The organism is Siccirubricoccus deserti (assembly GCF_014283215.1).
Taxonomy (GTDB): domain Bacteria; phylum Pseudomonadota; class Alphaproteobacteria; order Acetobacterales; family Acetobacteraceae; genus Siccirubricoccus; species Siccirubricoccus deserti.
On record NZ_JACOMF010000017.1, the window covers coordinates 1 to 113,697 of the forward strand.

Genomic DNA, 113,697 nt, shown 5'->3' on the forward strand with positions numbered 1-113,697 from the left:
GCTACCCGCACCGTCGACGGCCTCTGGAACACCATCGGCCGCATCATCGGCACCTTCACGCCCGCCGAGTGCGCCAACTACTTCGCCGCCGCCGGCTATGACGCAGACTGATCGGAAAACGCTCTAGCTGCCGGCCGCCAGCTTGTCCTGCGTCCTGGTCTCGAAATCCGCGGCGTCGTGGCGCTCGTGCAGCTGGGATGCGGGATCGCCCTGCACGCGGTTGACCATGCGCCCGCGCCGGACGGCCGGCCGGGCGCCGATCGCATCGGCCCAGCGCTGCACGTTCCGGTACTCCTCCACCTTCAGGAACTCCGCCGCGCCGTAGAGCCAGCCTTTCGCCAGGCCGCCGTACCAGGGCCAGATGGCCATGTCGGCAATGGTGTAGTCGGCTCCGGCCACGTACTCGACCTCCGCCAGCCGGCGATCGAGGACGTCGAGCTGACGCTTCACCTCCATGGCGAAGCGATCGATCGGGTACTCCATCTTGGCCGGCGCATAGGCGTAGAAATGGCCGAAGCCCCCGCCCAGATAGGGCGCGCTGCCCATCTGCCAGAACAGCCAGGACAGGCATTCAGCGCGCGCCCCGGCCTCCTTCGGCAGGAAGGCGCCGAATTTCTCGGCCAGATGCATCAGGATCGCGCCGGATTCGAAGACCCGGATCGGCGTCGGGCCGCTGCGGTCCACCAGCGCCGGAATCTTGGAGTTGGGATTGACGGCGACGAAGCCGCTGCCGAACTGGTCGCCCTCGCCGATCCTGATCAGCCAGGCATCGTACTCGGCGCCGCGATGGCCGAGGGCCAGCAGCTCCTCGAGCATCACCGTCACCTTCACGCCGTTCGGCGTACCGAGGGAGTAGAGCTGGAGCGGATGGCGGCCGACCGGCAGCTCCTTGTCATGCGTGGCGCCGGCGATCGGCCGGTTGATGTTCGCGAACCGGCCGCCATTGGCCTTGTTCCAGGTCCAGACCTTGGGCGGTGTGTATTCCGACGCGTTGCTCATCTTCGACGCTCCCGATGCTTGGGCTGCATGCGCGATCGCCGAGCCTACAGGACAAGGCCGGGTGAGGCGATGGGCGGGGCCGGGCCGATGACGGGCCGGGACATTCAGCCCCGGCCGTTGCGATGAGCGACGCGCCATGGGGGCAAGGCCCCCGTCGCATGCCGCCGGGCCTTACCGCCCCTTGAAGTTGGGCTTCCGCTTCTCGTTGAAGGCCCGGATGCCCTCGTTGCGGTCCTCGGTCGGGATCAGCTGATAATAGGCCTCGATCTCGAACAGCATCCCGGAGGCGCGGTCCATCTGCAGGCCCTGGCTGATCGACTTCTTCGCCTGGCGGACCGAGAGCGGCGCGTTGGCGGCGATGGCCTGCGCCGTCTCCAGCACCGCGGCCAGCACCTCCTCCGCCGGGTAGAGCTTGTTCACCATGCCCCAGGCCAGCGCGTCCTGCGCCGAGAAGGGCTTGCCGGTGAGGATCACCTCCTTGGCGCGGCGCTCGCCGATGGTGCGCGGCAGGTTCTGGGTGCCGCCGGCGCCGGGCATGATGCCGAGTGTCACCTCGGTCAGGGCGAAGCGCGCGGTCTCGCTGGCGTAGAGGAAGTCGCAGCACAGCGCGAGTTCCAGCCCGCCGGCGAAGGCCGCGCCATTGACCGCGCCGAGCAGCGGCATCGGGCAGGCCAGCACGGCGCGGGCCATGCGCTCGAACAGGTAGTGCTGACGGGAGAATTGCTCATCCGTCATGCCGTTGCGCTCCTTCAGATCGGCACCGGCGCAGAAGGCACGGTTGCCGGCCCCGGTCAGCACCACGCAGCGGTATGCCGCAGGATCGGCCTCCAGCGCCTGGAACACCTGCAGAATCTCCTCGCCCATCGTTGAGGTGAAGGCATTGGCCCGCTCCGGCCGGTTCAGCGTGACCTGCAGGATCCCAGGGGCCGGCGCGTCCAGCAGCAGGGTTGAATAGGAACGGTCCAGCAACATGGCGCGATTCTCCTAGAAGCGGCCCATCATTAGAGCCTGATTGCTTCGAGCTGAAGCAATCAGGCCCCGGCTTTGCTGGTTGGTCGCGCGATTCAAGCTTTCGGCTGCCCAACCTCGGGCGATCACGCGCCGGCCACGGCTGGCCAGGGTTGGAAGCCGGGGCGGATCGGCCTAGGGTTGCGACCGTCCAAGGAAGGAAACGGCCATGGAAGCGGATCTTGTCATCCGAGGTGGAACAGTCGTCGACGGGACCGGCCGCGCCGGGTTCGAGGCCGATGTCGCCGTCAAGGACGGCCGCATCGCCGCGATCGGCCCCGGCCTGCCGCGCGGTCGGGAAGAGATCTCCGCCAAGGGAAGGCTGGTGACGCCGGGCTTCGTCGACATCCACACCCACTACGACGGCCAGGCGGTGTGGGACAGCCACCTCGCGCCATCCGCCATCCATGGCGTCACCACCGCGGTGATGGGCAATTGCGGCGTCGGCTTCGCGCCCGTGCACCCGGGCCAGGAGATGAAGCTGATCGAGCTGATGGAGGGTGTCGAGGACATCCCCGCGCCGGTGCTCTCCCAGGGCCTCGACTTCAAATGGCAGAGCTTCGCCGAATACCTTGCGGTGCTCGACGCCAAGCCGCGCGACATCGACATCTGCGCCCTGGTGCCGCATGCGGCGGTGCGCGTCTATGTCATGGGCGAGCGGGCGCTGGCGCTGGAGAATGCCAACCAGGGCGACATCGCCGAGATGCGCCGCATCGTCGCCGAGGCGGTGGACGCCGGCGCTTTCGGCTTCTCCACCAGCCGCACCATCAGCCACAAGACGCTGGCCGGCGACCCGACGCCGACCTTGCGGGCACAGGAGGAGGAGCTGTCCGGCATCGCCGAGGGTCTGCGGGCCGGCGGCAAGGGCTTCCTGGAATTCGTCTCCGACTTCAACCAGCCGGACCCGGCAACCGAGTTCGGCCTGATCCGCCGCATCGTCGAGCGGAGCGGCCGGCCGGCGGTGTTCTCGCTGACCGCGCGGCACGACCGCACCGAGGCGTGGAAGGAGCTGCTGGCGCTGTCGAACCAGGCGGCGGCCGAGGGCGTGCCCATCCGCCCGGTCTTCCCGCCGCGGCCGATCGGCATCCTCATGGGCCTGCTCGGCAGCCAGAACCCGTTCAGCGGCACGCCGAGCTACAAGGCGATCGCCCATCTGCCGCTGGCCGAGCGCGTCGCCGCCATGCGCGACCCGGCGATGCGCGCCCGCATCCTCGGCGAGGACCGCTTCAGCGGCAGCAATTTCCCGCTGCTCACCCGGCTCAGCTTCGAGCGCATGTTCCCCTTCGGTGATCCGCCCAACTACGCCCCGCCGAAGGAGACCAGCATCGCCGCTCAGGCCGCGCGCGAGCGTCGCACCCCGGAAGAGGTCGCCTACGACATGCTGCTGGCCGATGAGGGCAACAGCTTCATCTTCTGCGCCCTGGTGAACTACTTCAATTACGACCTGGAGCCGAGCCGCGAGCTGCTGCGCCACCCCAACACCATCGTCGGCCTGTCGGACGGCGGCGCGCATGTCGGCTTCATCTCCGACGGCAGCTTCCCGACGTTTGTCCTGGCTTACTGGGGCCGCGAGCGTGGCCTGCCCGTCGAAGAGCTGGTGCGGCGCCAGACCAGCGATACCGCCCGCGCCGCGGGGCTCGCCGACCGCGGCATGCTGCGCGTCGGGATGAAGGCGGACATCAACGTCATCGACTACGACAAGCTAGCGCTGGAACGCCCAGGCATGCTCTACGACCTGCCGGGCGGCGGGCGGCGGCTGATGCAGAAGGCGCGCGGCTACGACGCCACCATCGTCGCCGGCGCCATCACCTACCGCCATGGCGAGGCGACCGGGGCGCTGCCGGGCAAGCTGGTGCGCTGCGCCGGCTGAGCCTACACCCTAGAGCATGCGGCTTGATCGTTCACTGAAGCTATTGCTCCTCGCGCTGGGCGCGATGTTCGCCCAGCAGACCTTCGCCTCGCTCGGCCGCGGCCTGCCGGCGGTGGTGGCCCCCGCCGTCATCGCCGAGCTGCAATTCGATCCCGCCTGGTTCGGGATCTATGTCAGCCTCACAGCCGTGGCCGCGCTGATGTTCCAGCTCGGCTGCGGCAGCTTCATCCTGCGCTACGGCGCGCTGCGGATGAGCCAGCTGGCGCTGGTGATGCTGACCATCGGGCTGGCGGCGGGAGCCACCGGCCTCATCCTCATGTTCATCGTCTCGGCGGTCATCGGCGGCGGCGGCACCGCGGTCTCGACCCCGGCGAGTTCCCACCTGCTCGGTCGCTATTCGCCGCCGCGCTACGCACCACTGGTCTTTTCGCTGAAGCAGACGGCGGTGCCGGCGGGGCTGCTGCTGGGTGGGCTGCTTGGCCCGCCACTGATCGGCTGGATCGATTGGCAGGGCACGTTACTGGTTGCCGCCGCCGCTTGCCTCGCCTTCACTCTGACCCTGCAGCCCTTGCGCCGGGAGTTCGACTCCGACCGGATCCCGTCGCGCAGCTTCCACATCTCCGACTTCTGGACCACGCTGACCGGCGCGGTGCGGGCGCGGGAGCTGCGTGCCCTGTCGATGGCCTGCTTCGCCTTCAACGGGCTGCAGACCGTCTTCACCTACTATTTCATCATCTACCTGACCGACCACGGCCACAGCCTGACCGCGGCCGGGGTGGTCTTTTCCACCGCCATGATGGTGGCGGTGCCAGGGCGCATCCTGTGGGGCTGGATCGGCAGCGTGCTGGTGTCGCCGCGGGTGGTGATGTGCGGGCTGGCCTTCGGCATGGCGGCCAGCACGGCGCTGCTGGGGTTGTTCGGCGATAAACTGTCGGTGCTGCTGGTCGGGTTGCTCGCCGCCGGGCTCAGCGCCACGGCGATGTCCTGGCACGGCGTGCTGCTGGCGGAGGCGGCGCGGCTGGCGCCGCCCGGCGCGCGCGCCTCGGCGACCGGCGGAGTGCTGTCCTTCGGCCAGATCGGCGCCTTCCTGCTGCCGCTGGTCTATGCCGCCTGCCTGAGCCTGACCGGCAGCCATGGCGCCGGCTTCATCGTCTGCGGCCTGCCGGCGCTGCTGGTCGGCGTGGCGCTGCTGCGCCCCGGCAGCGCGGCACCGCAGAACAGGACGGAGACCGCCTCCGCCTGATTGCGGGCAGGCTGGGGACGCAGTCCCCGCCCCTTCTGCCGCGTAACCGGAGGCGACGCCCCCAGTTACGCATCCGATCCCACAAACGAAAATCCAGCTACTTCACGAAGGGCTCGGTCCGGGCCATCGCCGGCAGCTTCGAAACCTTGGCGTACCAGGCTTCCAGCTTCGGGTGGCCCGGCCGCCACGGCTCATGCGGATAGCGGAAGTCGAGGTAGCCAAGGGCACAGGCCACGGTGATCTCGCCGATCGTGGTCAGCGCTCCGAGCTGATCCGCCTCGGCCTCCAGCACGTCCAGCGCCCGCGCCACCTTGCCCTGCTGCAGCGCGATGTACTCGCGCCGGCCATCATCCTGCGGCAGCGCCACTTCGCGCCGGCGCGGCTGGGTGGCGTCGAGGATGCCATCGCCCAGCGCCTGCAGCTGCAGCGCCTTCCAGCGCGCCGGACCGGGGGCCGGAAACAGCTTCGGCGCATCGCCGATACTGTCGAGGTACTCGCAGATCACCGGGCTGTCGTAGAGCGCCATGCCATCGTCCGTGAGCAGCGAGGGCACCTTGGACAGCGGGTTCAGCGGCAGCAGCGCCGGGTCGGTGGTGCCGACCGTCCAGAGCTCGACCTGCTGGTCGATGCCGCGGGCGATGGCACAGGCCACCGCCTTCCGGACATAGGGGCTGGCGGGCGAGTGGGCGAGCTTCATGCGGTGTTTCGTCCCTTGCGTTCAGGCGTCGGTCAACGACGGCAGACCGTAGCCCGTCAGCATGCCCTGGTGATAGGGGCGGTGCTGCCGTGCCACCCCAGGCGCCAGCGCGCCGCGCATCGCCAGCCGGAGGATGAGTTCCACCGCCGCGGCGCATGTACTCCGTGATCGGCAGAGCGGTCAGCGCGCCCGGGTAGGGCAGCGCCCGGACCCGGGACCGGGTGGCGGCCGAGGCGGAAGACCTTCATGCGAACCATGCCCGCTCAATCCGCCCTGGCCGCCGGGCGACAAGCCGGTCACACTCGGCCGGCGAGAACAGGAGCCGCCACCATGGCCGATATCAAGCGCTTCGCGCCACCCGACGACGGCCGGGCCTTCCCGCCCCTGTCGCTAGCGGTGCGGCACGGCAACACGCTCCATGTCTCCGGTGTCGGGCCGGTCGCCCCGGGCGGTGCCATCGCCACCGGCGACTTCCCGGCGCAATTCGCCGAGGTGATGCGAGGCCTGCAGGCGGTGCTCGCCGAAGCCGGCACCGACCTCAGCCGGGTGCTGAAGACCACGGTGCTGCTGACCCGCAGCGAGGACATCCGCATGATGAACCACCTCTACGCCGCCGCCTTCCCCGCCGCGCACCTGCCCGCCCGCACCACCTGCGTGGTCGCGGCGCTGCCGGTGCCGGACTTCCTGCTGGAGATCGAATGCGTGGCGGCGCTCGATTGATGCGCGCGATCTGGTACACGCACACCGGCCCCGCCGCGGAGGTGCTGCAATCCGGCGAGCGCCCGCTGCCGGAGCCGGCCGCGGGCGAGGTGCGGGTGCGGCTCGCCGCTTCCGGCGTCAACCCGGCCGACACCTATCGCCGCGCCGGCACCTCCTATGCCAATGAATGGCCGCTGATCATCCCGAACAGCGATGGCGCAGGGGTGGTGGAGGCGCTCGGCGCGGGTGCCGACCCGGCGCTGCTCGGCCAACGCGTCTGGCTGTACAACGCGCAGCGCGGCCGGCCCTTCGGCACCGCGGCGGAGTTCACCTGCGTGCCGGTGGAGTATGTCCACGCCTTGCCGGACCACATCGGCTTCGAGATCGGCGCCTGCCTCGGCATCCCGGCGATGACGGCGCATCGCTGCCTCTTCGCCGATGGCCCGGTCGCGGGGTTACGGGTGCTGGTCTCCGGCGGCGGCGGCGCGGTGGGGAATTATGCGGTGCAGCTCGCCCGCTGGGGCGGCGCCGCCTGGGTCGGTGCGACCGCGAGCGGCGGCTGGAAGGCGGAGGATTCCCGCGCCGCCGGCGCCGAGGCGGTGTTCGACTACCGCGCGCCGGATTGCGCCCAGCGGATCATGGCGGCGACGGGCGGCGTGGACCGCATCATCGAGGTCGATGTCGGCGGCAATGTCGCGCTGTGGTCGGCGGTCGTGGCGCTGAACGGCAGTGTCATCGGATATGCCAGCCGCGGCGGCGCGACCCCGCCGGTCCCGGTCTCCGGCACCTTGATGCGGAAGAACGTGAACCTGCGCGGCGTGGTGCTGAACAGCGCGCCGGCGGCGGCGCGGCGGCAGGCGATGACGGAGATCACCCGCTGGCTGCGCGAGGGCGAGCGGCTGCACCGCATCGCCGCTACCTTCCCGCTCGCGCAAACGGCGGCCGCGCATGAGGCGGTGGAGGCCGGTACCAAGCGGGGCACGGTGGTGGTGTTGCCACAGGAGTGAGGCGGCGGGCCCACCACCCCTCGCCCGCCTAGGCCAGGCCAAGCCCGTGCATGATGGGGTCGGGCGGCGCCACCCGTCAGCCCAGCGTCAGGCCGCCATCCACCGTGATAGTCTGGCCGGTGACCATGGCGGCGCCGGCCAGCAGGAACAGCATCACCTCGGCAAGATCATCGGTGCTACAGCGCCGTTTGAGCAGCGCCTTGTCGATCGAGCCGCTGCGCTGCTCATTGGTCCATTCGATCATCCAGGAGCTGTCCACCGCGCCGGGCGCCACCGCATTGGCCCGTGCTTCCGGTGCCAGGGTGCGCGCCAGGTTCTTGGTCAGGCTGATCACGCCGGCCTTGGTCGCGCCATAGGCCATGGAGGAGCCGGGGGAGTCGAGGCCGGCGATGCTCGCCGTGCTGACCACTGCGCCCCGCGCCGCCTTCAGCGCCGGCGCCGCGGCCTTCACGCAGCGGAACACGCCGAGCAGATTCACCTGGATGACGGTGTTCCACAGCTCCTCCGTCAGCCGGTCGAGCGCCGAGGGCGGGACGGAGGTGCGAGTGCCCGGCGTGCCGGCATTGCAGGCGAGATAATCGAGTCGGCCGAGATCGCGGATCGCCGCCAGGACCATGCGCTCGCAATCCACGGCATCGCCGACGTTGCCCGGGGCACCGATGACATCGAAGCCCGCGGCGCGGAGCCGCTCCACCTGCTCCGGCCCGCGCGCGTCATCGGCCAGGTGGTTGATCGCCACCTTCGCGCCGTTGCGCGCCAGCTGCTCGACCAGCGCCAGGCCGATGCCGGAGGCGCCGCCGGTCACCAGCGCCGCCTTTCCGGCAAGCTCGTAGCGGATCACAGGTCGCGCTCCAGCCCGGCCATGGTGCCGATCTGCCGCATCGCCTGCTTCAGCGCGATCAACCGCTTGTCCCGCGCCTCGAAGAGCTTCGCCGGATCGCCCGGCCAGTCGTAGTAGCCGGCGCCGGCGAGCACGCCGGTACGGCCCTCGGCCACCAGCTTGTCGAGCGCCGGGCTGCCGCCGCGCACTGGCGGCGGGGTATAGCTGCGGTTGGCGGCGACCGCCTGCATCAAGGCGAGGCCGGTGAAATCCGCCTTGGCATAGAAGCCGAGGATCGGCAGGCGCAGCGCCAAGCCATGGATGATGGCGGCGTCGATCTCCGGCGCCGTCGCCACCCCTTCGTCCAGCAGGTGCTGCACCTCAAGGCCGATTGCGGCCTGGATGCGGTTGGCGACATAGCCGGGGACGAACTTCTTCAGCCCGATCGGCTGCTTGCCCATCGCCCGCAGCAGGTCGGAAACACCCTCGACCACGCCGGGCTCGCAGCCAGGCCCGGGGATCACATCCACCAGGTCGACGAGGTAGGGCGGCGTGTACCAATGGGCGATCATCGCCTTGCGTTGCCGGCCCTTGGGAATCAGCGGGAAGATGTCGAGGTGGCTGGTGTTGCTGGCGAAGATCGCCTCGGCCGGGGCCAGCGCATCAAGCTGTTCGTAGAGCGCCTTCTTGGCCTCCGGCGTCTCGATGATCGCCTCGACGATCAGCTCGGCGCCATCCACCGTCTCCTCCAGGGTTGGGTGGCGGGTGACGGCCTGGGAGAGATGCGCCGAGGTCCAGTCGGCCGGCGCCTCGCCCCCCGCCACCAGGGTCGCCAGCGCCGTCTCCATCAGCCCCTGGGCACGGGCCAAGGTCGCCTCGTTGCTGTCGGTCAGCCGCACCCGGTGGCCGCCGAGGGCGAAGACCAGCGCCAGCGCATGCCCCATGGTGCCGGCGCCGATGACTGCTACCCGTGCCATGCCTATGCTCCTTCCTGCGGCGTCCAGGGCTCCGGCGCCCGCGCCTCGATATCGGTGGCGACATCGACCACCACGGTCTCGTTGCTCGCCAGCGCCTCCGCCAGCGCCGCGGCGATCTCCTGCGGCCGCTCCACGCGGATGCCCTTCAGGCCGAACTGGCCAGCGATGGCGGCGAAATCGGTCGGGCCGAAACGCAGCACCTGCTCGGCGGCACGCGGTCGGTTGCCGGCCTGCTTCAGGTAGCCCGGCCAACCCTGGCCGAAGCCGGAGTTGTTGTTCACCACCAGCACCACGGCGATGCCGCGGCGTTTCGCCGTCTCCAGCTCCGGCAAGTGGTAGTAGAGCGCGCCATCGCCGCTCCAGGCGATGACCTTGCGATCAGGCGCGGCGCATTTGGCGCCGAGCGCGGCCGGGAAGGCCCAGCCGAGCGAGCCCGCCGCGCGCAGGTAGGTCTGGCTCGGCTCCAGCTCGATCAGCGTGCCGGTCCAGATGCCGGAATAGCCGGTGTCGGCGACCAGGATGCCATCCGCCGGCAGGGCCCGGGTGATCTCGGCACAGAGCCGGGCCGGGTCGATGGCGACGGCATCGCTGGCGAGCCGCGGCGCCACCTCCCGCCGCCACGCCGCCATCAGCGCCTGTGCCTCCGCCAGGAACCCGCCGTCGCGCGCCGGCGTGCCGACGGCGGCGACCAGCGCCGCCAGGGTTGCCCGCGGATCGCCCAGCAGGGTCACCTCGGCGGCGTAGCTGCGATGGAATTCCAGCGGATCGGCATCGAGTTGCACCACCCGCACGCCGGGCTTCGGCACCCGCCATGTATGGGTCACCTGGTCGCCGGTGTCGCAGCCGATGAAACACACCAGCTCCGCCGCATGCACCACCTGGTTCGCCGGCGGCGACGAGTAATTGCCGACCACGCCGACATGCAATGGATGCCGCGTCGGCACCATGCCGCGTGCCCCGAGCGAGGTGGCGATGGGCGCCCGCAGCGCCTCGGCCAGCGCCAGCACCTCCGCCCCACAGCCTGAGAGCGCCGCGCCATCGCCGGCGACGATCGCCAGCTTGGTGGCGGAGAGCAGCGCCCGCGCCGCCGCCTGCACCGAGGCCGCATCCGCCATCGGCCGATGCGCCGGCGCCACCCAGGCGCCAAGGGCGGCGGGCGGTTCATCCGTGGTGCTGCGCTCGACGAACTCGCCCATCAGCCCGTTGAGGTCGAGGTGCACCGGCCGCGGCGGTGCCGAGACCGCGGCCGACCAAGCCTGGCGGAACTGCCGCGGCAGGTCGGCCGCCTCATGCACCTGTGCGGCGTGCTTGGTCACCGGCGCGAACAGCGGCGCATGCGCCACTTCCTGATAGGCGTTGCGATGCTGGTGGCCGATGGGCTTGTGCCCGGTCAGCGCCAGCACCGGGCTGCGGCCGAGCCAGGCATCCTGCAGCCCGGCGGCGAGGTTGGCGGTGCCGACCGATTGCGCCGCCACCACTCCTGGCCGGCCGGAGATCCGGCCATAGGCATCGGCCATGTAGACCGCGGCCTTCTCGGTATGCGCCAGCACCGGCTGCACGCCGATCCGCTCCATCTCCAGCAGGGTCCGCCGCAGCACCGCATCGACGAAGAAGAAATGCGTCTGGCCCGAGTCCTTCAGGCTTCGGGCCAGCCATTCGGCGCCGTTCATGGCAGCGGATCCGTGCCGTTGATCTCGAAGGCCTCGATGACGCGGGAGACGCAGTTGTAGCCAGCGATGGTCACCACCAGCTCCACCAGCTCCCGCTCCGGAAGCACCGCCTTCGCCGCGGCGAAGACGTCCGGCGGCACATGCACATGCCTGGTCATGGCGTCGCAGAGCGCCAAAGTGGCGCGTTCCTGCGCGTCGAAGACATCGGCCTTCGACCAGTCGGGCAGCGCATCAAGCTGCGCCTGGGTCGCGCCTTCCCTCAGCGCGATCGGTGCATGCGCCGCCCATTCGTATTCGGCGCCATTGATGGCGGCGACCTGGCACATCACCAGTTCCCGCAACTTGCCGGAAAGCACGGTCTTCCAGCGCACCGCGTCATACATCTCGATCCAGCCCCGGGCCACCGGCGGACTGTGCAGCAGCATCCGGTGCAGGTGGCCGAGCCGCTTGCGGCTGGCGACGATATGCGCCGCCGCCTCCCGGTGTTCCGGCCGTCCCGGGTCGGCATAGGGAATTCGGGCCATGGTGGTTTCCCCCGCGCTTGTGCTTCGTGGCGTGGCGCGGATACTGCCGAAGGAATGGAGGAAACCCAATGGCCGATCTGCTGATCCAACCCGGGCGTGGCGCCGGAACCCGCTACCAGGACATCGAGAACCCCGCCGATGTCTGGCACTGGCTGGAGAACCCGCCGGCGGATGCCAAGGACGGCATCCCCTACGCCTTCATCGCCTCGCTCGGCGATGTTAGCCGGCCCGCTCCCTTCCTCTATACCGTCGAGCTCGACATTGCCGAGGCCGACCTGCCGGAGATCTTCCGCTGGTACGAGGAGGAGCACCTGCCGATGCTCACCTCCTGCCCCGGCTGCATCGGCGGCACCCGCTACCGCCGGCTGGACGGCGGCGCGCCAAACCTGCTCGCCGCCTACCGCTTCGAGCGGCCGGAGGTGAACGAGACGCCGGAATGGATCGCCGCCCGCAGCACGCCCTGGACCGACAAGGTGCGGCCGCTGTTCCGCCAGTCGCGGCGCTATGTCCGCCGACTGCTTCCGTAGAAGTTGCAGCGCCAGCGGCGATTTGGCTAGCCTCCTCCCACGGCACCCGCGGCAACAAGCGGGGCCAGGGGAGAAGAAACATGGTGAAGTGGAGGATTCCACGGCTGGCCGCGATCGCGGCCGGGCTGGCGTTGCTGGCAGGGCCGGCCTGGGCGCAGGTTCAGATGATCATCCCCTGGCCAGCCGGCGGGGGCACCGACATCATCGGCCGGTTGATCCAGCCGGTGCTGTCCGAGGAATTGGGCGGCCAGCTCGTCATCCGCAACGTCGGCGGCGCCACAGGGACCATCGGCACCTCCGAGGTGGTCCGGTCCAAGCCGGATGGCGCGACAATGCTGCTCACCTCCATGGCGGCGGTGGTCATCCAGCCGAGCTTCCTGGCCAAGCCACCCTACCGCGCCGACCAGCTCACGCCCATCTGCCTGATCGCCGAAGCGCCGGCGACCTTGATGACGCCGAAGACCTCCGGCATCCGGACCGTGGCGGATATCGTGGCGCGGGCGAAGGCCAATCCGGGCCAGTTGCCCTACGCCTCGGGCGGGGTCGGCGGTCTCGGCCATCTTTCGATGACCGGGCTGACCCGGGCGCTCGGCATCGAGATGAACCACATCCCCTTCCGCGGTTCCGGCGACAGCGTGCTGGCGATGCAATCCGGCACGGTGCTGATGCTGACGGCTGAGGCCAACCTCGTGTCGCAATACGGGCTGCATGCGGTGGCAATCTTCGCCGAGCGCCGCAACCCGGACATGCCGGATGCGCCGACCATGCGCGAGCTGGGCCACGATCTGGTCTTCCCGCTCTGGACCGGGCTGTTCGCCCCGGCCGGGACGCCGGAGGCGACCATCGCCCGGCTCGACACCGCTTGCGCCCGCACCCTGCGGACGCCTTCGGTCATCGAGGGCATGACCCGCGCCTCGCACCCGATCCGCTATCTCGACCGCCACGCCTTCGGCGATTACGTGCGCGCCGAGACGCAGAAATACGCCGAGCTGATCCAGGCTTCGGGGCTGCGCCAGGCGGATTGAGTGCCTGGCAGGCGGCCGGGCCAGGGTGACGCGCCCCCCTTCTCACGTCATGCGCGGGCTTGACCCGCGCATCCGTTGATCGCCTGCAACCCGGTGGCCGGATCAACTTTGGCCATCACGGGTGGTTGGGTCGACCCGCTACCCCGGCCGCATCCGCAGCAGGTAGCGGTGGCGGCCTTCCAGCACCAGCACCCCGCGCTGGTTGTGCACCGTCGCGCGCAGGCCCAGGATGCCGGTGCTGCGTTGCGGCGTCAGCTCATCCACCTCCAGCAGCGGGTAGAGCGTGTCGCCCAGCACCACCGGGTGCAGGAAACGGGTGGATTGCTCAAGGAAGCCCTTCAGCGACTCCTCGACCAGATGCGGGAAGAGTCCAGCACCGGCGCAGGTCTGGATCGCCACCTGATAGCCATGCGCCAGCATGTTCGGCAGGCCGTGGGCGCGGCAGTATTCCACATCGTAGTGGATCGGATGATTGTCGCCGGATGCCGCCTGGAAGGCAGCGAAGAGGCCACTGGTCATGGTGCGGCTCGGCAGCGGGAAGCGCTCGCCGAGGGTGAAGTCGCCGAACCAACGCTGCTCGGGCACCAGCCGGTGCTGCCGCGGATCGAAGCTCATGCCACGTAGCCCAGCGCCCTGTCGCGCGCGACCGCGGCCGCATCGCGTCGTGCCGGATCGCCGAAGCCGCCGCCGCCCGAGGTTTCCAGCCGCACCCGGTCGCCCCGCTGCAGCGGGACATTGTCGGATTTCGGCGGCAGCGGGCTCTCCACCCCGTCCCGCACCAGCACCAGCCGGCCGACCGCAGCGGGGCCGCCACCAGCCAGGCCGTAAGGGGCGTGTACGAAGCGGTCCATATTGGCGGTGAAGAAGCAGCGCGGGCTGTCGATGCGCCATTCCCGCGCCAGCCCCAGCCCGCCGCGCCGCATGCCGGCCCCACCGGAACCCGGCAGCAGCCCGTAGCGGGTGATGGTCAGCGGCGCCTGCGCCTCGATCATCTCGATGGGGATGTTGCTGTTGTTGTGCATGCCGCTGGACAGGGCATTGACGCCATCCTTCTTCGGATGCGCACCGGTGCCGCCGATCTCGATCTCCACCAGCACCTCGCGCCGCTGGTCCTCGGCCACGGTCTGGAAGGTGCAGACGTAGGAGTTGCCGTAATAGGCCGCCGGAATGCGGTCCGGCACCGCCTGGTGCAGCGCGCCGAACATGGCGTTCAGCAGCCGGTGCGTCACCGCGATGCGGTGCACCACCGGCGCCGGATGCCGCGCATTCACCACCAGCCCTTCCGGCGCGATGGTGCTGACCGGGCGGTAGCAGCCGGCATTGGCGGCGAAGGGCTCGTCGCAGGCGGACATCACCGCGAACATGATGGCGGCGTTGCTGCTGGCCAGGGTGGCATTGGTCGGCCCCTGTACCTGCGGAGAGCAGCCGGAGAGATCGACCGAGATGGCATCGCCTTTGATGGTCAGCGCCACATGCAGCTTGATCGGCTTGTCGAGATCGATGCCGTCGTCGTCCAGCCAATCGGTGAACTCATAGGTCCCGTCCGGCATGCGGCTGATGGCGGCGCGCATCGCCTGCTCGCTCATGTCGAGGATGCGCCGCCCGGCCTCGATCATGCCATCGGCGCCGTAGCGGGCGGCGAGGCGCCGCAGCGCGATCGCACCCACCTCCAGGCTGGCGATCTGGCTCTGCAGATCGCCCAGCAGCAGATCGGGCTTCCGGATGTTCTGCCGGATCATCGCCCAGACGCCCTCGTTGCGGCGCCCGTTCTCGATCAGCTTCACCGGCGGGATGCGCAGCCCCTCCTGGAAGATCTCGATCGCCTTCGCCGCATAGCTGCCGGCGACCAGTCCGCCGACATCGATGTGGTGGCAGAGCGCGCCGACGAAGGCGATGCGCCGCCCCTCATGGAACACCGGCTTGAAGGCGGTGATGTCCGGCAGGTGCTGGCCGCCGCAATAGGGGTCGTTGGAGATGACGACGTCATCCGGCCCCCAACTTTCGGGATCGACCCACTTGTCCAGCAACTCCCGGAGGAAATGCGACATGCTGTTGAGGTGGCTCGGGATGCGCGCCGATTGCGCGAGGTTGTTGCCCTCGGCATCGAAGACCGCGGTGGAATAGTCCAGCAGCTCGCGCACGATGGTGCTGCGGCTGGTGCGCCAGATGGTCACGTCCATCTCGGCGGCGGCGGCCGTCAGCGCGTTGCGGATGACCTCGATCTCGATGGGACCCAGCATCACGCATCCCTCCGGGCAATGAGCGCGCCGGCCTCGGCGCGGGTGGCGGCCCAGCCGCGGCCGATCCAATGGGTAGCGAAGGCTTCCTCGATGATGGCGGGGCCGATGATGCGGTCCTCCGCCGGCAGCGCGTCACGGTCCCAGACCGGGATGTCGCGCCAGGCGCCCTCCTCGAAGACCCGGCGGCTGCCCTTCAGCGCCGGGCGCGCGGCCGGCGGGGCTTCGGCGGCATCGGGCTTCGGCAGGCGGCCGATGGCGATGACGCGAAGGGTGACGAGTTCCACCGCCTCCGCTTCATCGGCGTAGCTGAAGCGCTGGCGGTGAATGGTGTGGAAACGCTGCACCAGTGTCGCCAGCGCCGCCGCGTCCGGCGCCGCGACATCGCCCCAGGGCACCAGCAGCTCGAAGGCCTGGCCGTGGTAGCGCATGTCCACCGCCACCTCCAGCAGCCGCGCCGCGGCGGCGACACCATCCTGCGCCAGCCGCGCATCCGCCTCGGCACGCAGCGCGCCGAGCAGCGCGCCGATCTCGCCAAGGCTCGCCGGTACCGCCGGCAGCACGCGGGACCGGGCGATGTCCTGCACCAGGTCGCTGTAGAGGATGCCATAGGCGGAAAGCGTGCCCGGCTCGCGCGGGAAGATCACCTCGCGGATGCCCATCTCCGTCGCCACGTCGGTGGCATGCAGCCCGCCGGCGCCGCCGAAGCTGAGCAGCGAGAAATCGCGCGGGTCCAGCCCCTTCTCGAACAGCGAGAGCCGCACCGCGGCACCGAGGCTGGCATTGGTGACGGTCAGCACGCCCTGCGCCGCCGCCTCCACCGCAAGCCCGAGCGGCGTGCCGACCTTTTCCGCAATGGCGGCGCGGGTCGCCGGCATGTCGAGCCGCATCGCGCCGCCGAGGAAATACTCCGGGTCGATCCGGCCGAGCGCGAGGTTGGCGTCGGTGACGGTCGGTTCGGTGCCGCCGCGGCCATAGGCGACCGGGCCGGGCCGTGCGCCCGCGCTGCGCGGCCCGACGGTCAGCCGCCCGCCATGATCGACGCTGGCGATGGAGCCGCCGCCGGCGCCGATGGTGCGCATCTCGACCATCGGCAGGCGCACCGGCAGCCGGTCGATCTCGCCTTGGGTCACGACGCTGACGCGGCCGCCCTGCACCACGGAGACATCGAAGCTTGTCCCCCCCATGTCCACGGCGACGAGATTCGGCCGCGCCAGCAATTGCGCGATCCGCCCCGCCGCCAGCGCACCGCCGGAAGGCCCGGAGAGCAGCAGCCGCGCCGGCTGTTCCGCCGCGGTCCGCAGGCTGCAGACGCCGCCGTTCGACTGCACCAGGAAGACCAGCGGCCGGAAGCCGCCCTCGCCCAGCCGCGCCTCCAGCCGGCCGAGATAGGCCTTCACCACCGGCACCAGCAGCGCGTTCAGCACGGTGGTGCTGCTGCGTTCGTATTCGCGGATCTCCGGGCTGACCTCGCTCGACAGCGAAACCGGCAGCTCCGGCCGCGCCGCGCCGATCAGCGCCTTCAGCCGCTGCTCATGCGCCGGGTTGCGGTAGCTGTGCAGCAGGCAGACGGCGACGGTCTCGGTCTCCAGCGCATCCAGCCTCGCCAGCAGCGTCGGCAGCGATGCCTCGTCCAGCGGGGTCTCGACGCTGCCATCAGCGCGCAGCCGTTCCGCCACGCCCAGCCGCCGGTCGCGCTCGATCAGGCAGGGGAAGGGGTCGGGATCGACGGCGTAGAGCTCCCGCCGGACGTGACGGTTGATCTCCAGCACATCCTCGAACCCCGCCGTGGTCAGCAGCACACCGCGGGCGAGCTTGCGTTCCAGCACCGCGTTGGTGGCGATGGTGGTGCCGTGCAGCAGCAACCCGACCTCCTCCAGTGCGAAGCCGAAGCGCGCCGCGGCCTCGGTCACCCCGCGCAGCAGGCCGATGGAGGGATCCTCCGGCGTGGTCGGGGTCTTCCAGGCCTGGACGGCGCCACTGCGGCCGTCCAGCACCTGCAGGTCGGTGAAGGTGCCGCCGATGTCGACGGCGATGCGGATTGGGCGCTCGATCATCTCTCTCCCCTACCCCATCACCCGCGGCAGCCACAATGCGATCTCCGGCCAGATCATCATCAGCACCACCGCCAGCAGATAGGCGGCGAGGAAGGGCACCACCCCGACGAAGACATCGGTGATCGGCCCCGCCCGCGGCCGCATGCCCTGCAGCACATACATCACCGTGCCATCGGGCGGGCTGACCTGGGCGATCTCCACCAGCATCGTCACCATCACCCCGAACCAGATCGGGTCGTAGCCGAGGGCGGTGACGATGGGGAAGACCACCGGCACGGTGGTGATGATCATGGAGAACCCCTCCATGAAGGTGCCGAGGGCGAGATACAGCGCCAGGATGCAGGCCATGATCGCCCAGGGCGGCAGCGGCAGGCCGCCGATGAAGCCAGCCAGGGTCTGCGGCACGTTGATCGCGGTCAGCAGGTAGTTCAGCAGATAGGCACCGAAGATGATCAGCCCGAGCAGCGCGGTGTTGCGCGCCGTCGCCTCGGCGCTGGCATTCAGCAGGCGGAGGGTGAGCCTGCCTTCGGCGGCGGCGAAGAATGCGGCGCCGACCACGCCGAGCGCCGCCGCCTCGGTCGGGGTGGCGAAGCCGGCGTAGATGCTGCCCAGCACCAGCGCCATCAGCAGCAGGGTCGGCACCAGATCAAGCAACGCCCGCAGCTTCACCGCCAGCGGCAAACGCTCCGGCCGCGGCAGCGGGTGGGTCAGCCCATGCGCCAGGATCACCAGGATGAAAAGGCCGGTGACCAGGATGCTCGGCAGCAGCGCGGCGATATAGAGCGCGCCAACCGAGGTCTCGGTGATCAGCCCGTAGATGATGAAGGTGATCCCAGGCGGGATCAGGTTGCCGAGCGCCCCGCCGGCCGCGAGCGACCCCAGCACCATGCGCTGGCTGTAGGCGCTGTTGTTGAAATAGGGCAGCGCCACCGATCCCATCGTCGCTGCCGTGGCGACGGAGGAGCCGGAGATGGCGGAGAACACCGCGCAGGAGGCGATGTTGGTGTGGAGCAAGCCCCCGGGCAGCCGGTTCAGCCAGACGTTCAGCGCCCGGTACAGCCGGTCCGACAGCCCTGCCCGCAGCAGGATCTCGCCCATGAGCAGGAACAGCGGCACCGCGACGAGCACGAAATTCGAGGACGGCCCCCACAGGGTCTGCCCGGCGAAGGCCCACCAGGGCCGGTCGGAGAAGGTCAGGCCGATCAATATGCCGAGCAGCCCCAGCACCGCGGCGATGTAGACCCCGGCGCCGAAGAAGACGAGGAAGGCGCCGGTCAGCGCCAGGATCTCGACCACCGGCACGGCCTGGCCGCCAGTCGCCGCGGCGAAGACCGCGACACCCAGCAGCACCAGCAGCAGGACAACAGCGATCATCGCGCGGCGCCCCCGCGCGCCATCTCCACCGCTTCCAGCGCCTCCGCCGTCTCATCCTCCAGGGTGCGGGCGCCGAGCAGCCGATCCAGCTCTTCCGGCCGCCCCAGCAGCAGCGACAGCGCGCATTCGAGCGCCAGCATCAGGATCATCACGCAAAAGGCCAGGATGCCGAAGGTCCAGATGCCCTGCGGCACCACCAGCGGCACCCGCAGCGCCGAATTGTCATGCGCATCGAACAACAGGCTCTCATCGACCAGGGCCAGCGCGGACCAGGCGCAGAACGCCGCGAAGCCGCCCAGCAGCAGCAGCGCCAGCAAATGCAGCACGGCGCGCAGCTTGAGCGGCAGCCGGTTCACCCAGACATCGACGCGGATATGCGCCCGCCGCGCCAGCGCATGCGCCAGCCCCCAGGCGATGCCGGTCGCCAGCATGTAGCCGGTAATCTCGATGGTGGAGGCGGAGGAGTAGCCGAACTGCCGCCCCACCACATCGGCGGTGATGAACAGCGCGCAGGCGATGTAATTCCACCCCGCGAGATAGGCCATCACCGTGGCCGCCGCGGCGGTGCCGGTGCGCAGCCCGCGCGCCAGCCGCAACGCTAGCGGAGCCGGCAGCGCCCCGCTCACCCGCCGGCACGCACGCCGACGATGGGCGCGATCACCTGGTTGAACACCTCCCCACAGCGTGCGCCGCAGCGGCGGACGAAGCCGGGCAGCACGGTCTTTTCCAGGATCTCCCGCACCGCCGCGCGATCGGCTTCGGTGGCCGGCACCTCGGTCATTGGCCGGGCTGCCAGGGTGTGGATGCGGCAGGCCGCGGCATTGCCGATGGCGCAATCCAGCCCGTCCCGCGTCGCCGCGGCGCCCAGTTCCCACTGCTTGTCGTTCACCTCGCGCAGCGCGGCCTCGATGAAGCTCCTCACCTGCGGATCCAGCCGGTTCCACCAGGCGACATTCACCATGTAGCCGGCCAGCGCCCAGGACACCGGCAGGTTGGAGACATGCGTCGTCACCTCCGGCCAGCGCGCGGCGACACCGCTGCCGGTACCGGTGATGGCGCAATCCACCACCCCGCGCTCCAGCGCCGAATACACCTCCGGGAAGCCGATCGACACCGGCTGGGCACCCCAGGCGGTGAAGAAATCCACCAGCGAGTTGCCGAAGGTCCGCACCTTGCGGCCGCGCAGCTCGCTGAGGCTGGCGAAGGGCTGGCGGCAGAAGACCACCTGCGCCGGGAAGGGGTAGATCACCATCAACCGTGCGCCGAAGCGTTCCAGGTCGCGGTTCACCACCGGCAGCATGGCCTCGGCAATGCGCCGGGCGACGCCAATCTCGGGCGCAAGGCCGGCAAGGTCCACGCCATCCAGGATCGGCACGTCGCCCGACAGCGTCGTCAGCGTCGCCGCGGCGATATCGGCCTGGCCGGAGCGCACCAGCCGCACCAACTCAGTGCCCGAGAGGTTGCGCTCGGCATGGGTGGAAAGCTGCACCTCGATCCGGCCGCCGCTGCGCTGCCCGACCTGCTCGCGCAGGATGGGGATGTCGACGCGGGTGTATTGCGGCTGGGTCGGCAGCGGCTGGGTGACGGCCACCACCGTCACCTTCGGGCCGGCAGGCAGGCTGGCCGGCACCTGCGCCGCCGCGCCACCGGCGAGGCCGAGCGCGGCGACGGCGCCGAGCAGGAAGCGTTTCATGCGGAAGACTCCCCCAGGTCGATGATGATGTTGCCGAAATCATCCAGCGCCGCGGTGGCGCCAGGCGGGACCAGACAGGTGCAGTCGTATTCCTCGATGATTGCCGGCCCCTGGCGCGGCGCGGCGAGCGCGGCGCGCGCCAGCACCGGGGTGTCGAGCCAGCCGGCGGCACGGCCGAAATAGGCGGGGCGGGCCGGCTGTGGCGTGGCAGCGGCGGGCGGCGCCAGCCGGTCCGGCATCCGCGGCCGGTCTGGCAACCCGCGGCCAACCACCTGCAGGGCGACGATCTCCACCGGCTCCCCTGGCCCGGCGCGGTGGCCATAGGTGCGCTCATGCTCGGCACCGAAGCCTTCGGCCAGCACCGCCGGACCGTCGCCGGCGGCGAAGCCCACCTGCAGCTCGAAGCTCTGGCCCTGGTAGCGCAGGGTCGCGGCACGCTGCACGACGATGCGCTCGGGCGGGAAGCCCTGGGCGGCGAGGCGCGCCCGCGCCTCCGCCTCCAGCGCCGCAGCGGCCTCCTCCAGCGCCGCCGGATCCAACCTATGCGTCGCCCGGCGCCAGGAGCGTGCCAGATGCACCTCGACGTCCGAGGCAAGCAGCCCGACGGCGGAGAAGACCCCGGCCGAGGGCGGCACCACCACCCGCCTCATCCCGAGCGCCTGCGCCATGCCCGCGGCAAACAGTGGGCCGTTGCCGCCGAAGGCCACCAGCGCGAAGCCGCGCGGATCGCGCCCGCGCTCCGAGGATACCGCCTTGATGGCGCGGATCATGTTGGAGGCGGCGATCAGATGCGCGCCATGCGCCGCCTCCTCCGGTGTCAGGCCGAGCGGCGTGGCGATCTTCCCGGCGATGGCGGCGCGCGAGGCGGCGGCGTCGATCGGCAAAGCGCCACCGACCAGCGCCCGCGGATTGAGGTAGCCGAGCACCACATTCGCGTCGGTCACCGTCGGCTGGGCATTGCCGCGGCCGTAGCAGACCGGCCCGGGATCGGCGCCGGCGCTCTCCGGCCCCACCTGCGGCGCGCCGGCGGCATCGATGCGGATCAGCGAGCCGCCGCCGGCGCCGACCTCGGCCAGGTCGATCGACGGCACCTTCAACTGGTAGCCGGCGCCCGACAGCAGGCGGGAGCCGACCATGATGCCGCCGCCGACGCTGTATTCCGCCGCCTGCGCGACCTGGTAGTTCTCGATGACGCCGGCCTTCGCCGTGGTGCCGCCCATGTCGAAGGAGATGGCGTTGGGCAGGCCAATGCGCTTCGCCAGCGCCTGCGCGCCGATGACGCCGGCCGCCGGCCCGCTCTCCACCACCCGCACCGGCAGCCGCGCCGCCTCGGCGGCCGGCATCAGCCCGCCGGAGGATTGCATCAGCAGCAACGGCCCCTGCAGCCCCGCGGCGCGAAGGTCCTGGCCCAGCGCGCCGAGGTAGCGGCCCAGCACCGGGCCGATGTAGCTGTTGATGACGGTGGTGGAGGTGCGCTCGTACTCCTTCATCTCCGGCAACACGTCGACGCTGAGCGAGGCGGGCAGGCCGGGCGCCAGCTCGGCGATGATGGCGCCGATGCGGCGCTCATGCGCCGGGTTGGCGTAGCTGTGCAGCAGGCAGACGGCGATGGCCTCGACACCCTCGGCCAGCAACGCCTCGACCGCCGCCCTCGCGCCCGCCTCGTCCAGCGGCGTCTCGACCGCGCCGGTGTGCAGCACCCTCTCCCGTACGCCGAGGCGGAGGTGGCGCGGCACCAGCGCCACCGGCTTTTCCCAGCGCAGATCGTAGAGCCGCGGCATGCGCAAGGTGCGGATCTCCAGCACGTCGCGGAAGCCCTGGGTGGTGATGAGGCCGGTCTTCGCCCCCTTGTGCTCCAGGATGGCGTTGGAAGCGACGGTGGTGGCATGCAGCACCTCCTCCACCGCCGCCGCGGCGAAGCCCGCTTCGACGAAGAGCTGGCCGAGACCCTCGACGATAGCGCGCCCGTAGTCACCGACGGAGGAGGAGACCTTCTTCGTCCGCAGCTCGCCTTGCGGGCCGATGGCGACGAGGTCGGTGAAGGTGCCGCCGATATCGGCGGAGACGCGCCAGCTCATGCCGCGCGCTCCCGCACCACGGCCGGCAAGGGCGCGGTGCGCGCGGCGCGCATCTCCGCCCGCAGCCATTCGGTCGCCGCCTCATCCACCGCCCGGCCTTCCACCACGACGCCATGGTCGCGCCGCGCCGCCGCCACGGACACCAGCCCGTTCCGCACATCCCGCAACACCAGCGCCGGGTCACGCAGCAGCGGGTCGCCCCAGCCGCCGCCGCCCGGCACCTCCAGCCGGAACACGTCCCCATGCTTCAGGGTGATGCAGAATTTCGAGGGCAGCTTCTCCCGCCTGCCGTCGCGCAGCAGCCAGTTCATCGAGGGCGCGCCGGGCTGCCCGCCCTGCAGGCCAAAGGGCAGGAATTCGCGGCGGTCGGCACGGACCTGCAGCACCGCCTCGGCCTCCAGGAATTTGTACTCCCGCGCGAAGGGCGCGCCGCCGCGCCACTGGCCGGCGCCCATGGTATCGAGCAGGAATTCGTATTCGGTGATCTGGATCGGCTGCTCCGCCTCGGTCACCTCGATGGAGGGCGATGCCATGTTGGCGAACATGTGGGAGTTGCCGTCCAGCCCATCTCCCCAGGGCCGCCCGCCCCAGGCCGAGCAGGTGAAGTCGACGTAGATGAAGGGCTGCCTTTCCTTCGTCCAGCCACCCAGAGAAACGCCCAGGTTGCCGCCATCGCCGGCCGCGCCCACCTGCTCCGGCAGCATCATCGCCAGCGCGCCGAACAGCGTATCCACCATGCGGAAGCCGGTGAGGCCACGCGCGGCGCAGGCCGCCGGCAGCACGCCATGGGCGATGGTGCCGGCCGGGGCGATCACCTCGATGGCGCGGAAATAGCCCTCGTTGTTCGGGATATTCGCCGGCAGGATGCTGCGGATGCCGCAATAGGCGGCCGAGCGGGTGTAGCTGAAGGTGTTGTTGATCGCGCCCTTCACCTGCGGGCTGGTGCCGGTCCAGTCCACCACCATGCGGTCGCCACGCTTCTCGACGCGCACGCGCAGGGGAATGGGCTTGCCGATCTCCACCCCATCGTCGTCGATGTGGTCCTCGAAGGACCATTCGCCGTCGGGCAGCGCGCGCAGCGCGGCACGGGTCAGCCGCTCGGCGTAGTCCAGCAGCTCATTCATGTAGAAGCGGGTCTCGGCCACGCCGTAGCGCGCCACCAGCTCCTTGAAGGCGCGTTCGGCGATGGTGCAGGCGGCGAGCTGGGCGCGCAGGTCGCCGAACACCTTCACGGGCACCCGCACATTGCGGTCGATCATCATGTGCAGGGTTTCATTGGGCTTGCCGCGCTCGTAGAGCCGCAGCGGCGGGATGCGCAGTCCTTCCTGGTAGATCTCCGTGCTGTCGGAGGCGTTGGAGCCCGGGACCCGGCCGCCGACATCGGTGTGGTGGCAGATGGTGGCGGCGATTGCCACGCGCTCGCCGTTCACGAAGATCGGCTGGAACAGGAAGATATCGGGCAGGTGCATCCCGCCCTCGAAGGGGTCGTTGAGGACGAAGATGTCGCCCTCCGCCATCTCCTCGCCATAGCGCCGCATCACCGCGGCCAGCGCCTCGGGGATGCTGCCGAGGTGGCTTGGCAGGGTCAGGCCCTGGGCGACCAGCCTGCCCGCGGCGTCGCAGAACGCCGTGGAGTAGTCCATGTTGTCCTTCAGCACCGCCGAGTAGGTGGTGCGATGGATGGTCAGCGCCATTTCATCGGCGATCGAGAAGAGCGCGTTCTTGAACAGCTCGAACTCGATCGGGTCGTAGCTTCGTCCCTGCATGCGCTGCCCCTGGTCACTGGGAATGAGGGAGCATGGCACGGTTGCGACGCCGGTCCACTCCCTTCGGCGCCAGGCAATCGGCCAGCGGCAACGCCATCTGCCCGCTGCCTGTGCAGCGGCGAAAGGGTGCTGGGCATCGGCTGGGCAGTGGAGCGGGAGTTTCCGTCTTCAATCTCTGTGCTAGCCTCGGCGCCGCGATGCGATGGGGGGACCCGGTGCGACGACGAAGCGTGGTGAGCGCGGCACTGGCCGCGATGGTGCCTGGCATCGCGGCGACGCAGGCCTGGCCGGCGCGGCCGATCCGGATGATCGTCCCCTTCCCGCCCGGCGGCGGCGTCGACCTCACCGCCCGGTTGCTGGCAGAACCGCTGCAGCGGACGCTCGGCCAAATCATCGTCATCGAGAATCGCGGCGGCGCTGGCGGCGTCATCGGCGTGGAGGCGATGGCGCGCAGCGCGCCGGATGGCTACACGCTGAGCCTGACCGGCGCCGGCACCACCACCGCCGGACCGCATCTGCGGCGCCTGCCTTATGACGCGATGGCGCTGGCGCATGTCACCCGCCTCGTCCGCATGCCCTTCATCATCGCCGTGCGTAACGACCTGCCGGCCCGGACGCCGGCGGAATTCCTGGCGCTCGGCCGGCAGCGCGAGATCCGCTGGGCCTCGGGCGGCATCGGCACCAGCCAGCACCTGGCTGGCGAGCTGTTCCGGCAGATGTCCGGCATCGGCATGGTGCATGTGCCCTATCGCGGCACCGGGCCGGCGCTGAACGATCTCGCCGCCGGAGTGGTGGATGCGTATTTCGGCGATCCGGCGACGCTCGGCCTGATCCGCGGCGGCCAGGCGCGCGCCATGGCGGTGACCTCGCCGGAGCGCTGGCCGGCGCTGCCCGACGCGCCGACCGCGGCGGAGACCGTGCCGGGATACCAGGCGGAGAATTGGTACGGTCTCGCCGCACCGCCCGGCACGCCGGATGCAATCGTGACGCTGCTGTCGGAGCAGGTGCGCCAGGTGATGGCGGAGCCCGCGACCGCGCAGCGCTTCGAGGCGGCGGGGCTGCAGCCCGCAACCATGCCCGTGGCGGAGTACCGCGAATTCCTCCGCCGCGATTCCGCAACCTGGGCCCGCGTCGTGCAGGCCGGCAACATCCGGGTAGACAGCGATTGAGCAACGCACGGCTCGCCGTCGATATCGGCGGCACCTTCACCGACCTGGTGCTCGAACAGGGGGGCCGCAGCTGGTCCACCAAGCTGCTGACCACTCCCGCCGCACCGGAGCAGGCGGTGCTGGAGGGCACGCAGCGCATCCTGACCCTGGCTGGCGTCGCCCCTGCCGAGGTCGGGCTGGTGGTGCATGGCACGACGCTCGCCACCAACGCGCTGATCGAGCGCAAGGGGGCCCGCACCGCGCTGCTCACCACCAAGGGCTTCCGCGATTCCGTCGAGATCGCCTGGGAGCACCGCTTCGAGCAATACGACATCCACATGGAGCGGCCGGAGCCGCTGGTGCCGCGGCAATGGCGGCTCGGCGTGCCGGAGCGCGTGGCGGCCGATGGCGACGTGCTGCTGCCGCTGGACGAGGCTGCGGTGCGGGAGGCGGCGGCCGGGCTGCGCGCCGCCGGCATCGAATCCATCGCGCTCTGCTTCCTGCACAGCTTCACCACCGACACGCATGAACGCCGCGCCGCCACCATATTGGCGGAGGAGTTGCCCGGCGTCGCCCTCTCCCTCTCCTGCGAGGTCGCGCCGGAGATCCGCGAGTACGAGCGCGCCTCCACCACCATCGCCAACGCATACGTCCTGCCGCTGATGGCGCGGTACCTGGGCGCGCTGGAAGCGGGGTTGCACGACGCCGGGCTCGCCGCGCCGCTGCTGCTGATGATGTCCTCCGGCGGCGTCACCACCGTCGAGACCGCGCGCCGCTTCCCGGTGCGGCTGGTGGAGAGCGGCCCCGCCGGCGGCGCGATCCTGGCCCAGGCGGTTGCCGCCGAATGCGGCATCGCCCGTGCCGTCGCCTTCGACATGGGCGGCACCACGGCGAAGCTGACGCTGCTCGACGATCTGGAACTGAACCGCTCCCGCCAGTTCGAGGTGGCGCGGGCCTACCGCTTCATCCAGGGCAGCGGGCTACCGGTCCGCATCCCGGTGATCGAGCTGGTGGAGATCGGCGCCGGCGGCGGCTCCATCGCCCGGGTCGACACCCTCGGCCGCATCCAGGTCGGCCCCGACAGCGCCGGCAGCGTCCCCGGCCCCGCCGCCTATGCCCGCGGCGGCACCGAGCCGACCGTCACCGACGCCGACACCGCCCTTGGCCGGCTGGACCCGGAGCGCTTCGCGGGCGGCACCATGACCCTCGACCGCGGCTTGGCCGAACGCGCCCTGGCGCCCATCGCCACCGCCCTCGGCACCCATGCCGCCGGTGCGGCTGCCGGCATCGCCGAGATCGTCGACGAGACCATGGCCAGCGCCGCCCGCGTCCATGCCGTGGAGAATGGCAAGGATACCGCCGAGCGCACCCTCATCGCCTTCGGCGGTGCCGCGCCGCTGCATGCCGCCCGCCTCGCCCGCAAGCTCGGCATGCGCCGGGTGGTGGTGCCGGTCGGCGCCGGGGTCGGTTCGGCGTACGGGTTCCTCCGCGCGCCCATCGGGTATGAGGTGGTCCGCACCCGCCACACCCGCCTCGACGCCTTCGACCCTGAGGCGCTCGACGCCCTCTTCGCCGCCATGCGGGCGGAGGCGGAGGCGGTGGTGCGCCTCGGCGCGCCCGCCGAAACCCTGGTCGAGACCCGCACCGCCTACATGCGGTACCGCGGCCAGGGGCATGAGATCGCCGTGCCCGTCACCAGCCTCGACGCCGCCAGCCTGCGCGCCGGCTTCGATGCCGGATACGCCACGCTGTTCGGCCGCACCATCCCACGGCTGGAGGTGGAGGTGCTGACCTGGACCCTGGCCCTGGCCACCCACCGCCCCCTGCCCGCCCCGGTGCCCGAGGTGGCGACGCTGCCCGGCCCAACCCCAGCCGGCCACCGCAACGTCCTCGACCCCGCCAGCGGGTTGCTGGAGGAAGCGGCGGTGATCGAGCGCCGCACCCTCCACCCCGGCATGCGCTTCGACGGCCCGGCGCTGGTGGTGGAGGACGAGACCACCACCATCGTCCCGCGCGGCTTCGCCTGCCAGCTGAACGCCCTGCGCCAGCTGATCCTGGAGGATTTCGCATGACCGCCAGCCATGCGCTGACCGACATCCGCCTGCAGGTGATGTGGAACCGCCTGCTCTCGGTGGTGGAGGAACAGGCGCGCGCCCTGGTCCGCACCGCCTTCTCCACCAGCGCGCGGGAGGCCGGGGACATCTCCGCCGGGGTCTTCGACCTGGAGGGGCGGATGCTCGCCCAGGCGGTCACCGGCACGCCGGGGCATGTGAATTCCATGGCCCGCAGCGTGGTGCATTTCCTGCGGGAATTCCCCGCCGAGACCATGCGCCCCGGCGACCATTTCATCACCAACGACCCGTGGAAGGGCACGGGGCACCTGTATGACATCGTCATCACCTCACCCGCCTTCCATGACGGGCGGCTGGTGGCGCTGTTCTCCTGCACCACCCATGTCGTCGACATCGGCGGCCTCGGGCAGTCGCCGGACGGGCGGCAGGTGTTCCATGAGGGGCTGTTCATCCCCCTGCTGCCGCTGGTCCGCGCCGGCAGCTTCGACGAAAGCCTGATGCGCATAGTCCGCGCCAATGTGCGCGAGTCGGTGCAGGTGGAGGGCGACATCCACGCCCTGGTCGCCTGCAACCAGGTGGGCGAGCGAAGGCTGTCCGCCATGATGACGGAACACGGCATCGCCACGCTGGATGCGCTGGGGGAGCATATCATCACCCGCTCCGCCGCCGGCATGGCCCGCGCCATCGCCGCCCTGCCGCAGGGCACCTGGCAGGGGGCGATGCGGATCGACGGCTATGATGCGCCGATCGACCTGACCGCCGCCGTCAGCATCGCCGGCGACCATGTGGCGGTGGATTTCGCGGGGTCCTCCGCCGCCTCCTCCTACGGGATCAACTGCCCGCTTTGCTACACCGAGGCCTACACGGCCTTCGGGGTGAAATGCCTGGTCGCGCCCACCATCCCGAACAATGCCGGGACGCTGGACGCCATAAGGGTGACGGCGCCGGAGGGCAGCATCGTCAACGCCCCCTGGCCGGCGGCGGTGAATGCGCGGTCCACCATCGGCCATATGCTGCCGGACGTGGTCTATGACGCGCTGCACCAGTGCATGCCCGGGCGGGTGCCGGCGGAGGGGACCAGCAATCTCTGGAACCTGAAGCTCGGCGCCGGGCACGGCATGACCGGCACCGGAGGCGCGGCGGGCGGCAACGCCCCGGTTTCCGCCCCCTTCATGGTGACGACCTTCCATTCCGGCGGCGCCGGGGCTCGGCCGAAGCAGGACGGGCTTTCCGCCACCCCCTTCCCCTCCGGCGTGCGCAACGTGCCGGTGGAGATCACCGAGACCATCGCCCCGGTGGTGATCTGGACCAAGGAATACCGGGAGGATAGCGGCGGCGCGGGGGCGCAGCGCGGCGGCCTCGGCCAGGTGATGGAGGTGGAGCACCGCCACGGCGCGCCCTTCGGCATCTTCGCCACCTTCGAACGGGTGAAATACCCCGCCCGCGGCCGCGACGGCGGCGGGAATGGGGCGAAAGGCCGGCTGTCCCTGGCCAATGGCACGGAGATGAAGGGCAAGGGATTCCAGGTGATCCCGGCCGGGGAGCGGCTGGTGGTGGAAATGCCGGGCGGCGGCGGGTACGGCCCGGCCTCGGCGCGCGACCCGGAGGCGCTGGCGCGGGATGTGGAGCGGGGGCTGGTGAGTGAGGCCGCCGCTGAGACGCAGTACGGGTTTAAGAAGTAAGAACGGGGGAAGGCACTTCCCCCGTACCCCCTTCGTTTTCTGTGGGTTTTTCCTCATGGGGGTGCCAGCCGCTTCGACCAGACTTGGCGGCCGCCGGCGTGTTGGAGGCATTTGCCCAGCAAGGTGAGCAATCCGGGCGGCGGGCGCTGCCGCGGCAGGCGATTCAGCACCTCATCGATGGTGGCCAGCAGGGATTGGGACAAATCCCGGTTCGGCATGAACCAGGGCAGCATCGGCAAGGCACTCAGCAGGCCAAGCTGGCGGGCAAGGTCGATGCCTTCCATGCCCAGCATGCGCATGGCGCGGCGGGCCAGGCGGCAGATCCAGTATTCCATGGCGCGGAGGGCGGAGGCGGCGTCCGCGGCGGTGAGCGCGCGGAGCAAACGCGACCAGACACCCGCATGGGCGAGGCGGCGGAAGTGGCGGGCGATGCTGAGGGGCTTGGCGTCCGTCTCCGGCAGTTCGCCCCAGGGGCAGCCGGTGACGCAGGCATAGAGCATGGCGTCCATGCGGGCGCGTGGGTCAGCGATGGGGCGGCCGGCAGTGCGGGAGGCAGAGGGATCGGCGCGCGGCAGGTGGGGCGCCAGGGCGGCCCATTCGGTGTCGGTCAGCGGGGTCCAGGGACGGCGGGGGGTAAAGTGGCGCATGGGCGGTGTCCAAAGCGAGCCGGCGAATAAGCCTTACTCACCCACCAAAATCAAGAAAATTTTCCTATTGCCCCTCTCCCGCCGGCGCACGACAATATTATACCGCCGAGCCAAAATATTGGCCCATCCGGCGGAGCCGCGAGTGCGGAACCAGCCTGAGGCGACGTTGGCTTCGGCCTCCGCTGACGGGTCAGGATATAGACACGATGGTATGATCATCCGCTTATTCGGGTTAGGTGGGCATAAAGATAACTCGCAACAACGTTAAGGAAGACCCCGAATACTGCACCCAACGTTATGGACCCCATGCTCCTCAGGACCTTATTCTTGGGGAGCTTGAGTTTGGCATATGCTCTGCGGTCGCCCTCTGTTACCAGGATCACGGTGGGGATCAGGCATCTACCAACAGCATCATTGAAAGCCTCCGATACGAGTCCTGCAGCAATCTTTAGGAAAGCCCAAATAACAATAGCTATCGATATGGCGTAGGCAAGGTCGCCGATGCGCAACTCCTGGCCAGACATCGCCCATGCGTATGTAGCGATGAAAGCTGCAAGACCCATTGAACTAACGTGGCCCCAGATTGAGTTGAAAATCAGAAGATGCTTGCAGACGTATTCCGCCCAGCGCGGGCGCTCAACACACTCAAGCGTGCCGAACCATTCCTCAATAACCCCGGAGAATATGTGAGCAATTAAGAAATCGACAAAATCTATGGAAATGTCTACGGTTCTCCACTCACCTGCACTGGTGAAAATCCGGAAGAAACTTCGATGCGGACCGAAGGGATTGTCATCCTCATGGGCGACGACCGGAAGAGCCGAATCTAAGCCGATATTAACTATGCACCGCTGTGGAGTTATTGTATTCGGCAAAGACAGAAGAAACTCGTATTTAAGAATGAATTCGGATGTTATTTCAACAGTATTCGATTGGAAATTTGCATATCTCTCCCACGATGTATATTGCAACTTCCTGTTTTTGTCGAATTTAATCGCAACCGTAACGGTGGGCGCAGCAACTAGCTCGTAATGCTCAATTTGCTGCATAATCCGGGAATGGAGCTGCTGAATATCATGGTGATTTATGACGACGTTCTTTTTGAGGGTTTTTGAGTAGGTCTCTGTCTTTCCGGTAACTGCATGGTATATTGCCTGCAAAGCTGAGCGAGGCAAATTCTGGATTAGAACGGACGGGTTATCACCGATTAGTTCCCGACTCAGATCAGACACGGCCTACTCCCTGGAACGACTCGCGTGGTGTCGCCTTGACAGCCTCCCACGCTGCTTCAACGTTCCTTGTATCACAACCAAAAGTTAAACTAGGGCGCGCGAAATGGAAGGCTCAGTCGAGTTCTGCATCCGATCCAGGTCCCCCAACCGCTCCTCCGAAGTTGTTGAGGATGTCGCTCGCACCACTTGAGACGCCGGGCGTGGCCGCGGGCTACCACCGCGATTCTGCCACGGTTTTACACCATCGTGCCCATATCCTGACCCGTCAGCGGAAGCCGAAGCCAACATCGCCTCAGGCTGGTTGTGCACTCGCGGCTCCGCTGCATGGGCCAATATTTTGGCCCGCCATATTTGACTTTCTTAATCTAAAAAACTTGCGGTCCTTCTTGCTTGAATATCGCAACCATTTTATCAATTTCATTGGTAGAAAGCTTGAAAAAATTTACCCCCAAATAAGTTCATATAATATATAGCGGCTCGCACCTCTGGCCCCGAGTAGCCGGTTCCAACCACCCCCCACCCAAACCCCTGCCGAGGCCTGGGGGGACGCTTGTCCCCCCAGCGGGGGTTCGGGGGCAGCGCCCCCGATTCTTACCTAAGCGACCCTAACCCGCCCTCACCCCACCTCTCGCACCACCCGCAGCACGCCATCCGCGTAGCGTTCCAGCTTGCTGCGGCCGACGCCGGGGATCATGGCCAGATCCTCGGCATCCTGCGGCCGCATCCGGGCGATCGAGGCCAGGGTTTCGTTGGAGAAGATCATATAGGCCGGCAGGGCTTGCAGCTCCGCCTCCCGCTTCCGCCAGGCGCGCAGCGCGTCGAAGAGCGGGTCGCCCGCCATAGCCGGTTCGGCGCCGCGGCTGGTGCGGTCGCGCGGGGTGGCGCGGGCGGTCAGCGCTTCCTCCCGCAGCAGCACCTTCTGGTCGCCTTTCAGGATGGGGCGGGCGGCGTCGGTCGGCACCAGCTCGCCATGGTTCTCGATGGCGACGTCGAGGGCGCCCATGGCCACAAGCTGCCGGGCGACGCCGCGCCAGGCGGTGTCGGACAGGTCCTTGCCGACGCCGAAGGTCGGCAGCTGGTCGTGGGCGAATTGCGCCACTTTTTCCGTGGTGCGGCCGCGCAGCACATCCACCAGGTGGCCGACGCCGAAGCGGCGGCCGGTGCGCAGCACGGCGCTCAGCAGCTTCTGCGCGGCGATGGTGCCGTCGAAGAGGCGGGGCGGGCTGCGGCAGACGTCGCAGGCGCCGCAGGTCTCGGCCTCCGGGGTTTCGCCGAAGCAGCGCAGCAGGATGCGGCGGCGGCAGGTGGCGGCCTCGGCGATGGAGACCATGGCTTCCAGCCGGCCGCGCTCGATCCGCTTCTGCTCATCCGGGGCGGGGCTTTCGGCGATGCGGTGGCGGGCAAGGGCGATGTCGCCGGCGCCGTAGAGCAGCAGGGCGCGGGCCGGCAGCCCGTCCCGCCCGGCGCGGCCGATTTCCTGGTACCAGCTTTCCGGGCTGCGCGGCAGGTCGAGGTGCGCCACCCAGCGGACATCGGGCCGATCGATGCCCATGCCGAAGGCGATGGTCGCGGCCATAATGACGGCGTCGCCGCGGGCGAAGCGGCGGTGGGCGTCGCGCTTGTCCTCCGCCGCCATGCCGGCGTGGAAGCAGAGCGCGTCGTGCCCGTCGGCGCGCAGCCATTCGGCGGTCTGCTCGGTCTTGTTGCGGGTGCCGCAGTAGACGATGCCGGCGCCGGCGCCGTCGCCGGCTTCCTTGATGAAGGCGCGGAGCTGGGCGCGCTCCTGTTCCCGCGCCGCGGCGCTGATGAAGATGTTGGGGCGGTCGAAGCCGCCGCGGAACACCGGGCTCTCGGCCAGGCCGAGCTGGGCGCGGATGTCCTCCACCGTGCGCGGATCGGCGGTCGCGGTCAGGGCGAGGCGCGGCACCTCGGGGAAGCGTTCGGCCAGCATGCCGAGGCCGCGGTATTCCGGCCGGAAGTGGTGGCCCCACTGGCTGACGCAATGCGCCTCGTCGATGGCGAAGAGGGCGATGGGCCGTTCCGCCAGCCGCGCCAGGGTGGTGTCGAGGGAGAGGCGTTCGGGCGAGACGTAGAGCAGCTTGATGGCGCCGCGCGCCAGGTCGCGGCGGACCTCGCGCGCCTGCTCCTCCGGCAGGTCGGAATGCAGCGCGGCGGCGGCGACGCCCTGCTGGCGCAGCGCCGCGACCTGGTCCTCCATCAGCGCGATCAGCGGCGAGACCACCACGCCGAGGCCCGGGCGGCACAGCGCCGGCACCTGGAAGCACAGGGACTTGCCGCCGCCGGTCGGCATCAGCACCAGGCCGGAGCCGCCTTCCATCACATGCTGCACGATCTCCGCCTGCCGGCCGCGGAAGCCGGCATGGCCGAAGATCCGGTGCAGCACCGCTTCCGGCGCCAGATGGGTGGATTCGGGCGCCAGGGACTCCATTGCTGCGGACATACGGACCTTATAGACCGGGCGGCCGATTCGGGCCTGCCCGGAGCACGCGCCTCAGGCATCGGCCTTCCACATGCCACGCCGGGCGCGCGGCGTCAGCCGATGTTCCGCCACCGCCCCTTCATTGCGTGGAGCGGATCGCGGAGGGGCGGGACCGCCCCGGCGCGTCAATCCGCCGCAGCTACTGGGCGATGATGATCTCCACCCGCCGGGACTCGATCGGATACATCTCGAAGGGCACGGCGCCGCGCGGTTCGAGCCGGATCCGCGCCCGCTCGACACCCGCCGAGGCCAGATGATCGGCGACATGGCGCGCCCGCAGCTCGGCCAGGTCGCGGTTGTAGCGCGGGCTGCCGGCATCCGGCGCGGCGAAGCCCCTCACCCGCACCACCGCCGTCGGCCGTTCCTTGGCCTGCTCGGCGATCTGCGTCAGCAGCTCCTGCGCATTCTCGTCGAGCGCGGCGCTGTCCTCGTTGAAGAAGACCACGGCACGCACGGCGTTGCGCGGCGTGGCGGTGGTGCAGGCGGCGAGCGCGAGCAGCGGCAGGGCGGCGAGGACGAGGCGGCGCATGGCGATCTCCGTTGTGGCGAGGCCGGATAGGTCGGGAAACCATCGGCCGCGTCAACCAAGCGCCCGGGTCGTTGCGCGGTTCTCCCGGCCACGCGCCTGCCCGGGCCCTACTCCGGGGTGATCCCCGCCTTCCGCATCAGCACCTCGTTCAGCGCCAGATCCTGGCGGATGCGGTCGCGCATCGCCTCCGGCCCGAAGGGCTGCGGCAGCAGGCCGAACTCGTCGCTGAGCCGCTTGGCCAGGGGGCTGGCGACGGCGGTCCGCACCGCCTGTTCCAGCGCGGTGGCCAGCGGCGCCGGCAGGCCGGCCGGCCCGGCCAGGCACCACCAGGCGCTGACCAGCACCTCCGGCAGGCCAAGCTCGCCCGTCGTCGGCACCGCGGGGACGGCGGCCAGGCGCGTCTCATGCGGCGCGGCCAGGGCGCGCAGCCGCCCCTCCAGCACATGCGCGCGGGCCGGGGCGAAGGTGGTGAACATCATGTCCACGCGGCCGGCCAGGATCTCGGTCAGCGCCGGCGCCGGGCCGGCGAAGGGGACATGCAGCATCTCCACCCCGGCCCGCTCGGCGGCATCGAGCATCAGCAGATGCGCCGTCCCGCCCACGCCCCAGGTGGCGTAGGAGAGCTTGCCGGGGGACCGCTTCGCCGCCGCGACCACCTCCTCGAAGCTGCCCCAGCGCGGATGCGCCACCAGCAGATAGGCGGAGCCGTAGAGCAGGCTGATATGGGTGAAGTCCGTCAGCGGATCGTAGCCGAGGTTCTTGTAGACGAAGGGCGCCGCGGAGAAGCCGGAGTTGCTGCCGACCACCAATGTCAGCCCGTCCGGGCGCGCCCGCGCCACATGGCGTACCCCGATGGTGGTGGTGGCGCCCGGCTTGTGGTCCATCACGAAATTGCCACCGAAGGTCTCGGCGAAGCTTTCCTGCAGGATCCGGGAGACCACATCGGTGCCACCCCCGGCGGGGAAGGGGATGGTCATGGCGACGCTGCGGCCGTTCGGCCAGCCGCCGGGGCCCTTGCCCTGCGCCAGGGCGGGCTGCGCCAGGACGAGGCCGGCGGCGCCAAGCAGGGCCCGGCGGGGGGTGAGGATGCCGGTCATGGCGTCAGCCCTCTCGGCGGCCAACACGGAGGCCGACCGGGGCCATGCCGCCCGGCAACGCGAAGCGCCTGAAATCCTGCATAATGACGTCCCTCCACGGACCAAGCGTCCCGTGCGGGAGCTAGCCGGATTGTTGATGTTGTGACGCTGTATATCCGGTCCTGGCCATGCAGGTCGAGTGACGCCGGGCGGCGGCGTCCCGCCCACCACCTGCGGCACCCGCTCAGCGCGAGCAGGCGGCCCCGCCGAGGACGCAGAATTTGGCGCAATGCGGGTGGTTCAGCGGCACCGGCCGCGCCGCCTCGGCAAGGGTCGCGCCCAGCTCGAATTGCGGATCATAGGGCAGCAGGGTGCAGGCCAGCACCGCCGGCCGTACCGCGCCGCGCCGCTTCACCACCATCCGCGCCGAGGCGCACATCAGGCTGTCCGGCGATTTCTTCAGGATGCTCCAGCAGGCCGTGGTGATCTCCGGCACGTCGACCCGCGCATCCATCTCGGGGAACAGCATCAGCGCCACCGGATCCGCCGCATCCACCGGAATGCCATGCGCGGCGAACAGCCGGGCGAAGCCGGCCCGCATCGCCGCCTCATCCGCATCCCCGAAGCCGGCCCGGCCGGCGACATGCAGCCGGAACCCCTCGCGCGCCAGCCAGGCGAGGCCCTCGACCGCCTGGGCGAAGCTGCCCTCCTGGCGTTCCAGATCGTGCAGCAGCGGGTCGTGGTGGTCGAGCGAGACGCGAAGCGTCAGCCTTTCGCCATGGGCCTCGCGCAGCGCCAGCAGCGCCGCCGCGTGGTTGCGCATCGGCTTCATCGCATTGGTCAGTACCAGCGCGCGGAAGCCGCGGCCGAGCACGGCGCCGAGCATCGCCGGCAGTTCCCGGTTGAGGAAGGGCTCGCCGCCGGTGAAGCCGATCTCCTCCACCGGCCACTCGTCGCGGGCGATCTCGTCGAGGTATCCTTCGAGTTCGGCGGCCGAGAGATAGGCCAGTGCGTCGTTCCGCGGGCTGCTCTCGATGTAGCAGTTGCGGCAGGTGATGTTGCAGAGCGTGCCGGTATTGACCCAGAGCGTGCGCAGCGCCGAGAGCGCCACGCTGGCCCGGACCTCGCCCTTCGCGGTCAGCGCGGGGTCGCGGAATTTGGCGGGATCGAGCGGTCGGGCGGCGAGATGCGGGGCGGTCAAGCGGCGGCTCCTCCGGACAGCGGCCAGGACTCCTCCCGGGTGGCTGGCCGGACAGGGTACCGCGATCCGTGGCCAAGCCCGAGGGCAAACCGTTGGCGCGAGAACCGAGACACCGGGCGTTAACGCCGGCGTGACACTCTCGGCGGCGTGGACCGCCCCGCCGCCCTGCCCCCCGCCCTGCCCGACCCGCGGGGCTTCGACCCGGTATGCTTTCCCGGCGCCGCCCGGCTCGGCGAATGGCCGCCGCCGCGCTTCGACTTCGCCGCCGCGGTGCTGCGCGAGCCGGGGCTGCGGTTCGAACGCGACGCCGCCGGCAGCATCGCCGTGGTCCGGCGGTTCGACCACATCCGCCTGGTCACCGACATCGACCGGGCGCATCTGCTGTTCGACATCCTGCCCGGCAGCCGCGACTTCATGCTGCTGCGGCTGGTGCCGGCGGCGCTGCGCTTCATGGAGACGGTGTCGCCGCAGGACCCGATGCCCGCCCCGCTGCGCGACGAGGACCCGCCGCTGCCGGAGGAGCACCACATCTACGCCGCCACCACCGCGCTGGTGGAAGCGATGTCGGCCACCGCGCAGGAGGATGCGATGGCGCTCTGCGACGCCATCCGCCGGGTGCCGCCCGGTGCCGAGATGTTCGAGCAGGCGGTGGCGCGCTGCATCACCCAGGACCTGCTGCCGCTGGAACGCGTCGCCCCGCTCGCCCGCCGGCTGCAGCGCCTGGCCAATGCCCATGCCGGGGCGCTGGCCGCCGCCGCAGCCCAGCCGGAATACCGCTCCATGGAAAGCATGGTGCATCTGACGCACCGGGTGCTGGGCGACGACCGGCGCTGGGCGAACGACCTGCTGACCCTGGCGCTCGGCGCGCTCGGACCGGTGATCGACCGGCCACGGATCGCCGCCGACCTGGTGGTGCGGGAGGCCGATGCCAGCCTGCGCCGACCCGGGGCGCTGCAGAATCTCACCCGGCTGATCGCCCGGCAGCGGATGCTGCGCGACCGGCTGACCGACCTGGCGCTGTTCTGGAACCGGACCGCCACCGCCTGGCTGGCGGTGCATCCGGAAACCACCGACCGGCGGGAGATCGAGGCGCTAACCCGCAACACCCTGCGCCGGCTATCGCTGGCCGCCCTCTACGCGCCGGCGTAGGACCCGACGCAACGGCGGATTTTCCCAGCGGCATGCATGCTCCATTCAGCCGGGCGCCCGAACGGCGCCGCGCCGGGTGCGCGTAGCCAAGCTTTGCGGAGCCAACCGCGCGGCGACGGGGGGGTGGTTGATCGGTCACGATCAACCCGGTTCGTGTTACGGTGCCTGCCGCACCGGCTGCAGCAGCAGCCGGTCCAGTCGCTGGTGCGCCGGGGCGCGCCAGCCGGGCAGGCCGATCACCACCGCCTCGCCGGCCGCGGGGGCGGCGCGGTAGCTGCCGAACAGCCGGTCCCACCAGGGCAGGCAGAAGCCGAAGCAGCTGTCGGTCTCGGCCGGCTGCTCGGAATGATGGGTGCGGTGCATCTCCGGCGTCACCACCACCAGCCGCAGCAGCCGCTCCAGCCGCGGCGGCAGGCGGATGGCGGCATGGTTGAACATGGTGGTGGCGTTCAGCAGCACCTCGAAGGCCAGCACCGCCACCGGCGGCGCGCCCAGCGCCACCACCGCCGCCATCTTCAGCGCCATGGAGAGCAGGATCTCCAGCGGGTGGAAGCGCAGCCCGGTGGTGGCGTCGAGCGCCGGATCGGCATGGTGCACCCGGTGCAGCCGCCACAGCGCGGGCACCGCATGGGTGACCCGGTGCTGGGCGTAGATCAGCAGGTCGAGCGCCAGCAGGGTGACGGGCACCGCCACCCACCCCGGCACGCCGAGCCAGGGCAGCAGGCCGAGGCCCCGCGCCTCCGCCCAGAGCGCGGCGCCGACCGCCGCCGCCGGCACGGTGGCGCGCACCGCGAGCGCTCCCAGCAGGCCGAGGCCGAGGTTGCCCGGCCAGCGCGCCCGGCTGGCTCGGCGCCAGGGCCACCGCCGTTCCGCCAGCAGCAGGGCGGCCAGCACCCCAAGGAAGATGCCCAGGCGGACGAAGGGCTCATGCGGCATGGCGGCAAGATGGGGCTGGCCGGCCGGGGCGGCCAGCCCTTGCCTGCCGGTTACCAACTGGTCACGTCGCGATCCTCGCCACCGCCGCCGGGCCGGTCGTCGGCGCCGAGGCTGAACAGGTCGTAGGCGCCGTGCTCGCCCGGCACCCGGTAGCGCCAGGGGCGATGCCATGGGTCCTGCAATTGCTCCGCGCGGCGGATGTAGGGGCCGTTCCAGCGCTGCTGCCCCGGCGGACGCTGCACCAGCGCCGCCAGCCCCTCCTCCCGTGTCGGGTAGCGGCCGATGTCCAGCCGGTAGAGGTCGATGGCGGTGGCGATGCCCTGCAATTGCAGCTTCGCCGCATCATGCTTCGCGCCGCCGAGGTAGCGCATCGCCTGTGGCGCGGCGACCGCCGCCAGCAGCCCGAGGATGACCAGGACGACGAGAAGCTCGATCAGGGTGAAGCCGGCGCGCCGCGCGCGCCCTGCCGTTTTCTGCTGCCGCATCATGCCACCTCGTCCCTATTCCGCCACCGGGCCGGGAAGAATTCGGCCGGCGGCATCCACCTGGATCAGTCGGATCGCCGCGCCGTCGGCCAGCCGCAGCGGCGGCAGCGCGCCGGTCTCGAAGGCCGGTCCGGCAAGGCCCACCCGCAGCGCCTCCCGCGTCAGCCCTGGGCCGGCGCGGCGCAGCGCCTCCACCACCACCTCCCCCGCCGCATGGCCGAGCCGGCCGGTGAGCCCGGTCTGCGCCGCCTCTCCGGCCAGGAAGCGGTCCCGGGCAGCGCCCTCCCCCGTCGCCGACGAGACGCCGAGCCCGACCAGCACCGGCCGGCCGAGCGCCTCCGCCGCCGCCATGGCGGCCAGGCCGCCGCGCGAGCCGGGCACCAGCACCGGCATCGCCGCATCCCGGAGCGGCGTCGCCGCCGCCGCAAGCTCCATCGGCGTGGCCAGCAGCAGCACCGCCGCCGCCTCGGTGCCGGGCAGTGCCGCCGGGTCGATCACGCGTGGCGCGGTGCCGCCCGAGGCGGCGAGGCGCCCGACGATGCGCGCCGCCAGCTGCCGCTCGGCCGCGTCACCAGCCAGGATTACCGCTTGACCCGGCACCGCCCGGAGCAGCGCCACCGCCTCCTCCACCACCCCGGGCAACAGGGCGAAGGCCCAGGGCGAGGCTTCCAACGCCGGCCGCGGGCCGAGCAGGGGTATGGCGCCCGCCGCCGCCTGCACCGCCGCCTGCGGTGCCTCCGCCAGGCCCGAGACCAGGGCGAGGACCTCGCTGGCCAGCGACGCCCCGGCCCTGGCGGCCGCGGCTTCATCGTCGGCGAAGACGGGCAGGACTTCGATCCGCCGGCCGAACACGCCGGCCGGCGCCGCCGCCGCCAGCGCCTGGCCGAAGGCGGCGGCGAAGGCGGCGCCACGCGCCCCGGTCGGCAGCAGCAGGCCGAGCCGCACCCGGTCCGCCGCCATCCCTGGCTGGTCCATCGCGCGCGGCCGGGCGAGGCGCGGCGCGTCATCCTCCAGCCCCGGCGCATGGTGCGGCATGGTGTCGCCGGGCGCCCGGCCGCCCGGTGCCGCCGCGGCGAGCAGCAGGACGGCAAGCAGAGGCGCCGCGCGGCGCGGCGGCCTGCGCCGCGCTCCGGCGGAGCGCGCTACTTGACACATGGCCTGCCCGGCAGAACCGATGGCGACGCGGCCAGCCGCCAGCGCGACTGCGAGGGCAGCTTCGATCATCCCGACTCCGGCCTCAAGAAACACATCAATACGGCATGTGGACGCCCGAGTAACGGAACAGCACAACGCCACCCCTCCCCGGGCAGGAACGGGTCATTTAGGTAACGGATGCGGTTGTTCTGTCTGCTCACTTTCTCTTAAAAAACGATCACAAAATGGACCGGTTTCATTTCAGCGTGAGAGCAGGTTGATGTCATTTCGCTTGGATGCGGGACTGGAATACCGTGCGGCCGGTCGCGGCGACTTCAACCGGGACGGGATCGGCGAAGCCATGTCCATGCAGTTTTCGATGGCATTCGGGGCGGTCGCCGCCGTGCTGGCCGGCGCCGGCCTGGCCGCCGCCGCTGCGGCCCTCGCCCGCTGGCTGGGCGCTGGGCCGGCCGGCATGGCGCCGCTGCTGGCCGGAGGCGGGGTGCTGGCACCGCTGGCGATGACCCTGCCGCCCTCCGCCTGGCCCGCCGCCGCCGCCTTCGCCACGCTGCTGCTCGCCATAGCGTGGCTCGACCAGCAGGCTGGCATCGTCCACGCCGCGCTGGCGGCGCCGCTCACCCTGCTCGGGCTGGGGCTGGCGGCGGTCGAGGCGGCGCTGCCCGCCGCGCTGGCCGGGGCGGCGCTCGGCTACGGGCTGTGCCGGGCGGTGGAGTGGGGCTTCCGCCGGTTGCGCGGGCAGGACGGGCTGGGCCGCGGCGATGCCTGGGTGCTCGGCGCCGCCGGGGCCTGGGTCGGGCCGGACGGAATCGGGCCGGTGCTGGCGCTGGCCTCGACCGGGGCGCTGCTGGCGGTGCTGCTGCGGGGCCGGCTACCCGATCGCCAAACCGCGCTGCCCTTCGCCCCGGCGCTGGCCGCGGCGGCCTGGGTGACCTGGATCATCGGCGGCGGTGTCACGGCCTGGGCGGCCGGCCTGTAGGTGCCACCGCCGGGGAGGCGCCGGCATGGGCGCCGGTGATGAGAAGGGCGGCGGGCATGTCCCGGCGATTTTCCTTTGGCCCGCGGCAGGGGCGGCTAAGCTTGGCGCCGGCGGGGGCCGGATGGTTGGCCTTCGCTCGCGCGCCTATGCCCTGCCCTCAACCTCCGGAGCCCAGGTCATGAGCTGGCAGCCCGCCGAAGACCCCGAATGCCCCGCCGCGCCACATGGCGTCGAACTCGTGCTGCTGCCGCGGGCGCATGACGTCGGCGGCTTCGAGGTACGCCGCGCCCTGCCGGCGAAGGAGCGGCAGATGGTCGGCCCCTTCATCTTCTTCGACCAGATGGGGCCGGGGGAGTTCCTCGCCGGCAAGGGTCTCGACGTCCGGCCGCATCCGCATATCGGGCTGTCGACCGTGACCTATCTGTTCGACGGCTCGATCCTGCACCGCGACAGCCTCGGCTCGCGCCAGCCGATCCTGCCCGGCGCGGTGAATTGGATGACCGCAGGGCGCGGCATCGCCCATTCCGAGCGGACCGATCCGGCGCTGCGCCAGGCGACCAACCGGCTGTTCGGCATCCAGGCCTGGGTGGCGCTGCCGAAATCCGCCGAGGAGACCGCGCCCGGCTTCGTCCACCACGCCGCCGAAACCCTGCCCGCCGTCGAGGATGGCGGGGTGCGCATGCGGCTGATCGCCGGCGAGGGCTGGGGGCTGGTCTCGCCGGTGCAGGTCTCCTCGCCACTGTTCTACGCCGATGCGGCGCTGGCGCCGGGCGCCGCCCTGCCGCTGCCGGATGGCCATGAGGAGCGCGCCGCCTATGTGCTGGACGGCACGGTGACCGTGGCCGGCGACAGCTTCGAAGCCGGGCGGATGCTGGTGTTCCGCGCCGGTGACAAGCTGGCGCTGCGGGCCGGGCCGGCGGGGGCGCGGCTGCTGCTGCTCGGCGGCGCGGCAATGGATGGGCCGCGCTACCTGTTCTGGAATTTCGTCGCCTCCAGCCGCGAGCGGATCGAGCAGGCGAAGGCGGATTGGCAGGGCGGCCGCTTCGCCAAGGTGCCGGGCGATGAGGCGGAGTTCATCCCGCTGCCGGAGGACCGGGTACGGCTGCGCGCCGCGGTCCGGCCCAGCGAGGGCTCGCCGACCAGTTGAAGGAATCGCCGCCGGCGGGGCGCACCCGCCAGGCGCGCGAGGGCCGCGGCAAGGCCCGATGCGATGTGGAGCAACAGGCCGAGCATCAGCACCGCGCGGCGGCCGAAGCGGTCTGACAGCAGGCCGTGGACCAGTCATCCGACCGCCAGCCCGAAGATGCGGACGCCGCTGGCGTGCTGCATGGCGCCGGGTTGGTGGCGAGCGGCGGGACGGGCCCGCCCTACCTCATCGATCCAGCGGCCGGCGTGGTGCACGGGTCAACCCGTGCATGACGGAGGATGGGCAGGTCCGCCCCCTCTCCTCCGGATCAGGTCAGGAAGGCCCCGCCGTTCACATGGATGGTCTGGCCGGTGACGTAGCCGCCCTCCGGCCCGACCAGCATGCGGACCACGCCGGCGATCTCCTCCACCGTGCCGCGGCGGCGCAGCGGCACGCCCTCCACCCGGATCGTGCTCGGCTGTGCCCCGGCCGAGGCGCCGCGCACCGTGTCGATGCTGCCGGGCGCCACCGCGTTGCAGCGGATGCCATGCGGCGCCAGTTCCACCGCCAGCGCCCGCATCAGCCCCTCCAGCCCCGCCTTGGAGGCCGAGACATGCGGCCGGTTCGGCGTGCCGATATGGGTGGAGATGCCGGAAAGCCCGACGATGGCGCCGCCGCCGCGGCGGATCATCTGCGGCACCACCGCCTGGGAGAGGATGAAGGCCCCGTCGAGCGCCACCGAGAGGATCTCCCGCCACTCGGCGAGCGAGATCTGCAGGAAGGGCGTCTGCCGCCGCAGCCCGGCATTGGCCACGGCGATGTCGATGCCGCCCAGCTCGGCCTCGGCGCGGGCGACCATGGCGGCGACCGCGTCCTGGTCGGTGACATCGGCGAGATGGGCAATGGCCTTGCCACCTGCGGCGCGGATGTCCTCCGCCACCGCCTCAATCGCCGCCTGGTCGGAGCGGCCGTTGACGACGATCGTGGCGCCGTCGCGAGCAAGTTGCAGCGCGATGGCGCGGCCGATGTTCTTGCCCGCGCCGGTGACCAGCGCGACCTTGCCGTCCAGGACTCCTGCCATGGCCGTCTCCCCCTCTGCGTGACGCTGCGTAGACCACCGGCCCCGGCGGCGCGCAAGCGCCCCGCCGGGCGGCGCCCTACCCCTGCCGGATGAAGCGCTTCGCCTGCGCGTCGTAGTCGCCGTAGCCGAGGATGTCGCGCAGCTCGGCCCCCGGCAGCGCACTCGCCGCCTCGGCCTTGCCCGCCGCCAGCGCCGCCAGCCCGGCCTGCATCCCGGCCGCCGCCGGAGAGAGCATGCCGGTCGGGAAGGTGCCGATCTTGAAGCCGAGCGCCGCCGCCTGCTCCTGCGACGGGCTGGCCCGGCCGGCGCCGGGGGAGAGCACGGCGAAGGAGGGCCGGCCCTGCGCCGCCTCGACGGCGCGGCGGATCTCCGCGTCATCAGCCGGGCTGTCGAGGAAGAGGATGTCGGCGCCCTCCGCCACATACATCTCGATCCGCGCCACCGCCTCGTCGATGCCCTGGGTCGGGCGGCAATCGGTGCGAGCGAGGACGAGGATGCCGCTCTCCTTCGCCGCCTCGACGGCCGCGCGGATCTTCATCCGGGCCTCCTCGCGCGGCAGGCAGGGCTTGCCGGCGGCGGTCAGGGCGCGCGGGGTGATCTTGTCCTCGATCAGGATGGCGGCGGCGCCGGCGCGGCCATAGGCGCGGACGGTGCGCTGGACGTTCATCGGATTGCCGTAGCCATGGTCGCCATCGGCCAGCACCAGCGTCGCCGGCGCGGCGTTGTGGACCATGGTGAAGCTGTCGAACATCTCGCCGAAGGAGATCAGGTCGAGGTCGGGCCCGCCGAGCCGGCTGGCGGCGACGCAGGATCCGGAGAGGAAGGCGGTCTGGAAGCCGGCGGCGGCAGCGAGCTTGGCGGTCAGCCCGTCCCACACCGCCGGCATGACGACGAGGCCGGGTTCGGCCAGCAGGGCGCGCAGGCGTTCGGGGGCGGTCATGACGGGTTTCCTCGGATTTGGTTTCGCCCCGGCACGGTAGGCCGGTTCCGCTTGCCGACCAACCCGCGCCGGGCGCCATGACGGCGGCAAGGATCGGATTTATACCGGCGACAAACCGGAGGAACCATCATGCAGCGCCGACAGATGCTCGGAACCGCCGTCACCTTGCTGGCCGCGCCGGCCATCGCCCGCGCCCAGGGCTTCCCCAGCCGCACCGTGCGGCTGATCGTCCCCTATGCCGCGGGCGGCGGCACCGACATCACCGCCCGGCTGGTGGCGCAGCAGGCGGCGGCGGCCAGCGGCCAGTCCTTCGTGGTGGAGAACCGCGGCGGCGGCGCCTCCATCCCCGGCACCCAGGCGGTGGCGATGGCGGCGCCGGATGGCCATACCCTCGGCGTGGTGGATCTGGCGCTGGTGACCAACCCCGGCCTCTACGGCAGCCGCCTGCCCTATGACACGGAACGCGACCTGGTCGCCGTCGGTGCCGTGGCGGCCTCGCCGCATGTGCTGCTGGCCAGCCCCGGGGCGGCGGCGCGCGACCTGGCCGGGCTGCTGGCCGCGGCGAAGGCGAAGCCGGGCGAGGTTCCCTTCGCCCATGCCGGCAATGGCACCGCCAACCACCTTGCCTCGGTGCAGCTGCAACTGGCCGGTGGGGTGGAGTTCTCGCTGGTCGGCTATCGTGGGGCGGCGCCGGCGAATGCCGCGGTGGCGGCGAATGAGGTGCCCTACGGGTTCAGCGCCATCCCCTCGGCCAAGGGGCAGATCGAGGGCGGGCTGCTGCGCGCCCTGGCCGTGACCGGGGAACGCCGCAGTCCCGCATTGCCGGAGGTGCCGACCTTCGCCGAGCTCGGCATGCCGGCGATGGACACCCAATCGGTCTTCGGCGTCATCGCCCCCGCCGGCGTGCCGGCCGCGATCCTGGCCCGGCTGAATGCGCTGCTGGTGCGGCCGGCGGCGGAGCCGGAGCTGGCGGCGCGGCTCACCGCCATGGGCTACAGCATCATGGCCGGCAGCCCGGCGGATTATGCCGCGCTCATCCGGCGCGAGATCGCCAAATGGCGGGAGGTGGTGGCCAAGGCCGGCGTCAAGCCGGACTGACGGCGGCGTGGCGCATCATACCCGCGCCTGCTGACCACGACCAAGGCAAGTGCGGGCGGAACCTCCATTGCATGATGCACCCCGCACCGATGGATGTATCGCAGCGGCGCCTGAGCCGAGATGGGCCGCGGCCGGCGCTATGACCGCGGCGGCTCGCCGCCCACGGTGACGCCGGCCAGGCGCTCCAGCACCTTGACGACGGAGGAGCCGTCTTCCTTCCCGTACCCCGCGGCGCGCGCCATCTGGTAGACCTGCTGGGTGAGGTTGGCGAGCAGGATGGGCACGCCGAGCGCTTTGGCGAAGCCGGTCTCCAGCTCCTGATCCTTGAAGGAGATGTCGGTGGTGCCGGAGGCGGAGAAGTCCCGCCCGATCATCCGCGGCGCGCTGCGCGCGAAGGCCTGGCTGTGGCCGGTGCTGACGCTGACCACCTGCTCGATCTGCCGCGGGTCGAGCCCCGCCTTGGTGCCGAGCACCAGGGCCTCGGCCACCGCCACGGTGTTGACCTGCAGCAGCATGTTGTTGAGCAGCTTCATCGCCAGCCCGTTGCCGAGCGCGCCGACGTGGAAGACGTTGCGCCCCATGGCGCGGAACAGGTCCTCGCAGGCGGCGAAGCCCTCGGCCGGGCCGCCGACGATGACCGAGAGCGTCCCGGCCGCGGCGCCGGTGGTGCCGCCGCTGACCGGCGCGTCCAGCAGGGTGATGCCCTGTCCGGCCAGCGCCTCGCCCATGCGCCGCAGGGCGAAGGGGTCGATGGTGCTCATGCAGATGACGATGTGGCCACGCCGGGCGCCGTGCAGGAAGCCGGTGGCGCCGGCGATCACCGCCTCGGCCTGGGCGGTGGTCTCGACCAGGCAGATGGAGCGCGTGGTCTCCCGCGCCACCGCCTGGGGCGTCGCCGCGACCTCGGCCCCGGCGGCCGAGAGCGCCTGCACCTTGCGCGCGTCGATGTCGTGCACCACCAGCTTCACGCCGGCCTTCAGCAGGTTGCGGGCCATCGGCCCGCCCATGTTGCCGAGGCCGACGAAGCCGGTCTTGCCCATCGCAGTGCTGTCGGACATGGCCATGCCCCTCCCCTTGCTTTTGCCGGGCGGCAGCATGCAAGGACAGGGCATTGCTGTCACGCGGGGCGGCGCCGCCCCGCGCGACCTGGGCCTCAGCGCGGCTGCAGCAGCAGCGCGAAGGAAGGCACGTAGGTGGTGAGGAACAGCACCGCCAGCATCAGCAGGATCTGCGGCCAGATGGCGCGGGAGATCTGGCCGAGGCTGAGCTTGCTGATCGCCATGCCGATGAACAGGCAATAGCCGATCGGCGGCGCCGCCATGCCGATGGAGACGTTGGTGACGATGATCGCGCCGAAATGGACCGGGTCCACCCCGAAGCGGGTGGCGATGGCGATCAGCATCGGGCCGAGGATGACCATGATGGCGATCTCGTCCATCACCGCCGCCAGCAGGAAGAAGGCGATGTTGAGCGCCGCCAGCGCCAGCCATTTCTGCTCGATGCTCTGCGCCATCCACTGGGCGAAGTGCAGCGCGATCTGCTCCTGCGCCACCAGGATGCCGAAGCCGGAGGAGACGGCGATGATGGCGCAGACGATGCCGCTGGTCCGCATCGCCTGGGCGAAGATCGCGGGAAGCTGCGCCGGCCGCAGCTTGCGCTCGACGAACAGGCCGATCAGCAGCGCGTAGATGCAGGAGACCGCCGCCGCCTCGGTCGGGGTGACGATGCCGCCGTAGATGCCGCCCAGCACCACCAGCGGCGAGGCCAGCGCCCACTTCCCCTCGTGGAAGGCGCGCCAGGTCTCGGCCATGCTGGCGCGCGGCAGCCGTGGCACGTTGTTCCGCTTGGCATGCACCCAGCAAATCACCAGCAGCCCGAGAGCCAGGGTGATGCCGGGGACGATGCCCGAGAGGAAGAGGCGGCTGATCGATTGCTCGGCGATGATGCCCCAGATGATGAAGGCGATGGAGGGCGGGATCAGCGGCCCCAGCACGCCGGCGCTCACCGCGATGGACGCCGCGAAGGCCGGGCTGTAGCCGGCCCGCGCCATGGCCGGGATCAGGATGGCGCCGATCGCCGCGGTGGTCGCCGGGGCGCTGCCGGAGATGGCGGAGAACACCAGCGCCGCCAGCACCGCCACCATGGCGAGGCCGCCGGTGCGGTGGCGCACCAGCGTACTGGCGAAATCCACCAGCCGCTGCGACAGCCCGCCGGCGGTCATCAGCTCGCCGGCCAGCATGAACAGCGGAATCGCCAGCAGGCTGTATTGCTGCGCCCCGCTGATGACGGCCTGCGCCAGGAAGGCGGGCTCGATATCGGCCAGCACCAGCGCCGCGGTCATCGCCAGGCCGATGGCAATGGCGAAGGGGAAGCCGAGCGCGACCAGCCAGGCGAAGCCGGCGGTCAGGCACCAGGAGGTAATGCTCACGGGGTCATGCTCATGCGGCAGCCTCGATCCGCGCGGTGAGGCGCTCGGCCGGCCGCAGCGCGCGCTCCAGCCCGAACAGCGCCATCAGCCCGCCGCAGATCGGCGCCAGGATGTTGAGGATCTCGATCGGGTAGCCGATGGCGGCCGAGACGCTGCCCGAGGTCATGTCGAGGAAGCGCCAGCCGCTCCAGGCGAGGAAAAGGCCGAGCGCGGCGGTGACCAGCTCCGTCACCCGCTCGGTCCAGGCGCGGAGGCCGGCGGGCAGCAGCTCCGGCAGCAGGGTCAGCCGGACATGCCAGCCCTCGTGCACGCCGAGCGCCAGCCCGCCGAGCACGCTCCAGCTGAAGAACAGCACCGCCAGCTCCTCGGACCAGCTCGGGGTGTCGCCGAAGACATAGCGCATCAGCACCTGGTAGCTGATGCACAGCAGCATCAGCGCCGCGGCCAGCCCGACGCTGGCGCGGGTGAGCCAGGCCACGCCACCGGCAAGCGCCCCGAGCCACCGCATTACTGCACGGCCGCCAGCGCGTCGCGGACGATGTCGGCGCCGATCTGGGCGCGGAAGCGCTCATACATCGGCATCACCGCGCGGCGGAACGCCGCCTTGTCCGGCACCTCATTCACCTGCATGCCGTTGCGCGCCAGGCTCTCGCGGAAAGCGGCCTGGGCTGCGGCATTGCTCCGGCGCTGCTCCCGCGTCGCCTCGGCGCCGGCCTCGGTGACCGCAGCCTTCAGGTCGGCCGGCAGCCGGCCGAAGCTGCGCTTCGAGATCAGCAGCCCGTTCATGCTGTAGATATGGCCGGTGAGCGAGAGGTACTTGGTCACCTCGTAGTATTTGTTCTGGTCGATAACGCCGAGCGGGATCTCCAGCCCGTCGATGGCGCCCTGCTGCACCGCGGTGAAGGTCTCGCCCCAGGCCATCGGCACGGCATTGCCGCCCAGGCTGCGGTACATCTCGATGAAGATCGGGCTCTGCAGCACGCGGAATTTGATGCCCTGCAGGTCTTCCGGCTTCACCACCGGCCGGACATTGTTGATCATGTGGCGGAAGCCGCCTTCCATGTAGCCGATCGGGATCACCCCCTTGGCGTCCAGCTTCTGCCGCAGCTGCTCGCCGACATTGCCGTCCAGCACCTGATGGGCCTGCGCCTCGCTGCCGAACAGGAAGGGCATGTCGACCAGCTGGAAGGCCTGCTCTATCTGGGCGATCACCGCATTGGTGATGACGCCCATGTCGACGGTGCCGAGCCGCATGCCGTCCAGCATCGGCCGTTCGTCGCCGATGGCGCGATTGGGGTAGAGCTGGACCTCGATACGGTCGCCAACCCTGGCCGCCAGCGCCTTCTGGAAGGCGCGGGCGCCCGCCGCATAGGGGTCGTTGGCGCCGTCGCCACTGGTCCAGCCGAGGCGCAGCACGGTCTTCTGCTGGGCGCGCAGCACGGCCGGGGCCAGGCCGGACAGCAGGGTTGCGGCGCCGAGGCCGCGTCGGGTGATCAGGGACATGGGGATCTCCTCCGGTCGATGGAACCATACCGCCTACGCAAGGCGGAACAAACGATGGCAGGGCCGGCCGGGCGCCTGCCGCATGCGCTCGATGAGCCCGGCTGCGGGCGGGCAGGCGCTAGCGTCGCATCAGCGCGCCGAAGCCGGGCACCGCATCCGCCAGCCCCAGCCGGCGGGTGACGTGCCAGGCCATGATCTGGTTGCTGGTCAGCACCGGCATGCCGAGTTCCGCCTCCAGCGGCGCGATCAGCCCGGCGCTGCGGATGGCGGTGCAGCTGATGAAGCAGGCGGCGGCGCCCGGCGCCGCGGCAGCGGCCGCCCGCGCCTGGGCGGCGATGGTCGCCGGCGGGATGCGCGCCATCTCGGCATTGGTGGCGACGCCGAGGCAGCCGCCGCCGATGGTCTCGATGCCATGGCTGGCGAGGAAGCCGATCTCCCGGTCATGCACCGGCTGGATATAGGGCGTGACCAGCAGCAGCCGGCGCACGCCGAGCAGCGCCAGCGCCGTGACGATGCCATCGGCGGTGGCGCAGGCCGGCAGGCCGGCCGCCGCCTCGATGCGCCGGCGGATGTCCTCGGCCATGGCCGGGGCGAAGGTGGAGACGGCGGTGCAGTGGAAGCCGATCAGCGCCGGCTGCGCATCCGCCAGCAGCCTTGCGGCGGCTTCCAGCCCTTCCGCCATCTTCAGCAGCTCCGCCTCGCTGCTGCCGCGCAGCTCCAGCCGCGTCACCAGCCCGGTGACACCACGCGGCAGCATGGCGTGCAGCTCCGGCTCCGCCACCGAATTGCCGGATGGCACGAGGAAGCCGATGCGGCCGCGGTCGCCGTAGTCGATGCCGGCCGGCGCGGTCACAGGGACGCCCGGGCCGCCGCCAGCCAGCCGCGGTCGATGTAGTCGGCGGCGCGGCGCGGCCGGGCGGGCAGGTCGCGGATCAGCGCGCTGATGTCGATCAGCGCCTGCACCCCGGCCTCGCTGGCCTCGCCGTCGCGCGGGAAGATCGCCTCGCGGGTGTACTGCTCCCAGGCGCGGTCGGCGTAGCGCTGGGCGATGCCGGATTCCTGCATGGCGAGGCGGCTGGCGGTGGCCTGGTCGGTGTAGAAGCGCTCATGCGCGCGCAGGAAGGCGCGGCAGAAGCGCAGCATGGTGTCGCGGTTGGCCTCCGCCCAGCCGGCATCCACGTCGAGGCTGGTGAACTGGAAATCCGGCACTTCCTCGCGCGGGTTGCCGAGCGAGACGAAGCCCTGGTCCAGCGCGATCTGGTCGAGCGGCGCGCCCTGCAGCCCGGCGTCGATCTCGCCGCTGCGCAGCATGTCCCAGCGCGCCAGGATCGGCCCGCAGGGCACCAGGGTGAAATCCTCCGGATAGCGCAGCCCGCGTGCCGCCAGCAGCTTGATGATCAGCGAGGAGGAGCCGGCCCGCAGCGAGGAGACGCCGATCCGCCTGCCGCGCAGGTCGGCGTAGTCGCGCAGGCCGGCCCGGCCGATGAAGGAGAAGGGCAGGCGGTTGACGTTGCCGCCGATGATCCGCTGGCGGCCGCCGGCCTCGGCGTCCAGGATGACATGCTCGGTGACGCCGTATGCGAGCTGGGCGCGGCCGTCGCGCAGCCGGTCGTTCACCTCCTCGATGCCCTCGATGTGGTCGATCCGGACCTCCAGCCCCTCCGCCGCGAAGAGGCCGGCATGCAGGGCGATCCAGGCCGGCAGGTTGAAGTAGTTGCGGGAGACGACGGCTAGGGTCAGCGGCAGCATGGCGTGGTCCTGGGCGGGTTGGCGCCCCTTCAGCATCCTCCGGGTGCCGCTGTCAAACCGGCGGCGGCATGGCTGGACCGGCCGGCGGCGGCGCGGCAGGCTGGCGTCCCGCCTCTGCGAAGCCATGACCATGCCCTCCGACACGCTGCCGCCCCCCTCCCCGCCGGCCGAGATCCTCGCCGGGCTGCGCGCGATGGGACTGCTGCCGCCCGGGGTGGCGGTGCAGGGCGAGCCGCTGACCGGCGGCGTCTCCTCCGACATCTGGCGGGTGACGCTGCCCGGCCGGGGAGAGGTCTGCGTCAAGCGCGCCCTGCCGAAGCTGAAGGTCGCCGCCGACTGGCGGGCGCCGGTATCGCGCAATCTCTACGAGGCCCGCTGGATGCGCCGCGCCGCCGCCGCGGCGCCCGGGGCCGTGCCGGCTTTGCTCGGCCAGGACGAGGCGACCGGGGCGCTGGCGATGGAATGGCTGCCGCCGGCCAAGAACGCGCTGTGGAAATCCCGCCTGCGCGATGGCCACGCCGACCCCGGCTTCGCCGCCGAGGTGGCGCGGCGGCTGGCGCGCATCCATGCCGCGACCGCCGCCGATCCCACGGTCGCCGCGGAATTCCCGACCGATGCCATCTTCCACGCCATCCGGCTGGAGCCCTATCTGCTGGCCGCCGCCCGCGCCCACCCCGATCGCGCCGCGGCGCTGGAGGCGCTGGTGGCGACCACCGCCGGCACGAAGCGGGCGCTGGTCCATGGCGACGTCAGCCCGAAGAACATCCTGGACGGTCCAGGCGGGCCGGTGTTCCTCGACGCCGAATGCGCCTGGTGGGGCGACCCGGCCTTCGACCTGGCCTTCTGCCTCAACCATCTGCTGCTGAAATGCCTCTGGACGCCGGCCGTCCGCGCCGGCTTCCTGGCCTGCTTCGACGCCCTCGCCAGCACCTACCTGGCTGGAGTGGATTGGGAGCCGGCGGCGGCGATCGAGGCCCGCACCGCGCATCTGCTGCCCGGGCTGTTCCTCGCCCGGGTCGACGGCAAGAGCCCGGTCGAGTACCTGACCGCGGAGAGGGACAAGGACCGGGTGCGGCGGGTGGCGCGGGCGCTGCTGGCGGCGCCGGTCGAGCGGCTCGGCGCCGTCCGGGCCGCCTGGGGGGAGGAGTTGGAGCGATGAGCACAACCGCGATCGCCTCGATGCGGGGCCGCCGGGTCTGGGACAGCCGCGGCCGGCCGACGGTGGAGGCCGAGATGGTGCTCGCCGGCGGCGCCATGGGCAGGGCCATCGCTCCGGCCGGCGCCTCCACCGGCTCCGGCGAGGCACTCGATCTGCGGGACGGCGGCGCGGCCTTCGGTGGCTATGACGTGACCCGCGCGGTGGCGGCGGTGAATGAGGTGCTGGCGCCGGCGCTGCGCGGCATGGATGCGGCCGATCAGACGGGGTTGGATGCGCGGCTGATCGCGCTGGACGGCACGCCGGACAAGTCGCGCCTCGGCGCCAATGCCCTGCTGAGCGTCTCCATGGCCGCCGCCCATGCCGCGGCGGCGGCGGCCGGCCAGCCGCTCTACCGCCATCTCGGCGGCGAGGCGGCGACCCTGATGCCGCTGCCGCAGATACAGATCTTCGGCGGCGGCGCGCATGCGGGCCGGCGGGTCGATGTGCAGGATTTCCTGGTGATGTGCCCCGCCGCCGGCAGCTTCGCCGAGGCGCTGGACTGGACCGCCGAGGTCTACCGTGCCGCCGGGGCGCTGATGAAGCAGGCCGGCGGCTTGCAGGGCGTGGCCGACGAGGGCGGCTGGTGGCCGGCCTTCTCGGCCAATGAACAGGCGCTGGAGATGCTGGTGCGGGCGATCGAGCAGGCGGGCTTCGCGCCGGGCCGGCAGGTGGCCATCGCCCTCGACATCGCGGCTTCGGAATTCGGCCGAGGCGGCCGGTACAAGCTTGGGCTGGAGGGTCGCACGCTGGACACCGGCGGGATGATCGACCTGCTGACCGGCTGGATCGACGCCTATCCCATCGCCTCCATCGAGGATCCGCTGGCCGAGGATGATGCCGAAGGCTTCGCCGCCTTCACCCGCGCCGTCGGCGACCGGGTGCAGGTGGTGGGCGATGATTTCCTGGTGACCGACGCCGCGCGGCTTCGCGCCGCCGCCGCCGCCGGCGCCGCCAACACCGTGCTGATCAAGCCCAATCAGCGCGGCACCTTGAGCGAGACCCGCGCCGCCTGGGATGCAGCGCGGGAACTCGGCTATGCCGGCATCGTCTCCGCCCGCTCCGGTGAGACGGAGGATGTCACCATCGTCGATCTCGCCATCGGCTGGGGCGTCGGCCAGCTCAAGGTCGGCTCCTTCGCGCGCTCCGAGCGCATGGCGAAGTGGAACGCGGCGCTGCGGATCGAGGAGGCGCTAGGCGCGCGGTCGCGCTTCGCCGGCGGCACCCGCCTCGGGCGGTCCCGCCGGTGAAGGTGGTATTCCACTACGCCGCCGGGCCGGCGCTCGCCGCCCGGCTGGCGGCGCTCGAGGGGCTGGAGGTGAGCGTCTGCCCGGAAGCGGAGGAGGCGCGCTTCGCGGCGCTGATGCAGGAGGCCGAGGTGCTGTGGCATGTGCTGCAGCCGGCGACCGCGGCGGTGATCGCGGCGGCGCCGAAGCTCAGGCTGATCCAGAAGATCGGTGTCGGGGTGAACACCATCGACCTCGACGCGGCGCGGGCGCGCGGCATCGCGGTGTGCAACCTGCCCGGCACCAATGCGCGGGCGGTGGCGGAGCTGACCCTGCTGCTGATGCTCGGCGCGCTGCGCCAGGCGAGCCGCTTCGACGTCGCGGTGCGGGCGGGGCGCGGCTGGTCGCTGGACCCGGCGGTGCAGGACAGCCTCGGCGAGCTGGGCGGACGGGTGGTCGGGCTGGTCGGCTACGGCGCGGTGCCGCGGGCCCTGGCGCCGGCACTGGCCGCGCTCGGCGCCCGCATCCGCTACACCAGCCGCGCGCCGAAGCCGGACGCGCCGGGCGAATGGCGGCCGCTGGAGGCGCTGCTGGCGGAGTCCGACGTCGTCTCGCTGCATCTGCCGCTGACGGCGGAGACGGAGCGGATGATCGATGCCGCCGCGCTGGCGCGGATGAAGCCCGGCGCGGTGCTGGTGAACACCGCGCGCGGCGGGCTGGTGGACCAGGCGGCGCTGGTGGCGGCGCTGCGCAGCAACCGGCTGGCCGCCGCCGGGCTGGACGTCTTCGCCGCCGAGCCGATCGATCCGGCCGACCCGCTGCTCGCCCTGCCGAATGTGGTGCTGACGCCGCATGTCGGCTGGCTGACGGATGGCACCTTCGACCGCAGCCTGGCGCTGGCGGCGGAGAATTGCCGGCGCCTCGGCACGGGACAGCCGCTGCTGCACCGGGTGGCCTGAGCATCGAGGGCTGCGCTGCGTCACCGCCGCGCGGGTTTGCAGCCGGGCGCGTCGCGGTGTCCAATCGCGCGCGCGCCGTGGCGGCGAAGCCGCGGCACAAGGGAAGGAGACGCAGCATGCCTCGGGGAATCACGGGAATGGAACGCGCGGATGCGCCGCGCGCCGCGGAAGGTGGCAGAAGCTCGCGCTGGGACCGCAGCGCGCCGATCCGCTACCCGGATCCGGACATCGTCGTGCTCGATCCGCGCTTCGAGGCGATGATGCTGGGCCATGCGGCAATCGAGCGCATCGCCACCGGCTTCCGCTTCACCGAGGGGCCGGCCTATTACGGCGATGGCCAGTATCTGCTGTTCTCCGACATCCCGAATGACGCGCTGCTGCGCTGGTGCGAGGTCACCGGCACCGTCGCCACCCTGCGCCGCCCGGCGGGCAACCCCGACGGCAATACGCGGGACCGCCAGGGCAGGCTGCTGAGCTGCGAACTCGGCAGCCGCACCCTCACCCGCACCGAGCATGACGGCACCGTCACCGTGCTCGCCTCGCATTTCGAGGGCACCAGGCTGACCGGGCCGAACGACGTGGTGGTGAAATCCGACGGCTCGATCTGGTTCAGCGACAATGGCGCCGGCATCCGCGGCAACTACCTGGGCGACAAGGCGCCGGCGGAGCTGCCCTTCCGGGTCTACCGGCTGGACCCCGAGAGCGGCGGGATGACCATCGCGGTGGGCGACATGAAGCGGCCCAACGGCTTGTGCTTCTCGCCCGATGAGAAGCGGCTCTATGTCGTCGACACGCCGAGCGGCACCAAGACCACCTGGGTCTACGACATCGTCGACGGCCGCGCGGTGAACGGAAGGCAGTTCTTCGATGGCACCCCGGGCTTCGCCGATGGCATCCGCTGCGACACCGAGGGCAATGTCTGGGCCGCCTTCTCCGGCGGCGAGGGCCAGGATGGCGTGGCGGTCTTCGCCCCGGACGGCACGCTGATCGGCCGCATCCTGCTGCCGGAGCGCTGCGCCAACCTCTGCTTCGGCGGCCGCAAGCGGAACCGCCTGTTTATGACCGCCAGCCAGTCGGTCTACGCGCTCTACGTCGAGGCGCAGGGCAATCCGGGCGGCTGAACCGCGTTGGTCCGGGCGTAGGGCCCCAAGCCCCTCCGGCACCCCGTCATGGCGGGCTTGAGCCGGCCATGACGGTTTCCACGCAGGCTCTTTCCCGCCTGCGTGAAGCCGCCCTAACCGGCGATGGCCCTGGCCTCGGCGGCGGCGCCATTCAGCTTCTGCAGCAGCGCGGGCACCTCCTCGGCCGGGCAGGGGCGGCTGAACAAATAGCCCTGCAGATCGGTGCAGCCGAGGGCGACCAGTGCCGCATGCTGCGCCTCGGTCTCCACCCCTTCGGCCGTGGTCGACATGCCAAGCGCCATGCAGAGCTCGGTCACCGCGCGCACGATGGCCGTGCTTGCCGCGGTCCGGCCGAGGCTGGAGACGAAGCTCTTGTCGATCTTCACCTTGTCGAAGGGGAAGCGCTGCAGGTAGCTCAGCGACGAGTAGCCGGTGCCGAAATCATCCAGCGCGATGGAGACGCCGAGCTGCTTCAGCCGGTGCAGCGTCGCCAGGGTCGATTCGGTGTCGCGCATCAGCACCGATTCGGTGATCTCCAACTCCAGCCGCGATGCCTCGAGACCTGAGGCCTGCAACGCCGAGGTGACGACCGCGACCAGCCGCGCGCTGGTGAATTGGACGGGGGAAAGGTTGACCGAGACCTTCTCCTGCCCCGGCCAGCCGGCCGCTGCGGCGCAGGCCTGTTCGAGCACCCATTCACCCAGCGGCACGATGAGGCCGATCTCCTCGACCAGCGGGATGACGCGGTCGGGCGCGACCAGCCCGCTCTCGGGGTGGCGCCAGCGCAGCAGCGCTTCCAGGGTGCCTACCTTCCGCGTCCGGACGTTGACCTGGGGCTGGTAGAACAGCTCGAACTCCCTGGCGTCGAGCGCGCGGCGCAGGTCGAGTCGCAGGGTCCGCCGGATCTGCGCATGCAGGTTCATCTCGGGTTCGAAGAAGCAGTGGCAGCCCCGTCCGTTGGCCTTGGCGCGGTACAGCGCCATGTCGGCGTTCTGCAGCAGCTGGTCGGGGTTGACCATGTCGCCGGCGACGGCGGCGATGCCGATGCTGGCGCCGACGATGACATGGTGCCCGTCGAGATCGAAGGGCGCGCCCAGGGTCTCGACCAGGCGCTGGGCCAGGATGGCGGCGTCGCGCGGCTGGCGGATGCCGGTCTGCACGATGGCGAATTCATCGCCGCCGAGCCGGGCGATGGTGTCCGCCTCGCGTACCTCCGCCTTGATGCGTCTGGCGACCTCCTGCAACAGCAGGTCGCCGACCGCGCGGCCCAGCGTATCGTTGATGGCCTTGAAATGGTCGAGGTCGAGGCAGAGCACCGCACAGGCCTTGTCGGGCTGCTCATGCGCCAGCGCGGCATCGAGGCGTTTCCGCAGCAGGACCCGGTTGGCCAGGCCGGTGAGCGGGTCGTGATGCGCCAGGTAGGTGAGCTGCGCCTCGCTGCGGCGCTGCTCCTCGATCAGGCGCAGGTTGGCGCGCGCCTGCTCCAGCATCTCGTGGTTGCGCAGGTGGCGGATGCCGAGCACGATCGCGCCGATGCTGACGGCCAGCAGCAGCAGGATGCCGCCGATGGCGTAGGCCGCCTGCCGCCGCCACAGGCTGAGCACCTCGTCGATGGTGCGGGTCACCGTCACCACCACCGGGTAATCCGCCATCGCCCGCGCGGCGATCACCCGTGCCCTGCCGTCCAGCCACCCCGCCGCCTGCGCCGTGCCGCTGTACCGATGCGACAGGATGTCCCGGAAGGTCGGCACCATGCGCGGGCGGACCTGCCCGATCGCTTCGACGGCCGGCGGATGCCGGGCCATGAGGATGCCGTCGTGCCGCCAGAGCGAGATGGAACTCTCCCGGCCGATGGTGATCCGGCCGAGGAAATTCTCAAGCTGTGCCAGGCTGAGGCCAACCCCGACGATCCCGAGGAAGCTGCCGTCGGCCCCCTTCAGCCGCCGCGTGAGATAGATGTTCCAGGTGCCGGTCTGGAAATTCTGGGCCGGCGGCGCGAGGTAGCTTTCCAGCTCCGGATTGTCGCGCAGCACCTTGAAGTGCGGCCGGTCGGCGATCGAGAAGATCGGCTGCGGCCAGGCACGGGTGGAGGCGATGGTCAGGCCGTCGGCGTTGGTGAGGAACACCGCCTCGACCTGCGGCAGCGCCAGGATCCGGGTACGGAGATCACGGTTCACCGCAAAGGTGGAAAGCCGCTCGTTGAACTGCTCGGTGCCCTGGATGTGCATGGCGTCGATCATCTCGACCAGCCCGTCCTGCAGCAGCTCGACCGAGCGGAAGCTGTTCTCGGTATGCTGCGCCAGCACCAGCGCCAGGTTGGTCAGCTCGCGTTCCGCATCGGCGATGGTGCGCTGGCGCAGATGCGTCAGCAGCACACCGGCGGCGAGGGCGGCGGCGACGCTCCCTCCGCTCGCGGCCAGCACCAGCCAGCGCGCCCCGCGCGGGCGCCAGGCCTCCCGCAGGTATCCCACCGGTGCGGACCACCATGTCCCGCGCGAAGGGGCTGCTGAGGAAACCGTTCCGGTTTCCTCTCCGGGCCGCCGCGCGAGCGAATCGCGCATCCGCCGAAGTACTTCACCGAAGGGATTCGGCATGGACCAGCGCTTTATTTTCCCAGAAGGAATGACCCGCAAGAATGCTCATCCGGGCAGCATGTCGCAACCGATAGTTGCTCAGGCGCTCTTTCAGATTATGTCCTGGTAACCTATGGGCTGTTGCCCGAGAGTTTACGAATCCAAGGCCGGACAGCTTCAAAGGGGCAGCCAATGGCGCCCATCGCCAGCACCAGCCTCACGCAATCGTGCATGACGTGGCTCGCCATCCGAGCCCGGCAACGGCGGCGGCGCTGTGTCGGCCTCTCCCTATTCACGGCAACGGCCTGGCCAGCCGCGCAGGCTGATCGCATTCAGGACGGTTACATCCGTGGGTTGATGCAGATCGGCCCTTGCCGGGCACTCGGGTGTTCTGCCGTGTAAAGAAACCTCCGATTGCAAAGTGCTTTGGAATCTGCAATCGCTTAGGCGTGAACCTGCTTCCTTCACGCGAAAACCGGCGGACGCCATGCCCGCGGCACCGGCCGTCCTTCGGGTCGCGGACATGGCGATGGCCGGGCACCGCTGCCTGCCTGCGTGACCGTCGCGGCTTGGTCGCGGCGATGTTCGCCGTCATTGCCACCGTCCTGGTCTGCTCGGCGGCGTTGGCGACCGAGGGCGGCCTGCTCTACCTGACCCGGCGCAACGCGCAGAGCGGCGCCGATGCGGCGGCGATCGCCGCGGCCTCCGCCTACCAGTACCGCGGTCGGGAAGCGGCGCTGGCCGCGGCCACTGAAGTGGCGCGGCGCAACGGCTTCACCGACGGGGTGACGGTCAACAATCCGCCCAGCGCGGGGGTCGCCGCCGGCAATGACTTCGCCTTCGAGGTGCAGATCAGCAAATCGATCCCCCTCCCGCTCAGCAGCCTGATGACGCGGCGGACCACAACGGTTGTTGCCTCGCGCGCGGTAGCGCTGCTCTTCGGTCGGGTGCCGGCCTGCGTGGTGGCGCTTACCGGCAGCGTCACGATCAAGAATGGTGGCAGCTTCGAGGCCCCGGGTTGCGCGGTCGCGTCCAACGCGCCGGGCGCTTCGGTGAACATTGGATCGCTTTCCTCGGTGACGACGCCGATGGTCACCGCCATGGGCACCTGCAACGGATGCACCGACAAGCGTTACAGCATCGGCGAAATACGCGAACACGCACCGCCGGTGAGCAACCCCTATGCCTACCTCGACAACATGGCGCGCCCCACCGTCAGCGGCGCCAGTTGCCTCACCGCACCGCCAGACACAAAAGTCCCGATCGCGCCCACCGGGCCCAATCGCGCCTATTGCAGCTCGGTCACCCTCTCCATCGGAGATGGCATGACCTTATCGCCGGGCATCTACGTGTTCCAGAACGGGTCCCTGACGATCGGCAACGGTTCGGGCTTCAACTGCGCCGGCTGCACCTTCGTCTTCACCGGCACCTCGCCAGGCTCGCTCAGCATCAGCAGCACCTCCAAAGTGACCATGTCCGCCCCTACCAGCGCCACCGATCCGGACTACGCTGGCGTGCTGTTCTATCGCGTCCCCTCCGCAACCCCGAGCGGCTCCAGCGACGACCCGACGCTGCACCTGCATAGCGTGGCGACCTTCGATCTGCGCGGCGGCATCTATTTTCCGCGCGCCTATGCGAAGATCAACAGCCTTAGCTCCACCGCCACCACCGGCTGCCTGGCCCTGGTCGCCGGCACGGTGGAGATCAGCAGCGTTGCCAAGTACCGCTTCGATGTCTCCGATTGCCCCAATTACAGCACTGCCGTGCCGACCACCCGGGCCGCGCGGCTGGTGGAGTAGCGGCAATGCGGCGCCCCACCGAAACCGAACGTCACCCGCTCCGTAGCCGATCCGGTCTGGCGGCCACGGAATTCGCGCTGATCGCGCCAATCGCCGCACTGGTGCTGTTCACCGTGATCGATGTCGGCGGTGCCATGTGGCGTACCACTCGGCTGGAGTACGCCGCGCGGACCGGCGCGCAATACGCCTTCTTCGACCCGCAGGGGTCGGCCGCCATCGCCCAGAAGGTGCGTGACGCGCTGCCGGGCTGGACGGATGTGACGGTCGAGTCAACCGTCGCCTCCTGCAGCTGCGACGACGGCAGCGCGGCCAATTGCACCACCGGTGTCTGCGTGGTGAATGGCGTGAGCTTCGCGCCGATCCTCCGGCTCTCGGTCACGGCGACCCAGCCCTTCCGGTTCATTTCGCCGGCGACCGCCGCGCTGTTCCCGAACCTGGCCGTCCTGCGGGGCAATGTCGAAGTCCGGTTGCACTAGGCCATGAACCCGGGCACCCGGTTACGCCGCTCCGCATCGGTGGTCGGCCTGGCGCCGTCAGTGGAACATGCCCTGGGTGGTTTCCTCGACGGGCCGGTTGTTGGCGCCGAAGTAGGGCAGCGCGAAGGTGAAGGGATAGCGCACCGTGATGGTGACGGTGGTGACCCCGTTCGTGGTCGTGCAATTCGCCATCGCCACCGTCAGCACGGCGGTGTCCAGGAACGGCGTCCTCGCGCCGTCCACGGCCAGCGCGCCGCTGAGGTTGGTACAGGGCGGGTTGCCGGCGTTCATGTTCTGGCTGCCGCGCAGGGTTGCCGTCCGTGCCGCTTCCGCCGCGACCGTACGGACGGACTCCAGGGTGAGCAGGTAGCGGCTGAGCTCGATGGTGCCCAGCAGCAGCATCATGAGCGGGCCGCCGATGAGGGCGAATTCAGCGGTCGTGGCGCCGCGGCGCCCCACCACCGGCAGGCGAAGGCCGAGGCGCATCAGACCGTCCAGGATCGGCATCATACGGCCTGCTTCGCTGCGGCCTTGAGCCGGCTGTGGCACCGTGGCCAGGTTTGGCGCGAGCTTTGGCGGCATCGCAAAGGGTCTCCCGGGGGCAGTGGTCGATGCGCAGATGGCTGAGATACCCCTTAAGGTAGAACATCAGGAGACAGAATAAACGTTTTGCGTGCAGAATGTGGTGGCACAAGTCAAAAAATCGTGACCAAATGGCCCTCGTCATCAAATCTCAGGTTGATGCCAAACCAACCAATCGTTTAGGTTGTGTCTAGCAGCCGATCAGAAACTCCTGGTGTGCTGCTGGGCCTCTCCGGTCGCGTAAGCCGTGTGCCGGGATTGCTCACCTTCAACGACCAGTGCAGGACCCAAGTTCATGATCCATCCTCTGCTCCCCGTTTCGGTTGCCGTTCTCCGTACCGCCCTGAAGAACCGCGAGGGCGTGACCGCCGCCGAGTACGCCATCATGGCGGTTGCCCTCGTCGCTGCTGTCAGCGCCGCCATCGCCACCTTCGGCCCTATGCTTAAAAACGCGCTTCAAGGCATTAGCTTCACCGCCCCCACCACCGGCTGATCGCCCGCTCCCGGCCTGCCCGCGGCCGCGGGCAGGCCAGACTGCCCTTCCCTCGCCGTGCCGAAGGACAAGGATCCGCCGTGCTTCTGGTGACGATGAAGGCCACAATCGCCACCCTGCTTCTTCTCGCCGCCTGGCGCGACGTCGTGTCGCGCATCATCCCCAATCGGATTCCCCTGCTGGTCGCCGCCCTCGGCCTCGCGCTCCGCTCCGCCGCCGGCACCACCCCGCTCCTGCTCTCCACCGCCACCGCGCTGCTGCTCTTCGCCGCGCTCCTCCTGCTGGTGATCCGCGGCTGGCTCGGCGGCGGCGATGCGAAGCTGGCCGCCGCCATCGCCATCGGCCTGCCGCCCGCCGTGACCTGGGATTTCGTGAATGCGACGGTGCTGGCCGGCGGCCTCCTCGGCCTCGGCTACCTCGCCGGCCCGCGCTTCGCCCCCCGCCTCCGCCCGACCGGCGCCAGCCGGCCCGCCGCCCGCATCCTGGCGATCGAGGCCCGCCGCCTCCGCCGCGGCGGCCCCCTGCCCTATGGCGTCGCCATTGCCGTCGGCGGCATCCTCATCCTTCTCGCGGGGTCCTGAGCCATGGTCCTCCGCATCCTGGTCATTGCCTCCCTGGTGCTGAGCGCCTTCGGCCTCGGCGTGCTCGGCTGGCAGTTGCTGCAACCGCCTGAGGTGATCGTCGCGGCCGTGGCGCCGCCGCCCCCGCCGCCCGCCCGTGCCCGGATCATCATCGCCGCGCGGGCGCTGCCGGCCGGCACGCTGCTGAAGGACGAGGATTTCGCCACCCGCGAAATGCCGCCGCAGGAAATCCCGGACGGCGCCATCATCGCCGGCGAGGAAGGCCGCATGGAACTCCGCGGCGCCCTGCTGCGCCGCTACCTCGATGCCGGTGCCATCCCGCAGCGGGAGGACATGCTGCGGCCGCGCGACCGCGGCTTCCTCGCCGCCGTGCTCCGCCCCGGCACCCGGGCCATCGCGGTGGGCGTCGACGTCGTCACCGGCGCGGCCGGGCTGATCTGGCCCGGCGACCAGGTGGATCTCATTCTGACCCAGGAACTCGGGGTCGCCGACGCGCCCCTGGCCCGCCGGGTGATCGGCGAGACGGTGCTGACCGGCGCCCGGGTCATCGCGGTCGACCAGCAGCTCACCCGCGGTGCCAACCCGACGGATGCGAACACCGACCGGGTCGCCCGGACGGTGACCCTGGAGGTCACCGCCGACCAGGCGGAACGGGTCGCCGTCGCCACCCGGCTGGGCCGCATCGCCCTGACGGTGCGGGCCATCGACCGGCTGGAGACGGAGCTGGACCTGGCCATCAACGGCACCGCGGTGTTCGGCGCGGATGTGTCGCCGGCCCTGGCCCGCTCCGCCCTCTCCCAGGGCGCCCGGATGCGGGTGATCCAGGGCGATGAGAAGCAGGAAGTAACCTTTCGCTAAGTAATGCCCACTAGGACCCGCCCAATGTTCACTGGCATCCGCATCTGTCCGGCGGTCCTGGCACTTGGCGTTGCGCTGCTGGCGGGCACGGCCTCGGCGCAGGCACCGCCCTCCCCCGGCGGGGCGGCGGCCTGGCCGCCAAGCCTGGCTGACGCAAGGCGCGCGGCGCCATCCGTGCTCGCCCAGGCCCTCCGGCCCACCCCTGCCGAGCCATCAACGCCGTCCGCCGCGCCGCGCCCGGCGGCCCAGCCCGCCCCGTTGCCGATCTCGGTTCTGCTGCAGGTCGGCGCCGGCCGGCTGCTGCAACTGCCGCAGCCGGCCCTCACCGTGCTGGCGGCGGATCCGCGCATCGCCCGGGTGCAGCCCGCCTCCCCCACCAGCCTCTTCGTCATGGCGGTCGGCACCGGTCGCACCACGGTGATCGCCACCGCCGAGGATGGCACGCCGGTGGCGGAATACGACATCACCGTACAGCCCGGCCCTGGCGCCGCGCCCCCCACAGGAGGGGCCGCGGCGGGTGCGGCAGCAATGGCACCCGCCGCGCCCAGCGCCGCCGCGGTGCAGAGCATGATCCGCCGCCTGGTGCGTGGCGCCGAGCGGCTGACGGTGACGGCCGCCGGCCCACGCACCCTGGTGCTGGGCGGCGAGCTGCCCGCCGCCGCCGACGCCCAGCGCGCCGAGACCATCGCCCGCACCTATGGCGGCGAGGACCGGGAGGTGGTGAACAACATCACCCTGCTCTCCTCGATCCAGGTGAATCTGCGGGTCCGGGTGGCGGAGATCTCCCGCCAGGTCACCCGGGAACTGGGCTTCAACTGGGACGCCCTGGCGAATGACGGCGGCGGCCTGCTGATCGGCATCACCACCGCGGGGGCCACCGGCACGCTGGCCTCGCGGCTCGCCCGGACTGCCACCACGCGGGCGGCCCCGGGCGGCTTCGACATCAACGCGGTGGTCGATGCGCTGGCCTCCGACCAGCTCATCAGCATCCTGGCGGAGCCGAACCTCACGGCGCAATCGGGGGAGGTCGCCAGCTTCCTCGCCGGCGGCGAATTCCCGGTGCCCATCGCCGCCAGCCCGGTCAGCAACAGCATCACCATCGATTACAAGCAGTTCGGCGTCAGCTTGGCCTTCGTGCCCACGGTGCTGGGACCGGACCGGCTGAACCTGCGGGTCCGGCCGGAGGTGAGCGAGCTGTCGGACAATGGCGCAATCACCATGCCGCTCGCCAGCGGCGTGGTGCGCATCCCGGCGCTCAGCGTCCGCCGCGCCGAGACCACCGTGGAGCTCGGCAGCGGCCAGAGCTTCGCCATCGCCGGCCTGCTCCAGCGCGGCAACACCATGGCCAACAGCGGCGTCAACGGGCTGCGCGACATCCCGGTGCTCGGGGCGCTGTTCGGCTCCGACCGCTACCGCCGCAACGAGACCGAGCTGGTGATCATCATCACCCCTTATCTGGTGCGGCCGGTGTCCGACCCGCAGGCGCTGGCGGCGCCGACCGACGGCTTCCGCCCTGCCACCGATCTCGACCGCATCCTGTTCCGCCGGCAGCTCGCCCGCGGCTTGCCGGGCCGGTCGTTCCGGTCCGGCGTCGATGCCGGATTCATCCTCGAATGAGGCCCGCAGCAATGGCCATCCCACCGCGCCTGCTCCGGGCGCCCATCCTGGCCGCTGTCCTGCTGCTCGCCGGCTGCGATCATGAGCGGCCCGGCACCTGGCGGGCAACCGGGGTGAATGACGCGAACCTCGCCACCATGCTGGCGCATCCGGGCCATGCGGTGCGCGGCGTCGGCGCAGCGACTGACCGCGCCCAGCCGGCCAGCGCGGCGATCCGGCAACTCGAGCGGGGCCGCCGCCCGTCCCTGCCGGACAGCCGCGCCTCGACGGTGGGCAACATCTCCATCACGCCGCCGACTCAGGATTCCAGCAATGGGCAATGATCCGAACCGGAGCGACCCGCCACCCCGCCGGGCCAGGCGCCGCCCGGTCCCGGTCGGGAGGCAGCCATGTCCGCTCAGCTAGCGCGCGAGATGCCGGATGCCGACCGCGGCGCGGTGCGGCCGGCCGGCGACCGCGCCACCCTGCTCGGCTTCGTCGCTGACGAGGCCAGCGAGGCGGCGCTGCGCGGCGGCCTGCCCGGCCTGTTCGGCGAGGCCCAGCTGCGGCGCGGCGATGTCCGCACCGCCACCCGGGCGCTTGAGCGGGAGCCCACCCCGGGCATCCTGCTGATCGACATCGCCGGCGTCGCCGATCCGGTCCGCGCGCTGGAGGCGTTGGCCGCGGTCTGCACCCCGGATGTCCAGGTCCTGGTCATCGGGGACCAGGCCGACATCGCCCTCTACCGCCGGCTGACGCGGGAACTCGGGGTCGCCGAATACCTCCACAAGCCGCTGACCCGGGACATGGTGGCGCGGCTGTTCGGTCCGCACCTGGCGGGCCAGGCCAGCGCCGCCGAGGCGACCGGCCGTGGCAGCCAAGTGGTCGCGGTCTGCGGCGCGCGGGGCGGCTGCGGCGCCACCACCGTCGCGGTCAACCTCGCGGTCCAGCTCTCGGAGGCCAGCCGCGGCCATGTCGCGCTGCTCGACCTGCACCTGCGCGGCGGCACCGCCGGGTTGATGCTCGGCGTCCGCCCCGGCACCGGCCTTCGCGTCGCGCTGGAGCAGCCGGACCGGGTGGATGCGCTGTTCCTTGAGCGTGCCGGCATCCCGATCGATGACCGGCTGCGGCTGGTCGCGGCCGAGGAGCCGATGGACAGCCTGCCGCAGCCGGCCGAGGTGGGCGTGCAGCGGGTACTGGAGATGCTGCGCCAGCGCTTCAACTTCATCGTTGTCGACCTGCCGATGCCGCCCGGCCCGGCCGAGCGCGCCGTTCTGGCCGCGGCGCGGCACTGCGTGCTGGTGCTGGGACCGGACATCGCCGGCATCCGCGACACGCTGGCACTGCGCAAGCTGCTCGGCACCTCGGGCAGCTCACGCGCCACCATCGTGCTGAACCGGGCGGGCCTGCCGGGCAGCCTCAAGCCGAAACTGATCGAGGAAGGGCTCGGCGCGCCGCCGGACGTGACCATCCCCGACCTGCCGCGGCACCTGCCGCGCGCCGCCAACCTCGGCCGCCCGGCGTCGCGGGAGACGCCGGCGCTGCGCCGCGCCATGGCGCCGCTGCTGCAGGAAATCGCCACGGTGCCGGTCGCCGGGGCCAAGGCATCGCTGCTCGGCCGGCTGTTCGGCAGGGGCCGCGCATGAACCGCGCCTTCGGCCGGCGGGCGGAGGTGGTGGCCGATGCGGCGGCGGAACCGCCGGTGCCGGCGCCGGCGGCGCCGCCTCTCCGGCCCGCCGCCGCCGCCACCGCGGCCGAGCGCATCCGTCGGCTGCGCCTGCAGGTCATGGAGCGGGTGGACCCGGTGGTCGCGGCCGAGCTGGCGGCGCCGGTGCTGCGCGCCCAGCTCGAATCTCTGGTGCATGAGATCGCCAACCGCGAGCGGATCGAGATCTCAGCCCGCGAGCAGGCCACGATCGCCGAGGAGCTGGCCGACGACATGGTCGGCTACGGGCCGCTGGAGCCGCTGCTGCAGGATGACAGCATCAGCGACATCATGGTGAACGGCCCGGACCGGGTGTTCGTCGAGGTGCGCGGCCGGGTGAAGCTGACCTCCGTCCGCTTCCGCAGCGCCGCGCAGCTGGCGACCATTGCCCAGAAAATGGCCGCTTCGGTCGGCCGCCGGGTCGATGAGAGCAGCCCGCTGGTCGATTGCCGGCTGCCCGACGGCAGCCGCGTCAACGTGGTGTTCCCGCCGCTGGCGATCGACGGCGCCTGCATCTCCATCCGCAAATTCGCCAAGCGGAAGGTGGATCTCCAGGCGCTGGCGGCAGGCGGGTCAATGTCGCCGTCGGTCGCGCGGGTGCTGGAGATCGCCGCCCGCTGCCGGCTCAACGTGGTGATCTCCGGCGGGACCGGCTCCGGCAAGACCACCATGATGAATGCCATGAGCCAGATGATCGACCATGGCGAGCGGATCGTCACCATCGAGGATGCCGCCGAGCTGCAATTGCAACAGCCGCATGTGGTGCGGCTGGAGACACGGCCGGTGAACCTTGAGGGCCGCGGCGAGATCACCCAGCGCGACCTGATCCGCAACGCGCTCAGGATGCGGCCGGACCGCATCATCGTCGGCGAGGTCCGCGGCGCCGAGGCCTTCGACATGCTGCAGGCGATGAATACTGGCCACGACGGCTCCTACTGCACCGTCCACGCCAACACCACGCGCGACGCCCTCACCCGCATCGAGAACATGGTGCAGATGGGGCAGTCGAGCCTGCCAAGCCGGGCGATCCGGACGCAGATCGCCGGCGCGGTCGATCTCATCGTCCAAGTCGCCCGGATGCGGGACGGTGGCCGCCGCGTCCTCCAGGTCTCGGAGGTCGTCGGCCTCGAGGGCGAAGTGGTGACGATGAACGAGGTCTTCCAGTTCGAGTACGAGGGCGAGGACCAGACCGGCCGCCTCCGAGGCCGCTGGACCACACCCGGCATCCGCCCCGGCTTCTACGACCGGCTGGAGTATTTCGGCCTTGGCGAGGCGTGGATGAACGCGCTGCGCGAGGCCTGAGATGCGGACCGGCCTGCTCCTCATCGCCGCGCTCGTCCTCATGCTGGGCATGGCGCTCGGGGCGATCGCGCTGGTCCGGGGCGGCTCCGGCCGGCTGCTGCGGGAGCGGGTCCGCGGCATCTCCGCGGCGCCGGCGGCGGCCAGCGCCACCGTGCTGCCCAGCATCCGGGTCGAGAACTCGACACACGGCGCGCTCTCGCTCCGGCTCTTCCGCTTCCTCCGCTTCAATCCGGACATCCCGCAGGAGCAGATCATCGCCTGGCCGTTGGTTGCCCTGTTCGGCCTGGTGGTCGCGGGCGTTGCCGCCATGACCGGCAGCAACCTGCTCGGCCGGATACCGGCGTTACTGGCTGCCCCGGCGGCCGGGCTGCTGGCCTGCCGCGCGGTGTTCAGCTGGCAGCATGCCCGCTACTGCCATGCGGTGTTCGAGCAGATCCCGGACGCGCTTGGCCTTATCATCCGCTCGATCCGCGCCGGGCTGCCGCTGGCCGAGGCGCTGCGCGCGGTCAGCCGCGACATCGCCTCCCCCACCCGCGAGGAATTCGCCCGGGTGGTCGGCGACATGGTGATCGGCCGGCCGATCGAGGTCGCGCTGTTCCGCCTGCATGACCGCACCGGCCTCACCGAATACGCCTTCCTGGCGGTCACCCTCGGCCTGCAGGCGCAGACCGGCGGCAGCCTGGCGGAGACGCTGGAGAATCTGGTGGATACGGTGCGCAAGCGGGTCGCCATGGTCAAGCGCGCCAGCGCCCTGGCCGGCGAGGCGAAGGCGCAGGCCGGATTGCTGGCGGTGCTGCCCTTCGTCGCGGCGGTGCTGATGGCAGCGAGTCAGCCCTTCTACATCCGCACATTCACCGAAAACCCGGCCGGCCAGCGCATGGCGCTGGTCGGCCTCGGCCTGATGCTGATGGGCCTGCTTACCATCCGCTGGCTGATCCGCCGGGCCAGCCGCGATTGATCGAGCACCTGCCGCAGCTGGCGACCCTGCTGCTGGCCGCGGGCGCGGCGGGCGGTGCGATCTGCCTGGCGATCTTCGCTGCCGCCCTGCTGGCGCAGGGTGCCGAGGACCGCGACCTCAGCGGCCGGCTGAAGTCGGTGATCCGTCCGGCCGACCACGCCACCACCGCCGGCGCCCACCGGGCAGTGGGCGCCCTGCTCCTGCGGCCGGTGCTGCGGCTCGGCGAGATCCTGCGTGACAGCGCGCTGATCTCGGCGCAAGAAACCGAGGAGTTCCAGCGGATGATGTCGGCCGCCGGGCTCGACCCGCGCCGTGCCGTGCCGCTCTTCATCGGTGTGAAGGCGCTGCTGCTCGTCGCCCTGCCGCTGGCCGCCTTCGGGCTTTCGGTGATGCGCGAAGCGGAGCCGATGCAGGCCACGCTGATGGTGACCGGCGGCCTGGCACTCGCGGTGATGGCACCGAACCGGGTGGCCGGCATGCTGCGCAAGTCGTTCCAGAACCGCCTGCGCAAGGGGCTGCCGGACGCGCTGGACCTGCTGGTCGTCGCCGCCGAGGCGGGGCTGGGGCTGGAGACCGCGGTGGACCGCGTGGCCCGCGAGATGGCCGGCTCCAACCGGGCCATCGCCAACGAGATGAACATCCTGGTGCAGGAGCTGCGGATGCTGCCGGACCGCCGGACGGCGCTGGACCGGCTGGCGGAGCGGACCGGCCTCGAGGGCTTCAAGCGGCTCAGCGCCACCCTCTCGCAGACGCTGCGCTACGGCACGCCGTTGGCGCAGGCGTTGCGCGTCCTGGCCTCCGAGATGCGGACGGAGCGCATGCTCCGGCTGGAGGAGAAGGCGATCAAGCTGCCGACGAAGCTGATCGGGCCGCTGATCCTGTTCATCCTGCCAGCCCTGTTCATCGCCCTGATCGGGCCGTCCATCATCGAAATCGGCAACTCCTTCGGAGGCTCGAAATGACCAACCGGAGATCCGCGCGCGGCGCGGGGCTTGCCGTGCTGTGCTGCGCCCTCCTCGCGGCCTGCACCGGGACGCAGATGGCCACCACGCGAGAACATGATGCCGGCTCCCGCCTCCGGGTGGCGGCGGCGGCCGAGGCCTCCGGGCGGGGCGATCTCGCGCTCTCGATGTATGCCGCGGCCGCCGCGGCGGAGCCTGGACGGGCTGATCTGCAGGCGCGCTTCGCCCGGGCGCTGCTGCGCCATGGCAAGCCCGCCCAGGCGGAGCAGGTGGTCAACCGGGCGCTGGAGCGGCACCGCGACGACCCGGCCCTGCTGACGCAGCTCGGCCGGCTGCGGCTGCGCTCCGGCATGGCGGCGGAGGCGCTGGCGCTGTTCGAGCGGGTGATCGCCGCCGCGCCGCGCAATGCCGAGGCGCTGGACGGCAAGGGCGTGGCGCTCGACCTGCTCGACCGCCATGCGGAGGCCGAGCGGAGCCACCGGGCCGCGCTGGCGCTGGCGCCGGGCAATGTCGGCACCGCCAACAACCTGGCGATGTCGCTGCTGCTGGCCGGGCGGCCGGCGGAGGCGGTGGCGATCCTGGAACCACTCGCCCAGCTGCCCAATGCGCCGGCGCGGGTGAGCACCAACCTGGCCATCGCGCGCATGGCCTCCGGCGACCGCGATGGGGCGCGGCAGCTGCTCGAGGCGCGCGGCGGCACCGGCGACCTGGACGCGATGGTGGAAGCGCTGACCGGCAGCGCCGTGGCCGAGGGACCGAGCTGAAGCGCCCACCGCCGCCTGCCGGCAGAACTCCACGACATCTCAAGATTTCCCCAAGCCCGCCTCCAAGCCCGCTCCCCCTGTCGCCGCGTAGCTTCGCCGCATGCCCGGACCGGCCGCCCTGGCCCCACGCCAAGGCCGCCCCGGGCGAGACAGGAGGAGCGCCGCGATGTCCACCACCGCCCCCGCCACCGAGATGCCCGCCCCCGCCCGGCCGCCGCGCGTGGCGATGAACGGCGTTGATACGCCGAAGCTCTTCGCCACCATCGCCGCCGTCGCCGGCCAGCCGCCGCTGGCCCGCTTCCAGTTCCGCACCCAGGGCGAATGGCTGTGGGGCACGCATTCGCGCAGCACCATGTCCGGCTACGCCGGTGCCGGGGGCGAGCACCTGCGCAAGGCGCCTCACATCGCCGAGGCCGACCATCCGGCGGTGCTCTGCGGCGAGGATGCCGGGCCGACGCCGGTGGAATACCTGCTGCACGCGCTGTCGGCCTGCCTGACCGCCGGCATCGCCAATATCGCCGCGGCGCGCGGCGTGGCGCTGCAAGCGGTGAACTGCCGGATGGTGGGCGACATCGACCTGCAGGGGATCCTCGGCATCTCCGACAAGGTCCGCAACGGATTCCAGGAGATCCGGGCGGAGGTCGCGCTGGAGGGCGACGCGCCGCCCGAGACGCTGCGGAAGATCGTCGCCCAGGCCGTCGCCCGCTCGGCGGTCTTCGACGTCCTCGCCCATGGCGTGCCGGTCACCGTCACCACCGAGGCCTGAGCGACCCGAGGCCGGCGACCCACTGGGCCCGAGGAGGATGCGATGCGGCAGACCGATGCGATCATCATCGGCGCGGGCCAGGCCGGCCTCGCCATGAGCCATTGCCTCGCCCGGCATGGCGTGGACCATGTCATCCTGGAACGCGGCCGCACCGCCGAGCGCTGGCGCAGCGAGCGCTGGGATTCGCTGCGGCTGCTGACGCCGAACTGGATGAGCCGGCTGCCCGGCTGGTCCTATCGCGGCACCGAGCCCGACGGCTACATGACGATGCCCGAGGTGGTGCGCTACCTCGACGCCTATGCCGAGGCCACCGCGGCGCCGGTCGAGGCGGGCACCGCGGTGCATGCCCTGCGCCGCACCGCCGGCGGCTATGCGGTGGAGACCAGCCGGGGCGCCTGGCGGACGCGGGTGGTGGTTGTCGCCACCGGGCATTGCGACGTCCCGGCGGTGCCGGCGATGGCGGGCACCCTGCCCGCCGCGATCCACCAGGTCACCCCCTCGGGCTACCGCAACCCGGCCTCGCTGCCGGAGGGGGGCGTGCTGGTGGTCGGCGCCTCGGCCTCCGGCGTGCAGCTGGCCGAGGAGATCCACCGCTCGGGGCGCCCGGTGTCGCTGGCGGTCGGCCGCCACCTGCGGCTGCTGCGGCGCTACCGTGGCCGGGACATCATGGCCTGGCTGGAGCGCGCCGGCCTGCTCGACGAGACGGCGGAGGCGGTGCGGGATTTGGCGCAGGCGCGGGCGCAGCCCTCGCTGCAGCTCGTCGGCCGGGCGGACCCGCGCGGCCTCGACCTCGGCGTGCTGCAGGGGATGGGGGTGCGCCTGCTGGGCCGGGCCACGGGGGTGGAGGGTGGCGTGCTGCACCTCGCCGACGACCTCGCCGGGAGCATCGCCGCGGCGCAGCGCAGCCTCGGGCGGGTGCTGACCCGCGTCGATGCCGTGGCCGACCGCATGGGCGTGCCGGCGGAGGCCTGGCCGCCCGCCATCGCTCTCGCCGCACCGGCGCCGGCCAGGCTCGACCTGCGGGCGGCGGGCATCCGCAGCGTGGTCTGGGCGACCGGCTTCCGCCGCGACTACGGCTGGTTGCAGGTTCCGGTGCTGGATGCGGAGGGCGAGGTGATCCACCGCGGCGGCATCACCCCCGCGCCGGGCCTCTACGTGCTCGGGCTGCGCTTCCTGCGCCGCCGGCGGTCGAGCTTCATCGATGGCGTCGGCGCGGATGCCGAGGCGCTGGGCTGGCACATCCTCGGCCAGCTCGCCACCGGCCGCGCCGCGGCCTGACCCGGGAGAGCGAAGATGTATCCGGAAGCGCGATACGACGTTCTCGTGGTCGGCGCCCGCTGCGCCGGGGCGGCGACAGCGATGCTCATGGCCCGCCATGGGCTGCGCGTGATGGTGATCGACCGCGCCGCCCATGGCAGCGACACCATCTCCACCCACGCGCTGATGCGCGGTGGCGTCCTGCAGCTGCATCGCTGGGGCCTGCTGCCGCGGCTGCGGGCGCGGGCGACGCCCGCCGTGCGCAGCACCACCTTCCACTACGGCATGGAGCCGATCACCGTGGCGATCCGCGCGCAGGATGGCGTCGATGCGCTCTATGCGCCGCGCCGCACCGTGCTGGACGGCATGCTGGCGGATGCGGCGGCGGAGGCCGGGGCGGAGGTGCGGCACGGCCATTCCCTGGCGGCGCTGATCCGGCGGGACCGCGGCGACCGCATCACCGGCGCGGTGGTGGTCGACCCGCAGGGCAGGCCGCGGCATGTCGAGGCGGCGCTGGTGGTCGGCGCCGATGGCATCGGCTCGCGCGTCGCCCGACTGGTGGAGGCGCCGGTGCAGCGCGAATCCCGCGCCGCCACCGCCGCGGTCTATGGCCATTGGTCCGGCCTCTCGGCCGAGGGCTATCATTGGCATTACGCGCCCGGTGCCAGCGTCGGCGTGATCCCGACCAATGCCGGGCAGCATTGCGTCTTCGCCTCGGTGCCGCCGGAACGGTTCCTCGCCGGCTTCCGTGCCGATGCCATGGCGGCCTACCGCGGCCTGCTGCGGGGGCTGGCGCCGGCGCTGGCGGCGGAGGTGGCGGTGGGCCGGCTCGAATCCCGACTCTGGGCCTTCGCCGGGCGGCGCGGCTTCTTCCGCCAGGCGCATGGGCCGGGCTGGGCACTGGTCGGCGATGCCGGCTACTTCAAGGACCCGCTGACCGCGCATGGCATTACCGATGCGCTGCGCGATGCCGAGTTGCTGGCCGAGGCCGCCGCCGCCGGCACCGAGCGGGCGATGGCGCATTACGCCGCGGCGCGCGACGCGCTGTCCCTGCCGCTGTTCGAGGCGACCGACGCCATCGCCGCCTTCGACTGGGACCTGGAGGCGCTGAAGGCGCACCACCAGGCGCTGAACCGGGCGATGAAGCTGGAAGTGGAATTCCTCGCCGCCCGTGCGGCGGCCCCCATGGCGGAGAGCGTGTGATGAGCCACGGCCCCGATGCAAGCCCCTGGCCCCTGACCCTCGCCGGCCGGCCCATGGTCGGCGCCGTCGCGGAGCGGGCGCGGCAGACCTCCATGCGCGACGTCGCGTTGTTCACCGAGATCACCGGCGACCGCAACCCGCTGCACTATGATGCCGCGCTGGCGGCGCGGTCGCCGTTCGGCGGGCTGATCGTGCAAGGCGGCGTCACCTCCGGCCTGCTGAACGCCATCGTCGCCGAGGCGCTGCCCGGCCCGGGCAGCGTCTTCCTGGGTGTCGAATGGCGCTTCGTGAAGGCGGTTGGCGTCGGCGAGTCCATCACCGGCCGGGTCGAGGTGACGGCGGTGCGCGACGACAAGCCGATCTGCACCCTGCGGACCGAGGTGCGCAACGGCCAGGGCGAGCTTTGCCTGACCGGCACCGCGGTGACCTACACGGTGCCGCTGCGGAAGGCGGCGGGGGCGGGCTAGCGGGATCGCGGGCAACGGCGGGCCGCTCCCCCTCCCGTCATGCGCCGGCTTGACCCGCGCATCCGGTTCCACGACGTCCGCTATTCTGGAACATACTCCTCCCGCCGCAGCCGATACAGCAAATGCGGCCGCAACCTATGCCCCTCCGGCAGCCGCGGATGCTCGAAGCCGCCGATCCGGCGCATGCCGAGCTTCTCCATCAGCCGCCAGGACGGGACATTCGCCGGGACGGTGAAAGCGAGGATCTCCGCCAGCCCGATCGGCCCGAAGCCGGCCGCCAGCGCCAGCCGCGCCGCCTCCTCCGCCAGCCCCTGGCGCTGCTGCGCCGGGGCGATGCGCCAGCCGATCTCGACAGCGGGCACCTGTGATGCCCGTCCCGGCACCTGCCAGGGAATGTGCATCAGCCCGACGGCGCCGATGCAGCCCGGCGTCGCCAGAAGCTCCACCGCCCAGAAGCCCCAGCCATGGGTGGCGATATGCGCCTGCATCCGGGCGCCCCAGGCATCGCTCTCGGCCCGGCTCAGCGGCGCGGCGAAGTGCCGCATCGCCACCGGGTCGGAATTGATGGCGGCGAGCGGCACCCAATCCGCCCCCTGCCAGGGGCGCAGCCGCAGCCGGAGCCCCTCCAGGATCATTGCCTCCGCCATGCCTTCCACCTCCGTCCGGGCCGCCCCCTTCGCGCCGCCCCCACAAGGGCTTACCCTGGGTCCATGCGCCATGCGACCCGGCGCGGCACGCCCGCAGGGGAGGAATCGAATCATGCATCCGATCGGCGGAAGCGATGGCTGCCAGCCTGCCCGGTGGTCCGGCGCATCCGCACCGGCGTGGCCCCTGCCGGACGCCTGCCGCCCCCGTGGACCCGAGGAATCCGCCCCGCCGGCGGCTTCGATTTCGACCCGGCGGCCGAGGTGGCATTGACGCCACCCCCCTCCCCGGCCGAATTGGCCTGGGAATGGCCTGCGGCGGGGATGCCGGCCACTACCCCGGAGGTCCGCGCGCGCCCGTCCGGGCGCGCCACCCTCGCCCGGACTGCCGCTGAGTGAGCCTGCCTGAGTCAAGGAAGATCGCCTTATGCCGGATGCAATGCCCCAGAGCGAAGGCCTCGGCCTCGCGCGTTCCGCGGGTGCCCTCGCCGGGCTTCGCGTCATCGATCTCACCCGGGTGCTGGGGGGGCCCTACTGCACCATGGTGCTGTCGGACCACGGCGCCGAGGTGATCAAGCTTGAACCGCCGCAGGGCGATGAGGTGCGCGACTGGGGCCCGCCCTTCGACGCCGAGGGCACCGCCAGCTACTTTCTCAACATCAACCGCAACAAGCAGTCGGTGGGGCTCGATCTCTCGAAGCCCGAGGGCAAGGAGGTGCTGCTGCGCCTGCTCGAGGGCGCCGACGTGCTGATCGAGAATTTCAAGCCGGGCAGCATGGAGAAATGGGGCCTCGGCTACGAGCAGGTGCTGAGCAAGCGCTTCCCGCGCCTGGTGCATTGCCGCGTCTCCGGCTTCGGCGGCACCGGCCCGCTCGGCGGCTTCCCGGGCTATGACGCGGTGCTGCAGGCGATGACCGGGCTGATGAGCATCAATGGCACCGAAACCAGCGGCCCGACCCGGCTCGGCACCCCGATCGTCGATATCGCCACCGGCCTGTTCAGCACGATCGCCATCCTGATGGCGCTGCAGGAGCGCGAGCGCAGCGGCCGCGGCCAGTATTGCGACATGACGCTGCATGACTGCGGCATGGCGCTGCTGCACCCGCATGCGCCGAATTTCTTCCTCAACGGCAAGCGGCCGCAGGCGACCGGCAACCCGCACCCGAACCTCGTGCCCTATTCCAAATTCACCACCAGGACCTGCGAGATCTTCGTCGCCGCCGGCAACGACCCGGCGTTCCGCAAGTTCTGCGAATTCCTCGGCATCCCGGAAGTGGCGAAGGACGAGCGCTTCGCCACCAACGGCGGCCGGGTGGTGAACCGCGAGGCGCTGACTGCCATCCTGAACGAGCGCTTCGCCACCGAGGACGGCCATGAGCTGACCCGCCGCATGCTGGCGGCCGGCCTGCCCGCCGGCCCGGTGCTGCATGTGGATGAGGCGATGGCGGCCGACCACACCGCGCACCGTGCCATGGTGACCGAGCTCGGCAGCTACCGCGGCCTCGGCACGCCGATCAAGCTGAGCCGGACGCCTGGCGGCACCCGCGCCGTGCCGCCGCGCTTCGCCGAGCACACTGAAAGCGTGCTGCAGAAGCACGGCTATTCGGCTGAGGAGGTGAAAGCCCTGCGGGCGAGTGGCGTACTGGTGGAGGAACGCCGGCGATGACCGACGCAGAAACCGAATCCCCCGCGCTCCAGCAGGAGCTGCTGGTGCTCAACCCGATCGAGAACCGCACCCGGGTGCATGCGCTGTTCGAAACCTGGCGCCGTGCGCTGGCGACCGACAAGCGCTTCGCCACCCTGGCCAAGAGCCTGAAGCCGGAGCCGCCGGCGGAGCCCGAGGCGACCAAGGGCGGCTTCGAATGGCGAACCACGCTGCGCCCGACCGGACTGCCGGCGGGGCTCGATTTCAGCATCCGGCTGATCGACAAATCGGCGTCCTACACGCCGCTGGACCGCAACAACCAGGCGGCCTTCGGGGTCGATCCGACGGATGGCGCCACCTATGTGCTGCGGCAGTGGTACGACACCAAGCGCATCGGCAGCCGGCCGCTGAAGGCCGAGGCGCTGGCGAAATACGCCGCGCCGCCGAGCGCCGAGCTGTACCACGCACCGTCCCAGCCCAACCCCGGGCGCGGCCGGCTCTACCTGATCGTGGCGAAGCTGACCGATCCGCCGGAGGCGATCGCCCAGCAGACCTTCGAGGCGCTGGCCGGCTTCCACAAGGTGGCCGCCGCCGCGCGCGAGGATGCCTGGTAGAGCGGATCGCGGAGGGGCGTGAATCCGCCCTACCGGCAGTAGGCTACAGCGGATTGGGTTCGGGCGTGAACGCAATCCGCTGTAGCGGTCCAGCGAAAGGATCGGGCGCGGCGCGGCCGATCCCGTCAGACTCCTTCGGACCTCAGCGGTCTAAACGGTTGGGTTCCAAGGGCCTTCGGCCTTCGGCGGAGAGAGTTTGAGAGGGGCTCTGCCCCTCTCAGATCACCCCATTCTCCCGCAGCGCCGCGATCTCCGCCGCGCCGAAGCCCGCCGCCGCCAGCACCTCGTCGGTATGCGCCGAAAGCGCCGGCGCCGGGCGGTCGATGCGGGCATCGCCATGCGCGAGGGTGAAGCCGTTGGTGGCGAAGCGCAGCCGGCCCCAGGGCGTCTCCACCTCCTGCAGCTTGCCGCGCGCCTTCACCTGGCGGTGCTCGATCACCTCATCCACCCGCCAGATGCGGGCGCAGGGGGCGCCGGCGGCGTTCAGCCGCTCCTCCCAGCTTGCCGCGGTGTCGGAGGCCAGCGCGGCCTCGATCACCGTGCGTAGCGCCTCGGTATTCTCGAGGCGCAGGAACCAGTCGGCGAAGCGCGGGTCGGCGTTCACCTGCGCCTCAATGCCGAGGGTCTTCACGAGCGCGGCGTATTGCCGGTCGTTGTTCACCGCCAGCAGCAGGTGGCCGCCCTTGGCCTTGAACAGATTCGCCGTGGCCCGGCGGCTGACCGCCTGGTTGCCGAACTGCCGCTGCTGGTGGCCGCCCACCGTCCAATCCGCAACCTGGCCGCCTAGGAAGGCCAGGGTCGAATCAAGCATCGACACATCCACCTTCTGCCCGCGCCCGGTATGGGTCCGCTGGAACAGCGCGGAGGCGACGCCATAAGCCGCCGTCATGCCGGAGAGCAGGTCGCAGATCGCGAAGCCGGCGCGCAGCGGGTCGGCGCCGGGATGGCCGGTCATCGCCATGATGCCGGACATCGCCTGGATGCGACCGTCATAGCCGGCCTCGCCCTTGTCCGGTCCGGTATGGCCGAAGCCGGAGACGGCGGCGTAGATCAGCCGCGGATTGATGGCCGAGAGCGCTTCATAGCCGATGCCGAGGCGGTCCATGACGCCGGGGCGGAAATTCTCCATCACCACATCGGCCTCGGCGGCGAGGCGCTTGATGATCTCGACCGCCTCGGGCTTCTGCAGGTCGAGCGTCAGGCTGCGCTTGCCGGCGTTCACCGCCTGCCAGGACGGCGCCATGCCGCGCGCCGCCCATTCGCGCGACAGCGGGTTGCGCCGCGCATCCTCACCCTCCCGCCGCTCCACCTTCACCACATCGGCGCCGAGCAGGGCGAGCTGGTAGCTGGCGAAGGGGCCGGCCAGGACCTGGGTGAAGTCGAGGATCCTGACCCCTTCGAAAGGACGTGCTTCCGCCACGCTCAGGCGGCCTTCTCGCGGAGGGAGCGGGCGATCTCCTTCTGGCGCAGGAATTCGTCGCGCCGGCGCTTCAGCTCCGCCTCGCCGATCTGCTCGAGGTTGTTGTAGTCCATCTTCCAGCGGCCATCCTCGTTCCAGCGCTGCGGCGACTGCAGCGTGGTGCGCGGGCCGATGGCGCTCTCCAGCAGCTTCAGCGCGAGTTCCAGGGTCGCATCCTGGCTCGCCTGGTCATGCGGCTTGCCGGCGCTGTTGCCGAGCGGGAAGTCGCTGAACAGGAAGCGCGGCACGCCGCAATGCTCGACGATATCCTTGGCGCAGCCCATCACCACGGTCGGGATGCCGTTCGCTTCCAGGTGGCGGGCGACCAGGCTGCAGGTCTGGTGGCAGACCGGGCAATTCGGCACCAGCAGCACCGCGTCAACGGCGTCTTCCCGCACGCGCTTCAGCAGCTCCGGCGCGTCGACCGTCACGGTGTGGCGGTGGCTGCGGTTGGTCGGCGCGCCATGGAAACGCGGCGCGATCTCCCTGATCCGCCCGGCGGCCACGGCGCGGCGCAGCGCATGCAGCGGGAACCAGCTGTGGCTGTCCGTCGCCGTGGTGTGCTTGCGGTCATAGCCGATGTGGGAGATGCGGAGGTCGTGCTCCTGCGAGGTGTCGCCGGAATAGGGCTCGTAGAATTTGGCCCCGGAATTATAGGCGGCACCCGGCCCCTGGTCGCCCTTCGCCGGGTCATAGGGGGCGGCGGTGGTGATCAGGCCGATGCGCGCCTCGCTGAGCGCCTTCGCCATCGGCGCGAAGGGCACCTCGAGGTAGTGGGCCCAGCGATAGGGGTCGTAGCCGATCGCCTTGTAGTACTCCCGGGTGCGCTGCATATAGGGCACCGGGCTGTCGTAGTCCGGGGCGAAGCCCATCGCCGCGTCGATATTGGCCGTCATGGTTTCCTCCGTGTTCCGAAATCAGGTGCGCAGCTCGGCGAGCACCGCATCCACGGCCTCGCCGAAGCGCTCCACGATGGTGTCGATCTGCTCGGGCGTTGCGATGTAGGGCGGGGCGAGGATGGCGTGGTCGCCCTGCCTGCCGTCGATGGTGCCGCCCATCGGGTAGCAGGCCAGGCCGCGCCGGAAGGCCTCCTGCTTCACCCGCTCATTCACCTTCAGCGCCGGGTCGAAGACCTGCTTGCTTGCGCGGTCGGCGACGAATTCCACCGCCCAGAACAGGCCGCGGCCGCGGATGTCGCCGATGTGGCGGTGGTTGCCGAAGCGCTCGGTCAGCCGCTGCTCCAGCCGCGCGCCCATGGCCTGGACATTGGCCAGCAGATTTTCCTCGGCCATCACCTGCTGCACCGCCAGCGCGGCGGCGCAGGCCACCGGATGCGCCTGGTAGGTGTGGCCATGCATGAAGGCGCCGGTGCCGCGGGATAGCCCTTCGATGACCCGGCCATGCACCAGTATGCCGCCGATCGGCTGGTAGCCGCCGCCGAGGCCCTTGGCGACGATCTGGATATCGGGCGAGACGCCTTCCTGCTCCCAGGCGTGCAAGGTGCCGCAGCGGCCCATGCCGCTCATCACCTCGTCGAGAATCAGCAGCGCGCCGTGGCGGTCGCAGACCGCCTTCACCCCCTCGAAGTAGCCAGGAAGGGCGGCGGCGCAGCCGAGGGTCGCGCCCACCACCGTCTCCGCCATGAAGCCGATGACCGTGTCGGGGCCGAGCCGCTGGAACTCCGCCTCCAGCTCCTCGATCAGCCGCGCGACGTATTGCGCGTCGGACTCGTCGTCGCGCCGGTCGCGATAGGGGTAGCAGGGCGAGACGTGGTGGAAGGCGCGGGAGAGGATCGGCTGGTAGGGCGCCCGCCGCATGGCGTTGCCGCCGGCGCTCAGCGCGCCCAGGGTATTGCCGTGGTAGCTCTGCCGTCGGGCGATGAAGTTCACCCGGCGGGGCTCGCCGATCTCGAGGAAATACTGCCGCGCCATCTTGATGGCGGCCTCGTTCCCCTCGGAGCCGGAGGAGCAGAAATAGGCGTGGGTCAGCCCGCCCGGGGCATGGCCGACCATGGTATCGGCCAGGCGCTCGGCGCTCTCGCAGGAGAATAGCGCGGTATGGGCATAGGCCAGCTGGTCGAGCTGGGCCTTGATCGCCGTGATCACCTTCGGATGACCATGACCGAGGCAGGCGACGGCAGCGCCGCCCGAACCGTCGATGATCTCCCGCCCGGCCGCGTCATACAGGTAGATACCCTGGCCGCGCACCGCGAGCGGCGGGTCGCTGCGCAGGCTGCGGTGGACGAGGTGGCTCATGGGTCGGCTTCCTCCGGCTCGGCGGCGCCAATGATCCATGGCGCACGCCAGGGCGCAACGTGGCCGGCGCCGCAGCATTGCGCAATGCGGAGGATTTCATTCCATGCGCATATCCTTGGCCTTTGCCCTGCTGCTCGCCGCCACCCCGGCCCTGGCGCAGGAGGCCGGCATGGCCCGGCCGACCCTGCTGCATCGCGAGGTGGTCACCGGCATGCCGCGCGGCGAGCGGCAGGAGGTGCTGGTCATGGCCGCCAGCTTTCGCCCCGGCGACCGCACCCCCTTCCACACCCACCGCCACCCGGTGACGGTCCATGTGCTGGAAGGCGTCTTCACCCTGGAGATGGAGGGGCGGGAGACGGCAACGGTGCGGGCGGGCGAGGTGCTGGTGGAGCCGCCAGGGGTGCGGATGACAGGGTACAACCGCGGCGATGGGCCGTTGCGGGTGCTGATCCTCTACGTATCGGAGCCGGGGGCGCCGTTCCTCGACCCCATTCACTGACCTCCGTATCCGTCCGGGAACAGGTTGGGTCATCGGAAGCGGTCGTGATTGGCCTCGGATGACGTGAGCCGGACGAAGGGTGGGCGTGTGGAAGCCGGAGAAGCGGCCGAAATACGACCGCAGCACGCTGTGCTACCCAAACGCCCCCACCTCATGCGTGATCGCCGCCCCACACTCCCGCACCAGCCCGAGCAATCGCCCGATCGGCGCGAAGACCGCCGCGTGCTCCGCCGCATAGCTCAGCCCCTCCCGCGGCGGTGCCGGCTCGTGGAAGTCCAGCTCCACCACCGCGCCGGGCGCCGCGGGGAATATCTCGTCCAGCAGCGTCAGCACGGGTTCCACATCCATCTGCAGTAGTCGCACCACCAGCGACTCCCGCGTCACCCCATGACGCGGGGAGAATTCCGGGATTGCCACCGCCAGCAGCCAGATGCGGTGGATCAGCGCCAGCCGCAGCGCGTGCAGCAGCACCAGCCGGTCCGGCATCGCCGGCAAATCCGGCCAAGCGGCACGCAGCGCCAGATGGTCCGCCTGCAGCCGACGGAACAGCCGCCGCACCGGCGCGTCCAGGTCCAGCCGCTCCACCGCCCCGGCCACCGCCAGCAGTTCCTCCCGCCGTCCGGGCCGCCGCGTGAACCCCGCCCGGTCCAGCCAGGGCCCGGGGTCCAGCGTATCCACCACCGCCCGCAGCACCCCGAGGTCGGAGCAGGCCACCGCCCGGCCGGCCAGCGCCAGTGCCCGGGCGAAGCGCGGCGAGCGCGCCTTCAGATCGGCGAAGGCATCCGGGTTGGCCGTGGCCGCCGCCCCCAGCCCATGGATGGAGTTCGCCAGCCAGCCGAGCTGCTGCAGGATGGCGTTGTTCGGGATGGCGCGGAGCTGGCCGGGGTGGCTGATCCGCGCCGCCCCGCCCATGCCATCCGACTGCCGCACCGCGGGGCGTGAGCCGGTACGGTCCAGCAGCCCAGGCCCGAAGGCGCCGAGCAACGCGGCATAGCCGGGGTCGGCGACCAGCGCCTGCATCTCCCGCCGGACGGTCGCGAAGAAATCGGTGACGTAGTCGGCCTCGGCGTAGACCGGGTCGTCCACCGCGCCCACGGGCGCGAAGGCATGGGCGGCGATGCCGGCGACGGTTGCCTCGGCCAGCCTCGGCGTGCCGAACAGCAGGTAGCCGTCGCCGCCCTGGAAGGCGGTTTCCTCCCGCAGCTTCAGCCCGGCCTTGTCCAGCGCCGCCCGCGCCTGCGGCGGGGAGAGGTAGGCCAGCCGGTCGGCCAGGCTGTCCGGGTGGCCGCCGCGGCCGAGGCTCTCGCCATGGGTGTCGAACAGCACCACCTCGATGCCGTCCAGCTTGTGCCGCCGCAGCAGCTCCACCAGCCGCAGCTTCAGCCGCTCGGCCAGGTAGCTGCCGGCGAGCTGGCCGACGTAGCGGCCGCTGTCGGAATAGCCGAATTGCAGGCAGATACGGCCCTGCCTGCGCAGGTAGTCGCGGTAGTGCGGGCTGCGCAGCGCCTCCTCCAGCACCCGCTCGCCGCGGTCCAGCGCCTCGGCGGTCTCGAACAGCGGGGAGAGTTCGACCGCGTGGTCGACACCGAAGCGCTTCGCCAGCCAAAGCGCAGCCAGCAAGGTGTAGCCGGTTTCGGTCTCGGCGATCAGGAAGCGGATCGGCGCGCTGCCATCGACATGCTTGGCGATCTGCGCGCAGCTCTGCATCAGCCGCACCGCGCTGGCCCGCTCGGCCAGCAGCGCGCCGAAATCGACCGGCAACGGCGTCACCTCGGCGAGCGCCGTGTTGATGGCGGCGAGCAGCCCGCGGCGCTGCGCCATGTCATCCGGCGCAGCGGCGATGCCGAGGCGCTGGCGCGCCGCATTGTGCAGCTGCGCCGCATTCAGCCGCATATGGGTATGCGCCAGGGCGAGGCCATGCGCGGCGAGGCCGGCGCGGGCGACGGCGAGGGCCAGCCGGGTCGGCTCATCCGGGGCGGCCGCCAACGCCTCGGCGAAGAGCGCCAGCAGGGGACCGGGACCGGTCAGCGCCGTCTCCCGCTCGCCGACCAGAAGCGCGGCCAGGTGCTGCACCGCCACCGGCTCCGGCGTCTCCGGCACCGCGGCGATCTGCGCGGCGACCGCGGCGATGGCGGCCCGCAGCCGGGCCAGCAGCGCGGCGGCGCAATCGCCGAGCGGGGCGAGTTGCGCCTCCAGCCGCTCCAGCTGCAGCCGCTTCATCGTCAGCCGCAGCCGCAGCGTGTCCCACCAGCCGATGTCGGTGCGGCCGTCGGTATCGTAGCCGACCCAGGTGGCCAGCAGCACCGGGCGCGGCACCAGCGTCCACCAGCGGTCCGGCCAGATGCCCTGGGCGGCCTGAAGCAGCGCCGCGTTCAGCCCGTCCAGCGCGTCCCGGCCGCGGCGGATCGCCTCACCGGCCTGGCGAAACTCCTCGGCCAGGGTGGGGGCGGTCGGACGGTGGGTCAGGCCGGTGGGGAAGCCGGCGCCGCTGGCCGCCGCGGCCAGGGCGGCGCCCGTCTCGGGCGGCAGGGAGAAGGTCGGGTGGGCGGTGAAGACGGCGGCGAAGCGTGGCGTCTCCAGCAGAGCGCGGTAGCGGGCGAAGGGAATGGGGCTGTCGTTCGGATCGGGCCGGACAAGGCGCGCCGCCAGCGCGGCGAGGCTCGGCACGGCGCCATCCAGGCCAAGGTAGTGCGCCAGCCGCTTCGCCCGATCGGCGGCGGCGGCATCGGCCAAGCGCTGCACCATCTCGCCGAGGGAGTCGAGGTCAAGCGCCCCCTCATCCATGCGCCGGCTGATCGCCAGGGCGACAAGCAGCACCGGATCGCCGAAGGGATCATGCGCCGCGGCGTCACGGGCATCCCGCAGGCGGGCGAGCAATTCCTGAAGGGGGTCGGGGGCGCTGTCCGGCATCCCCGCCATGTTGCACATGCGAAGAAGGCGGGCGCCACCATTTCCAGCAGGGGCCGGACACTTCCGCCCGATTTGCCTATGCGGCACGCCAGATGCGCAGAGAAGGGGCGGAACGATCCGTTGGCGCCCAGCCCCCCGTCATACGCAGGCTTGACCCGTGTATCCCTCGCCCCCGGCCGGCTACTCCAATGCCAGCCCCGGATCGATCACCGGTGCCACCAGCGCCGCCACATCCAGCAGCGCCGCATCGCCGAAGCGCGGCCCGACAATCTGCACACCCACCGGCAGCCCATTCGGCCCCTTGGTGCAGGGGATGCCGATGCAAGGCACGTGCAGCAAGGTCCACATGCTGTTGAACACCGGGTTGCCGGTGTCCTGCCGGCCGACCGGCGCCTCGCCAGTGCAGGCCGGGGTCAGCACCGCGTCGAAGGCGGGGAAGAGCGCGTCGAACAGCTTGCGGCATTCGGCGGCGAGGTCGTAGGCGCAGGCCATCCTGGCGCCGGTGATTTCGGCGACGTTCTCCACCCGGTCGCGGAAATCGGCGTGCAGCCGGGCATGGGCGGTGACGTATTCCTGCAGGAAGGCGCCGCGGCCCTCGCCGAGCAGGATGATGCGCTGCGCCTCGGTGATGCCCTCGAAGCGCTGCGGCAGGGACAGCTCCTCCACCGCCACGCCGGCTGCCTCCAGCCGCTGGCCGGCGATCAGCAGGGCGGCCTGGGATTCCGGCTGGGCAAGGTGCCAGTTCGGCCCCCGGCAGAGGCCGATGCGCAGCTGCTGCAGCCCCTTCCCCAGCGGCCGGTCGAGGTCGAACAGCCGGAAGGCCTCGGCCAGCAGCCGCAGGTCGGCGGGCTCCCGGCCGTACCAGCCGATGGTGTCGAGGGTGTGGGAATAGCGCTTGGCGCCCTCGCTGTTCACCACCCCATGCGTCGGCTTCATCCCGTAGACGCCGCAGAAGGAGGCGGGGCGGATCAGGCTGCCGCCGGTCTGGGTGCCGAAGGCCAGCGGCACCATGCCATCGGCCACCGCGGCGGCGGAGCCGGAGGAGGAGCCGCCCGGCGTCCGGGTCGGGTCATGCGGGTTGCGGGTCAGCGCCCGCCGGCCGCTGGCGGCGAATTCCACCGTATCCGTCTTGCCGAGGATCACCGCCCCCTCGCCCCGGGCGATGCCAACGCAGGCGGCATCCCTGCCCTGCCGCAGCCCCTGGTAGATCGGCGAGTTGTGGGTGGTCGGCATGTCGGCGGTGTCGATCATGTCCTTCACGCCGATCGGCAGGCCGTGCAGCACGCCGCGGACATAGGCCTTGTCGACCTCCCGCGCGCTGGCGATGGCAAGCGCCGGGTCGAGGAAATTCCACGCCTTCACCACCGTCTCGCGGGCGGCGATGCGTTCGAGGCAGGAGCGCACCAGCGCCTCGGCGGTCAGCGTGCCCTCCTGCAGCCTCGCCCGCGCGGCGGTGGCGGTCAGCTGCCAGGGTTCCATGGCGCGTCGCATCGGTGTTCTCCTCAGCCCCTGACCCGGAATACCGTGGCGGGCTCCGCGAATTTGTCGCCGACGCGCGGCAGCGCTTGCCCCGTCTCGGCGACGGTGCGGGCGAGTTCCGCCATGCGGGAGCGCTGCTCCGGCGTCAATGCGGAAAGCCCGTGGCGGGCGACGAAGGCGTCGATCTCGGCGGCGGTGGGGGTCTCGGTCATGATGCGATCCTACAACGCGGGGCGGCGGGCGCGGTGCGGCGTCGCCGCCTCCAGCGCCGCGGCCGCCCGCAGCACCGTCGCCTCGTCGAAATAACGGCCGATGATCTGGGCGTTCAGCGGCATGCCGGCGGCATCGAAGCCGGAGAGCACGCTCATCGCCGGATGGCCGGAGATGTTCGCCACATTCATCGCGCTCTCGCGGGTGAAGGCGAGCACGCCGGCGGCATCCTCGAAGCGCGGCGCGACGCGGAAGGCGCCCGGCAGCAGCAGCAGGTCGCACAGGCCGAAGAGCGCATCGGTGGCGCGCGCCAGCACCCGGCGCAGCCGTTGCGCCGCCAGGTAGTCGGCCGCCCGCACCAGGCTGCCGCTGGTCATCTTGTCGCGCAGCGCCTGGCCCATCAGCGCGGCGCGCTCGCAGAAATCCGCCTCATGGATGGAATGGGATTCCGACCAATTGATGATGCTGGCGGCGCGGCGGTAGTCGGCGAGCGGCGCCGGCAGGGCGACCTCGACCAGCCGTGCCCCCTGCCCTTCCAGCACCCGGGCGCTGGCGGCGATGCCCTCGGCGATTTCCGGCGTCACCCCTGGGCCGACATCGGCCACCACGCCGATGGTCAGCCCGGCGACGCCGCCGTGCAGCGCGGCGCGGTAGTCGGGCACCGGCGCATCGGCGCTGCCGGGATCCTCCGGGTCGTGGCCGGCGATGACGCCGAGCACCACGGCGCTGTCCTCGGCGGTCCAGCACAGCGCACCGGTGACATCGAGCGACCAGCAATTCGGCAGCACCCCGGCCCGGCTGGTCCGGCCATAGGTGGATTTCAGCCCGGCCAGGCCACAGGCCGCCGCCGGCAGGCGGATGGAGCCGCCGGTGTCGGAGCCGAGGGCGAAGGGCGCCAGCCCGGCCGCCACCGCCGCCTCGCTGCCGGTGGAGGAGCCGCCGGTGAAGCGCGCCGCATCCCAGGGGTTGCGCGCCACCGGGAAGGGCAGGTCGTGGTACACCGCGCCATTGCCGGTGCCGTATTCCCAGGTGTTCAGCTTGCCGAGCAGGATGGCGCCCGCCGCCTGGAGCCGGGTGATGAGCTGTGCGGTCCGGTCCGGCACGAACTCCAGCATCAGCCGCGAACCGGCCGTGGTCCGCACCCCGGCGGTGAAGTAGTTGTCCTTCACCGCGAAGGGCACGCCATGCAGCGGCCCGCGCCAGCGCCCGGCGGCGATCTCCGCCTCGGCGGCGCGGGCGGCGGCCAGTGCCGGCCCGGCCAGCGGGGTGATATAGGCCTTCACCGCGCCATCCACCGCGGCAATGCGGTCGAGCAACGCCTGCACATAGGCAACCGGCGAGAGCTTCCGCGCGGCGATCAGCCGCCCCGCCTCGGTGGCGGACAGCAGGCAGGGGTTGTCCATTCTCACCTCAGGTCATCGGCCCGGCCAGCACCGGGCAAGGGTTCGCAGAGACCATGGAGGCGCGCGGTGCGCCATCCGGAATCGGTGGGCGATCCGCTCACTCCCCGGCCGCCGGCACCCCGCGCGGCGTGCCGCCACGGCGGTGCAGCAGGCGGAACACCGGCGGTGTCAGCAGCGCCACCAGGAAGATGCGGAAGACCTGCAGCGTGACCACCAGTGCGACCTCGAGGCCGAGGGTCTTGGCGGTCAGGCTCATCTCGGCCACGCCACCCGGCGCGGTGCCGAGCAGCATGGCGCCGAGCGGCCGCCCGGTGACCAGCGCCAGCCCACCGGCCACCGCGGCGCAGCCCAGCATCAGCAGCGCCACATGCAGCAGCGCCGCCGGGGTGAAGCGCCGCACCCGCGCCAGCATGCCTCGGTCGAAGGCGGCGCCGAGCTGCGCGCCGAGCGCCACCTGCGCCACTGCCGACATCCAGCCCGGCACGCTGCTCAGCGTGACGCCGCAGGCGGTCAGCACCGCGCTGACGGCGAGCGGCCCCAGCATCCACCCCGCCTTCAGCCCCAGCCGGATCAGCAGCAGCGCACCCGCGAGGCCGAGCGCGTAGAGCCCGAGGAAGCCCGGCAGCCAGAAGGGCAGCGCCATGGCGATGGCCGGATGCTCGCCATGCATGCCGAGCACCGCCATGATGTTCGGCATCAGGATCACCACAGCGCAGACCCTGAGCAGCTGCGCCACGGCCACCGGCGCGCCATGCCCGCCATAGGCCTCCGCCAGCATCGCCATGTCGGCGGCCCCGCCGGGGATGGAGGCGAACCAGGCGGTGGCCATGTCCACCCGGCCGAGCCGCGCCAGCAGCCAGGCCAGCGCGCCGCCGACCGCGAGGGTGGAGCCGGCCGCCATGACGAGCAGCGGCAGGTTGGCGAGCATCAGCGCCGCGGTCGCCGGGGTGAAGTAGAGGCCGAGCGCGACGCCCACGACGACGAAGCAGTAGTTCCGCGCATGCCGTGACGCCTCGGCCGGCAGGCCGGATAGCCGCGCCACGGCGATCGCGACCAACGCCCCGATCAGCCAGGGCAGCGGCAGATGCAGCACCGCGAAGATGGCGCCACCCGCGCCACCGATGCCGGCACCCAGAAGGAGCCGGAGCCATGCCAGTGGAATTCGCAAATGCCGCTATCCGAAATGCACTGGGGTGAGATCCTGGAACCAGCTTTGCGCCTGCGTAAACCCCCGCAGCCGCGGGCCGAGGGCGCGCGGGTTCAGGTCATGCACCACCCAGAGCCACATCGCCTGGTCAACGATGCGGTCGTGCAGCCGGGCAAGGATGCGGTCCTGCTCCTCCGGATCGAAGGCGAGCTTGGCCTCGGCGGCCAGGGCATCCGCCTCCGGATCGGCGAAGCCGCCCCAGTTGAAGCCCTGCGGCGGGGTGAGGCGCGACCAGCTGGTGGCAATCAGGCCGATGTCAGGGTCCCAGAATCCCCAGGAGTTGTTGATGCCGGCAACGCCGCGATTCTCCTGGGCGGCGGCACCGGCGCGGCGGCGGGCCCTGAGCGCCTCCCATTCCAGCACGTCGAACTCGACCGTGACGCCGACGGCGGCGAGGTTCTGCTGGATGAAGTCGTTCATCGCCAGGGGCTGCATCTGGCCGGAGCCGCTGGTGGAGATGCCGAATTTCAGCTTCAGCGGATTGCGCGGACCGTAGCCGGCCTCGGCCAGCAGCCGCCGCGCCGTCTCCGGGTCATGGGTGATGCGGAAGCCCGGATTGCCGAACCAGGGATGGCCGCGGTTGATCATGCCCTCCGCCGGCATGGCGGTGCCGGCAAGCAGGGTGACCAGCCCTTCCCGGTCGATCGCCAGGTTCAGCGCGCGGCGCACCCGCACATCCCGGGTCGGCGCATCCGGCAGGGTGGAGAGCTGGTAGGGCCAGATATGCGGGTAGAGGTTGGTCACGATCTGCATCCCGGCGCTGCGCAGCCGCGGCAGCGCATCGGGCGGCGGCGCCTCGATCCAGTCGACCTGGCCGGAGAGCAGGGCGGAGACGCGGGTGTTGGGGTCGGGGATGGTCAGCAGCACCTGCCGCTCGGTCTTCGGGATGCGGTCGGGGTCCCAGTATGTCGCATTGCGCAACAGTTCCGCCCGCTGCCGCGGCACCAGCCTCTCCAGCATCCAGGGGCCGGTACCGGAGGGGCGCATCGCCACCCGGTTCCAGTCCCGCCCCATCTCCTCCCACCGCCGCGGGGAGGAGATGAAGATGCTGCTGACCTGGTATGGGAAGACCGCGTCGGGCTGTTTCGTCGTGATCTGCACTGTCATCGGGTCGAGGGCGCGGTAGCCGGCGATGGGCGCGACATAGGTTGCCGCCTGCACCGCCTGGGCGCCGTCGAATTGCGGCGCCTCCCGCCGCATCAGCTTGTCGAGGTTCCAGACCACGTCATCCGCGGTGAAGGCGGAGCCGTCGTGGAAGGTGACGCCGGGGCGGAGGCGGAAGGTCCAGACCGTGCGGGTCTCGCGGTCCACCTCCCAGGACAGGGCAAGGCCGGGGCGGTGCCGGGCGGCGATGTCGCGCTTCGAGAGGTCCCAGTTGATCAGGCAATCGTAGAGCTGGTAGCCGATGAAGCGCTGGCCCTCGCCGCCCTGGCTCGGCTGGCCGGTGGTCAGCGGGATATCGGCCAAAGTGGTGCCGACCCGCAGCACCGGATCCGCCGCCTCGGCCCGGGCCAGGGGCAGCAGCGCGCCGCCCGCGGAAGCCTTCAGGATGTGCCGCCGTCGTATCGCCATACGCCTGCCTCCGATCCGGAGCAGGCTTATGCAATCAGCGTGCCGGACTGGCCCTGCTGTCTCGCGCCTCGATGAAGCTCGTCAGATTCTCCAGCCGGTCCGCCTCGCTGGCCGGCTTGTCGGTGCGGATGCGGGCGATGCGAGGGAAGCGCAGCGCCACCCCGGATTTGTGCCGGCTGCTGCGTTGCGCGGCGTCGAAGATCACCTCCAGCACCAGCGCCTTCTCCACCTCCCGCACCGGGCCGAAGCGGCCGGTGGTGTGATTGCGGATCCAGCGGTCGAGCCAGGCAAGCTCCGCGTCCGTATAGCCGGAATAGGCCTTGCCGACCGGCACCAGCTCCTCCCCGCCCGCCCCGTCCGGCCGCCACAGCCCGAAGGTATAGTCGCTGTAGAAGCTGCTGCGCTTGCCATGGCCGCGCTGGGCGTACATCAGCACCGCGTCGATCGAGAGCGGGTCGCGCTTCCACTTCCACCAGAGGCCCTTCTGCCGTCCGGCGACATAGGGGCTGTCGGCGCGCTTCAACATCAGCCCCTCGATCGAGGCGGCGCGCGCCCCGTCGCGGATGCCGGAAAGCTGGGCAACCGAGGCGAAGGCGATCTGCGGCGAGAGGTCCAGCCGCGCCGGCGCCACCCGGCCCACCCATTGCTCAAGCCTTGCCCGCCGGGCGTCGAAGGGCAGCGGGCGGAGATCCTCGGTGCCCTCGAACAGCAGGTCGTAGAGCCGGACGCCGACCGGATAGTCCTGCTGCATCTTCGCCGTCACCGATTTCCGGTTCAGCCGCTGCTGCAGGTCGGCGAAGGGCGCGACCACGCCATCGCGCATCACCAGCAGCTCGCCATCCAGCACGGCGTGGAACTCCATGGCGGCGATGATTTCCGGGAAGGCGCCCGAGACATCCTCGCCGCCACGGCTCCACAGCCGCCGCCCGCCCGGGCCGGCGGTGAGCTGGACCCGGATGCCGTCCCATTTCCACTCCGCCCGCCAGGCCGTCGGGTCCAGCGCGGTAACATCGGCATCCTCCAGCGGATGCGCCAGCATCAGCGGGCGGAATACCGGGGCGTCGCGCGGGTCGGGGCGCTCGGCGCAGCCTTCCAGCCAGCGGAACAGCGGCAGGTAGGGCGGTGCGACGCCATGCCAGACCTCCTCGATCTCCTCGACCGGCTTACCCGCCCATTCGGCCAGCGCCAGCCGGGCGAGCCGGCCGGAGACACCGACCCGGAGGCCGCCGGTGATCAGCTTGATAAGGGCCAGCCGGCTGCTGGCATCCAGCCGGTCCAGCCAGCCGGCGATCAATCCGGGCAGCTCCGCCTTTGGCGTCAGCTCCAGTGCCTCCACCACCTCCGCGATGGTCGGGGCCGGCGCATTGGTCCCGGCCCGCTCTGGCCAGATCAATGCCACCGTCTCGGCGAAATCGCCGACATAGTCATGGCTGAGGGTAAGCAGCACCGGATCGGTGCGGCTGGCCACCATGTCGCGGATCAGCGCCGGCTTGGCGGCGGTGAACACCAGCTCCCCGGTCAGCGCGGCCAGGCCGATGCCGCGTTCCGGGTCGGGCTGGGCGGCGAACCAGTCGCGCAACAGGGCCAGCTTGGCGTTGCGGCCGGGGGTGAAGACCAGGCGTTCGAGCAGTTCGGCGAAGGCGGGAACGCTCATGCTGCCCGCCTGCCGAGCGGCAACATCACTTTTTTGTGTGGTCGGTCCGGCGTTTTCAGGCAAAAGCATGGCCTGTGCCTATGCCGCCCCCTCCCGCCCCGTCGCCGGACGCCGCAATCCGTTTCCTGACCGCAGAAGCGGCGGCGGAGCCGCCCGGCCCGAGCTTTTCGATCTGCACCCTGGTCAATGACCGGGCGCAGTACGCCGCGATGGTCGAGAGCTTCACCGCGGGCGGTTTTGGCCCCGAGGTCGCCGAGTTCATCGCCCTCGACACCACCGGCAACCTCCGCTGCGATGCCTTCCAGGGCATTCCCCGGCTGCTGGCCGCGGCAAGCCGGCGCTACGTCGTGCTCTGCCACCAGGATGTCCGGCTGCTGGAGGATGGGGCGGCGGTGCTGCTCGCCCGCCTCGCCGAGCTGGATCGGCTGGATCCGCACTGGGCGCTGGCCGGCAATGCCGGCGGCACCGCGGCCGGCGGCCTCGCCATCCGGATCTCCGACCCGCATGGCGAGGGCCAGCGGCGCGGCGCCCTGCCGGCCCGCGCGGTCAGCCTCGATGAGAATTTCATCGTGCTGCGGCGCGCCGCGCCGGTCGGGCTGTCGGCCGATATGGCGGGTTTCCACCTCTATGGCGCCGATCTCTGCCTGCAGGCACGGCTCGCCGGGCGCAGCGCCTGGGTGATCGATTTCCATCTCCGCCATCTCAGCCCCGGCCGCCGGGATGTCGCCTTCGACCGGGCACAGGTGGAATTCGAGCGGAAATACGCTCAGCTCTTCGCCGGCGTCCGCCGCATCCGCACCACCTGCACCGAACTGCGCCTGCGGCGCAGCTGGATCGGGCAGTGGCTGCGGCGGCGGCGCCTGGCCCGGCTGCAAGGCTAGGACGGATCGCGGAGGGGCGTGCACGCCCTGCAAACAACAGGCTGTCGCGGAACGGCGTTCAGGCATGAACCCAATCCACTTGGTCCCCGGCTCAGGCGGCATGCACCGCCTCATCATCCTCGCCGAGGCCGACCAGGTGCAGCGCCCGGCCGCGGATGCCGCGCTGCGCCAGGGCATGCACCAGCGCATCGTCGCGGCCGTGGGTCACCCAGACCTCCGGCGCCCCCACCTCGTCGATGGTACGGTTGAGGTCGTCCCAATCGGCATGGTCGGAGATCACCAGTGGCAGTTCCACCCCGCCCTGCTTCGCCCGCTGCCGCACCCGCATCCAGCCCGAGGCCATGCAGACCACCGGATCCTCCAGCCGCCGCGCCCAGCGGTCGGCGATCGCCGAGGGCGGCGCCAGCACGATGGCGCCGCGCAGCGCCGCCTTGTCGGCGATGGTGGCCGGACGCAGCTCGCCCAGTTCAATGCCGAATTCCTGGTACAGCCGACACAGCGGCAGCAGCGCGCCATGCAGGTAGACCGGCGCCTGCCACCCCGCCGCACGCAGCAGCGCGATCAGCCGTTGCGCCTTGCCAAGCGCATAGGCGCCGATGACATGGGTGCGCTCCGGGAACAGCGCCAGGCTGCGCAACAGTTTCGCCACTTCATGGGCCGGCGGCGGGTGGCGGAACACCGGCAGGGCGAAGGTCGCCTCGGTGACGAAGACATCGCAGGGCACCGGTTCGAACCCCCGGCAGGTCGGATCGGGTTGGCGCTTGTAGTCGCCGGAGACCACGGCCCGCGCCCCCCGCCACTCCAGCACCACCTGGGCCGAGCCAAGCACATGTCCGGCCGGCGCCAGCCACAGGGTCACGCCGCCGAGGTCCAGCCGCTCGCCCGGCGGCAGCGCCTGCTGGCTGCCACCGGCGGCGGCCTCGCCCATCCTCGCCCGCATGATGGCGAGTGTCTCCGGCGTCGCCAGCACCGCGGCATGGCCGGGCCGGGCGTGGTCGGCATGGCCATGGGTGATGACCGCGCGCGGCACCGGACGCGGCGGGTCGATCCAGAGGTCGGCAGGGAGGCAATGGAGGCCCTGCGGCGTCACCCGCAGCCAGGTTTCGGGGTGGGGGATCATACTGGCTCATATAGGGGCAGTATCGCGCTTCAACCGCTCGTGGCGGAGTGCAGCGGCTCAACCCAAGCCACGAGCCAGATGGAACCGGGCCAAGGCAGGAACATGCCGCTTCGATCGGCACGTGGCTGACACGGTGCCAGCGCCTGTCCGTGCCGGCCGCGACCGCCACCATGGGTAGCGGCGAGGCGACGGTCGGCGAGCCAGGGCGGCGGCTGGCGTGGCGATGCTGCATCGCCGTCAATACCCGGCCCGGATGGGTCCAGATCAGGAGGGGCCGAAGCCCGAAACGCTGGCGGCGCTATCGCCTGGAGACAGAAGCGCCCGCCGCGGCAACCGGGCGGGCGTCGATCCTGTGCGAAGCTGGCCTGTCAGTTACCGACCGGCATCCTACCGAACAAACCAGATGATCAGGAGCGGTGAGGCCAGGATCGCCACCGCCGCGATGCGGAACAGGACAACCGCGAGGTTGGCGGATGCCAACGCCACAAGGCCGGCGATCCCACCAGGCGCGGGGGACAGGTCTTCATTGAGGATTTCGGCTAATGAGACTTGGGACACCATGTGACCGCCACCTTCACGATCCGGCTGATCACGGCATCGTGTTGAAGCCGAAGATCGCAGGTATTCGGCGCCCGTTCAAATCACGATTGGCCTCGCGAGGACCAGGCAGAGGGGTTGTCGGACCTATCCGTCGTTTGCGGGAGACCAGCGGGCACCGGCATGGCTCCGCAGCCGGCGGTCGCGCCTTCTTGTAACAGGCGGGGCGCCTTCCTGGCGGCCGCCTGGCGATGGGTGGCGACCATTGCCGCAGGACTGGCCTCGCTCCACGCCGCGTAAGTGCGCTCAAGCTGCGCCCGCGCGATGATCTGCATTGGTCAGAGGCAGGTCATCGGTGGTTTTGAATTCAGTCCCAGGCCTGGCGGTCGATCCATTCGTCGACCGCAGCGAGGCTGGCCGCGGTCGATTGCATCTGCTTGTCGGCCTCATCCTCCCGACCGGCTGGGCATGTCCCCTCTCCGGTCTGGTCGCGCCCGGGCCGGCAGAGGGCCTCGCCCTCCACCACCGTTCGGGCGCCGCAGCGCGGACAGGATGCCGGCGCTCACCCCTCGCCCGGCATCGGCGGGGCGGTGGCTTTCTGGTCACTCATGGCTACTGCCGTTCCGGGAACCACACGGACGCATAATTGTTCTGGATGGATCTCGACTCTGTCTCCGTTGCGTTGGTCACGGCTGATCTGATTTAAGCTCTCCGGGCAGGCTTGGGCGATGAGTGAGTCGTTCTGGCTGACTGACCGGCAGTGGGCGGCGATCGCGCCGCTGCTACCGCATCTGGGCGGCAGGCCGGGTATCGATGATCCGCGGGTGACCAGCGGCTCCTGTATCGCTACCGCGAGGGCCTGCGCTGGCGGGCGATCCCGGCTGAGTACGGTCCGTGCACGACGCTGTTCAACCGCATCAACCGCCGGGGCGAGCGTGGGCTACGGCAGCAGATTTTCGCGGCGCTGGCGGCTTGTGACGAGCCGCCGACGGTCGCCATCCTAGACCGCACCGCAATGCGAGCGCACCGCGCGGCGGACCCGCGACCAAGCTCCACCCGCTTGCCGATGGTCGCGGTGGCTCTGCGCCCTGCTCCTGGCGACGGACTATCGCCCGCCTTCCGCCGATACCGGCCCTGTGGCTACGCGGATGTGTCCGCCATCATGGCCGCAGAATCCCGCGGCGCGGCGTTCTCCCCAGTTCAATGCCGGCCAGGGATGGTTCGCCTGGAGGTGTCGAGCGATCGGATAGGCGCCAAGCGGAACCTCCGGGTTTCCCAGGCGTCAGGCAGTACCGGATACGCAACGTCGCGCGGGCGAGGGTGAAGGGATGGGTGACGAGGCGGCATCGGTCCAGGCGATGGTGGAGGGCGACGATGCGCGCTTCCGCCAGCTTGCCGACCAGGCCCCGCTGATGATCTGGCGCTGCGACGCGGCGGAGCACTGCAACTTCTTCAACCGCCCCTGGCTGGATTTCACCGGCCAGGAGATGGAGGCGCAGCTCGGCTTCCGCTGGGCCGAGCTGGTGCACCCGGAGGATGCCGAGGCCCGCGTCGCCGCCTTCAACGCCGCCTTCGATCGGCGCGAAAGCTTCTCGATCGAATATCGCCTGCGCCGGCACGACGGTACCTGGCGCTGGCTGCTGGACCATGGGCAACCGGTCACCGTCGGCGGCCGCTTCACCGGCTACATCGGATCCTGCATCGACATCACCGAGACGCGCCAGGCGCTGGAAGCCCGGCGTCGCGCGCTTGAGGAGCGCGAGGGCCTGCTGTCCGAACTGCAGCACCGGGTCAAGAACAACGCCCAGGCCACCACCTCCTTCCTCAGCCTGCAGGCCAGCCGGGCAAGCGATGCCAGCGTGGCCGCGGCGCTGCGTGGCGCCGCCACCCGGGTGATGCTGGCGACACTGGTGCAGGACCGGATGTTCCACATCTTCGACGATGTCGCGGTCGATCTCGGCGAGGAGCTGGCATCGACCGCCCGCACGGCGCTGGAGTTCACCGGCCGCCCCGGCCTCACCCTGGCGTTGCGGCTGGAGGACCGGCTGGAGCTGCCGGTGGCGCAGGCGACGCCGCTGGCGCTGATCGTCAACGAGCTGGTGGTGAATGCCGCACGGCATGCCTTCCCGGATGGCCGCGCCGGGACCATCACCCTGCTCGTCCGCCAGGCCGGGCCGAGGACCGGCGAGGTGGTGGTGGCGGATGATGGCATCGGGCTGCCGGGGACCCACACCCGGAACTCGCCGCAGGGCTGCCTCGGCCTGCATCTGATTCCGCGGCTGGCACGCCAGGCTCGGGCCACGATCCGCTTTGAGGCCGAGGCCGGCACGACGGCGAAGCTGCGCTTCGCCTGTGGTGGATCGCCCTGACCCGCGCTGCGGCCGCCACCGCATGGATGCGGTCCGCGCCCCGGGGCAGCAGAATTCGCGCTCCGGGCCATTCGCGCCCCTCCGCGATCCACTTTGGCGTTTTGTTCGTAGAGCGGCTTCAGCCTCCGGGGTGTTCGTGCCTCTCCGCGATCCGTACTAATCCGTCGCCATCACCTTGACATAGCTGCCGGGGGCATCCTCGATCGGCGGCAGCGCCGCGCTGCCGGGCTGCCGCGCCGGCACCTGCTCCTTGCCCAGCGCCGTCACCCAGCGATGCCAGTCCGGCCACCAGGAACCCGCCAGCTCGGTCGCACCCTTGAACCACTGCTCCGGGTCGGGCGGCAGCTGCTCATTGACCCAGTGGCTGTACTTGCCGCTGTCCGGCGGGTTGACCACGCCGGCGATGTGGCCGCTGGCGGCGAGCACGAAGCGCACTGGCCCGCTGTAGATCTGCGTCGCCCGGTAGGTGCTTTTCCACGGCGCGATATGGTCTTCCCGTGTCGAGATCAGGTAGCTCGGCACCTTGATCTTCCGCAGGTCGATCTTCTGGCCCAGCAGCTCGATCGCGCCCGGCTTCACCAGGTCGTTCTGCTGGTACATCCGCCGAAGGTAGAAGCTGTGCATCTTCGCCGGCATGCGGGTGCTGTCGTCGTTCCAGTACAGCAGGTCGAAGGGGAAGGGCTCCTGCCCCATCAGGTAGTTGTTGACGACGAAGGACCAGATCAGGTCGTTGGCACGCAGCATGTTGAAGGTGGTCGCCATCTCGGCGCCCTCCAGATAGCCGCGCTGCTGCATCTTCTCCTCGAGGCTGTGCAACTGCTCCTCGTCGATGAAGACGCCGAGTTCCCCGGCCTCCTCGAAATCCGTCATGGTGACGAAGTAGGTGGCGGATTTGATGCGGGTGTCGCGCTTCGCCGCCATATGCGCCAGCGTCGTCGCCAGCAGGGTGCCGCCGAGGCAATAGCCGATGGCGTTGACCTGCTTCTCCCCGGTCGCCCGCTCGATGGCTTCCAGCGCGCCGTAGACGCCCTCGCGCATGTAGTCCTCGAAGCCCTTCTCGGCGAGCGTCTCATCCGGGTTCACCCAGGAGACGACGAAGACGGTATGGCCCTGCTCCACCGCCCAGCGGACAAAGGAGTTCTTCGGCCGCAGGTCGAGGATGTAGAATTTGTTGATCCACGGCGGGAAGATCACCAGCGGCCGCTTCAGCACCGTCTCGGTCGTCGGCGCGTACTGGATCAGCTGCATCAGATCGTTCCGGTAGACCACCTTGCCGGGGGTCACCGCGATGTTCTCGCCGATGCGGAATTTGCTGTCGTCCGTCATGCGGATGCGCAGCTTGCCCTTGCCGCGCTCCAGATCCGCCAGCAGGTGGGACAGCCCTTTCAGCAGGTTCTCGCCGCCGGTCTCCGCGGTGCGGCGCAGCACCTCGGGGTTGGTCAGCAGGAAATTCGACGGGCTCATCGCATCGACGAATTGCCTGGTGTAGAAATCGACCTTCTGCGCAGTCTTCTGGTCCAGCCCGTCCACCCCGCCGACCACGTTCTGGAAGAAGCGGGCCGAGAGCAGGTAGGATTGCTTGATGAAGTCGAAGACCTCGTTCTCCCGCCAGGCTTCGTCCTTGAAGCGGCGGTCGCGCGGGTCCTCGGCAATCACCGGCGCGGCCTCCTCGCCCAGCATGCGCCGGGCGGTGTTCTGCCAAAGTGTCAGGTAATCCTGCCAGAAGCCGAGCTGCGCCTGCACCAGCTGCGTCGGATTGGCCATCAGCCGCGTCGTCATCTCGAGGAAGGCGCCACCGATATTGAAAGGGTCCGGCGTGGTTGCCGAGCCGGACTGGCGCTTGAGGAAGTCGGTGACGATGCGCTGCCCGCGTTCCGCCACCTCCGACATGGTGCGGGTGACGAGAGCGGGATCCGGCATTCGGAAAGCCGGGCCTTCTGGGGTCTTGTCTTCGGCCATGGCGGCATCCTACGCCTTGCCGGGGGCTGCCTCCAGCCCGGTTCCGCTTCCGCGCCGGAGACTGTCGCGGCCGGCCGATCCGGGCTAATCCTGGGCTTCAACAGGTAAGCCGAAGGGCCATGCGGGAGATCGGTTGGGCGGCACGGCGGAGCGGGGCGATGGTGGCGGCGTTCGGCCTGCTGCTCGGCGGCTGCGCGGTGCCGAAGGAGGTGAACCCGGTCGAGATCTGGCGCCGCGTCTCCGGCGCGGCCGATGAGGGTCGGCTGCCGCCGCCCGGCATGGACCTCCCCTCGCCCAACCTCGCCAGCGTACCGCCGCGGCCGGAACGTCCGACCCCCGAGTCGCGGGCGGCGTTGACCGCGGCGCTGGCCGCCGACCGCGCCAGCTCGCGCGGGCCGGTCATCCTGCGCCAGGTCCCGGACGGCACGGGCACCACCTCGCCCGGCTCCCCGCCGGTGCCGGGGGCGCCGCCGCGCCCGCCTTCCTTCGCCGCCGCGCCGGTGATCCCGTGGAACGACGTGGCGCCCCCGCGGGCCAGCCGGGCGGAACTGCCGGCCAGCGCCGTCCCCACCCTTCGGCCGGGGGCCGCCCCGCCGCCGCCGCCGCGCGCCCTGGCACCGGAGCCGGAGCCCGCCCTGCCGGAGTTGCCGGACGAGGCCCCTGCCCCGCCGCCGCCTGATCTGCTCGCGCCGCCTCGCAACCGGTGACGGGGTCCGTTATACGGGCGGTCCCCGGCGGCGCCCGTGGCCGGGACAACCGATCGGACCCTGTGAGATGACCGAGGAATTCCACCGCATCCGCCGCCTGCCACCCTATGTCTTCGCGGAAGTGAACGCCGCCAAGGCCAAGGCACGGGCCGCTGCGGAGGATATCGTGGACCTCGGCATGGGCAATCCGGACAGCCCGACGCCACCGCATATTGTCGCCAAGCTGGTCGAGGCGGTGCAGGACCCGCGCACCCATCGCTATTCCATGTCGAAGGGCATCCCCGGGCTGCGCCGCGCCCTCGCCGCCTACTACGACCGCCGCTTCGGGGTGAAGCTGAACCCGGAGACCGAGGTGGTGGCGACGCTCGGCAGCAAGGAAGGCCTGGCCAACCTGGCCCAGGCGATCGCCTCGCCGGGCGACACCATCCTGGTGCCCAACCCGTCCTATCCCATCCACCAATTCGGCTTCATCATCGCCGGCGCCAGCGTCCGCAGCCTGCCCTGCACGCCGGATGACGAGATGCTGTCGGCCATCGACCGGGCGGTGCGGCATTCGGTGCCGAAGCCAACCGCGGTCATCGTCAACTTCCCGTCGAACCCGACGGCGCATCTCGCCTCGATCGAATTCTACCGCGAGCTGGTGGCGCTCTGCCGGCGGCACGAGCTGTTCATCCTCAGCGACCTTGCCTATGCCGAGCTCTACTTCGGCACCACCCCGCCGCCTTCGGTGCTGGAGGTCGAGGGGGCCAAGGATGTGACGGTCGAGTTCACCTCACTCTCCAAGACCTACAACATGCCGGGCTGGCGCATGGGCTTCGCCGCCGGCAATGAGCGGCTGATCGGCGCGCTGACCCGGGTGAAGAGCTATCTCGACTACGGCGCCTTCGCGCCGATCCAGATCGCCGCCACCGCCGCGCTGAACGGGCCGCAGGACACGGTGGCCGAGATGCGCATCCTGTACCGGGAGCGGCGCGACCTGCTGGTGAAGGGGTTGACCGCCGCCGGCTGGCCGGTGCCCTCCCCTGATGGCTCGATGTTCGTCTGGGCGCCGATCCCGGAGAAGTTCCGTCACCTTGGCAGCGTCGAGTTCAGCAAGCTGCTGCTGGCGCGCGCCAAGGTGGCGGTCGCCCCCGGCCTCGGCTTCGGCGAGCACGGCGACGCCCATGTGCGCATCGCCCTGGTCGAGAACAACCATCGCATCCGCCAGGCGCTGCGCGGCATCCGCGCATTCCTCCAGGGCGACAATCTCGGCCCGGCCGAGCTGGAAAAGGAGGCCGTCGGCGCATGAGCAAACCGCTTTCCGTAGCCGTTGCCGGGCTCGGCACGGTTGGTGCCGGCGTGCTGAAGCTGCTCGCCGGCAATGCCGACATCGTCGCCGCCCGGGCCGGAAGGCCGGTGGTGGTTGGCGCCGTCTCCGCCCGCGACCGCAGGCGCAACCGCGGCGTGAAGCTCGACGGGCTGCGCTGGTACGACGATCCGGTCGCGCTGGCCACCGATCCCGGCACCGACGTGGTGGTGGAGCTGATCGGCGGCAGCGACGGCCCGGCCCGCGCCCTGGTCGAGGCCGCCCTCGCTGCCGGCAAGCCGGTGGTCACCGCCAACAAGGCGCTGCTCGCGGTGCATGGCGCGGCGATCGCCGAGCTGGCCGAGGCGCGCGGCGTGCCCCTGGCCTTCGAGGCGGCCGTGGCCGGCGGCATCCCGGCGATCAAGGGGCTGCGCGAAGGGCTGGCGGCCAACCGCATCCAGCGCGTCGCCGGCATCCTCAACGGCACCTGCAATTACATCCTGACGGTGATGCGCGAGGCGCAGCGCGAGTTCGCCGAGGTGCTGGCGGAAGCGCAGAAGCTCGGCTACGCCGAGGCCGACCCCAGCTTCGACATCGACGGCATCGACGCCGCGCACAAGCTGGCGATCCTGGCGGCGCTGGCCTTCGGCCGGCCGGTGGATTTCGCCGCGGTGCATGTCGAAGGTATCCGCGCGATCACCGCGCTCGACATCCTCCTGGCCGGCGAGCTGGGCTACCGCATCAAGCTGCTCGGCATCGCCGCCCGCACCGAGGGCGGCATCTCCACCCGCGTCCATCCCTGCATGGTGCCGGTGGCGGCGCCGATCGCCCGGGTGGATGGCGTGTTCAACGCGGTGGTGGCGGAAGGCGACCATGTCGGCCGGGTGATGCTGGAAGGCCGTGGCGCCGGCGCCGGGCCGACCGCCAGCGCCGTGGTCGCCGACCTGATCGACATCGCCCAGGACCGGGTGACGCCGGTCTGGGGCGCCGCGGGCGGCGCGCTGAGCACCGCGCCGAGCGAGCCGATGGAGCGCCATGTCGGCGCCTATTACCTGCGGCTGATGGTGGTCGACCGGCCCGGCGTCATCGCCGATGTCACCGGCATCCTGCGCGACCAGGCGATCAGCCTGGAATCCATGCTGCAGCGCGGCCGCGCCCCCGGCGAAGCGGTGCCGGTGGTGCTGACCACGCATGATTGCGAGGAAGCGGCGATGCGCGCCGCCATCACCCGCATCGCCGCGTTGGATGTGGTGCTGGAGCCGCCGGCGATGATCCGGATCGAGCCGCTCTGATCCCGGCGGAGCTGAACCCTCTGGGGTTCGGCTCCCCACACACGCCGGACGCTGGGTCCGCGCGAGGCTGGCTCGCGGCGCACGGAAGCGCGCTCGGTACGGTCCACCGGTGCCGTTCCCGCCGGGCCGGCGGCACGCTATGATCCGCGGGAAACGCAGGGAGGCTGAGATGGCCGAGTACGATCCGACCGCGGGCCTGGTGGTGGACCGCAACCTGGCGCTGGAGCTGGTCCGGGTGACGGAGGCCGCGGCGCTTGCCGCCTCGCGCTGGATCGGCCGCGGCGACAAGAATGCCGCCGACGGCGCCGCGGTGGACGCCATGCGCAAGGCCTTCGACACCGTGGCGATCTCCGGCACCGTCGTCATCGGCGAGGGCGAGATGGATGAGGCGCCGATGCTCTACATCGGCGAGCAGATCGGCCTCGGCGGCCCGCTCTGCGACATCGCCGTCGATCCGCTGGAAGGCACCTCGATCACCGCCAAGGGCGGCACCAACGCCATCGCCACGGTGGCGCTGGCCGAGCGCGGCGGTTTCCTCCACGCGCCCGACATCTACATGGACAAGATCGCCGTCGGCCCAGGCCTGCCCGAGGGCATCGTCGACCTCGACGCCCCGGTGGCCGAGAACCTGCGTGAGCTGGCGCGGGCGAAGAAATGCGCCATCAACGACCTGATGGTCTGCACTCTCGACCGCGACCGCCACAAGGAGATGATACAGGCCTGCCGTGACGCCGGCGCGCGCATCACCCTGCTCGGCGACGGCGATGTCTCCGGCGTGATCGCGGTCAGCCAGCCGGAAGCCGGGATCGACATCTACATCGGCTCCGGCGGCGCGCCGGAGGGGGTGCTGGCGGCGGCGGCGCTGCGCTGCATCGGCGGCCAGTTGCAGGGACGGCTGCTGTTCGAGAATGAGGAGCAGACCGTCCGCGCGCGGGAGATGGGCATCACCGATCCGCAGCGCAAATACCGGGTCGACGAGATGGCCGCCGGCAACGTCATGTTCGCCGCCACCGGCGTGACCAACGGCGCCATGCTGCGTGGCGTGCGCCGCACCGCCAGCGGCGCGGTCACCCATTCCATCGTCATGCGCAGCAAGTCGGGCACCGTGCGCTATGTCGAGGGCCACCACAATTTCGCGCTGAAGCCGGCGGCCTTCGTTGCCTGACCAGGGCCCGGGCGCGCCGCCGGGACTGCTGGCCCCGGCCGTGCCCGGCGCGGCGCTCGGTGTCACCCGCAGCGTCACTGGGCGCCGCTGGATCTGGCGTGAGGGCGATGCCCGCATCGGCATGGCCATCGCCCAGCGGGCCGGGTTGCCCGAACTGCTCGGGCGGCTGCTGGCGGCGCGCGGCATCGGTATCGAGGCCGTCGCGGATTTTCTCGAACCCACCCTGCGGGCGCTGCTGCCCGACCCCTCCACTCTGAGGGACATGGATTCGGCGGCCACCCGGCTGGCCAGCGCGGTGCGGGAGCAGGAGACCGTCGCCGTCTTCGGCGACTATGACGTGGATGGCGCCTGTTCCGGCGCGCTGATGGTCCGCGCGCTCCGCCAGCTCGGCTGCAGTGTCACGCATTACGTGCCGGACCGGCTGAAGGAAGGCTACGGCCCCAACCCGGCGGCCATCCGCACCCTCTGCGAGCGCGGTGCAACGCTGATCATCTGCGTCGATTGCGGCATCGCCGCCCATGCGGCGCTGGCCGAGGCCGAGGGAAGGGCCGATGTCGTGGTGCTCGACCACCACAAGGCCGAGGGGCCGGTGCCGCGCGTGGCGGCGGTGGTCAATCCGAACCGGCTCGATTGCAATTCCGGCCTGCGCCACCTCTGCGCCGCGGCGGTCGCCTTCCTGACCGTGGTGGCGCTGCACCGGGCGCTGCGCCGGCTCGGCCATTTCGGCCGTGGCGCGGAGCCGCCGCTGCTGGAGCTGCTGGACCTGGTGGCGCTCGCCACCGTCTGCGACGTGATGCCGCTGACTGGGGTGAACCGCGCCCTGGTGGCGCAGGGGCTGAAGGTGATGGCGCGGCGCGACCGCGCCGGCATCGCCGCCCTGCTGGAGGTCGGGCTGGTGCGCGACCTGCCGACGGCGCATTCGCTCGGCTTCGTGCTCGGCCCGCGGATCAACGCCGCCGGGCGGATCGACGAGCCGGACCTCGGCCTGCGATTGCTGCTCTGCGACGATAGCATCGAAGCGCGCGCCATGGCGGAACGGCTGGATGCGGTGAACCGCCGCCGCCAGGAGGTGGAGGCCGAGGTACTGGGCGCCGCCTTCGCCGCCGCCGAGGCGCAGGCCGCCGCCGGCCATCCGGTGCTGCTGGTCTGCGGCGAGGGCTGGCACCCGGGCGTGGTCGGCATCGTCGCCGGCAGGGTGAAGGAACGCTTCAACCGCCCCGCCTGCATCGCCGGCGTCGCCGGCGGCATCGCCAAGGGCTCCGGCCGCTCCGTCCCCGGGCTCGACCTTGGCGCGGCGGTGATCGCGGCGCGTCAGGCCGGGCTGCTGGAAACCGGCGGCGGCCACGCCATGGCGGCCGGCTTCAGCTTCCCGATCGAGCGGCGGGAGGCGCTGCACGCCTTCCTCGCCGAACGCCTTGCCGCCGCCTCCGGCCTGCCCGGCGCGGCGGATCTGTTGATCGAAGGCAGCGTCACCGTCCCGGCAGCGACCACCGGCCTGGCACGGGAGGTGGAGCGGCTGGCCCCCTTCGGCGCCGGCAACGAGGAGCCGGTTTTCGTCCTGCCGCGCAGCAGGGTGGTGCGGGCCGACCGCGTCGGCAAGGAAGGCGCCACGGTGCGCGCCTTCCTTGAGGGCGAGGCGGGCGGCCGGCTGAAGGCGATCTGCTTCCGCGCCAAGGAAGGCCCGCTGGCCGAGGCATTGCTTGGCGAGCGCGTGCCGCTGCATCTCTGCGGCCAGCTGCGGGCGGAGCGCTGGAACGACGAAATCAGCGCCTGCCTGCATTTGGTGGATGCGGCGCCGGTGGGGCCGGGCTGACGCCGCCGGGCATACCGCGCCGGCCCGGCGGCGTGACGCCCGCTATTCCGCCTCCAGCAGCAATGCCCCCGCCGGCAGCACCCTGCCGCGCCAGCCCGGCGGCACCAGGGTCGTCGCATCGAGCTGGGTGAGGATCGCCGGCCCGGCGAATTCCGCCCCGGCGCCCAGCCGGGAGCGATCCAGGATCACCGCCTCCACCGCCCCTTCCGGCCGCAGCAGCCGCTGCCGGCCGAGCAGCGCATCCGCCGCCGTCCCGCCGCGCGGTGCCGGCATGGCGGGGGCCGGCAGCCGGCCGGACGCCTCCACCCGGAGGGTCACGATCTCGATCGCCACGCCGGGCAGGTCGAAGCCGTAGAGCGCCCGATGCGCCGCGGCGAAATCCGCCGCCAGCGCCGCGCGTGGCTTCGCCGCCTCCGGCCAGGGCAACGGCAGCTCGAAGCCCTGCTCCTCGTAGCGCATCAGGGCGACGCGGCGGGTGGCGCGATCCGCCGGCGGAACCGCCTCCAGCGCGAACCAATCCGCCGCCTCCGCCTCCAGCCCGGCGAAGGCGGCCTCCAGGGCGGCGGGGGCGGCACCGGCCAGGGGCTGCGCGACGCTGCGGCTGAACTCGGATTTGAGGTCGGCCGCCAGCAGCCCCTGGGCGCAGAGCACCCCTGGCGAGGGCGGCACCAGCACCCGCGTCATGCCGAGCAGCGTCGCCAGCGCCACGCCATGCAGCGGTCCGGCGCCGCCGAAGGGCACCAGGGCGAAGCCGCGCGGGTCATGTCCGCGCTCCACCGAGACGATGCGGATGGCGCCGACCATGGTGTTGTCGGCGATGGCCAGGATGCCGCGCGCCGCGGCTTCCAGGCTGAGCCCCAGCGGCTCCGCCACCGCCGCGCGGATCGCCGCCTCGGCTCGTGCCGGATCCAGCGCCATCCGGCCGCCGAGCAGCGCGGGCGGCAGGTGGCCGAGCACCAGATGCGCGTCGGTCACCGTCGGGCTGGTGCCACCGCGGCCGTAGCAGGCCGGGCCGGGATCCGCCCCGGCGCTCTCCGGCCCCACCGCCAACGCGCCGCCGGTGACCCGGGCAATCGAGCCGCCGCCGGCGCCGATGGTGACCATGTCCACCATCGGCAGCGGCAGCGGCCAGGGGCCGACCCGGCCGGATTGGGTCAGCCCGACCTTGCCCTCGCGGATCAGGCAGATATCGGCCGAGGTGCCGCCGATATCGACGGTGATGATGTCTGGCACGCCGGCGGCCCGCGCCATCGCCGCCGCCCCCACCACCCCGGCGGCGGGGCCCGAGAGCGCGGTCTGCAGCGGTGCCCGGCGGATCGCCGTGGCGCCGGCGACGCCACCATTGGATTTCATCAGCAGCAGTGGCGCGGCGATGCCGCCGGCCTCCAGCCGCTGCTCCAGCCGGCCGACATAGGTGGCGACGGCCGGCATGACGGCGGCGTTCAGCACCGTCGCCATGCTACGCTCATACTCGCGCACCACCGGCAGCACCTCGCTGGAGGCGGTCAACGCCAGGCCGGGGGCGGTGGCCTGGGCAATCTCCAGCGCCCGGCGCTCCTGCGCGGGGTTGGCGAAGCTGTGCAGGAAGCAGATGGCGATGGCCTGGGCGCCACCGGCAACCGCGGCCCGCACCGCTTCGGCCACCGCTTCCTCATCCAATGGGGCAAGCTCGCTGCCATCGGCGGCGATCCGCCCGGCCACCTCCAAGACCATCGCCGGCGCCACCGGCCGGCGCGGCTTCCGCCAGGCCCAGAGGTTGTCGCGCCGCGGCAGGTCGGCCCGGCCGATCTCCAGCACATGGCGGAAGCCGGCGGTGGTCAGCAGCGCCGCCGGCGCGGTCTTGCCCTCCAGGATCAGATTTGTGGCGACGGTGGTGCCATGCAGCACCCGCCCGACCGCCGTGGCGTCCCGCCCGGCCTGGACCAGCGCCAGGCCGACGCCGGTGAGGAAGGCTTCCGAGGGGTCGCGCGGGGTGGAGGGCGTCTTGGCGGTCCAGGCCTCGCCCGTTACCGCATCCTGCAGGGTGATGTCGGTGAAGGTGCCGCCGATGTCGACGGCCACGATCAGCGCGCGCGGCTCAGGCGACGGCATCGACGTAATCCTTGCGATGGAACAGCTTCACCGCACCGCGCTGCGCCCGCAGCGCCACGGTGCCGGCGGTGTCAAGGGCGCCGGCGGCAATCGCCACGCCATAGTCGCGCGCCGCCGCCTCCGGGCTGACGGCGCCGCCGCGGACGTCCTCCAGCACCAGCTCCGCCGGGCGGTCGAAGGGATGGCCCCAGCCGCCGCCACCGCCGGTCTCCAGCCGCAGCACATCGCCGCGCCGCAGTACCGTGCCATCCGAGAGCGGCGGCAGCAGCCGTTCCTCCGGCGTGCCGGGGTTGAGCAGGATACGGCCGCTGCCGCCGTTGCGGCCGCCCGCGACGCCCCAGGGCGGATTCTTCACACTGTCGATGCGGATCGCCACTTGGGCCAGGTCGCAGAGCACTTCATATTCCCGCACCACGCCGCAGCCGCCGCGGAACCGTCCGGCGCCGCCGCTGTCGCGATGGAGGCCGTAGTGGCGGAGCCGCACCGGATAGGTCAGCTCCATGAACTCGACCGGATAATTCTCCTGGGCGACGAAATAGACCGCATCGACGCCATCGGCGAAGGGGCGCGCGCCATAGCCGACCGCGACGCCGTCGCTCATCAGGAAGCGCTTGCCGGCGTGCTCGCCGCGCAGCGCCAGCAGCACATAGGCGGAATGCGCCGCCGGCGCCTCGCCGCCACGCGCGACGGCGACCAGCCCGTGCAGCGCCGCCAGCAGGCGCATCATCGTCAGCCCGCGCAGCCCGAGCGGCGCCGGCGAGCGCGGCCAGAGCAGCGAACCCTCGCGCAGCCGGACCTCGTCGATCGCCCGCGGGCCGCCGGCATTCAGCACCTGCCCCACCTCGCCCTGAAGGAAGTAGAGGCCAAGCGCCATGCCGGGCACATCCGGGTGCATCAGCAGGTTGACGGGCCCCGGCGCCTGGTCGTCGGTCTCGGTGGCGTCGAGGATGAAGCGGTCGTCCGCCGTGCGGGTCAGCGCCAGGCGCAGCACGAAGGGGCCGTTGCCCTGGCCGTCGCCGTCGATGGCATCGGCGAAGCGCGTGGTGCCGACCGGAAAGGCGGCGGCCAGCTTGGCGCGCACCAGGGATTCCGTCCGCGCCAGCAGCTGGGCGAAGGCATCGGCCAGCACATCGGCGCCGAAGCGAGCGGCGAGCTCGGCCACCCGCGCCTCGCCAAGCCGAACGGCGGCCATCAGCGCACGGGTGTCGCCCTGGGATTGCAGCGGGAAGCGGCTGTTGCGCCAGAAGGCGCGCAGCAGATCATCGTTGGTCTCGCCGCCGCGCACCAGCCGCACCGGCGGGATGATGATGCCTTCCTGGAAATGGTCGGTGGCATCGGGGCTCAGCGAGCCGGGGCGCAGCCCGCCGATGTCGGAGAAATGCGCCCAGCCCATGACGAAGCCGACGCGGATCGTGTCAAGGAAGACGGGTGCGAGGAAGACCTGGTCGTTGGAATGGGAGACGGCGCCGCGCGAGCCGTAGCAGTCATTGTACCAGTAGAGGTCGCCGGGCTGCATCGTCTCCAGCGGGTAGTGCTGCAGCACCGGGCCGACGATGTCGCCGAAGATCGGCAGGTCGGAGCCGACCGCCATGGCGCCCGAGGCATCGAAGATGGCGGTGTAGAAATCCTTCTTCTCGCGGATGAAGGCGGACATGGCGGTGCGTTCGAGCAGCGCCTCCATCTCGGATTGCGCGGCGCGGGCGGCGCCGCGGATGATCTCCAGCGACACCGGGTCGCAGATGGCCTCGTGTCGGCGGTTCACCCCGGGCTCCTCACTTCGCTTTGGTACTCGGTGACCATGCGGCCGCGGTTCACGCGCCGCTCCTCGTCTCGCTGCGAGGCTTCACGACCGCAGCCGGGATCATGCCGCCTCGCGCCAATGATGGCAGGTCACCGCATGCGCCGGCGCCACCTCCATGGTGGCTGGTTCCTCCGCCGCGCAGCGCGCGTCGGCACGGCCGCAGCGCGGGTGGAAACGGCAGCCGGGCGGGATGGCGCGCAGGCTGGGCGGGTCGCCCGGCAACGCCGGGCCGGCCGCCGCGCCATCCAGCCGCGGCGCGGCCGCCAGCAGTGCCTGGGTATAGGGGTGGCCGGGGGCGGCGAAGAGCGTCTCCGCCCTGCCCTGCTCGACGATGCGGCCGAGATACATCACCGCCACACGGTCGCAGACCCGGCGCACCACGGAAAGGTCATGGCTGATGAACAGGTAGGTCAGGCCGAAGCGGTCGCGCAGGTCGCGCAGCAGCCGCAGCACCGCCGCCTGGACCGAGAGGTCGAGGCCGGCCGTCGGCTCGTCCAGGATCACCACCTTCGGCCGCAGCAGCAGGATGCGGGCCAGGCCGATGCGCCGCTGCTGGCCGCCCGACAGCTCATGCGGGTAGCGCGCGGCGAAGGCGGGGTCGAGGCCAACGGCCAAGAGGGTCTCGGCGATCCGCGCTTCACGCTCGGCAGGGTCGCGCACGCCATGGATGCGCAAGCCCTCGGCCAGGGTGGCGCCGACCTGCCACCAGGGGTCGAGCGCCGCGCCGGGATCCTGGTGGACGTATTGCACCGCCGCCCGGCTGCGCCGTGCCTGTGCCGGGGGGTGGCCGGACACCATCCGCCCCTCCAGCCGCATCGTGCCGGAGGCCTCGCGCTGCAGGCCGAGCAGGGTACGGGCCAGGGTTGTCTTGCCGCAGCCGCTCTCGCCGACCACGCCGAAGGTCTCGCCGGCCTGGACCGAGAGATCAACCCGATCGACCGCCCGCACCCCGGGACGCGCGGAGAACAGCCCGCGCCGGGCGCCGAGCTCGACGACCAGCTCGGTGGCACCGAGGATTTCAGCCAAGCATGGCCTCCGCATGATAGGGGCAGGCGACGGCACGGCCGGCGGCCAGCGGCAGCAGCGGCGGCGGCACGCCGGCGCAATCCGCGCGGGACGCCGGGCAGCGCGGGTGGAAGCGGCAGCCCGGCGGCTGGGCGGTGGCGGCAGGCACGGTGCCGGGAATGCCGAGCAGATCCACGGCGCGGTCCGGGTGGCAGGCCAGCAGCATCCGCGCATAGGGATGCTGCGGGTCGTCCAGCACCGCCCGGGTCGGCCCGGTCTCGGCGACCCGCCCGGCATAGAGCACCGCCACCTGATCGCAGACCGCGGCCAGCACGCCGAAATCATGAGTGACGAAGAGCAGCGACAGGCCGCGCTCCGTGGTGAGCTGGCGCAGCAGGCCGAGGATCTCGCGCTGCGTCGTCACGTCGAGGGCGGTGGTCGGCTCATCGGCCACCACCAGCGCCGGCTCGCAGGCCAGCGCCGCGGCGATCAGCAGCCGCTGCCGCTGGCCGCCGCTGAACTGGTGCGGGTATTTCGCCAGCGCCCCGCCGGGGTCGGGCAGCTGCACGGCGCGGAACAGCTCCACCAGCGTGTCGCGATGGTCCCGACGCGAGCCGGGCGCGTGGCGGCGCATGATCTCGAGGAACTGGTCGCCGGCGCGGAACACCGGGTTGAGCGAGAGATAGGGGTCCTGCGGGATGAAGCCGATGCGGCCGCGGGCGGAGGCGGCGCGGTCGGTCAGTATGTCGCGGTCCTCGAACAGCACCGCACCCTTCGGCACGGTGGCGCCGCGCGGCAGGATGCCAAGGATGGCGCGCAACAGGGTGGATTTGCCGCAGCCGCTCTCCCCCACCACGCCGAGCGCGCCGCCACGCGGCACGGCGAAGGTGACATCATCGAGGATGCGGGCCACCCCGGCATCGGTGCGGATATGCACCGCGAGATTCTCGACCGAGAGCACCGGCCGGCCTTCTCCCATGATGCTCATCAATGCCGGCTCCGCCGCAGCCGCGGGTCGGCGATGTCGCGCAGCCCATCGCCGAGCAGGTTGAAGCCGAGCACCAGCAGCAGGATCGCGAGGCCAGGGAAGGTCGGGAACCACCAGGCCTCCGGCAGGTGCTGCCGCGCCTCGGCGACCGCCAGCCCCCAATCCGGCGAGGGCGGCGCCGCGCCGACCCCGAGGAAGCCCAGCAGCGCCGCGGTCAGGATGGTGAAGCCCATGCCGATGGTGGCGCGGATCAGGATGGCCGGCGCCGCATTCGGCAATACGTGCAGCAGCAGGATGCGCGTGGTGGAGGCGCCGATGCCGGCCAGCGCGTCGACAAACAGGGCGGTGCGCAGCCGCCGCGTCTCGGCATAGACGGTGCGGGCGAAGAAGGGCCAGTAGGTCAGGGCGAGCGCCAGCATGGCGGTGGAGAGGCCCGGCGCCAGCAGCTGACCGAGCGCCAGCGCCAGGATCAGCTGCGGCACCGCGAGGAACACATCGGTCAGCCGCATCAGCACATCGGACAGCCAGCCATCCCGCCAGCCGGCCAGCAGCCCGATCGGCACGCCGATCAGCAGCGAGGCGCCGACCACCGCCACCGCCACGACCAGGGCGCTGCGGGTGCCGAGGATGACGCGGGAGAGGATGTCACGGCCAAGGTTGTCGGTGCCGAAGGGAAACTCGGCCGAGGGCGGCCGCAGCCGCTGCATGATGTGGCTCTCGTAGGCATCCTCCGGATAGGGCGCGATCCAGGGCGCAAACAGCGCGATGAACAGGGCGCCCAGCACCAGCAGCAGGCCGAAACACGCGACCGGGTCGCGCAGCAGGCGGCGCAGCGCGATCATCGAATGTCTTCCGCCACGCGCGGATCGACCAGCGCCTGCACCACATCGACCAGCACGTTCACCGCGGCATAGACCACGCCGACCACCAGGGTGACGGCGAGCAGCGCCTTGTAATCCGCACTCAGGATCGCCTGCACCGCATAAGTCCCGAGACCGGGCCAGTCATAGATCGCCTCCACCGCCACCGCCCCCGAGATCAGCGCCCCGAACAGCAGCCCGATCTGCGTCACCGTCACCGTCACCGCGTTGCGCAGCACGTAGATGGCGTAGAGCCGGAACCGCCCATAGCCCGCCGCCCTTGCATAGAGCACGAAATCCTTCTGCAGCATCTCCAGCATGCCGGAGCGGGTGAAGCGGGCGATGCTGGCAAGGCCCGGCAGGCAAAGCGTGACGGCCGGCAGCACCAGATGCCACAGCGCGTCGCGGAACTGGTCGAGGCGGCCGGCCAGCAGGCTGTCGATCAGCAGGAAGCCGGTCCGCAGCGGCGGCGTGCCGAGCTCCACCTCCACCCGCCCGCGCAGCGGCAGCACATCCCATTCCATGGCGAAGACCAGCTGCAGCATCAACGCCAGCCAGAAGGAGGCGATGGCGAGGCCCCCGACACTGATAAGCCGCACCAGCTGGTCGACCGGCCCGTTGTGGTTCAGCGCCGCCACCACGCCGAGCGGAATGCCGATGGCGGTCGCCAGGAACAGCGCGAAGAAGGTCAGCTCCAGGGTCGCTGGCAGGCGGAAGCCGATCTCCTCGATCACCGGCCGGCCGGAGAAGATGGAGCTGCCGAGGTCGCCGGTCAGCACCTGCTTCACATGCACCAGCGCCTGTTCCCAGATCGGCCGGTCCAGCCCGTAGCGGGCGCGGATGTCGGCGATCTGCGCCGGCGTCGCCGAATCGCCCGCCAAGGTCGCGGCCGGATCGCCAGGGATCACCCGGGTCAGCACGAAGGTCAGCAGGACCAGTCCGAACAGCGCCGGCAGCGCCAACAGCACCCGCCGCAGAATGTAGCGTGCCATCCGCGGGGCCTAATTCTCCAGCCAGAGGGTGCGCAGTTCGCCGCCCGAACCGACGGGCGAGAAGTTCCAGCCCTGCACCCGGCGCGAGACACCGCGCAGGTTCAGCGTGTTGTAGACCCAGATGTCCGGACTCTCGGCGACCACGATCCGCGTCGCCTCCTGGTACAGCCGCTCGCGCTCGGCTCGGTCGAGGCTGCCGCGGGCCTGGGCCAGCATCGCATCCACCCGCTCGTTGCGGTACCAGCTGCTGGCCTTCCAGGTGCCGTGGAAGCGGCTGTCGTACATCTGGCCGATCCAGTTCTCCGGGTCGATGAAGTAGCTGCTGACCCAGTGGATCCAGGTGTCGGGCGTCGATTCCGCCCGGGCGGTGGCGGCGGTGATGTTGGCCCAGGTGTTCGGCACGATCTTCAGGTTGATGCCGACGCGCCGCAGGTCGGCCTGGAACATCTGCGCCGCCTGGGTGGTCTGCTCCAGCTCCGACTGGATGTGGATCTCGATCTCCCGGCCGATCGGGCTGCCTGCGGCGCGGGCGCGGTCGCAATGCTCCTTCGCCTTGGCCAGGTCGAAGGCATAGGGCGCGAGGTTGGGCGGGTTGCCCCAGAGGCTGTTGGGGTTCGGGCCGGCGTTGCGCACCACCAGGCCCTTCAGGATGATGGTGTTGAAGCCCTCGTAGTTGAAGGCATGGGCGAAGCACAGCCGGGCATCGAGGTTGTCGAAGGGCGGCTTGCGGTTGTTCATGCGGATGATGAACACCCGCATGCTCTCGTCCTTCTGCACCCTGGTGCGGGCGTTGCGCTCCACCCGCTCCACCTGGTCGGTCGGCAGGTAGCTGTCGCCGGCGTCGATCTCGCCGCGCAGCAGCGCCAGCACGCGGGTGCTGGTCTCCATGATCGGCCGGGAGCGGACCTGGTCGATCGGCCGGCGGTTGTGGGCCCAGCCGAGGAAATGCTCGGCGAAGCGCTCGAGGTCGAGCGAGGTGCGGGTGCGGTAGGTGGCAGGATCCATCCGATAGGCGCCGGATCCGGCGTCATTCGCTGCCAGCCAGGCGGCGCCCCAGTCGTCGTTCACCGTATTCGCCTGCAGCAGCTTCGCATTCACCACCGCCACCAGCGGCAGGGCGGCGAGGAAGGGCGCGTAGGGCGCGCTCAGCACGAAGCGCACGGTGCGCTCATCCGGCGTCGAGATGCCTTCCGGCTTCAGCACCGGGCTGAAGGCGGCGGCGGGGGCACGGTTCATCGCCAGCAGCCGGCGGAAGGAATAGGCAACATCCTCCGAGGTCATCGGCGTGCCGTCGTGGAACTTCACCCCCTCGCGCAGGGTGAACTCCCAGGTCAGCCCATCGGCGCTGGTGGTGTGGCGCTCGACGAGCCACGGCGTGAGCTGCGGCGGGTTGCCCTGATAGCGGTAGAGACCGTCGTAGGCGTTGAGCAGGATGAATTGGCTCGGCACGTCGA

At 71.1% G+C, this 113,697-nt stretch carries 100 protein-coding genes and 1 pseudogene (1 of these 101 only partly in view); 44 read left to right on the forward strand and 57 right to left on the reverse strand.

Annotation, left to right across the window (positions count from 1 at the left end; all coding sequences use genetic code 11):
• Positions 1–111 (forward strand): annotated as a pseudogene (locus H7965_RS30905) (IS630 family transposase); the annotation flags it as partial.
• Positions 112–123: 12 nt separating this feature from the next.
• Here H7965_RS30905 and yghU read toward each other — a convergent pair.
• A complete protein-coding gene (yghU, locus tag H7965_RS14860; RefSeq protein ID WP_186771372.1) occupies positions 124–999 on the reverse strand; it encodes a glutathione-dependent disulfide-bond oxidoreductase in 876 nt (291 codons plus the stop codon).
• A 171-nt stretch (positions 1,000–1,170) separates the two neighbouring features.
• Positions 1,171–1,971: an enoyl-CoA hydratase-related protein gene (locus H7965_RS14865; RefSeq protein ID WP_186771373.1), complete on the reverse strand. Its 801-nt coding sequence runs from the start codon at positions 1,969–1,971 to the stop codon at positions 1,171–1,173.
• Positions 1,972–2,176: 205 nt separating this feature from the next.
• Between H7965_RS14865 and H7965_RS14870 the strand changes: the two genes are divergently transcribed.
• Positions 2,177–3,877, forward strand: coding sequence for an N-acyl-D-amino-acid deacylase family protein (locus tag H7965_RS14870; protein WP_186771374.1), 1,701 nt, complete (start codon positions 2,177–2,179; stop codon positions 3,875–3,877).
• Positions 3,878–3,893: 16 nt separating this feature from the next.
• The gene (locus tag H7965_RS14875) at positions 3,894–5,120 is read left to right on the forward strand and encodes an MFS transporter (protein ID WP_186771375.1); all 1,227 of its coding nucleotides are present in this window, start codon (positions 3,894–3,896) and stop codon (positions 5,118–5,120) included.
• Between the two features lie 97 nt (positions 5,121–5,217).
• Here H7965_RS14875 and H7965_RS14880 read toward each other — a convergent pair whose 3' ends face one another.
• Both H7965_RS14880 and H7965_RS30910 read right to left on the reverse strand, forming a co-directional pair.
• Positions 5,218–5,817, reverse strand: coding sequence for a glutathione S-transferase family protein (locus tag H7965_RS14880; RefSeq protein ID WP_186771376.1), 600 nt, complete (start codon positions 5,815–5,817; stop codon positions 5,218–5,220).
• A gap of 21 nt (positions 5,818–5,838) precedes the next feature.
• Positions 5,839–5,961 (reverse strand): hypothetical protein, encoded by a 123-nt coding sequence (locus H7965_RS30910; protein ID WP_261394209.1) that lies wholly within the window; start codon positions 5,959–5,961, stop codon positions 5,839–5,841.
• 186 nt (positions 5,962–6,147) lie between these two features.
• Between H7965_RS30910 and H7965_RS14885 the strand changes: the two genes are divergently transcribed.
• Both H7965_RS14885 and H7965_RS14890 read left to right on the forward strand, forming a co-directional pair.
• Positions 6,148–6,537, forward strand: a complete 390-nt coding sequence (locus tag H7965_RS14885; protein ID WP_186771377.1) for a RidA family protein — start codon at positions 6,148–6,150, stop codon at positions 6,535–6,537.
• Positions 6,537–7,523, forward strand: coding sequence for an NADPH:quinone reductase (locus H7965_RS14890; protein ID WP_186771378.1), 987 nt, complete (start codon positions 6,537–6,539; stop codon positions 7,521–7,523). Before H7965_RS14885 ends, H7965_RS14890 begins: the two co-directional genes overlap by 1 nt.
• Before the next feature lie 76 nt (positions 7,524–7,599).
• Here H7965_RS14890 and H7965_RS14895 read toward each other — a convergent pair whose 3' ends face one another.
• From H7965_RS14895 to H7965_RS14910, 4 genes are read right to left on the reverse strand one after another with little or no spacing between them, the layout of a single operon-like run.
• Positions 7,600–8,364, reverse strand: coding sequence for an SDR family NAD(P)-dependent oxidoreductase (locus H7965_RS14895; protein WP_186771379.1), 765 nt, complete (start codon positions 8,362–8,364; stop codon positions 7,600–7,602).
• On the reverse strand, positions 8,361–9,320 hold the full coding sequence (locus H7965_RS14900; protein WP_186771380.1) for a 3-hydroxyacyl-CoA dehydrogenase family protein: 960 nt from the start codon (positions 9,318–9,320) through the stop codon (positions 8,361–8,363). The genes H7965_RS14895 and H7965_RS14900 overlap by 4 nt, the downstream gene beginning before the upstream one ends.
• Positions 9,321–9,322: 2 nt before the next feature.
• Positions 9,323–10,990 carry a thiamine pyrophosphate-binding protein gene (locus H7965_RS14905; RefSeq protein ID WP_186771381.1) on the reverse strand — a complete coding sequence of 556 codons (1,668 nt, stop codon included), beginning with the start codon at positions 10,988–10,990 and terminating at the stop codon, positions 9,323–9,325.
• Positions 10,987–11,514 (reverse strand): carboxymuconolactone decarboxylase family protein, encoded by a 528-nt coding sequence (locus H7965_RS14910; protein ID WP_186771382.1) that lies wholly within the window; start codon positions 11,512–11,514, stop codon positions 10,987–10,989. The genes H7965_RS14905 and H7965_RS14910 overlap by 4 nt, the downstream gene beginning before the upstream one ends.
• A gap of 68 nt (positions 11,515–11,582) precedes the next feature.
• On the opposite strand from H7965_RS14910, the gene H7965_RS14915 reads away from it, so the two are divergent.
• Positions 11,583–12,041, forward strand: coding sequence for a hypothetical protein (locus H7965_RS14915; protein ID WP_186771383.1), 459 nt, complete (start codon positions 11,583–11,585; stop codon positions 12,039–12,041).
• An 80-nt stretch (positions 12,042–12,121) separates the two neighbouring features.
• The gene (locus H7965_RS14920; protein WP_186771384.1) at positions 12,122–13,066 is read left to right on the forward strand and encodes a Bug family tripartite tricarboxylate transporter substrate binding protein; all 945 of its coding nucleotides are present in this window, start codon (positions 12,122–12,124) and stop codon (positions 13,064–13,066) included.
• A gap of 138 nt (positions 13,067–13,204) precedes the next feature.
• On the opposite strand, the gene H7965_RS14925 is transcribed toward H7965_RS14920, so the two are convergent.
• From H7965_RS14925 to H7965_RS14960, 8 genes are read right to left on the reverse strand one after another with little or no spacing between them, the layout of a single operon-like run.
• Positions 13,205–13,681, reverse strand: a complete 477-nt coding sequence (locus tag H7965_RS14925) for a MaoC family dehydratase (RefSeq protein ID WP_186771385.1) — start codon at positions 13,679–13,681, stop codon at positions 13,205–13,207.
• Positions 13,678–15,306 (reverse strand): hydantoinase B/oxoprolinase family protein, encoded by a 1,629-nt coding sequence (locus H7965_RS14930; protein ID WP_186771386.1) that lies wholly within the window; start codon positions 15,304–15,306, stop codon positions 13,678–13,680. Before H7965_RS14930 ends, H7965_RS14925 begins: the two co-directional genes overlap by 4 nt.
• Positions 15,306–17,360, reverse strand: coding sequence for a hydantoinase/oxoprolinase family protein (locus tag H7965_RS14935; protein WP_186771387.1), 2,055 nt, complete (start codon positions 17,358–17,360; stop codon positions 15,306–15,308). The genes H7965_RS14930 and H7965_RS14935 overlap by 1 nt, the downstream gene beginning before the upstream one ends.
• A 9-nt stretch (positions 17,361–17,369) precedes the next feature.
• The gene (locus tag H7965_RS14940) at positions 17,370–18,734 is read right to left on the reverse strand and encodes a TRAP transporter large permease (RefSeq protein ID WP_186771388.1); all 1,365 of its coding nucleotides are present in this window, start codon (positions 18,732–18,734) and stop codon (positions 17,370–17,372) included.
• Positions 18,731–19,360 (reverse strand): TRAP transporter small permease subunit, encoded by a 630-nt coding sequence (locus tag H7965_RS14945; protein WP_186771389.1) that lies wholly within the window; start codon positions 19,358–19,360, stop codon positions 18,731–18,733. Before H7965_RS14945 ends, H7965_RS14940 begins: the two co-directional genes overlap by 4 nt.
• Positions 19,357–20,427, reverse strand: a complete 1,071-nt coding sequence (locus tag H7965_RS14950; RefSeq protein ID WP_186771390.1) for a TRAP transporter substrate-binding protein — start codon at positions 20,425–20,427, stop codon at positions 19,357–19,359. The genes H7965_RS14945 and H7965_RS14950 overlap by 4 nt, the downstream gene beginning before the upstream one ends.
• Complete coding sequence (locus H7965_RS14955) at positions 20,424–22,505, reverse strand: hydantoinase/oxoprolinase family protein (RefSeq protein ID WP_186771391.1); 2,082 nt, start codon at positions 22,503–22,505, stop codon at positions 20,424–20,426. The genes H7965_RS14950 and H7965_RS14955 overlap by 4 nt, the downstream gene beginning before the upstream one ends.
• On the reverse strand, positions 22,502–24,271 hold the full coding sequence (locus H7965_RS14960) for a hydantoinase B/oxoprolinase family protein (protein WP_186771392.1): 1,770 nt from the start codon (positions 24,269–24,271) through the stop codon (positions 22,502–22,504). The genes H7965_RS14955 and H7965_RS14960 overlap by 4 nt, the downstream gene beginning before the upstream one ends.
• Before the next feature lie 215 nt (positions 24,272–24,486).
• Between H7965_RS14960 and H7965_RS14965 the strand changes: the two genes are divergently transcribed.
• The 3 genes from H7965_RS14965 to H7965_RS14975 are packed head-to-tail and all read left to right on the forward strand — an operon-like array spanning position 24,487 to position 29,173.
• Positions 24,487–25,440 carry a Bug family tripartite tricarboxylate transporter substrate binding protein gene (locus tag H7965_RS14965; protein WP_186771393.1) on the forward strand — a complete coding sequence of 318 codons (954 nt, stop codon included), beginning with the start codon at positions 24,487–24,489 and terminating at the stop codon, positions 25,438–25,440.
• A complete protein-coding gene (locus H7965_RS14970; RefSeq protein ID WP_186771394.1) occupies positions 25,437–27,491 on the forward strand; it encodes a hydantoinase/oxoprolinase family protein in 2,055 nt (684 codons plus the stop codon). Before H7965_RS14965 ends, H7965_RS14970 begins: the two co-directional genes overlap by 4 nt.
• Positions 27,488–29,173, forward strand: coding sequence for a hydantoinase B/oxoprolinase family protein (locus H7965_RS14975; RefSeq protein WP_186771395.1), 1,686 nt, complete (start codon positions 27,488–27,490; stop codon positions 29,171–29,173). Before H7965_RS14970 ends, H7965_RS14975 begins: the two co-directional genes overlap by 4 nt.
• Positions 29,174–29,226: 53 nt before the next feature.
• Here H7965_RS14975 and H7965_RS14980 read toward each other — a convergent pair whose 3' ends face one another.
• The 6 genes from H7965_RS14980 to H7965_RS15005 form a co-directional block, all read right to left on the reverse strand.
• Positions 29,227–29,820: a transposase gene (locus H7965_RS14980; RefSeq protein ID WP_186771396.1), complete on the reverse strand. Its 594-nt coding sequence runs from the start codon at positions 29,818–29,820 to the stop codon at positions 29,227–29,229.
• 215 nt (positions 29,821–30,035) lie between these two features.
• Positions 30,036–31,052 (reverse strand): hypothetical protein, encoded by a 1,017-nt coding sequence (locus tag H7965_RS14985; protein ID WP_186771397.1) that lies wholly within the window; start codon positions 31,050–31,052, stop codon positions 30,036–30,038.
• A 616-nt stretch (positions 31,053–31,668) separates the two neighbouring features.
• The gene (gene recQ / locus H7965_RS14990) at positions 31,669–33,513 is read right to left on the reverse strand and encodes a DNA helicase RecQ (RefSeq protein WP_229682625.1); all 1,845 of its coding nucleotides are present in this window, start codon (positions 33,511–33,513) and stop codon (positions 31,669–31,671) included.
• 178 nt (positions 33,514–33,691) lie between these two features.
• Positions 33,692–34,081, reverse strand: coding sequence for an OmpA family protein (locus H7965_RS14995; RefSeq protein ID WP_186771398.1), 390 nt, complete (start codon positions 34,079–34,081; stop codon positions 33,692–33,694).
• 107 nt (positions 34,082–34,188) lie between these two features.
• Positions 34,189–35,178 (reverse strand): Bug family tripartite tricarboxylate transporter substrate binding protein, encoded by a 990-nt coding sequence (locus tag H7965_RS15000; RefSeq protein ID WP_186771399.1) that lies wholly within the window; start codon positions 35,176–35,178, stop codon positions 34,189–34,191.
• A gap of 223 nt (positions 35,179–35,401) precedes the next feature.
• Positions 35,402–36,358, reverse strand: a complete 957-nt coding sequence (locus tag H7965_RS15005; protein WP_229682626.1) for a radical SAM protein — start codon at positions 36,356–36,358, stop codon at positions 35,402–35,404.
• Between the two features lie 147 nt (positions 36,359–36,505).
• On the opposite strand from H7965_RS15005, the gene H7965_RS15010 reads away from it, so the two are divergent.
• Complete coding sequence (locus H7965_RS15010) at positions 36,506–37,507, forward strand: hypothetical protein (protein ID WP_229682627.1); 1,002 nt, start codon at positions 36,506–36,508, stop codon at positions 37,505–37,507.
• 156 nt (positions 37,508–37,663) lie between these two features.
• Here the strand turns inward: H7965_RS15010 and H7965_RS15015 are convergent, their stop codons facing one another.
• Genes H7965_RS15015 through H7965_RS15025 form a run of 3 tightly spaced genes read right to left on the reverse strand, consistent with a single transcriptional unit; the run spans position 37,664 to position 40,152 of the window.
• A complete protein-coding gene (locus tag H7965_RS15015) occupies positions 37,664–38,500 on the reverse strand; it encodes a sterol desaturase family protein (protein ID WP_261394210.1) in 837 nt (278 codons plus the stop codon).
• Complete coding sequence (gene gspG / locus H7965_RS15020) at positions 38,494–38,928, reverse strand: type II secretion system major pseudopilin GspG (RefSeq protein ID WP_229682628.1); 435 nt, start codon at positions 38,926–38,928, stop codon at positions 38,494–38,496. Before gspG ends, H7965_RS15015 begins: the two co-directional genes overlap by 7 nt.
• A gap of 15 nt (positions 38,929–38,943) precedes the next feature.
• Positions 38,944–40,152: a hypothetical protein gene (locus tag H7965_RS15025; protein ID WP_186771403.1), complete on the reverse strand. Its 1,209-nt coding sequence runs from the start codon at positions 40,150–40,152 to the stop codon at positions 38,944–38,946.
• A gap of 289 nt (positions 40,153–40,441) precedes the next feature.
• Between H7965_RS15025 and H7965_RS15030 the strand changes: the two genes are divergently transcribed.
• On the forward strand, positions 40,442–41,059 hold the full coding sequence (locus H7965_RS15030; RefSeq protein WP_186771404.1) for a prepilin peptidase: 618 nt from the start codon (positions 40,442–40,444) through the stop codon (positions 41,057–41,059).
• Positions 41,060–41,237: 178 nt separating this feature from the next.
• Positions 41,238–42,206 carry a pirin family protein gene (locus H7965_RS15035; protein WP_186771405.1) on the forward strand — a complete coding sequence of 323 codons (969 nt, stop codon included), beginning with the start codon at positions 41,238–41,240 and terminating at the stop codon, positions 42,204–42,206.
• Positions 42,207–42,513: 307 nt separating this feature from the next.
• Here the strand turns inward: H7965_RS15035 and H7965_RS15040 are convergent, their stop codons facing one another.
• Both H7965_RS15040 and H7965_RS15045 read right to left on the reverse strand, forming a co-directional pair.
• On the reverse strand, positions 42,514–43,266 hold the full coding sequence (locus H7965_RS15040; RefSeq protein WP_186771406.1) for an SDR family NAD(P)-dependent oxidoreductase: 753 nt from the start codon (positions 43,264–43,266) through the stop codon (positions 42,514–42,516).
• A gap of 76 nt (positions 43,267–43,342) precedes the next feature.
• Positions 43,343–44,206 (reverse strand): isocitrate lyase/PEP mutase family protein, encoded by an 864-nt coding sequence (locus tag H7965_RS15045; protein WP_186771407.1) that lies wholly within the window; start codon positions 44,204–44,206, stop codon positions 43,343–43,345.
• A 129-nt stretch (positions 44,207–44,335) separates the two neighbouring features.
• On the opposite strand from H7965_RS15045, the gene H7965_RS15050 reads away from it, so the two are divergent.
• The gene (locus H7965_RS15050) at positions 44,336–45,304 is read left to right on the forward strand and encodes a Bug family tripartite tricarboxylate transporter substrate binding protein (protein ID WP_186771408.1); all 969 of its coding nucleotides are present in this window, start codon (positions 44,336–44,338) and stop codon (positions 45,302–45,304) included.
• A 137-nt stretch (positions 45,305–45,441) separates the two neighbouring features.
• Here the strand turns inward: H7965_RS15050 and H7965_RS15055 are convergent, their stop codons facing one another.
• The 6 genes from H7965_RS15055 to H7965_RS15080 form a co-directional block, all read right to left on the reverse strand.
• A complete protein-coding gene (locus H7965_RS15055; protein WP_186771409.1) occupies positions 45,442–46,362 on the reverse strand; it encodes an NAD(P)-dependent oxidoreductase in 921 nt (306 codons plus the stop codon).
• A gap of 95 nt (positions 46,363–46,457) precedes the next feature.
• A complete protein-coding gene (locus H7965_RS15060; protein ID WP_186771410.1) occupies positions 46,458–47,732 on the reverse strand; it encodes a TRAP transporter large permease in 1,275 nt (424 codons plus the stop codon).
• Between the two features lie 10 nt (positions 47,733–47,742).
• Positions 47,743–48,240, reverse strand: coding sequence for a TRAP transporter small permease (locus H7965_RS15065; protein ID WP_186771411.1), 498 nt, complete (start codon positions 48,238–48,240; stop codon positions 47,743–47,745).
• Positions 48,240–49,235, reverse strand: a complete 996-nt coding sequence (locus H7965_RS15070) for a TRAP transporter substrate-binding protein (protein ID WP_186771412.1) — start codon at positions 49,233–49,235, stop codon at positions 48,240–48,242. Before H7965_RS15070 ends, H7965_RS15065 begins: the two co-directional genes overlap by 1 nt.
• A 118-nt stretch (positions 49,236–49,353) precedes the next feature.
• Entirely contained in the window at positions 49,354–50,088 is a 735-nt protein-coding gene (locus H7965_RS15075) for a maleate cis-trans isomerase family protein (protein WP_186771413.1), read from the reverse strand.
• Positions 50,085–50,984, reverse strand: coding sequence for an ABC transporter substrate-binding protein (locus tag H7965_RS15080; protein WP_186771414.1), 900 nt, complete (start codon positions 50,982–50,984; stop codon positions 50,085–50,087). Before H7965_RS15080 ends, H7965_RS15075 begins: the two co-directional genes overlap by 4 nt.
• A gap of 43 nt (positions 50,985–51,027) precedes the next feature.
• On the opposite strand from H7965_RS15080, the gene H7965_RS15085 reads away from it, so the two are divergent.
• The 4 genes from H7965_RS15085 (at position 51,028) to H7965_RS15100 (ending at position 55,485) form a co-directional block, all read left to right on the forward strand.
• Positions 51,028–52,143 carry a phosphotransferase family protein gene (locus tag H7965_RS15085; RefSeq protein WP_222440626.1) on the forward strand — a complete coding sequence of 372 codons (1,116 nt, stop codon included), beginning with the start codon at positions 51,028–51,030 and terminating at the stop codon, positions 52,141–52,143.
• Positions 52,140–53,429 (forward strand): phosphopyruvate hydratase, encoded by a 1,290-nt coding sequence (eno, locus tag H7965_RS15090; RefSeq protein WP_186771415.1) that lies wholly within the window; start codon positions 52,140–52,142, stop codon positions 53,427–53,429. Before H7965_RS15085 ends, eno begins: the two co-directional genes overlap by 4 nt.
• Positions 53,426–54,364 (forward strand): NAD(P)-dependent oxidoreductase, encoded by a 939-nt coding sequence (locus H7965_RS15095; protein WP_186771416.1) that lies wholly within the window; start codon positions 53,426–53,428, stop codon positions 54,362–54,364. Before eno ends, H7965_RS15095 begins: the two co-directional genes overlap by 4 nt.
• 116 nt (positions 54,365–54,480) lie before the next feature.
• On the forward strand, positions 54,481–55,485 hold the full coding sequence (locus tag H7965_RS15100) for an SMP-30/gluconolactonase/LRE family protein (RefSeq protein WP_261394211.1): 1,005 nt from the start codon (positions 54,481–54,483) through the stop codon (positions 55,483–55,485).
• A gap of 113 nt (positions 55,486–55,598) precedes the next feature.
• Here the strand turns inward: H7965_RS15100 and H7965_RS15105 are convergent, their stop codons facing one another.
• Positions 55,599–57,956: a putative bifunctional diguanylate cyclase/phosphodiesterase gene (locus H7965_RS15105; RefSeq protein ID WP_186771417.1), complete on the reverse strand. Its 2,358-nt coding sequence runs from the start codon at positions 57,954–57,956 to the stop codon at positions 55,599–55,601.
• A gap of 671 nt (positions 57,957–58,627) precedes the next feature.
• Here H7965_RS15105 and H7965_RS15110 point away from each other — a divergent pair.
• Both H7965_RS15110 and H7965_RS15115 read left to right on the forward strand, forming a co-directional pair.
• On the forward strand, positions 58,628–59,857 hold the full coding sequence (locus H7965_RS15110) for a pilus assembly protein TadG-related protein (RefSeq protein WP_186771418.1): 1,230 nt from the start codon (positions 58,628–58,630) through the stop codon (positions 59,855–59,857).
• Between the two features lie 5 nt (positions 59,858–59,862).
• On the forward strand, positions 59,863–60,333 hold the full coding sequence (locus tag H7965_RS15115; RefSeq protein ID WP_186771419.1) for a TadE/TadG family type IV pilus assembly protein: 471 nt from the start codon (positions 59,863–59,865) through the stop codon (positions 60,331–60,333).
• Positions 60,334–60,390: 57 nt separating this feature from the next.
• Here the strand turns inward: H7965_RS15115 and H7965_RS15120 are convergent, their stop codons facing one another.
• Complete coding sequence (locus H7965_RS15120; protein ID WP_186771420.1) at positions 60,391–60,840, reverse strand: TadE/TadG family type IV pilus assembly protein; 450 nt, start codon at positions 60,838–60,840, stop codon at positions 60,391–60,393.
• 370 nt (positions 60,841–61,210) lie between these two features.
• On the opposite strand from H7965_RS15120, the gene H7965_RS15125 reads away from it, so the two are divergent.
• From H7965_RS15125 to H7965_RS15190, 14 genes are all read left to right on the forward strand, one after another.
• Positions 61,211–61,408: a Flp family type IVb pilin gene (locus tag H7965_RS15125; RefSeq protein ID WP_186771421.1), complete on the forward strand. Its 198-nt coding sequence runs from the start codon at positions 61,211–61,213 to the stop codon at positions 61,406–61,408.
• An 80-nt stretch (positions 61,409–61,488) separates the two neighbouring features.
• Positions 61,489–61,989, forward strand: a complete 501-nt coding sequence (locus tag H7965_RS15130) for a prepilin peptidase (RefSeq protein ID WP_186771422.1) — start codon at positions 61,489–61,491, stop codon at positions 61,987–61,989.
• A 3-nt stretch (positions 61,990–61,992) separates the two neighbouring features.
• A complete protein-coding gene (gene cpaB / locus H7965_RS15135) occupies positions 61,993–62,847 on the forward strand; it encodes a Flp pilus assembly protein CpaB (RefSeq protein WP_186771423.1) in 855 nt (284 codons plus the stop codon).
• A 24-nt stretch (positions 62,848–62,871) separates the two neighbouring features.
• Positions 62,872–64,464: a type II and III secretion system protein family protein gene (locus tag H7965_RS15140; protein ID WP_186771424.1), complete on the forward strand. Its 1,593-nt coding sequence runs from the start codon at positions 62,872–62,874 to the stop codon at positions 64,462–64,464.
• An 11-nt stretch (positions 64,465–64,475) separates the two neighbouring features.
• Positions 64,476–64,787 carry a hypothetical protein gene (locus H7965_RS15145; RefSeq protein ID WP_186771425.1) on the forward strand — a complete coding sequence of 104 codons (312 nt, stop codon included), beginning with the start codon at positions 64,476–64,478 and terminating at the stop codon, positions 64,785–64,787.
• A gap of 66 nt (positions 64,788–64,853) precedes the next feature.
• Entirely contained in the window at positions 64,854–66,089 is a 1,236-nt protein-coding gene (locus H7965_RS15150) for an AAA family ATPase (RefSeq protein ID WP_186771426.1), read from the forward strand.
• Entirely contained in the window at positions 66,086–67,450 is a 1,365-nt protein-coding gene (locus H7965_RS15155; RefSeq protein ID WP_186771427.1) for a CpaF family protein, read from the forward strand. The genes H7965_RS15150 and H7965_RS15155 overlap by 4 nt, the downstream gene beginning before the upstream one ends.
• Position 67,451: 1 nt before the next feature.
• On the forward strand, positions 67,452–68,408 hold the full coding sequence (locus H7965_RS15160) for a type II secretion system F family protein (protein ID WP_186771428.1): 957 nt from the start codon (positions 67,452–67,454) through the stop codon (positions 68,406–68,408).
• Positions 68,405–69,370, forward strand: a complete 966-nt coding sequence (locus H7965_RS15165) for a type II secretion system F family protein (RefSeq protein WP_186771429.1) — start codon at positions 68,405–68,407, stop codon at positions 69,368–69,370. Before H7965_RS15160 ends, H7965_RS15165 begins: the two co-directional genes overlap by 4 nt.
• Entirely contained in the window at positions 69,367–70,134 is a 768-nt protein-coding gene (locus H7965_RS15170; protein WP_186771430.1) for a tetratricopeptide repeat protein, read from the forward strand. Before H7965_RS15165 ends, H7965_RS15170 begins: the two co-directional genes overlap by 4 nt.
• A 166-nt stretch (positions 70,135–70,300) precedes the next feature.
• Positions 70,301–70,900: an OsmC family protein gene (locus H7965_RS15175; RefSeq protein WP_186771431.1), complete on the forward strand. Its 600-nt coding sequence runs from the start codon at positions 70,301–70,303 to the stop codon at positions 70,898–70,900.
• Between the two features lie 42 nt (positions 70,901–70,942).
• Positions 70,943–72,178 (forward strand): NAD(P)-binding domain-containing protein, encoded by a 1,236-nt coding sequence (locus H7965_RS15180; RefSeq protein ID WP_186771432.1) that lies wholly within the window; start codon positions 70,943–70,945, stop codon positions 72,176–72,178.
• 15 nt (positions 72,179–72,193) lie between these two features.
• A complete protein-coding gene (locus H7965_RS15185) occupies positions 72,194–73,360 on the forward strand; it encodes an FAD-dependent oxidoreductase (protein WP_186771433.1) in 1,167 nt (388 codons plus the stop codon).
• Complete coding sequence (locus H7965_RS15190) at positions 73,360–73,827, forward strand: MaoC family dehydratase (RefSeq protein WP_186771434.1); 468 nt, start codon at positions 73,360–73,362, stop codon at positions 73,825–73,827. Before H7965_RS15185 ends, H7965_RS15190 begins: the two co-directional genes overlap by 1 nt.
• Positions 73,828–73,907: 80 nt before the next feature.
• Here H7965_RS15190 and H7965_RS15195 read toward each other — a convergent pair whose 3' ends face one another.
• Positions 73,908–74,474: a GNAT family N-acetyltransferase gene (locus tag H7965_RS15195; RefSeq protein ID WP_186771435.1), complete on the reverse strand. Its 567-nt coding sequence runs from the start codon at positions 74,472–74,474 to the stop codon at positions 73,908–73,910.
• Between the two features lie 424 nt (positions 74,475–74,898).
• On the opposite strand from H7965_RS15195, the gene H7965_RS15200 reads away from it, so the two are divergent.
• Together H7965_RS15200 and H7965_RS15205 are read left to right on the forward strand one after the other, a co-directional pair.
• Positions 74,899–76,137, forward strand: coding sequence for a CaiB/BaiF CoA transferase family protein (locus H7965_RS15200; protein WP_186771436.1), 1,239 nt, complete (start codon positions 74,899–74,901; stop codon positions 76,135–76,137).
• Positions 76,134–76,730: a hypothetical protein gene (locus H7965_RS15205; protein ID WP_186771437.1), complete on the forward strand. Its 597-nt coding sequence runs from the start codon at positions 76,134–76,136 to the stop codon at positions 76,728–76,730. Before H7965_RS15200 ends, H7965_RS15205 begins: the two co-directional genes overlap by 4 nt.
• 217 nt (positions 76,731–76,947) lie before the next feature.
• On the opposite strand, the gene H7965_RS15210 is transcribed toward H7965_RS15205, so the two are convergent.
• Genes H7965_RS15210 through H7965_RS15220 form a run of 3 tightly spaced genes read right to left on the reverse strand, consistent with a single transcriptional unit; the run spans position 76,948 to position 80,444 of the window.
• The gene (locus H7965_RS15210) at positions 76,948–78,150 is read right to left on the reverse strand and encodes a CaiB/BaiF CoA transferase family protein (protein ID WP_186771438.1); all 1,203 of its coding nucleotides are present in this window, start codon (positions 78,148–78,150) and stop codon (positions 76,948–76,950) included.
• Between the two features lie 2 nt (positions 78,151–78,152).
• Positions 78,153–79,085, reverse strand: coding sequence for a glycine/sarcosine/betaine reductase selenoprotein B family protein (locus H7965_RS15215; RefSeq protein ID WP_186771439.1), 933 nt, complete (start codon positions 79,083–79,085; stop codon positions 78,153–78,155).
• Between the two features lie 21 nt (positions 79,086–79,106).
• Complete coding sequence (locus H7965_RS15220; RefSeq protein ID WP_186771440.1) at positions 79,107–80,444, reverse strand: aspartate aminotransferase family protein; 1,338 nt, start codon at positions 80,442–80,444, stop codon at positions 79,107–79,109.
• Positions 80,445–80,547: 103 nt separating this feature from the next.
• On the opposite strand from H7965_RS15220, the gene H7965_RS15225 reads away from it, so the two are divergent.
• Positions 80,548–80,943 carry a cupin domain-containing protein gene (locus tag H7965_RS15225; RefSeq protein ID WP_186771441.1) on the forward strand — a complete coding sequence of 132 codons (396 nt, stop codon included), beginning with the start codon at positions 80,548–80,550 and terminating at the stop codon, positions 80,941–80,943.
• 132 nt (positions 80,944–81,075) lie between these two features.
• Here H7965_RS15225 and H7965_RS15230 read toward each other — a convergent pair whose 3' ends face one another.
• From H7965_RS15230 to H7965_RS15260, 7 genes are all read right to left on the reverse strand, one after another.
• Positions 81,076–83,862, reverse strand: coding sequence for a phosphoenolpyruvate carboxylase (locus tag H7965_RS15230; RefSeq protein ID WP_229682629.1), 2,787 nt, complete (start codon positions 83,860–83,862; stop codon positions 81,076–81,078).
• Between the two features lie 171 nt (positions 83,863–84,033).
• Positions 84,034–85,344, reverse strand: a complete 1,311-nt coding sequence (locus tag H7965_RS15235; protein WP_222440627.1) for an amidase — start codon at positions 85,342–85,344, stop codon at positions 84,034–84,036.
• Positions 85,345–85,355: 11 nt separating this feature from the next.
• Positions 85,356–85,544 (reverse strand): hypothetical protein, encoded by a 189-nt coding sequence (locus H7965_RS15240; RefSeq protein WP_186771442.1) that lies wholly within the window; start codon positions 85,542–85,544, stop codon positions 85,356–85,358.
• A 9-nt stretch (positions 85,545–85,553) separates the two neighbouring features.
• Entirely contained in the window at positions 85,554–86,945 is a 1,392-nt protein-coding gene (locus tag H7965_RS15245) for an amidase (protein WP_186771443.1), read from the reverse strand.
• Between the two features lie 97 nt (positions 86,946–87,042).
• Entirely contained in the window at positions 87,043–88,113 is a 1,071-nt protein-coding gene (locus H7965_RS15250; protein ID WP_186771444.1) for an AbrB family transcriptional regulator, read from the reverse strand.
• 6 nt (positions 88,114–88,119) lie between these two features.
• Complete coding sequence (locus H7965_RS15255; protein WP_186771445.1) at positions 88,120–89,724, reverse strand: ABC transporter substrate-binding protein; 1,605 nt, start codon at positions 89,722–89,724, stop codon at positions 88,120–88,122.
• Positions 89,725–89,758: 34 nt separating this feature from the next.
• The gene (locus H7965_RS15260) at positions 89,759–91,378 is read right to left on the reverse strand and encodes a cisplatin damage response ATP-dependent DNA ligase (protein WP_186771446.1); all 1,620 of its coding nucleotides are present in this window, start codon (positions 91,376–91,378) and stop codon (positions 89,759–89,761) included.
• 80 nt (positions 91,379–91,458) lie between these two features.
• Between H7965_RS15260 and H7965_RS15265 the strand changes: the two genes are divergently transcribed.
• Positions 91,459–92,259, forward strand: coding sequence for a hypothetical protein (locus H7965_RS15265; protein WP_186771447.1), 801 nt, complete (start codon positions 91,459–91,461; stop codon positions 92,257–92,259).
• Between the two features lie 91 nt (positions 92,260–92,350).
• Here the strand turns inward: H7965_RS15265 and H7965_RS15270 are convergent, their stop codons facing one another.
• From H7965_RS15270 to H7965_RS15280, 3 genes are all read right to left on the reverse strand, one after another.
• The gene (locus H7965_RS15270) at positions 92,351–93,379 is read right to left on the reverse strand and encodes a ligase-associated DNA damage response exonuclease (protein WP_186771448.1); all 1,029 of its coding nucleotides are present in this window, start codon (positions 93,377–93,379) and stop codon (positions 92,351–92,353) included.
• Between the two features lie 387 nt (positions 93,380–93,766).
• The gene (locus tag H7965_RS15275; RefSeq protein WP_186771449.1) at positions 93,767–93,940 is read right to left on the reverse strand and encodes a hypothetical protein; all 174 of its coding nucleotides are present in this window, start codon (positions 93,938–93,940) and stop codon (positions 93,767–93,769) included.
• A 343-nt stretch (positions 93,941–94,283) separates the two neighbouring features.
• Entirely contained in the window at positions 94,284–94,442 is a 159-nt protein-coding gene (locus H7965_RS15280; RefSeq protein ID WP_186771450.1) for a hypothetical protein, read from the reverse strand.
• An 802-nt stretch (positions 94,443–95,244) separates the two neighbouring features.
• Here H7965_RS15280 and H7965_RS15285 point away from each other — a divergent pair.
• Positions 95,245–96,285, forward strand: coding sequence for a sensor histidine kinase (locus H7965_RS15285; protein WP_186771451.1), 1,041 nt, complete (start codon positions 95,245–95,247; stop codon positions 96,283–96,285).
• Positions 96,286–96,441: 156 nt separating this feature from the next.
• On the opposite strand, the gene H7965_RS15290 is transcribed toward H7965_RS15285, so the two are convergent.
• On the reverse strand, positions 96,442–98,244 hold the full coding sequence (locus tag H7965_RS15290) for a PHA/PHB synthase family protein (protein ID WP_186771452.1): 1,803 nt from the start codon (positions 98,242–98,244) through the stop codon (positions 96,442–96,444).
• Positions 98,245–98,363: 119 nt separating this feature from the next.
• Here H7965_RS15290 and H7965_RS15295 point away from each other — a divergent pair, with 119 nt between their 5' ends.
• The 5 genes from H7965_RS15295 (at position 98,364) to recJ (ending at position 104,506) form a co-directional block, all read left to right on the forward strand.
• Complete coding sequence (locus H7965_RS15295) at positions 98,364–98,951, forward strand: hypothetical protein (RefSeq protein ID WP_186771453.1); 588 nt, start codon at positions 98,364–98,366, stop codon at positions 98,949–98,951.
• 67 nt (positions 98,952–99,018) lie between these two features.
• Positions 99,019–100,239, forward strand: coding sequence for an LL-diaminopimelate aminotransferase (locus tag H7965_RS15300; protein WP_186771454.1), 1,221 nt, complete (start codon positions 99,019–99,021; stop codon positions 100,237–100,239).
• Positions 100,236–101,528 (forward strand): homoserine dehydrogenase, encoded by a 1,293-nt coding sequence (locus H7965_RS15305; RefSeq protein ID WP_186771455.1) that lies wholly within the window; start codon positions 100,236–100,238, stop codon positions 101,526–101,528. The genes H7965_RS15300 and H7965_RS15305 overlap by 4 nt, the downstream gene beginning before the upstream one ends.
• A gap of 169 nt (positions 101,529–101,697) precedes the next feature.
• Positions 101,698–102,693, forward strand: coding sequence for a class II fructose-bisphosphatase (glpX, locus tag H7965_RS15310; RefSeq protein WP_186771456.1), 996 nt, complete (start codon positions 101,698–101,700; stop codon positions 102,691–102,693).
• A gap of 121 nt (positions 102,694–102,814) precedes the next feature.
• Positions 102,815–104,506 carry a single-stranded-DNA-specific exonuclease RecJ gene (recJ, locus tag H7965_RS15315; RefSeq protein ID WP_186771472.1) on the forward strand — a complete coding sequence of 564 codons (1,692 nt, stop codon included), beginning with the start codon at positions 102,815–102,817 and terminating at the stop codon, positions 104,504–104,506.
• Between the two features lie 42 nt (positions 104,507–104,548).
• On the opposite strand, the gene H7965_RS15320 is transcribed toward recJ, so the two are convergent.
• The 7 genes from H7965_RS15320 to H7965_RS15350 form a co-directional block, all read right to left on the reverse strand.
• Complete coding sequence (locus tag H7965_RS15320) at positions 104,549–106,597, reverse strand: hydantoinase/oxoprolinase family protein (protein WP_186771457.1); 2,049 nt, start codon at positions 106,595–106,597, stop codon at positions 104,549–104,551.
• Positions 106,584–108,359, reverse strand: coding sequence for a hydantoinase B/oxoprolinase family protein (locus tag H7965_RS15325; RefSeq protein ID WP_186771458.1), 1,776 nt, complete (start codon positions 108,357–108,359; stop codon positions 106,584–106,586). Before H7965_RS15325 ends, H7965_RS15320 begins: the two co-directional genes overlap by 14 nt.
• A gap of 99 nt (positions 108,360–108,458) precedes the next feature.
• The gene (locus tag H7965_RS15330; protein ID WP_229682630.1) at positions 108,459–109,424 is read right to left on the reverse strand and encodes an oligopeptide/dipeptide ABC transporter ATP-binding protein; all 966 of its coding nucleotides are present in this window, start codon (positions 109,422–109,424) and stop codon (positions 108,459–108,461) included.
• The gene (locus H7965_RS15335; RefSeq protein ID WP_186771460.1) at positions 109,417–110,391 is read right to left on the reverse strand and encodes an ABC transporter ATP-binding protein; all 975 of its coding nucleotides are present in this window, start codon (positions 110,389–110,391) and stop codon (positions 109,417–109,419) included. Before H7965_RS15335 ends, H7965_RS15330 begins: the two co-directional genes overlap by 8 nt.
• The gene (locus H7965_RS15340) at positions 110,391–111,233 is read right to left on the reverse strand and encodes an ABC transporter permease (RefSeq protein ID WP_186771461.1); all 843 of its coding nucleotides are present in this window, start codon (positions 111,231–111,233) and stop codon (positions 110,391–110,393) included. Before H7965_RS15340 ends, H7965_RS15335 begins: the two co-directional genes overlap by 1 nt.
• Positions 111,230–112,243: an ABC transporter permease gene (locus H7965_RS15345; protein ID WP_186771462.1), complete on the reverse strand. Its 1,014-nt coding sequence runs from the start codon at positions 112,241–112,243 to the stop codon at positions 111,230–111,232. The genes H7965_RS15340 and H7965_RS15345 overlap by 4 nt, the downstream gene beginning before the upstream one ends.
• A gap of 9 nt (positions 112,244–112,252) precedes the next feature.
• Positions 112,253–113,697: the 3' portion of an ABC transporter substrate-binding protein gene (locus H7965_RS15350; protein WP_186771463.1), read on the reverse strand. The gene runs 121 nt beyond the window's last position; the window shows 1,445 of its 1,566 coding nt (coding positions 122–1,566); its start codon lies beyond the right edge, outside the window; the stop codon is at positions 112,253–112,255.

Excerpts from the sequence above, each read along its gene's own strand:
- H7965_RS15235 (WP_222440627.1), bottom strand. The coding sequence starts at position 85,344 with ATGCGACGCGCCATGGAACCCTGGCAGCTGACCGCCACCGCCGCGCGG.
- cpaB (WP_186771423.1), top strand. The coding sequence starts at position 61,993 with ATGGTCCTCCGCATCCTGGTCATTGCCTCCCTGGTGCTGAGCGCCTTC.
- glpX (WP_186771456.1), top strand. The coding sequence starts at position 101,698 with ATGGCCGAGTACGATCCGACCGCGGGCCTGGTGGTGGACCGCAACCTG.
- H7965_RS15230 (WP_229682629.1), bottom strand. The coding sequence starts at position 83,862 with ATGGCGGGGATGCCGGACAGCGCCCCCGACCCCCTTCAGGAATTGCTC.
- H7965_RS15190 (WP_186771434.1), top strand. The coding sequence starts at position 73,360 with ATGAGCCACGGCCCCGATGCAAGCCCCTGGCCCCTGACCCTCGCCGGC.
- gspG (WP_229682628.1), bottom strand. The coding sequence starts at position 38,928 with ATGCGGCAGCAGAAAACGGCAGGGCGCGCGCGGCGCGCCGGCTTCACC.
- H7965_RS15195 (WP_186771435.1), bottom strand. The coding sequence starts at position 74,474 with ATGGCGGAGGCAATGATCCTGGAGGGGCTCCGGCTGCGGCTGCGCCCC.
- recQ (WP_229682625.1), bottom strand. The coding sequence starts at position 33,513 with ATGTCCGCAGCAATGGAGTCCCTGGCGCCCGAATCCACCCATCTGGCG.
- H7965_RS15160 (WP_186771428.1), top strand. The coding sequence starts at position 67,452 with ATGCGGACCGGCCTGCTCCTCATCGCCGCGCTCGTCCTCATGCTGGGC.
- H7965_RS15300 (WP_186771454.1), top strand. The coding sequence starts at position 99,019 with ATGACCGAGGAATTCCACCGCATCCGCCGCCTGCCACCCTATGTCTTC.
- H7965_RS15050 (WP_186771408.1), top strand. The coding sequence starts at position 44,336 with ATGCAGCGCCGACAGATGCTCGGAACCGCCGTCACCTTGCTGGCCGCG.
- H7965_RS15155 (WP_186771427.1), top strand. The coding sequence starts at position 66,086 with ATGAACCGCGCCTTCGGCCGGCGGGCGGAGGTGGTGGCCGATGCGGCG.
- H7965_RS14920 (WP_186771384.1), top strand. The coding sequence starts at position 12,122 with ATGGTGAAGTGGAGGATTCCACGGCTGGCCGCGATCGCGGCCGGGCTG.
- H7965_RS15140 (WP_186771424.1), top strand. The coding sequence starts at position 62,872 with ATGTTCACTGGCATCCGCATCTGTCCGGCGGTCCTGGCACTTGGCGTT.
- H7965_RS15145 (WP_186771425.1), top strand. The coding sequence starts at position 64,476 with ATGGCCATCCCACCGCGCCTGCTCCGGGCGCCCATCCTGGCCGCTGTC.
- H7965_RS15340 (WP_186771461.1), bottom strand. The coding sequence starts at position 111,233 with ATGATCGCGCTGCGCCGCCTGCTGCGCGACCCGGTCGCGTGTTTCGGC.
- H7965_RS15305 (WP_186771455.1), top strand. The coding sequence starts at position 100,236 with ATGAGCAAACCGCTTTCCGTAGCCGTTGCCGGGCTCGGCACGGTTGGT.
- H7965_RS14890 (WP_186771378.1), top strand. The coding sequence starts at position 6,537 with ATGCGCGCGATCTGGTACACGCACACCGGCCCCGCCGCGGAGGTGCTG.
- H7965_RS14935 (WP_186771387.1), bottom strand. The coding sequence starts at position 17,360 with ATGATCGAGCGCCCAATCCGCATCGCCGTCGACATCGGCGGCACCTTC.
- H7965_RS15025 (WP_186771403.1), bottom strand. The coding sequence starts at position 40,152 with ATGATCGAAGCTGCCCTCGCAGTCGCGCTGGCGGCTGGCCGCGTCGCC.
- H7965_RS15080 (WP_186771414.1), bottom strand. The coding sequence starts at position 50,984 with ATGCTGCCGCTGACCCTAGCCGTCGTCTCCCGCAACTACTTCAACCTG.
- H7965_RS15115 (WP_186771419.1), top strand. The coding sequence starts at position 59,863 with ATGCGGCGCCCCACCGAAACCGAACGTCACCCGCTCCGTAGCCGATCC.
- H7965_RS15000 (WP_186771399.1), bottom strand. The coding sequence starts at position 35,178 with ATGACCGGCATCCTCACCCCCCGCCGGGCCCTGCTTGGCGCCGCCGGC.
- H7965_RS15125 (WP_186771421.1), top strand. The coding sequence starts at position 61,211 with ATGATCCATCCTCTGCTCCCCGTTTCGGTTGCCGTTCTCCGTACCGCC.
- H7965_RS14870 (WP_186771374.1), top strand. The coding sequence starts at position 2,177 with ATGGAAGCGGATCTTGTCATCCGAGGTGGAACAGTCGTCGACGGGACC.
- H7965_RS15270 (WP_186771448.1), bottom strand. The coding sequence starts at position 93,379 with ATGATCCCCCACCCCGAAACCTGGCTGCGGGTGACGCCGCAGGGCCTC.
- H7965_RS15260 (WP_186771446.1), bottom strand. The coding sequence starts at position 91,378 with ATGAGCGTTCCCGCCTTCGCCGAACTGCTCGAACGCCTGGTCTTCACC.
- H7965_RS15200 (WP_186771436.1), top strand. The coding sequence starts at position 74,899 with ATGCCGGATGCAATGCCCCAGAGCGAAGGCCTCGGCCTCGCGCGTTCC.
- H7965_RS15225 (WP_186771441.1), top strand. The coding sequence starts at position 80,548 with ATGCGCATATCCTTGGCCTTTGCCCTGCTGCTCGCCGCCACCCCGGCC.
- H7965_RS15220 (WP_186771440.1), bottom strand. The coding sequence starts at position 80,444 with ATGAGCCACCTCGTCCACCGCAGCCTGCGCAGCGACCCGCCGCTCGCG.
- H7965_RS14980 (WP_186771396.1), bottom strand. The coding sequence starts at position 29,820 with ATGCGCCACTTTACCCCCCGCCGTCCCTGGACCCCGCTGACCGACACC.
- H7965_RS14875 (WP_186771375.1), top strand. The coding sequence starts at position 3,894 with ATGCGGCTTGATCGTTCACTGAAGCTATTGCTCCTCGCGCTGGGCGCG.
- yghU (WP_186771372.1), bottom strand. The coding sequence starts at position 999 with ATGAGCAACGCGTCGGAATACACACCGCCCAAGGTCTGGACCTGGAAC.
- H7965_RS14880 (WP_186771376.1), bottom strand. The coding sequence starts at position 5,817 with ATGAAGCTCGCCCACTCGCCCGCCAGCCCCTATGTCCGGAAGGCGGTG.
- H7965_RS14885 (WP_186771377.1), top strand. The coding sequence starts at position 6,148 with ATGGCCGATATCAAGCGCTTCGCGCCACCCGACGACGGCCGGGCCTTC.
- H7965_RS15100 (WP_261394211.1), top strand. The coding sequence starts at position 54,481 with ATGCCTCGGGGAATCACGGGAATGGAACGCGCGGATGCGCCGCGCGCC.
- H7965_RS15065 (WP_186771411.1), bottom strand. The coding sequence starts at position 48,240 with ATGCGGTGGCTCGGGGCGCTTGCCGGTGGCGTGGCCTGGCTCACCCGC.
- recJ (WP_186771472.1), top strand. The coding sequence starts at position 102,815 with ATGGCCATCGCCCAGCGGGCCGGGTTGCCCGAACTGCTCGGGCGGCTG.
- H7965_RS15070 (WP_186771412.1), bottom strand. The coding sequence starts at position 49,235 with ATGTCCCTGATCACCCGACGCGGCCTCGGCGCCGCAACCCTGCTGTCC.
- H7965_RS14955 (WP_186771391.1), bottom strand. The coding sequence starts at position 22,505 with ATGAGCTGGCGCGTCTCCGCCGATATCGGCGGCACCTTCACCGACCTC.
- H7965_RS15335 (WP_186771460.1), bottom strand. The coding sequence starts at position 110,391 with ATGAGCATCATGGGAGAAGGCCGGCCGGTGCTCTCGGTCGAGAATCTC.
- H7965_RS15240 (WP_186771442.1), bottom strand. The coding sequence starts at position 85,544 with ATGACCGAGACCCCCACCGCCGCCGAGATCGACGCCTTCGTCGCCCGC.
- H7965_RS15045 (WP_186771407.1), bottom strand. The coding sequence starts at position 44,206 with ATGACCGCCCCCGAACGCCTGCGCGCCCTGCTGGCCGAACCCGGCCTC.
- H7965_RS15055 (WP_186771409.1), bottom strand. The coding sequence starts at position 46,362 with ATGTCCGACAGCACTGCGATGGGCAAGACCGGCTTCGTCGGCCTCGGC.
- H7965_RS15255 (WP_186771445.1), bottom strand. The coding sequence starts at position 89,724 with ATGGCGATACGACGGCGGCACATCCTGAAGGCTTCCGCGGGCGGCGCG.
- H7965_RS14940 (WP_186771388.1), bottom strand. The coding sequence starts at position 18,734 with ATGATCGCTGTTGTCCTGCTGCTGGTGCTGCTGGGTGTCGCGGTCTTC.
- H7965_RS15275 (WP_186771449.1), bottom strand. The coding sequence starts at position 93,940 with ATGGTGTCCCAAGTCTCATTAGCCGAAATCCTCAATGAAGACCTGTCC.
- H7965_RS14975 (WP_186771395.1), top strand. The coding sequence starts at position 27,488 with ATGACCGCCAGCCATGCGCTGACCGACATCCGCCTGCAGGTGATGTGG.
- H7965_RS14950 (WP_186771390.1), bottom strand. The coding sequence starts at position 20,427 with ATGAAACGCTTCCTGCTCGGCGCCGTCGCCGCGCTCGGCCTCGCCGGT.
- H7965_RS14865 (WP_186771373.1), bottom strand. The coding sequence starts at position 1,971 with ATGTTGCTGGACCGTTCCTATTCAACCCTGCTGCTGGACGCGCCGGCC.
- H7965_RS15215 (WP_186771439.1), bottom strand. The coding sequence starts at position 79,085 with ATGACGGCCAATATCGACGCGGCGATGGGCTTCGCCCCGGACTACGAC.
- H7965_RS15295 (WP_186771453.1), top strand. The coding sequence starts at position 98,364 with ATGCGGGAGATCGGTTGGGCGGCACGGCGGAGCGGGGCGATGGTGGCG.
- H7965_RS14910 (WP_186771382.1), bottom strand. The coding sequence starts at position 11,514 with ATGGCCCGAATTCCCTATGCCGACCCGGGACGGCCGGAACACCGGGAG.
- H7965_RS14915 (WP_186771383.1), top strand. The coding sequence starts at position 11,583 with ATGGCCGATCTGCTGATCCAACCCGGGCGTGGCGCCGGAACCCGCTAC.
- H7965_RS15150 (WP_186771426.1), top strand. The coding sequence starts at position 64,854 with ATGTCCGCTCAGCTAGCGCGCGAGATGCCGGATGCCGACCGCGGCGCG.
- H7965_RS15120 (WP_186771420.1), bottom strand. The coding sequence starts at position 60,840 with ATGCCGATCCTGGACGGTCTGATGCGCCTCGGCCTTCGCCTGCCGGTG.
- H7965_RS14905 (WP_186771381.1), bottom strand. The coding sequence starts at position 10,990 with ATGAACGGCGCCGAATGGCTGGCCCGAAGCCTGAAGGACTCGGGCCAG.
- H7965_RS15185 (WP_186771433.1), top strand. The coding sequence starts at position 72,194 with ATGTATCCGGAAGCGCGATACGACGTTCTCGTGGTCGGCGCCCGCTGC.
- H7965_RS15345 (WP_186771462.1), bottom strand. The coding sequence starts at position 112,243 with ATGGCACGCTACATTCTGCGGCGGGTGCTGTTGGCGCTGCCGGCGCTG.
- H7965_RS15175 (WP_186771431.1), top strand. The coding sequence starts at position 70,301 with ATGTCCACCACCGCCCCCGCCACCGAGATGCCCGCCCCCGCCCGGCCG.
- H7965_RS15180 (WP_186771432.1), top strand. The coding sequence starts at position 70,943 with ATGCGGCAGACCGATGCGATCATCATCGGCGCGGGCCAGGCCGGCCTC.
- H7965_RS15170 (WP_186771430.1), top strand. The coding sequence starts at position 69,367 with ATGACCAACCGGAGATCCGCGCGCGGCGCGGGGCTTGCCGTGCTGTGC.
- H7965_RS15320 (WP_186771457.1), bottom strand. The coding sequence starts at position 106,597 with ATGCCGTCGCCTGAGCCGCGCGCGCTGATCGTGGCCGTCGACATCGGC.
- H7965_RS15245 (WP_186771443.1), bottom strand. The coding sequence starts at position 86,945 with ATGGACAACCCCTGCCTGCTGTCCGCCACCGAGGCGGGGCGGCTGATC.
- H7965_RS15265 (WP_186771447.1), top strand. The coding sequence starts at position 91,459 with ATGCCGCCCCCTCCCGCCCCGTCGCCGGACGCCGCAATCCGTTTCCTG.
- H7965_RS14900 (WP_186771380.1), bottom strand. The coding sequence starts at position 9,320 with ATGGCACGGGTAGCAGTCATCGGCGCCGGCACCATGGGGCATGCGCTG.
- H7965_RS15205 (WP_186771437.1), top strand. The coding sequence starts at position 76,134 with ATGACCGACGCAGAAACCGAATCCCCCGCGCTCCAGCAGGAGCTGCTG.
- H7965_RS15035 (WP_186771405.1), top strand. The coding sequence starts at position 41,238 with ATGAGCTGGCAGCCCGCCGAAGACCCCGAATGCCCCGCCGCGCCACAT.
- H7965_RS14930 (WP_186771386.1), bottom strand. The coding sequence starts at position 15,306 with ATGCTGGGTCCCATCGAGATCGAGGTCATCCGCAACGCGCTGACGGCC.
- H7965_RS14960 (WP_186771392.1), bottom strand. The coding sequence starts at position 24,271 with ATGCAGGGACGAAGCTACGACCCGATCGAGTTCGAGCTGTTCAAGAAC.
- H7965_RS14925 (WP_186771385.1), bottom strand. The coding sequence starts at position 13,681 with ATGAGCTTCGATCCGCGGCAGCACCGGCTGGTGCCCGAGCAGCGTTGG.
- H7965_RS15040 (WP_186771406.1), bottom strand. The coding sequence starts at position 43,266 with ATGGCAGGAGTCCTGGACGGCAAGGTCGCGCTGGTCACCGGCGCGGGC.
- H7965_RS15285 (WP_186771451.1), top strand. The coding sequence starts at position 95,245 with ATGGGTGACGAGGCGGCATCGGTCCAGGCGATGGTGGAGGGCGACGAT.
- H7965_RS15290 (WP_186771452.1), bottom strand. The coding sequence starts at position 98,244 with ATGGCCGAAGACAAGACCCCAGAAGGCCCGGCTTTCCGAATGCCGGAT.
- H7965_RS15030 (WP_186771404.1), top strand. The coding sequence starts at position 40,442 with ATGGCATTCGGGGCGGTCGCCGCCGTGCTGGCCGGCGCCGGCCTGGCC.
- H7965_RS14995 (WP_186771398.1), bottom strand. The coding sequence starts at position 34,081 with ATGCGCCGCCTCGTCCTCGCCGCCCTGCCGCTGCTCGCGCTCGCCGCC.
- eno (WP_186771415.1), top strand. The coding sequence starts at position 52,140 with ATGAGCACAACCGCGATCGCCTCGATGCGGGGCCGCCGGGTCTGGGAC.